The sequence below is a fragment of the Candidatus Pelagibacter sp. HIMB1485 genome, from assembly GCF_052048055.1.
Lineage (GTDB): Bacteria > Pseudomonadota > Alphaproteobacteria > Pelagibacterales > Pelagibacteraceae > Pelagibacter.
In genome coordinates this window covers 746999-861739 of sequence record NZ_JBNAIN010000002.1, presented here as the reverse complement: position 1 = coordinate 861739, position 114741 = coordinate 746999, and the positions used below count along the sequence as shown (strand labels likewise).

Genomic DNA, 114741 nt, shown 5'->3' with positions numbered 1-114741 from the left:
AATTACTGCATCGCCAATTTTGGAAGCTCTAATTACACTTGGCATATAATATATACCTTTAAAATCTAATCTAAGGGATGAAAAATTAGGTTTTGCTATTTTACCGGCAAATAAAACTTTTTTGCATTTTTTTTCTTTAATTAAATTTATTATTTTTCCAAATTTTCCAATGCTGATTCTGTAAGAGTTTTTATCTTTATGAAATTTATTATTTTTTGAAAAATCGATAATAAAATATTTTTTTTTTAATTTTTTAATTTTCTTTAAAACTATTTCAGGAAAATCCGTATCACCTAAAAACAAACCAATCATTTTATTTTGAAAAGGGAGTACAAATTGGTCTTTTTTTATCTTTTTCTATAAAATTAACTACTTCTGAAACCAATTCATTTTTAATCAAATCATTTGTTAAATTACTTAAATTCTCTGTTAAATTCTCATTCTTAAATATTATTTTATAAGCTTCACTAAGGGATAATATTTCTTTATTTGGAATATTTTTTCTTCTCAACCCAATTAGATTTAATCCTTGCAATATACTTCTGTTTCCATGTGCTATACCATATGGTATCACATCTCTTACTACACCACACATACCACCTATCATTGCAAATTTACCAACTCTAGTAAATTGCTGTACAGCTGAATTACCACCTATTATGGCATAATCATCTACATGGGCATGACCTCCTAATGGAACATTATTTGCTAAAATAACGTTATTACCAACTATGCAATCATGAGCAATGTGAGAAGAAACCATAAAGAGACAATTATTGCCAACCTTAGTTTTACCACCACCACCCTCAGTGCCTGGATTAATGGTTACGTACTCTCTAATTTTATTATTATCACCTATCTCTAATGATGTTTTTTCACCTTTAAATTTTAAATCTTGTGGATCATTTCCAATTGAAGCAAATGGATAAATTTTATTGTTACTACCTATAATAGTATTACCTGATATATTTACATGAGATTGGACGACGGTACCCTCTCCAATTTCTACATTAGGACCAATTACAGAATAAGGTCCAATTATTACATTTTCAGAGATTTTAGCATTTGAATCAACAATTGCAGTTTTATGTATCATTTATTATCTCTTAAAAATTCTCTAATGTTTTTTGCTGGATAACCCATTACTTTTGTATTATCTGGAATATTTTTTATTACACCTGAGCCACCTCCAATTTCAACATTGTTGCCAACTTTAATATGTCCTGAAATTCCTGCTTGACCACCTATTCTTACATTTGAACCAATAATTGAACTGCCTGCAATTCCAACTTGACCAGCTATGATAGAGTTTTCTCCTATTTTAACATTATGAGCTATGTGTATTTGATTATCTAAATATGTATTTTTTCCAATAATAGTATTCGACATCGAACCCCTATCTATGGTGGAACCACATCCTATTTCACAATTTTCCTCAATAATTACTATACCAATATGTGGATATCTTAAATTTTTATTTTTATTTGGAAAAAAACCAAAACCATGTTTTCCAACTACACAATTATCTAAAACTTTAACGTCATTACTTATTAGTGAATTTCTTATTATTGTATTTGACCCTATAGAGCAATTATCTCCAATAGAAACATTTTTTTCAATTATTGTATTATGACCTATCTTACAATTTGCACCTATTGATACATTTTTTCCTATTAAAACATTTTTACCGAAAATTACTTTATCCTTAAATTTAGTTTTATCAATATGATATACGCTATCATCAAAATCATCATTTATAGAATCAGGATAAAACATTGATGTTATCTTTGATACTGATACTAATACATTCTCAACAACTAAAGGAATGCAAGATGGTGGAAGTTCATTTTTTAAAAAATCAGTTGTAATACATAGGGAAGCTTTTGTTTTACTAGCAATTTCTTTATATTTTTTTGAATGAAAAAAAGTAATATCAGAGTTATTAGAACTATTTAAATCTTTTATATCATTTACCTTAGTGTCATCCTTAATGTCAGAAATATTAATATTTAGAATTTTTTTGATTTCAGAAATTACAAAAGGACCATTATTTTTAAAAAAAGGATTAAGCATGTCTGTTTTTAACAGAGCTTATATTTTTAAGTTATCAATAATTATTGCTATTTATTTCTTATCTACAATTGTAGCTGACCAGATTGCATCAGCCATTTTTTTTCCATCAACAAAAGCATCACCTTTATATTTCCAAACTCGTCCATGAGATCTTATTGCCTCAATTTTTAAAATTAATTCACAATTTGGTATAACAGGATTTCTAAATCTTGCTTTCTCAACACCCATTAAAAAAACCAATTTATTTTCATATGTAGATTTATCTAAACCATGAGCAGTTAATGCAGCTGCAGCTTGACCGAAGGACTCTACAATAAGAACTCCTGGCATCACTGGATTGTTGGGAAAATGACCTTGTACAAAAAAACTATCTTTTTTAACTCTAATCAAGGCAGTTGCTGAGATTAATTTTTTAATATCATACAATTCATCAATTAATAGCATTGGTTCTCTATGAGGTAGCAAATTTGCAATATCATTTTTAAGTAATTTAATCATTTTTTAATCTTTTGTTTAAAAAAATTATTAATTTATCTGTTATGTCATAATTAGCATCGGCTATAAATATATTTTTTTTATCTAAAATAAGTTTAATTGAATTTGTTTCCATATATTGCTCAATAATTGGTGTAATATTTTTAAAATAAATTCTCAATTCTTGATTTTTTAAATTATTATAATTATCGAATATTTTATTTTTCTTATCACGATAAGCAATTATTTGAGTTTTTAAATCTTCCTTTTTTTTGATGTAATCTTCATTAGAAATAATATTTTTAATTCTATTTATTTCTTCCTCTTCTTGCTTCAATTTTTTTGAAAAAACTTCTATTTTTTTTATATTTTCTATATTAATTTTTTCAAGTTTACTTATAATTTTTTTGCCACCATTTGATTCATTTATCAGTTTATCTACATCTAAAAAGTAAATTGTATCTTGAGCATAAGAATATGATAAGTTAAGAACAATTAAAGCAAAAAAAAAAAATTTCATTTAAAATTAAAAACTTGTTCCTAAATTAAATCTAAATGTTTCTGTTTTATCAGTATCAGCTTTAGACAAAGTTGTTGCAAATGTAAAATTTAAAGGTCCTACAGGTGTTAACCAGTCTATACCTATTCCAGTTGAGCTTCTTATTTCACTACCTTCATCATCTCCTTCAAAATAATCAACACCCCAAACATTACCTATATCTAGAAAAAGTAAAAAATCTAAATTTTCTGAACTTTCTAGTAATTGTGGAACAGTTGAGGCAAAATTTATAGATGCTGCATAATTACCTCCAATAAAATCCTCACCATCTTTAGGACCAATTTTTCCTCTTTCAAAGCCTCTTAGTTTGTTGGATGGTAAAATAATTCTTTCTGATAATTTAATATCATCACCTTTAAGTGAATTAGAAGATCTTAAAAAAATAGATGCAGTTGAAATATTATTTTCGTATAATTCAGTGAAATATTTATATATGTAAGTATTTTGTAAAGTAGCAGTCTCACTAATTACTGGCATATCAATAAAATATTGACTTCTAAATCCTTCCGTAGCTTGAAATTTTTGATTTCTAGTATCATAGTCGAAGCTTAGATTTAAAAAACTATCCCAGTAATTACCTTCTTGTTCTTTTTGCTTAGCAGAAGCATTGCTATCTGTATCAATTTTCTCATAAAAATTTGAATTCGCTACTCCCAATCTAAATTTATTTAAATATTCAAAATTAGAACCTAATGAAAAACCTGTTTTATTTGTTTTATAACCAAAGGCTTTTAATCTATCTATTTCAATTGCTTCAACACTAAAATCTACAGATTTGTCCGAATTTTTATAATTTGGATTTGTTACAGTTAAAATCCCCTTTAAACTTTCATCGCTTATACTTATGTTGCTTGATAGCGCAACACCAGAACCTAAATAATTATTTTCCTTAACACCAAAAGAAAATGAACTTCCTGAAGTACCAATACCTGCTCCTGCTGAAATTTCACCTGTAGGTTTTTCCTCTACTTTTATATTAATTTGTTTTTTATCTAATAATTTGTCTTCAACTACTTCTGAAGTAACGTTTCTAAAAAAATTCAAACTTTTCAAATTATTAATTGATTTATTAAGAAGTATCTCATTGTAAGGATCTCCTTCATCTAGTTGGAGCTGATTTCTAATAACTTCTTCTTTAGTTACATTATTTCCAAAAATATTAATTCTTTCAACATAGATTGGGTCAAGTTTCTCAATTATAAATTTTAAATCGATTTTCTGACCAATTATATTTTCTTCAACTTTTGCAGAAATAGATTGGAACTGCTGTTCCAAAGTGATTTTATCTATTTCTTCTAATATCTTTTCAACTTGATTTATTGAATAAGGTTCACCTTTAAGTTTTTTAAAAAGCTCTTGAATTTGAAAAAAATTGCTAATTTCAAAGTCAATTGGAATATCGATGCTTAAATTATTAAAGAAGAATTTTTCCTTAGCTTGAATATTATAAATAAGCTCAAAGTCTTTTTTATTTATTAATTTTGCAAAAGTTGAATCAATATTAACATCATAATAACCCTTATTTAAATAAAAATTTTTCAATAATCTTTTATCAAGAGATATAATTTTTTCATTTACAAATTTTTTATTTGTAACAAACTTCCAAAATTTACTCTCTTCACTTACAATTATTGAATGTAGTTTTTTGTCTTTAAACTTTTTATCACCAACAAATGATATTTTTTTAATTTTAGCTTTTTCACCTAATTTAATTTTGTAAGTAATATTTAATTTATTATCTTTTAAATCATCAACAAAGATATCAATTGAAGGAAAATAATAACCAAGTTCTTTTAAAATTTTTTTAATTTTTTGCTTATCATTATTTAAAATCAATTCATTGTAAGATGATCTGGATTTCAAAGTTACAGAATCTGATATAATCTTTTTTATTTTATTAGATTTAATCCCATCAAAGATAATTTTATTAATAATAGGGTTTTCATCCACTTTAATTGTTAAAACATTATTATCTATAGAAATTGAAATATTTTTAAAAAAATTTGTATCATATAAATCTTTAAGCATTCTGTTCATATTTTCTTGATCAATGCTTTCATTAATTAAAACATTAGAAAAAGATATAATTGTTTGATCAGATATTCGATCATTGCCAACCACTCTAATTTCTTTAATTATTTCTGAATTTGCCAGGTTAAATGAAAACAGGATTATAAATAAATTATAAAATATTAATTTAAAATGATTTTTAAACATTTAACTGAAAATAGAATTTATTTTTAATTGTACAATATTGTGAACATTATAAATATCTGAAATTTTTTTAGGGTACATTTTTTTAAATTTTTTCATTTCTTTTGAATTAATTAAATCAAACAAAATATTTGATATCTCTATATATTTAATCTTTTTATTTAAATATAGATCAACTAATTTATCATTAGCTGAAACCAAAACAGTTTCGAACAGTGAATTGTGCTCAGGTAATATCTCTAAAATTTTTGTTAGTGGAAATTTTTTTTGATTTACTTTTTTTAAAGTAAGATTATTTAATTTTTTTAAATTTAAATTGAAAGAATTGTTTTTAAACAAATATATATTTTTTTTATTGCGATCCAAAGTATTGGCAATTGGTATATCCATAGTAGTATCGTGTGCAATTATTGAAATCATTTTATTTTTAAAATAAATAATAGCATGTATATATGAGTCTGGGTGAATTAAAATATCTATCTGATCGTAATTTACATTAAATAATTTTTTTGCTTCAATTACCTCGAAAACTTTATTCATTAAATTTGAAGAGTCTACGCTTATTTTTTTACCCATACTCCAGTTAGGATGCTTAACAATATAATTTAATTTCATTTTGTTAAAATTTTTTTTTGGAATATTCAAAAGTGGACCTCCTGACGCTGTCAAATATATTTTTTTAACATTTTGTGAATCGATATTATTGTTTAGAGCATGCCATATTGAATAATGCTCTGAGTCAACTGGAATAAATTTTGTATTATATTTTGCCAATTTATCCTTTATTAAATTCCACGCGCAAATAATAGATTCTTTATTAGCAATTGCGATTGTTTTTGTATATTTGATAATTTTAATTGTAGGTCTTAATCCATCAATACCAACAATTGAACTCATTACATAGTCAATTTTTTTTGGAAAAATTTTTTCTATTTTTTCAAAATTATTATAAATATTAATTGATTTATTTTTTTTTGATTTAGCAATATTATAATATTTTTTATCCGTAATAATCAAATTTTTAACTTTAAAAATATTAGCTTGTCTAAATAAAAGTTTATAATTTTTTTGCGCAGAAAGTAATTTAACTTCATAATCAGATTTGTTTTTATATAAAATTTTTAATAATGACTGGCCTATAGATCCAGTTGATCCCAGTATAGCAACTTTTTTTTTCATCAAATTTTATCAAACAAGTTAAAAAAAGAAATTAGATAAGCAATTGGAAAAGCAAATATCATACCATCAATTCTATCTAAAAGACCTCCATGACCTGGAATTAGGTTTCCAGTATCTTTTTTTTTTGATTTTCTTTTAAAAAAAGAAACTACTATATCTCCAATTTGACTCACAGTAGAAATTAAAATTATATATAAAGTTATTAACAATGTATGATCTTGATCAACTTGATTTAAAAAGATTAATAAAGGTACTAAGCTTAAAGCTAAAAAATAGCTCCCTATTAAACCTGCAATTGTTTTATTTGGACTGTATGATGTTAACTTAGGACCTTTAATTGTTTTGCCAAAAATATAACCTCCAATATCAGTTAAAACACAGATTAATAAAATAAATAAAAAATTTTCATACGAACCATCTTCATTAATTCGTATTTTATAAATTGAATAAAATGATAAGTTTAAAAAAATAAATCCAAAAAAGTTATATGTTTTATGTTTTGAAATCATATGCCACTCGTATAACGCTATACAAAAGCTAGTTATTAATAATAAAATAAATAAAAACGAACCATGGATTATAAAAAAAATTACTATAGGTGTTAGAATAATAGAACTTAGTATTCTTTTTTTAAGCTCAGTTTCCATTATATTTCTCCAAAATTTCTTTTGATTTTTTGAAAATTTTTTATGATTTTAATAAAATCTTTTTCATTAAAATCTGGCCATAATTTATTTGAGAAAAAAATTTCAGTATATGAGATTTGCCATAGTAAAAAATTGCTCAATCTGTTTGTTTTTCCAGTTCTTATTAGTATATCAGGATCAGGAATATTTGATGTGTATAAATTTTTAGAAATATTTTTTTCATTTATTTCTAATTTCCTGCTATTTAATTTTTTAGTTGCATTTACTATTTCTTTTCTTGAGCCATAATTTAATGCTAAATTGATTTGTAATTTTGAATTTTTTTTAGTCAATTTTTCACTATTGATTAATAGGTTATTTAATTTTTTTGAAAACATTTTCTCACCTAAAATCTTAAGTTTAATATTATTTTTATGAAATTTTTTTATTTTAAGTTCTAAGAAATTTTCTAGAAGCTTGAATAAATAATTAATTTCTGATTTGGGCCTTTTCCAATTTTCTGTTGAAAAAGCATATAATGTAAGAAATTTAATTTTATATTTAATACTAACTTTAATGATTGACTCTACTGTTTTAAGGCCTGCTTTATGACCTTTATTTCTTGAATTATAATTTTTTAGACCCCATCTACCATTGCCATCCATGATAATGGCCACATGATTAATAGAGTTCATATTGTCATTATTTCTTTTTCTTTTGACTCTACTTTTTTATCAACTGATTTTATATGATCGTCTGTAATATTTTGAATAATTTTTTCTTTTGATTTTTCCTCATCTTCACTAATATCTTTTAATTTTAGCAATTTTTTTAATTCTTCGTTTGCTTCCCTTCTGATGTTTCTTATTGAAACTTTGCATTTTTCACCAATAGATTTAATTATTTTTTTTAATTCATTTCTTCTTTCCTCATTTAATTCTGGCACAGGTAGTCTAATTAACTGACCATCTATTTGTGGATTAAGACCTAAATCAGATTTTTTTATTGCTGCATCTAAAAGAGGTACATTGTTTGCATCCCACACTTGAATATTTATCATTCTGGGTTCGGGAGTTGTTATACTGCCAATTTGATTGATTGGCATTTGTTGACCATATACATCAACTTTAACAAGATCTAGCATTGCTGCATTGGCTCTACCTGTTCTTAGAGAAGCTAGTTCTTTAGAAAATACATCTATGGCTTTATCCATCTTTACGCCATAAGATTTCTCATCAAACATTTACTCTCCAATTTTTATTCTAAAGAATTCCTTAATTTTTAAATCAGCTATTGAAAGTTCTTTTACAATATCTTGAACTTTTTTCTTAGGTTCCATAACCCATGCTTGAGTTAAAAGTGCGTTTTCTTCTTTAAATTTATTCATTTTACCTAAACTTATTTTTTTAGCTATTTCCTCAGGTTTACCTGAATTCTTTAATTCCTCAGCAACAAGTTCTTGTTCTTTATTAATTATTGTTTGGTCAATTAAATTTGACTCAAGTGCTAAAGGATTTGAAGCTGCAATATGCATAGATAGTTGTTTGCCAAACGACTTAACTGTATCTGATTTATCATTTGTATCAAGAGATACTAATACGGCTAATTTTGCTACATTATCTTTTACAACTGTATGCAAATAATGGTTATTAATACCACTGGTGTTTTCAATAGTTTTTGATTTCCCAATTGTAATTTTTTCACCAATTTTTGCAATTAAAGCAACTAAATTATCATCTACACTTTGTCCATTTTTCATCACAGCTTTTTTTAATTCATCTTGATTAGAGCTGTGTTGGTTATTTAATTCACTTAATTCTTTAACAAAGCTTATAAAGTCATCATTTTTAGCAACAAAATCAGTTTCACAGTTTACTTCAATTACAGAAGTTTTACTTTCATCACCAGATACTACAACAACTCCTTCTTTAGCATCCCTAGACATTTTTTTTGAAGCCTTTGATATTCCTTTTACTCTTAAAATTTCAATTGCTTTATCTAAATCACCACCAGATTCTTTAATCGCTAAATTACAATCTTTAAATCCAGCGCCTGTAGCTTCTCTTAATTTTTTTACTTTTTCTATATCACTCATTTTAATTTAACTTTCCTTTATCTTCGTTAGAGAATTTTTTTTCTAATTTTTCTCTATCAATTTCTTGAATAGTTTTGTTTTTGCTATCTTTATTACTTTCCTTTGAATTTTCTTGCTTAGGTTCAGAGGATTGTATTGAACTTTTTGCATTATTAATTGTTTCTTTAATTAAATTACAATAAAGATCTATTGCTCTTCTTGCATCATCATTTCCTGGAATTGGATAATCAATATTATCAGGATTTGAGTTGCTATCGAGAATAGCAATTATAGGAATACCCAATTTAGATGACTCAGCGATAGCTAAAGACTCATAATTAGTATCAATTACAAAAACTAATTCTGGAACTTTTTTCATTTCTGCAATTCCACCCAATGATCTTTGTAGTTTATCTTTTTTTACACTCATCTTAAGAAGTTCTTTTTTAGTGAATCCTCTATTTTCGGCAGCTAAATCGACTTCTAATTTTTTTAATTTCTTAATTGAATTAGATATTGTTCCCCAATTAGTTAGCATTCCACCTAACCATCTATAGTTAACAAAATACTGATCTGTTTCCTTAGCAACTTCTGCTACAGCTTCTGATGCTTGTTTTTTAGTTGATACAAATAAAATTTTTCCGTTATTTGATATTGTATTGTAGACCTTTTCCAAAGCGACTTTGGTCAACTCAAGTGTTTGCGTTAAATCTATAATGTGAATTGAGTCTCTTTTTCCAAAAATGTATTTTTTCATTTTTGGATTCCATCTTAAAGTTTTGTGTCCAAGATGAACACCTGCTTCTAATAGCTGTTGAATTGTAACGTTAGGTATTTTCATGTTTATTCCCGGTTAAGCCACCACAGTAATTTCCAATTAAGGACCGGAGGTATAAAACCAACAACTGTGTGCGTGTTAATTTAATTTAATGGTTATTTACAAATATTTGTTAAAATTGACAAGTTTTATTTAGCTAATTTCGGCTTGAATTTGCTGTTTTCTTAAAAGATTTAAAGATTTTCGATCAAGATTCATTGGTTTTTTTAATTGAAAATTTAAAATTTGATCTTTTGTTAAGAGGTTAAATTTTACTTGAGTTTTACCATCTTGAATTAAAAATTTTGATATCTCTTGGATTTGTTCAATAGATTTAACATTAAATGCTATTTCGTTAATTGGACTATTAAATAAATCTTTTAAAGAAGCTATTTTTTGAACATTAATTCTTTTAAAACGGTTTTCATCGTTAGAAACATTCTTAACCAAGGTTAAAATCAACGAATTACCTTCTTTTAAAATTTCTCTATTTAGCTCCAACAAATCTGAAAAAATAAATATTTCAAATACACTATTTAAATCTGTTAACTTTAAAACAGCATATGCATTTCCTTTAGCAGTTTTTCTCTCTTGAACTTTAAGCAATGTTGCAGCTACATTAACATTTTCTAAATTATCATCTGATATGAATTTTGCATAATCATTAATTTTATAGTCTTCAAAAATTTCTGTAAATTGATTTAACGGGTGATCAGATATAAAAAATCCAACCGATTCAAATTCTTTTGATAATCTCTCTTCAAATTTCCAATCTTCTATTTTGGTTAAAATGTCTTTTTCTGTTTCAGAGTTATCAGAAAACAAATCTATTTGATTGGCTAATTTATTTTCAAAAATATTTTTATTTTTTAAAATTAAATTAGGTATTGAGTTAAAGATTGCTTGTCTATTTGAGTTTAAATTATCAAATGCTCCAGCTTTTACTAATCCCTCTAATTGTAATTTATTTATATCTTTAGGATTAACTCTATTTATAAAGTCATTAATAGAATCAAATTTTCCATTTAATTGTCTCTCTTTAACAATATTTGAAATTGCTTCATAACCTACAGCTTTAATTCCACCTAATGCATAATAAAATTTTCCATCAATAGTTCTAAAGTCTGCAAAGCATTCATTTATGTCAGGTCTAATTGTTTCAACATTAAGTCTTTTTAATTCTTCATAAAATTCACTTAATTTATTTTGATTAGAAATATCCATCGTCATTGATGCGGCAATGAATTCTTTAGGATAATAAGTTTTTAAATATGCTGTTTGATAGGAAATTATTGCATAAGCAGCAGCATGACTTTTGTTAAAACCATATTCTGCAAAAGGTTCAATTTTTAAAAATATTCCAGCTGCAACATCTTTAGCAATTCCATTTTTAACTGCACCGGCTATAAAACCTTGTTTTTGTTTCTCTAGTTCTGCTCTCTTCTTTTTACCCATTGCTCTTCTTAAAAGATCAGCTTGTCCTGCAGTAAATCCTGATAGTTTTTGAGCAATCTGCATTACTTGCTCTTGATAAATAATTACACCATATGTGGGTTTTAAAATATCTTCCAATAATGGGTGTAAGTAATCAGGTTTTTGCTTTCCATGTTTACAGTCGTTATAGGTTGGTATGTTGCTCATTGGGCCTGGTCTATATAATGCTACTAGTGCAATAATATCTTCAATATGATTTGGCTTCATGTGAAGCAAAGCTTCTCTCATTCCTGCACTTTCAATTTGAAACAAACCTACCGTTTTACCTGATGACAAAAGATCAAAAACTTTTTGATCATCATAATTTATTTCCTCTATGTTGAATTTTTTATCTTTTTTTCTAACTAATTTTTGAGTGTTATTTATTACTGTTAATGTCTTTAATCCTAAAAAATCAAATTTAATTAAACCAGCATTTTCAGCTGAATACATATCAAATTGTGTTGAAGGTAAAAGTAAATCTGCAGAAGTATCTTTATATAAAGGAACTACTTCTGTTAATTTTTTATCTGCAATCACAACTCCTGCTGCATGAGTGGCAACATTTCTATTAAGACCTTCTAGTTTCAAAGATAACTCTGTTAATTTTTTTACTCTGGTATCATCATTAATTAGTTTTTGTAATCTTGGCTCTCCTGCTATACATTGGGTTAAATTTTGAGGTCGAGAAGGATCAAAAGGTATCATTTTTGATATACTGTCAATAAACCCATAAGGTAATCCCATAACTCTACCAACGTCTCTGATCACCATCCTTGCTTTAAGTTTACCAAAAGTAATTATGTGAGCTACACTATCTTTATATTTTTTTTTTAAGTATTCAAAAACAAGGTCTCTTTTATCCTCACAAAAATCTATATCAAAATCAGGCATAGAAATTCGATCTGGATTTAAAAATCTCTCGAATATTAAATTAAATTTAATTGGGTCAACATCAGTAATTGATATACACCAAGCAACCAATGACCCAGCACCTGAACCTCTACCAGGACCAACTGGTATATCATTTTCTTTAGCCCATTTTATATAATCAGATACAATTAAAAAATAACTCGAATATTTCATTTTAATAATTATTGAAAGTTCATGATCTAGTCTTTCTTTATAAAGAAGAAAATTTTTATCATTTTCAAGTTCGCTATCTTTAACATTAAAAACTTTTAAAAATTTATCTCGCAGTCCTTCTAAAGAATATTTAGTTAAAAGATCATCTGCATTACCATCTTTATCAGTACTAATATTTGGCAATATAGGATTAGAGAATAATGGTCTAAAATTACATCTTAAAGGAAAGTTATAATTGTTTTCTAATGCCTCTGGTATATCAGCAAATAACTCTGTCATTTCAGAGTTAGTTTTTAAATAATGTTGATCGCTTAATTTTAATCTATTTTTTTCATTAATATAGGTTTTGTTACCAATACAAATCAAAGCATCATGTGCTTCATGCATATCTTTTGATAAATAAAAAACTTCATTAGTAGCAATTATTGGTATTTCTATTTCTACAGACTTTTTTAGATTAAATTTTTCAAACCCATTTTCATTAGTGTCGTTGTGTCGTTGAATTTCTAAATAAAACCTGTCTCCAAAAACTTCTTTAATTTTAGAATAAATTTCGTTTATTTCTGTAAATTTTCCTTTATCAAATAATTTTCCAAAAAGACCTAAAACTGTACCTGAAAAAACTGAAACACCATCAGAATTTTTTAATAATTCATCAAAATTTACATGAGGGTCACTTAATTCATCATTTTCTAAATATGAATTCGAGGACAATTCAATAATGTTTTTATAACCTGTTTCATTCAAGGCAAATAAAGGTAACAATCCAGTTGTATCATTTAGTTTAAAATTAATTTGAGTGCCAATAATTGGCTGTGTTCCTGATTTGGAAATTTTTTCTGCAAATTCTAAAGCTCCACATAAATTAGAAGTGTCACTTATTCCTAAAGATTTAATTTTGTTTAATTTGCAATATTCTTGTAAATCATCAATCTTGGCCGCACCTTCACATATAGAATATTGTGTATGGACTTTTAGATGATTAAAGTTTTGATTTAATGACTCAGACATTGGATGATTTTATAATACCATCTCTCATCTCCAATAAGCAATCTGCCTTATTAGCAAAAAATCTATTGTGAGTTGCAAATATTATTAATCTGTCTGATTTTTTTTGATTATATAAAAGTTTAAAAACTTCTTTTGCTGTATTCATATCCAAACTACCTGTTGGCTCATCTGCCAAGATTATTTCAGGATCATTTACGATAGCTCTTGCTATAGCTACTCTCTGAGCTTCACCGCCTGACAGTTGAGAAGGAAAGTGATTTGATCTGTTTGAAAGACCAATTTTTTTTAATAATTTGTTAGCCTTTGTACTTGCTAATTCTTTGTCATTATTGTTAGCAAGTGATGCTAAATAAATATTTTCTAAAGCAGTAAAATCAGAAAGAAGATTGTTTTGTTGATAAACAATACCAATTTTTTTTGATCTAAAAATATCATTTTCTTCTGTATCATTAAAATTAATTTGATTTTGATTAAACATAATTTGACCTGACGAAGGTCTGTCTATTAAAGAAATTAAATTTAACAAAGTTGATTTTCCTGAACCAGATGGGCCCATGAGAGAATAGATTTTACCTTTTTCAAAATTTTGCGACAAACCTTTTAAGACTTTAATCTTTTTTTCAGACTCAAAACTTTTAGATATACTTTTTAATTCTAAATACTTACTCATATTTTAAAGATTTGATTGGATCTAACTTAGCTGCTTTAAAAGCTGGAAAAATTGATACTAAAATAGTTATAATTATTGAGCAAACTGAAATTAGAATGATTGATGTCGGATTGATTTCAGAAGGCATTTTGCTTAAAAAATATATTTCTTCAGGAAATAAACTTATATTGAAAACTGAACTTAAAAACTGTCTAAAATTTTCAATATAAATAGAAAAAGTTACACCTAAAAAAATACCAAAAATTGTTGCGGAAGTACCTATTATTACTCCAACTAAAAAAAATATTTTAATTATTGATTTATTTAATACTCCAATTGATTTTAAGATGGCAATATCCCGTGTTTTGTTTTTTACTAAAATAGTTAATCCTGAAATAATATTAAATGCAGCAACAATTATTATTAATGACAAAATAATAAACATAACATTCCTTTCAACTTTTAGAGCTGAAAATAATGAACTATTCATATCTGCCCAACTAAAGACAAACTCATCATCAAAAACTTGTTTCACTATTAATTTTTGAGACTCGATATTATTTGGATTTTTCAGATAAATTTCTAAATTTCTTTCGTTATAATCATATCCAAAAAACTCTTCTAAAACATTAAGTTCAATAAATGCAATATTGTTATCAAATTCTGCTAAACCACTATTAAAAATTGAATTAACAATAAAAGTTTTTTGTTTAGGCATACTGCCAACTATTGTTTGAATACCGGATGGTGACATTAGAGTCAATTCATCTCCTATTTCAAGATTTAGAGAAAAACTTAGTTCGCTTCCAATTGATATAAGATTTTCATCAAATAGACTTAAGTCGCCTTTAAATTTTTCATTTGTCAATACCTCTAAATTTAAAAGATCATTATATTTATAACCTCGTAACACTATTCCTTTAGTATTATTATTTTTAAGAATAATAGCCTCCCCTGAATTACTAAAAATAATATTCTTAGAGATTAACTTTAATTTATTATTTATTTTATCTTCATCGATTGAATTTGAATAAGGTTTAACAGTTACGTGTGAATTAAATCCAACAATTTTGTTGATTAATTCAGTTCTAAAACCATTCATTACCGACATAACAATAATTAGAACAGCAACACCAAGACTTATTCCAATAAAAGAAAATATTGAAATGACATTTAAAAAGCCATCTTTTTTTCTAGCTTTTAAAAATCTATAAGTAATTTCTTTTTCTAAAGTAGAAATCAAATTGAATTTTTTTGTTTATTAATAATTTCTATAATTTTGTTTAAAGGTAAGTTTTGAGTTTCACCACCTGTTTCTTTGAACTCTAGTAAATCACCTTCACTCTTCTTACCAATGATAATTTGGTAAGGAGCCCCAATCAAATTCATTTTTTTAATTTTGGATGAAAAATTTTCATCTGTGTCATCAATAATTGCGTCAATATTATTTTTTAATAACTCGCTGTTAATATTATTTGCCTTATCTAGTGCTGAATTATCGTTTTTATTTATCATCGGTATCAAAGCAATATCATATGGAGCAACAGACAATGGCCATTTCATGATTTCATTTTTTTCATCATATTTTGCTTCTATTATGGCCCCTACTAACCTTGATACACCAATTCCATAAGAACCCATTTTAACAAAATCTTTTTTTCCACCTGGTAAATCTACTGATGCATTCATAGGTTTTGAATATTTGTCCCCAAAATAAAATATATGGCCTACTTCAATACCTTTTGTGATTAATTGATTTTCTTTAGAAACTATTTTTTCAAATTCATCTTTATTAAACTTTTCATCTGTGACAGCATAAAATTGCTCATATTTTTTTCTCATTTTCTCTAATGAGGATTTTTCTAATTGAGTATCATCACTGTTTAAATCAAAAATTCTTTTGTCAGTAAAAATTTTACTCTCACCTGTGTCTGCTAGGATAATAAATTCATGCGATAAATTTCCTCCAATTGGACCTGTGTCAGCAGCCATAGGTATTGCTGTTAGATCTAATCTTTTAAAAGTTTTTAAATATGAAAGAAAAAATTTATTGTAAGAAAAAAATGCTTCCTCATCTGATACATCAAATGAATAAGCATCTTTCATATAAAACTCTCTTCCCCTCATTATTCCAAATCTAGGTCTTATTTCGTCTCTAAATTTCCATTGTACATGGTACATAAGTTGAGGTAATGATTTATAAGATTTAATTGATGATCTAAAAATTTCTGTTACTTGTTCTTCATTTGTAGGTCCATAAAGCATTTCTCTATTTTGACGATCAGTTATTCTAAGCATCTCCTCACCATAATCATCATATCGACCACTTTCTTTCCATATCTCACTGGATTGAATTGTTGGCATTAATATTTCTTGAGCTCCAATTTTATTTTGCTCTTCTCTAACAATTTGTTCTATTTTTTTCATCACCTTGAAGCCTAAAGGTAACCATGAGTATATTCCTGCTGAAGCTTGCTTAATCATACCAACTCTCAACATTAATTGATGAGATTTAATTTTCGCTTCAGAAGGATTATTTTTTAATATTGGAATAAATGAATTTGATAAAAGCATCTTAACTAATCATATTTCTTAAATTTAAATATTCAAATTTTATTAGTAAATAAATAATGATAAAAATTACAGTAGTTATGCCAGTGCAATATAAGAATTTTTTCAACATTTTTGGATTTTCAGGTGATCCTGGATCTTCACCATCGATTTTTACTGTTTTTGCTCTATTTACATCAATAGGAAGTATAGCAAAGAAAACTATCCACCATATAATTACATAGATAATTGCTAAACCAGTTACGCTCATTAAATTCTCACTAAGTTAATATTAGTGAAAGGTTTTTTTCCTGTTTTTTCCTTAGAAAATTTTCTACAGGCAATTTTCAATGCATCAATTAAATTATGCTCTTGTTGTTTGCTTCCAATTTTAAATGTTCTAGAAGTTTTTTCTATTTCTTCTTCTAATCCATAAACAAATTCTTCTCTATCATCTACTGGTAAACCACGAAAAGAAAGCACAGGATTATTATGAATATTTCCTTTAGGTGTTATCATTAAAGTTACTTCAAGATATCCATTTGCACTCAAATTTTTTCTATCTTTTATTGACTGTGAATCTGGATCAACACTTACATTGCCATCTAAATACAATCTACCACTTGGAGCTTTGTCATAAACTTCGGGCTGATTACCAGGATATAACTTAACTATATCACCGTTTTCTACTTGTACAGGATATGGAACTTGCATTTCTTTAGCAAAGTTTATGTGTTCTATCATATGTCTGTGTTCACCGTGTACAGGTATCACACATTTAGGATTAACCCATTGATACATTTCTTTTAAATCTTCTCTATTTGGATGACCAGAAACATGAACAAATTCAGTTTCTTCAGATATCACTTCTATACCATCTTTAACAAGTTGGTTGTGCAATTTATAAAGTTTTTTTTCATTTCCAGGTATAATTTTTGATGAAAATATTACAGCATCACCTTTTTCAATAAAAACATCAGGGTGTACATAACTAGAAATTCTCATCATGGCACCCATTGGTTCTCCTTGGCTACCTGTGCAAAGATAAACTATTTTTTCTCTTGAGAAATTTTTAGCTTCACGAGGGTCAATTGGTTCAATTGTATTTTTTAAATATCCACATTGACGTGCAGCTTTGTAAATACGATGCATCGATCTTCCAACTAGTGAAATTTGTCTTCCTGTTTGCTCAGCACAATAAAATGCTGTCTCCATTCTTGCTACATTAGATGCAAATGAAGTAATTATAATTCTCTTTTTCAATCTCGACATTACATTTAACATATTTTTTCTGACATCAAGTTCAGATCCAGACTTGCCGGCACTAAAAACATTAGTAGAGTCACAGATCATTGCTAATACTCCTTCATCACCAATTTCTTTTAATCTCTTCTCATTTATATTTTCACCAATAAGTGGATTGGGATCTACTTTCCAATCTCCTGTATGCAAAATAACACCAGCTGGAGTTTTTATTCTTAAACCATTAGGTTCTAAAATTGAATGAGTTAAAGTTATATATTCAATTTCAAATGGATCTAATGAAACAGTTCCATTCAATTCTACAATTTGTAAATCATTAGTAATATCTATTTGTTTTTCTCGAAACTTCTCTCTAATCAAAACTGCTGTAAATGGAGTAGCAAATATTTTACATCTTAATTTTGGCCATAAATGTGCGATTGCTCCAATGTGATCCTCATGTGCATGAGTTAAAACTATACCCAACAAGTTATCTTTTCTCTCAACAATAAATCCAGGATCAGGATAAATTAAATCAACACCTGGTATAGTATCATCGGCAAAAGTTACACCAATGTCTACCATTATCCATTTATGATCACTTGGTTGACCGTAACCAAACAAATTCATGTTCATACCAATCTCACCAGATCCACCTAGTGGACAAAATAACAATTCATCTTTCATATTATTTTATTTGCTCAGAAATCTTTATTAGACCTTTAATTGTAATATCTTGCTTATGTTTAACTTTCGATTTTATTGAACTTGTAAATAAATCAGAAAATCCACCTGTCAATACAACTTTAAAGGATTTTCTTGTCTCTTTCTTAATTAAATTAATCATATTGTCAATTAAACCAGCATACCCCCAAAAAAAACCTGATCTAACAGCAGAAAGTGTGTTGCTGCCTATTACTTTTTTCACACGTTTAAGCTCAATTTTTGGGATTAAAGTAGCTCTGTCTGACAAAGTATTAAGAGACAACTTAATACCAGGAGCTATTATGCCTCCCATATACATATTTTTTATTAAAACATCAAATGTTGTAGCTGTACCAAAATCTAAAATTATATAATTATTTTTGTTATCCAATAAGCTTATGGCATTTGTAATTCTATCAGAACCTACCTGCTTGTAATCAACTTTAATTTTAATCATTGATTTTAAATTCAAATTTTTTACTTCATGGCATTTAACTTTAGTGGTTTTAGAAAAGTAGTTTTTTATAATTTTAAAAGTGTTTGGGACAACACTACAAAACAATATTTTTTCAATTTTATTTATTTGAATTTTATTTTTTTTAAATAAAATTTTTAATTGCTTATTACTTATTTTTTTTGAAATAAAAGTAATTCTTTTTAAAATTTTATTTCTTTTGGAAACTAAAAAAATTTTAGTGTCAGTATTTCCTATGTCACCTAAAATATACATATTAATTAATTTATTTTATACATTTTTGATATTCTATTTTCAAAAACTAGTTTCAAATTTTTTTCTAATTCAGATTTATTAATTTTTTTTCCTGTTATTCTATATAAATTTGTAGCTGGATAATTTTTAATATTTGGATTTTTTATTACATTAATCCCTATTCCCGTAATTAAAAATTTTTTATCTGATTTCGTTATAATTTCTTGTAAAATACCACTAACCTTTTTTTTATTAATTAATAAATCATTTGGTTTTTTAAAGTTAATTTTATTTTTTATATATTTAGAAAGTGTTTGTTTAACTAATTTACAATTTAACTTTGTAACTCTTTCTATTGAGAATTTATTTTCATTAAATGGATGAAAAAAAGAGGCAAATAAATTACCTTTATATGAAATCCATTTTCTTCCATACTGACCTCGACCACTAAATTGTTTTTCAGCAACAACCATACCAAATTTAAAGTTAGTTTTTTTTATTATTCTTGCAGCAGTATCGTTGGTACTTTTTATTATTTTAAAGTTAAATTTCTTAAATTTCATTAAATAATATTAATTCTTGATACTACCTCAATTAATTGGCTTGGAAATATGAAGTATAAAAGAATTAATATTGTAGAAAAAGTTAATGAAAATTTTAACCATAAACTATGATCCGTATCATATTTATCTTTTTCTTTATCAAAGTACATAATCTTGATTATTCTTAGGTAATAGAAAGCTGCAACAACAGTAGATAACAATCCAACAATAGCTAAAAAATACATTGATTGTTCTAAAACTGCTTTGAAAACGTAAAATTTAGCAAAAAATCCTGCTAATGGTGGTATCCCTGCCAATGAAAATAATATTACAAGTAAAGAAAGTGATAATAATGGATGATTTTTCGATAAACCAGATAAGTCATCAATATGTTCGTAATATTGATTATTTCTTCTAAGCATTAACAAACAAGAAAAAAGGGCCAAATTCATTACAACATAAATTGAAATATAAATTATTGAACTTTGAATTCCTTCATTTGAAGCAGTGGCAAGACCAGCCAATGTGTAGCCTATGTGTCCAATAGAGCTATAAGCAACTAGTCTTTTAATATTTGTTTGTCCAATTGCTGCAATTGCACCAAATAGCATTGAGGCAATAGATAAAAATACAATTATCATTTGCCATTGATCGATTAGATTTAAAAATGGAACATATAAAAATCTAATAAATACAGTTAACGCAGCAATTTTTGGTACCATTGTAAAAAATAATGTTACTGTGGTTGGAGATCCTTCGTATACGTCTGGTGCCCACATATGGAATGGCACTGCTGAAATTTTGAATGCTAAACCTACTAAAATAAAAACTATCCCAAAAGTGAGTACATACTCATTTGAATTAAGTTGTGTGGAAATCACATCAAAGTTTGTAGATCCTGAAAAACCATAAATTAGTGAACATCCATAAAGTAATAATCCTGATGATAATGCACTTAATACAAAATATTTTAAACCTGCTTCAGATGATTTTAGTTGATCTCTGTTATAAGTTGCTAAAACATATAAGGCTAATGATTGTAACTCTAGACCCATATAAAACACAATTAGATCATTAGAACTAATCATAACCATCATTCCTAGTACAGAACTCAAAATTAAAACTGGATATTCAATATTAAAAATTTTAAATATTTTTAAATAACTAGATGAAATAACTAATACTAGAAAACCACCTAATAATGTAATGATCTTCATAAATGAAGACATCTTATCTATTACAACACTGCCATTAAACAAAGTTTCTCTATTCACAGAGAAAGTTTCGTTAATAGCAATTATAGCGGCGATCAAAAATACAAATAAAGACAAGTTAAAAGTAATTCCTGAACTATTTTTTTTAAATACTCCCAATACAAGTAAAAACATTATTGATAATGAGATAAAAATTTCAGGTAAAATTAAATTTAAATTTTCCATGTTATTTACTCGCTAAATTAATATTATGCATATTTATTAAATCTGAAACGGAAACCTCAATTGTATTAATCAAAGGGTCAGGATAAAAACCAAAAAATAAAGTTGGAATAGCTAAACAAGTTAAAATTAAATATTCTGATTTATTTAAATCCAACATTTTCTTTAAATCCTCATTAACTAATTTTCCAAAAACAACTCTTTTATACAACCAAAGCATATAAGCAGCTCCTAAAATTACTCCTAGGCTTGCTAATACAGCTACTAAAAAATTATCTTTAAATGCACCCATTAAAATTAAAAATTCACCAATAAAACCACTTGTTCCAGGTAACCCTAAGGCAGCTAATGTAAATAACATAAATAAAATCGAATACTTTGGTATTATGGCAACTATACCACCATAAGAACTTATCATCCTTGAATGCATACGGTCATAAACAACACCAACACATAAAAATAGAGCTGCAGAAACTAATCCATGACTAATCATCTGAATTATACTTCCTTCTATACCTTGCTGTTGAAGAGTAAATATACCTAAAGTTACAAAACCCATATGTGCAACAGATGAATATGCAATTAGCTTTTTCATGTCTTCCTGCATTAAAGCGATAAAAGAAGTAAAAATTATTGCTATAGCACTTAAAGTATAAATAAGAGGTGTGAATACTTCAGAAGCCACAGGAAATAACCCTAGTGAAAATCTAATAAAACCATATCCTGCCATTTTTAACAAGATAGCAGCTAACAAAACTGAACCGGCTGTAGGAGCTTCAACATGAGCATCTGGCAACCAAGTGTGAACAGGCCACATAGGTGTTTTTACTGCAAAAGAACTAAAGAAAGCTAACCACAATAAATTTTGGTATTTAGCATCAATTCCAATTTCATAAAGTTTAACTACATCTGTTGTGCCTGATATCCAATATATTGAAATGATCGCAACCAGCATTAAGACCGATCCAAGTAAAGTATATAGGAAAAATTTAAATGCAGAATAAACACGTTTTGGCCCACCCCAAATACCAATAATTAAAAACATTGGAATTAATCCAGCCTCAAAAAATAAATAAAAAACAACTAAATCAAGTGCACAAAACACACCAATCATGAAACTTTCCATGATTAAAATTGCAATTAAAAAATCTCTTAATCTATTTTTTACTGAATTGTTAACTGAAATAATACAAAGTGGAGTTATGAATGTTGTTAAGATTATAAATAATATAGAAATTCCATCGACACCAACTTTATAATTAATAAATCCTTCAATCCATGTTCTGTCTTCAACAAATTGAAAATCAGATATGCTTTGGTCAAAAGATATCCATAAATAAATAGAAATTAAAAAATTAACTATACTTGTAAATAAAGCTACATATTTAGCTGTTGAATTATTTCCATCTTTATCTTTTGTAAAAAATAGAAAAAGAGATCCTATAGTTGGTAACAAGATTAAAGATGATAAAATTGGAAAGCTCATTATTTAACTATCAAAAAGGTTAATAAAGCAGAAAAACCTAACAACATTACAAAAGCATATTGATATATAAAACCACTTTGAAATTTATTTGCTTTAATTGAACATTTTTTTATAAAAGAAGAAATTCCATCAGGACCAAATCCATCTATTATAGTTCCATCACAAACTTTCCATAAAAAAGTCCCTAGTTTTTTCGATGATTTAATAAAAATAAACTCATACAACTCATCAAAGTACCATTTATTGACAAGAAAATTGTATAAAGGTTTATTCATTGAAGCTATTTCATTTGGCAACTCTTTGTTCTTAACAAATAAGTAATAAGCAATAGGTATTGATAGGATAACTAAACTAGGTGTTAAAAGTAAAAACCATGTTGGTGGATGATCTGTGCTTAGAGGTTCTAAAAATTTGATTGATTCTGACCAAAAGTAATTTTCACCACCATGTCCAATGAACAAATCTTTAAATAACATGCCTGCAAAAATTGCACCAATAGAAAGCACAAATAACGGAACAAGCATTACCAAAGGTGACTCGTGTGTTTCCTCAATTTTAATCTCTTTATTATTATATTCGCCATGAAATGTTTTGAATATTAGTCTCCACGAATAAACTGACGTTAAAAATGCAGTAACTATTCCAATACCAGCTGCATAATAACCTGTTGTATTTCCTTTCAAGTATGCAAATTCAATAATTGCATCTTTTGAATAGAAGCCTGATAAGAAAGGAAAACCTGTTAAAGCAAGAGTTCCTATAATCATTAAAGCATAAGTGTAAGGTAATTTTCTCCATACACCTCCCATGTTATTAATATTTTGCTCATCTTTAAAAGCATGAATTACTGATCCTGATCCTAAAAATAATAAAGCTTTAAAAAATGCATGCGTAAATAAATGAAACATAGCAACATTGTAAGCTCCTACACCAGCTGCGAAAAACATGTAACCTAACTGACTACAAGTTGAATAAGCAATTATTTTTTTAATATCTGTTTGAACCAAAGCTACCGTTGCAGCAAAAAAAGCTGTTGTCATTCCAACTACAGTAATCAAGTTTAAAATTACTGGAGAAAATTCATATATAGGTGAACATCTAACAACTAAAAATACGCCTGCAGTAACCATTGTTGCAGCATGAATTAAAGCAGAAACTGGCGTTGGTCCCTCCATCGCATCAGGTAACCATGTATGAAGTAAGATTTGAGCTGATTTACCCATAGCTCCGATAAATAACAATAAGCAAACCAAATCTATCGCTTTAACCTCAAAACCTAAGAAGGATAAATCTTTATCTACAACTGTTGGAATTTGTTGGAAAACTTCGTCATAATTTACAGTTCCAAATAAATAAAAAACTAAAAAAATACCTAATGCAAAACCAAAGTCACCTACTCTATTAACAACAAATGCTTTGATTGCAGCTGCATTAGCACTCTCTTTTTTAAACCAAAAACCAATTAAAAAATATGAGCAAAGTCCAACTCCCTCCCAACCAAAAAATAGTTGAATAAAATTATCTGATGTTACAAGCATTAACATTGCAAATGTAAATAATGATAGGTAAGCCATAAATCTTGGTTTATGTGGATCGTGAGACATGTAACCAATTGAATAAATATGAACTAATGCTGATACAGAAGTAACTACAACCAACATTACAGCTGATAGAGGATCAATTAACATTGACCAATTAACATCAAGTGAACCTGAATTAATCCAGGTTGCTATAACAATATTTTCTTCATATTGATTAATGATTACCTGATATAAAACAATTATTGATAAAATCGCAGATATAGAGACTAATGCACTAGTTACTATTTCAGAATTTCTATCACCAATGTAACGCCCAAAAAAACCTGAAATAATTGATGCTATTAGTGGAAGAAATAAAATTGAAAGTTCCATTATTATCCTTTCAACTCATCAATTTCTTCAACTCTGATAGTTCCAGAGTTTCTATAGTAAACAACGATTATAGCTAAACCAATTGCAGCTTCTGCAGCTGCTACAGTTAAAATAAATAAGGTAAATACTTGACCAGCTAAATCTCCGAGAAAAATTGAAAAAGCAACTAAATTGATGTTTACAGCTAATAAAATCAACTCAATACTCATCAATATAACAATAATATTTTTTCTATTAAGAAAAATTCCAATAATTCCAATTGAAAATATAACAGCACCTAAAGTTAAATAGTGTCCTAAACCTATCTCAGTCATCTATTTTAACTCCTTTGTTAGAAGCAACTTCTAAAACACTTACTCCTTCTGCTCTTTCACGAGAAATTTGTTTTATATAACTTTGTCTTTTGACGTTTGATCTTTGTCTAAAAGTCAGAACGATTGCTCCAACCATTGCAACTAACAAAATCATACCACTTATTTGAAAAATATGTATGTAATCAGTATACAATACTTGACCTAATGAGTGTGTGTTACTTAAGTCTGAAACTTTTAATAAATTGTTAACATCAAAAATCTCTGGTTTGTATTTCCATCCGCCAATTACAATAATTAGTTCAAAGAAAATGATTGTACTAATAATTAATCCAACAGGAATATGTTTTGAGCTAGCTGCAGAAGCAAACCATTGATTTTTTTGTTGAGCAACATTTAGCATCATTACAACAAAAAGAAATAAAACTGCTACGGCTCCAACGTAGACAATTAACATTATCATGCCCAAGAACTCAGCACCAATCATTATAAATAGACAAGAAATACTGATAAAATCTAATATTAAAAAAAATACTGAGTGGACAGTATTTTTAGATACTGTAACCATTATTGCAGAAACAACTGCAATTATAGAAAAAGTGTAGAAGAAAATAGCGTGAGCAATCATTTATCTATGTGAACTATCCGCTTTAATATTAGCGTCTAGAATATTCTCCCATCTGTCGCCGTTATCTAATAATTTCTCTTTTGTGTAATATAATTCTTCTCTTGTCTCAGTCGAAAATTCAAAATTTGGACCTTGGACTATAGCATCAACTGGACAAGCTTCTTCACATAAGCCACAATAAATGCATTTCATCATATCGATGTCATACCGAGTAGTTTTTCTACTGCCGTCCTCTCTTTGAGCAGATTCAATTGTAATTGCTTGAGCAGGACATACAGCTTCACAAAGTTTGCATGCAATACATCTTTCTTCACCATTTGGATATCTTCTTAAAGCATGCTCACCTCTAAATCTTGGGCTAATTTTTCCTTTTTCAAAAGGATAATTGATTGTTTTTTTTGGTTTAAACAATTCTTTTATTGCAATGAATAATCCTCCTACAAAATCTACCATGAAAATAGTTTTAAAAAATCTAGATAAATTCATAATTAGTTTGTTGGTAAAAGGTTGAAGTAAAATAAATAACTTGCAGTTAAAACAACCCAAGTTAAAGACAAAGGAAGAAATACTTTCCAACCTAATCTCATTAATTGGTCATATCTATATCTTGGCACAATTGCTTTTACTAAAGCAAATAAGAAAAATAAAAGTAAAATTTTTAAAATTAACCAAATTGCACCTGGTACTAAAGTAAATGGATAAATATCTATTGGAGATAACCAACCACCTAAGAATAATATAGTTCCCATAGCACACATCAATAAAATGTTGGCATACTCACCTAACCAAAACATTGCATACATCATTCCTGAATATTCTGTCTGGTATCCAGCAACTAATTCTGCTTCGGCTTCAGGTAAATCAAAAGGTGGTCTATTAGTTTCAGCTAAAGCAGAGATAAAAAATATTACAAACATTGGAAATAATGGAATTACAAACCATAGATTTTGTTGAGCAATTACGATGTCATTCAAATTTAATGAACCAACACACAACAATACATTGATAATAATAACCCCAATTGAAACTTCATACGATACCATTTGAGCTGCAGATCTAATTGCACCTAAGAAAGGATATTTAGAGTTTGAAGCCCATCCTCCCATAATTATTCCATAAACACCTAGCGATGAAACAGCAAATAGATAAAGTATACCAACATTAATATCCGCTAAAACCTGCGTTGCGCTAAATGGTATAACGGCCCACGCAATCAAAGCTAATGTCATAGTAACGATAGGTGCTAATATAAAGATTACTTTGTTTGAGCTTGATGGGATGATTATTTCTTTAAAAATATATTTCAACGCATCAGCTAATGATTGAAGTAATCCAAATGGTCCAACTACATTTGGTCCTTGTCTTTTTTGAACAAAAGCCCAAACTCTTCTATCTAGCCAAACAATCATAGCTACAGAAACCAAAACTGGAACCAACAAAAATAGAATTTTGTATACCTCTTGAAAAACTATATTCAAATATTCCATCTTAACCTTCTGTGCCTGTTGATTTTAAATTCGTTTTTGCATTATTGCACTCAATCATTGTTTTTGATGATTTAGCAACAACGTTTGAAAAATAATAATCTTTAATTTCAATTTTTAAATTTTCATTATTAAAATCAGAATTCGAGTTGTTATTATTTTGTTCAGTTTGTTTTTCACTTTGCAATTTTAAATAATTTAACATGCTGCTATCTAGCTCTTCTTTATCATTAAACAATTTTCTATTATTCATGAATTCAGCTAGTTCATTTATTATCTGCCAATCTTCTTTTGCATCTCCAGGGGGATAAGAAGCCTTAAATGCTTTTTGAATTTTTCCCTCTAAATTTGTATAATAACCGTCTTGTTCTGTGTATGCTGAGCCTGGTAAAATTATATCTGCACACTCTGCGCCTTTGTCACCATGGCTCCCTTGATAAATAACAAATTCATTTTTTTTAACAAAGTTTAAGTTATCCTGACCTATTAAAAACACTATTTCAAATTTATTTGATTTTAAATCTTCTATTAAATTAATTTTATTATTTAAAACTCCTAAATCAAAATTTCCTACAGTTGCTGCATCACATGATAAAACATTCATAGGATTCCAATCTTCTGAGAACTTGTTTTTTTTATTCAAAAAATCTTTTAAATTATCAAACAAATATTGTGCATGTTCTAATCTTAGTAAGGACTCACCAATTATTATCATTGGTTTTTTTGCACTTTCTATTTCTTTTGAAAGTTTATGTGTGTCATCCATAATTTCTTTAATTGTTTTAGTTTGCCCATCTAAACTTTCATAAGGATAAGTTAGATCTCCACAATCATTTAATGATACAATTCTTGTACTATTATTTAGATAAGATTTTCTAATTCTTGCATTTAAGATTGTGGCTTCGTATCTAGGATTGGCGCCCAGCAATAAAATTAAATCAGCGTCTTCAATTCCGTTAATTGAGGAATTAAACAAATAATTTTCTCTTTTTGAAATATTAATATATCTATTATCTGATCTTGACTCATAATTTTCAGTTTCAACTGTTCGGTCAAAAAATTCTTTAAATATGTAAGCAGTTTCCATGTTTGTTAAATCTCCAACAAAACCAGATACTTTTTCTTTAGATGTATTTTCTAACTTAGATTTTATTATTTTATAAACTTCTTGCCACGAAGCTTTCTCAAATTTACCGTTGTATCTAATATATGGAGAATCTAATCTTTGATGAAGTAAGCCATCACATGCGTATCTAGTTTTATCTGAAATCCATTCTTCGTTAATATCTTCATTTATTATTGGAAGAACTCTTTTTACTTCCCAATCGTACGTATCAACTCTAATATTTGAACCTATTGCATCCATAACATCAATAGTTTCAGTCTTTTTTAATTCCCAAGGTCTCGCTTCAAAAACATAAGGTTTTGAAGTCAAAGCTCCAACAGGACATAAATCAACTACATTGGCAGATAATTCTGATTGCATTGATTGCTCAAGATATGTTGTAATTTGCATATCCTCACCCCTACCTATAGCACCAAGTTCTGGGACTCCTGCAACTTCAGTAGCAAATCTTACACATCTTGTACAATGTATGCATCTTGTCATTTGAGTTTTGATTAATGGTCCCATATTTTTTTCAGGAACTGCTCTTTTGTTTTCTTTAAACCTTGATTTATCTACCCCATAAAACATTGATTGATCTTGAAGATCACACTCACCACCTTGGTCACAAACAGGACAATCTAAAGGATGATTTGCTAGTAAAAATTCCATTACACCTTTTCTAGCCTTTTCAACTAAGCTTGTATTTGTTTTAATGTTCATTCCCTCAGCTGCAGGCATTGCGCATGATGCAATGGGTTTTGGTGATTTTTCCATTTCAACCAAACACATTCTACAGTTTCCAGCTATAGATAATTTTTCATGATAACAAAATCTAGGTATCTCAACTCCTGCTTTTTCACAGGCTTGAAGTACTGTTAGTCCTTCCTCAACTTCTACATCAATGTCATTTACTTTTAATTTAAGCATTTTTTTTATCTAATAAATGTTGATCAACCAAATAAGGTATATTATTTTTTTTCTGAACAATTGGTTCCAAATTGTTTCTTTCTTGAATTTCTTTTTTAAAATGTCTTAACAAACCTTGAACTGGCCATGAAGAACCTTCTCCAAATGCACAAATTGTATGACCAGCGATTTGGGTTGTTACATCTCCTAACATGTCTACTTCATCTTTAGTTGCATCGCCTTTTGCCATACGTTCAAGCATTCGCCACATCCATCCAGAACCTTCTCTGCAAGGTGTACATTGTCCACAACTTTCGTGTTTGTAAAATCTAGCAATTCTCGCCATACATTTAATAATGTCTTGATCTTTATTAATAACCACTATTCCCGCCGTTCCTAATCCACTTTTTTCTTCGACACACGCATCAAAATCCATCTTTAATGTTTCACATCTATCTTTTGGAATTAAAGGCATAGAGGATCCACCTGGTATTACAGCTTGTAAATTATCCCATCCGCCAATCACTCCACCAGCGTGAACTTCTATTAATTCTTTTAAAGGAATGCTCATCTCCTCTTCCACATTACAAGGATTATTAACATTTCCAGAAATACAGAAAATTTTAGTACCTGTATTTTTTTCTCTTCCTAAAGAAGCAAACCATTTTGCTCCTCTTCGTAAAATAGTTGGTACCACAGCAATCGTTTCAACATTATTAATTATAGTTGGACATCCATATAAACCAATCAAAGCTGGGAAAGGTGGTTTTAATCTTGGTTGACCTTTTTTACCTTCTAAACTTTCAAGTAATGCTGTTTCTTCACCACAAATATACGCTCCTGCTCCATAGTGAATATAAATATCTAAATCCCAGCCAGTTCCAGCTGCATTTTTTCCTAATAGTTTTTTCTCATAAGCTTCATCAATTGCAGCTTGAAGTTTTTGCCCATCAACAAAATATTCTCCCCTAATATATATGTAGCAAACGTGTGCTTGAACTGCGTATGATGCTATTAGACAACCCTCTATTAATTTATGAGGTTCAAATCTTAAAATATCTCTATCTTTACAAGTACCTGGTTCAGACTCATCACCATTAATAACTAAATAGTGTGGTCTTGATCCAACTTCTTTTGGTGCAAATGACCACTTTAAACCTGTAGGAAACCCTGCGCCACCTCGACCTCTAAGCTGAGACTCTTTAATTTCATTAATAATCCAATCTCTTCCTTTTTCAGTAATTTCTTTAGTGTTTACCCAATCACCTCTTAATTGTGACGCTGCTACATCAGAGCCTTTATCATTGTATAAATTTTGAAAAATTCTATCTTGATCTTTAAGCATTTTTTAAATCTGTTAGTGTTTTTCTATTGTTCTCTGGCTCATTATTAATTCTTCCTCTGTATGAACCTGGTTTTGGAGTTTCTCCATTTAAAATTTTATCTAAAATCTCAGATGTTTTTTCTTTATCAAGATCTTCGTAATAATCATCATTTATTTGCATCATAGGAGCGGTCACACATGCACCAAGACACTCAACCTCCATCCATGAACAACTCTTATCGCTTGATAATTCACATTCATTTTCAGAAATTTTTTCCTTACAAGCTTCAACTAATTTATTTGCTCCTCTTATCATACATGGTGTTGTAGTGCATACTTGAACAAAATATTTACCAACTGGTGATAGATTGTACATAGTATAGAAAGTAGCCACCTCATAAACTTTTATATAAGGCATGTCTAAAAACTTAGCGATATACTTCATTGCAGCTAATGGTATCCAATTATTATTTTGTCTTTGAGCAATATAAAGCAAGGCCATCACAGCACTTTGTTGTTTTCCATTTGGATATTTTGCAACAATATTATTTGCCGCTTCTAAAGAGGATTCATTAAATTCAAAACTCTCTGGTTGATCTTTTGCTGGTTTTCTTAAACTCATCTATCCACCTCACCAAAAACAATATCTAATGAACCTAGAACAGCTGGTACATCTGCTAACATGTGTCCTTTAATTAAATAATCCATTGATTGCAAATGTGAAAATCCTGGTGCTCTAATCTTGCATTTATAAGGTTTGCTCGAACCATCAGAAATTAAATATACTCCAAATTCTCCCTTTGGTGCTTCAACAGCTGTATAAATTTCGTCTTTAGGTACTCTATAACCCTCAGTAAATAATTTAAAATGATGAATTAATGCTTCCATTGACTGTTTAATATCTTTTTTTGATGGTGGACTAATTTTACCATCTAATGATTTAATTGGACCTTTTTCCATTTTAGATAAACACTGTTTGATAATAGAAACACTCTCTTTCATTTCTTCAATTCTACATAAATATCTATCGTAGCAATCACCATTTTTTCCAACTGGTATTTTAAAATCTAAATCCTCATAACAATCATAAGGTTGAGATTTTCTTAAATCCCAAGGCACTCCTGATCCTCTAATCATAACACCTGAAAAAGAATAATCTAAAGCATCCTCTTTACTTACAATTCCAATATCAACATTTCTTTGTTTAAAAATTCTATTGTCTGTTAAGAGACTTTCTAAATCATTAATCACTTTTGGAAATGTATCGCAAAAGTTTGATATATCTTCCTCTAAACCTTTTGGTAAATCTTGATGAACACCGCCTGCTCTAAAGTAGTTAGCGTGTAATCTTGATCCAGAAGCTCTTTCATAAAAAGTCATTAACGTTTCTCGCTCTTCAAATCCCCAAAGTGATGGAGTTAAAGCACCAACATCAAGTGCTTGAGTTGTTACGTTAAGAATATGACTTAATATCCTTCCTATTTCACAAAAAATAACTCTTATATACTGAGCTCTAATCGGTACATCTATTTTAAGAATTTTTTCTACAGCAAGAGCAAAGGCATGTTCTTGATTCATTGGAGCTACATAATCCAAACGGTCAAAATAAGGAACAGCTTGCATATATGTCTTGTTTTCAATTAATTTTTCTGTACCCCTATGGAGTAAACCTATATGTGGGTCTGCTTTTTCAACAACCTCACCGTCTAATTCTAATATTAATCTTAATACGCCGTGAGCTGCTGGATGTTGAGGACCAAAGTTTAGATTTAAATTTTTAATTTTTTTTGTCATTATTTTCAATTTCTTCTTTAATATATTTTGTTCCTTCCCAAGGACTCTCGTAATCAAAATTTCTGTAATTTTGCTCTAGTTTAACTGGTTCGCTGATAACTTTTTTTTGATCTTCGCTATACCTAACTTCAGAATGACCAGTTAAAGGAAAATCTTTTCTTAAAGGATGTCCTTCAAACCCATAATCTGTAAGTATTCTTCTTAAGTCGGGATGATCTTTGAAATTTACACCATACATATCAAAAACTTCTCTTTCCATCCAATTTGCTGCAGGAAAAACGCTTGTTAAAGAAGGTATAACTTCATTTTCAGAAATAGAGTATTTTAGAACTAGTCTTTGATTAAACTCATGACTTAAAAATAAGTAAACTAATTGAAATCTTTGATTATTTTCAGGATAATCTACAACTGTAATATCTATTAACTGTCGAAATTTTGTATCTAAATTAGTTTTTAAAAATAAAATTACATCTAAAAAATCATCTTTATCTGTCTCTAGATAAATTTGATTATGTTTTATTTCTGAATTGTTAATTTTCGTGGTTAACTCAGAATTAATTTTTTTTTCTAGATCCTCTAAACTATTCATGACTATCTTATAAAAGATCCCTTTTTTCTAATTTTTTTTTGTAATTGCAAAATTCCATATAATAATGCCTCAGCTGAAGGAGGACATCCTGGAACGTATACATCAACTGGAACTATACGATCACACCCTCTAACAACTGAATAAGAATAATGATAATAACCTCCACCATTAGCACAGCTACCCATAGAAATTACATATCTCGGTTCTGGCATTTGATCATAAACTTTTCTTAAAGCTGGTGCCATTTTATTTGTCAATGTTCCGGCAACAATCATTACATCTGATTGTCTTGGTGATCCACGTGGAGCAGCTCCAAATCTTTCCAGGTCATATCTAGGCATTGCTGTTTGCATCATTTCAACTGCACAGCATGCAAGACCAAAAGTCATCCAATGTAAAGAGCCAGATCTAGACCAATTAATTAAGTTATCCAACGATGTGGTTATAAAACCATTTTTACTAAAATCTTTAGCAAGTTGTTTAAACTCTTCAGGAACTTGTTCTATTTTATCGTTCATTAAATTAATTTTATTCCCAATCTAGAGCGCCTTTTTTCCACTCATAAATAAAACCAACTGTTAGTATGAATAGAAAAATCATCATTGATGAAAAACCTAATAGACCAATGTTTCCTAATGATATTGCCCATGGAAATAGAAAAGCAATTTCAAGATCAAATATGATAAATAGAATTGCAACTAAGTAAAATCTTACATCGAACTCCATTCTAGAGTCTTGAAATGGTTCGAAACCACATTCATATGCAGATAACTTTTCTGGATCAGGTTTTTTTGGAGAAAGTAAAAAATTTAATACTACAAAAGCAACACTTAAACCAAGAGCAATAACTAAAAATAGAATAATCGGTAGGTAATCTTTTAAAAATTCAGATAACATGAAAATCTATATATCAGTTTTTATCTGATGTTGAAGGGAAGATAAGTCACATTTTATTAATATTAACAGACAGTTTATTGGGAAAAAGTGGCGGGAGTGAAGGGACTCGAACCCTCGACCTATCGCGTGACAGGCGATCGCTCTAACCAACTGAGCTACACCCCCACTTAATTTGTTTGGTGGGCAGTAAAGGACTCGAACCTTTGACCCCCTCGGTGTAAACGAGATGCTCTACCAACTGAGCTAACCGCCCCAAAACAGTGCTACTTATTACATCAACACTTAAATAAAGTAAATTAATTATTATTGAATACTAGCTTGAGATTTATCGTCTTTTTTAGCTAAATCTACCTCAACCCATTCCGTAGGTTTAAGTTCTTTAGTTAAAGCAATTTTAATTACCTGGTCAGCATATTCAACTGGTGTAATTTTAATATCATCTATAATTTTCTTAGGCATATCCACCAAATCTTTTTCATTTTCTTTTGGAATCAAAACTTCTTTAATTCCAGCTCTATGGGCAGCTAATAATTTTTCTTTAAGACCACCTATTGGTAATACTTGACCTGTTAATGTTACCTCACCAGTCATTGCAACATCTCTTCTCACAGGTATGTTTGTAATCGAAGAAACAATTGAAGTAACCATTCCTATTCCAGCAGATGGACCATCTTTTGGTGTTGCTCCTTCTGGTACATGAATGTGAAAATCTTTTTTCTCAAATAAAGGTGGAATAATTCCATACTCTAGACACTTTGATCTAACAAAAGATTTTGCAGCTTTTACAGATTCTTGCATCACATCACCTAACTTACCAGTAATTTGCATTCTTCCTTTTCCAGGCATAGTTACTGTTTCAATTTTTAAAATTTCACCACCATATTCAGTCCAAGCAAGTCCAGTTACAATACCCACTCTATTTTCTGATTCTAATTCCCCAAATTTAAATTTAGCTACACCAAGAAAATCAGATAAATTTTTATTATTAATTTGGACTTCTTTTTCTTCACCAGCTACAATTTTCTTAACAACTTTTCTAGCAAGTTTAGAAATTTCTCTTTCTAAATTTCTAACTCCTGACTCTTTTGTGTATCCTCTAATTACTTCTTTTATGATGTCATCTTCCAATTTCATTTCTTTTTCTTTAACACCATTATCTTTAATTTGTTTAGGAAGTAGATATTTATTAGCTATACTAATTTTTTCATCCTCAGTGTAACCAGCTAATCTTATTACTTCCATTCTGTCCAATAATGGAGGCAATATATTTAAAGTATTTGCCGTTGTTACAAACATTACATCAGATAAATCATAATCAACTTCTAAATAGTGATCGTTAAAAGTTGTATTTTGTTCCGGGTCTAGCGCTTCTAATAATGCTGAGGATGGATCACCTCTATAATCATTTCCAATTTTATCTATCTCATCTAGTAAAATTAGAGGATTTTTTGTTCCAGCTTTTTTCATCATTTGAATTATTTTACCTGGTAATGATCCGATATAAGTTCTTCTGTGCCCTCTTATTTCTGCTTCGTCTCTCATCCCACCTACAGACATTCTAACAAATTCTCTGTTAGTTGCTTTAGCAATAGATTTACCTAAAGATGTTTTACCAACACCAGGGGGGCCAACTAAACATAATATTGGGCCTTTAATTTTTTCCATTCTTTTTTGAACAGCTAAAAATTCTATTATTCTTTCTTTAACTTTCTCTAGTCCAAAATGATCTTTATCAAGAATATTTAATGCCTTCGTTAAATCGATATCAACTTCACTTTTCTTGTGCCAAGGTAGTTCCGTCATCCAATCAAGGTAGTTTCTAACCACTGTAGCTTCGGCTGACATTGGGCTCATGTTCTTCAATTTTTTAAGCTCTTGTAGGCATTTCTTTTCAACTTCTTTTGGCATTTTTGCTTTTGTTATAGCTTTATTTAAACTAGTAGTTTCGTCTTTACCGTCTTCAATCTCACCAAGTTCTTTTTGAATAGCTTTAAGTTGTTCATTTAAGTAATATTCCCTCTGGGTTTTCTCCATTTGAGTTTTAACTCTTCCTCGAATTCTTTTCTCTACTCCGATAATACTTGTTTCATTTTCCATAATTTTAATTATGGCATTTAATCTCTTCTTAACATCAACGGTTTCAAAAATTTGTTGTTTTTCTGAAATTGTAGCTGTGATGTGTGAGGCAATATTATCAGCTATTTGCGAAGGATCTTTTAACTGCTTAATGGTGTTTATTGTTTCGTTCGAAATTTTCTTATTTATTGAAGTTAACTTTTCTAATCTTCTTAAAGCAGTAGCTGCTAAAGGAAATAAATCCTCATCTTTTGGTAAGATATCATTGAAATATGTATAGTCACACGTAATAAATTTCTCATTATCTTTAAAGTCTAAAATTTTAACTCTTTTAATTCCTTCTACTAAAACTTTTACAGTTCCATCTGGTAACTTTAATAATTGTAGGATACTTCCCTCACAACCATACATAAATACGTCTGTTTTCTTGGGATCATCAATCTCTGAGTTTTTTTGTGTTACAAGAATGATCTTCTTATCTTTTTTCATCACCTCATTAAGTGCAGAAATAGATTTATCTCTTCCTACAAATAGAGGTATTACCATGCTTGGGAAGACTACAATGTCTCTTAAAGGTAATAACGGTAATGATATTTTAACGTCCATAGGATTAATATGGATATTATATATTATATTGCAATAGGTTTTTGTTACTTATTAAGGATATTAAGCCGCTGATGTTTTGCCAGACTTAGATTTATTTTCGCCTTTAGAATGAACTAAAATTGGTTGTGATTGACCTTTTGCGGCACCTGCATCAACAATTACTTCTTCAATGTTATCTTGGCTTGGGAGATCATACATAGTTTTTAATAATATATTTTCTAATATTGATCTCAATCCTCTTGCTCCTGTTTTTTTGCTAATTGCTTTTTGAGCTATTTCTTTAAGAGCATTTTCTTTAAATGTTAATTTCGCTCCATCTAACTTAAATAATTCTTGATACTGTTTAGTTAAAGAGTTTTTAGGTTCTTGTAAAATTTTTATCAATGATTTTTCGTCTAAATCTTCAAGGGTTGCTATCATTGGTAATCTTCCGATAAACTCTGGTATTAACCCAAATTTCAATAAATCCTCGGGCTCTAGTCCCTTCATCCATTCTCCTGTTTTTTTATCCTGAGTATTTTTCACGTCCGCTCCAAAACCAATTGAAGTACCTTTGTCTCTTTGAGAAATAATCTTGTCTAATCCAGCAAATGCACCTCCACAAATAAAAAGAATATTGGTTGTGTCTACTTGTAAAAATTCTTGTTGAGGATGTTTTCTGCCTCCTTGAGGTGGAACACTTGCAACAGTTCCTTCCATTATTTTTAATAAAGCTTGTTGAACTCCTTCACCAGATACATCTCTTGTAATGGATGGGTTCTCAGATTTTCTACTAATTTTATCAACTTCGTCGATATACACTATTCCTCGTTGTGCTTTTTCAACATTATAATCTGAAGCTTGAAGTAATTTTAAGATAATATTTTCAACATCTTCACCAACATATCCAGCCTCGGTCAATGTTGTTGCATCTGCCATTGTAAATGGAACATCTAAAATTCTAGCAAGAGTTTGTGCCAATAAAGTTTTACCACAACCAGTAGGACCAACTAACAAAATATTTGATTTAGATAACTCTACATTCTTACTAGTTTTATTTTCATAATTAAGTCTTTTGTAATGATTGTGTACAGCCACCGACAAAACTTTCTTAGCATGAGCTTGACCAATTACATAATCATCTAGCACTGTACAAATTTCTTTTGGTGAAGGAAGACCGTCTTGGTGTTTAACAAAAGTGTCTTTGCTTTCCTCTTTTATTATATCCATACAAAGCTCAACACATTCATCACAAATAAATACAGTTGGACCTGCAATTAATTTTCTAACCTCGTGTTGGCTCTTTCCGCAAAAAGAACAGTAAAGAATATTTTTATTATTTGTACTCATAATTTTTTAAACGAATCAATTTCATTACTTTATTATAGATGACTCATACTAATCAAGTTTGGATTAGTAAGTTATCAATATATTGTGTATTATGATCTTTTTTCTACTACTTCGTCAATAAGACCAAATGATTTTGCGACATCAGCGGTCATGAAATTATCTCTCTCTAAAGCAGATTTTATTTCATCAACAGTTTTGCCTGTATGTTTTGAATAAATTTCATTTAACCTTTTCTTTAATGACAAAACTTCATTAGCATGAATTTCTATATCTGTAGCTTGTCCTTGAAAACCTGCTGAAGGTTGGTGAACCATTATTCTTGAGTTGGGTAAAGAAAACCTCTTACCTTTAGTTCCTGCAGCCAACAAAAATGATCCCATTGATGCGGCTTGTCCAATACATAAAGTTGAAATATCGGGTTTTACATATTGCATGGTGTCGTAAATTCCAAGACCAGCTGTAACCAGTCCACCAGGACTATTGATGTATAAATAAATTTCTTTTTTAGGATCTTCAGCCTCTAAAAATAATAACTGGGCTGTTACTAAGGATGCAATATTGTCATTTATCTGACCTGTTAAAAAAATAATTCTTTCCTTTAGAAGTCTTGAATAGATATCATAAGCTCTCTCACCTTTGCTCGATTGTTCTACAACCATCGGCACTAGATTGCTCATATGTTCTGATAATTTTGTTGTCATAAGTTGATTCTTTCTACTTATACAACTTGTGATTACTTTTTGCTAACTTTTTTTGTTTTTTTAGTAGCTGGTTTTGCTTTTGATGTTTTTGTAGAAGGCTTTTTTTTCTCTGAAGCTTTTGCTGCAGGTTTCTTTTTTGTTTCTTTCTTAGCTTCGTTATCATGTGAATGATCATGGTCATGATCGTGATCGTGTTTATGAGCTTCTTTTAAGATTTTTTCCGCCTCATCTTTTGAAATTTCTTTTTTATTTGGTTTACCTTTTTCTTTTATAAGATTTAAAATTTTCTCTTCGTAGACTGTCCCTCTTAGACTTGCCAAAGCAGATGGATTTTTTTGATAAAAATCCATAACCATTTTCTCTTGTCCTGGCATCATTCTCAATTGTTTTTGTACTTCAGCTTGAATTTCTTGTTCACTAACTTTGATTTGATTTTTTTCACCAAATTCATTTAAGATTAATCCAGTCTTAATTCTTGTTTTTGCTTTTTCTTCAAAAGATTTTTTATTCTTTTTAGCCTCCTCTTCAGACATACCTTGTGAAAGAATCTTAACCTCTTCCTCTACTAAGTTTTCAGGAACTTCTTCAACTTTAATTTTTTCAATTTCTTTTAGAATTTGATTTTTTGAAAGTTGATCTAAAGAATTTTTATATTCATCATTTATTTGTTTTGAAATTAAAGCTTTAAGATCTTTCAAATCTTTAGCTCCTAAATTTTTTGCAAAATCATCATCTATTTTCACCTCTTGTGGTTGTTTGACTGATAAAATTTTACAATTAAATTTAGCTTTTTTATTAACTAATTCTTTTTCAGGGTAATTCTCTGGAAGTGTTGCTTCAACAACTTTCTCATCATCTTTTTTAACACCAATTAGTTGCTTATCGAAACCTTTCAAAAATAAATCTTTACCTAATGTAAGCTGAGTATTTTTTCCTTCACTTCCTTTAAATTCTTTTCCATCAATTGTTGCTTTGTAATCTAGTGCTACGAGATCACCCTCTTTTGCTTTTGTATCAGGTGCACCTTCTTTAAAATTTGGTTGGTTCTTAGCAATTTCTTTTATTCTTTTATCTGTCTCACTATCATCAATTTTAACAGTGTATTCATCAAATTTAATGTTTTCTAAAGATTTAATCTCTACTTTAGGTAATTCAGTAACTGATAAAACATATTCTAATTCTTTATCTTCACCATATGTTTTTAGATCTAACTTTGGCTGACCCGCTGGTTTAATTTTGTTTTCTTCCAACGCTTTTGTGGATGTATCTTTTAAAACTTTGTCTAATACTTCACCAAATACAGCTTTACCAAATTGTCTTTTTAAAATTTCTTTTGGTACTTTTCCTGGTCTAAAACCTTTTAAATTTACTGTTCCTTTAATCTCTTCATATTTTTCATCCATATAAGAGTTCATAGTCTCTTTATCGATAAAAATTTTTAGATCTTTATTTAAACCTTTTTTATTTTCTACAGTAACTTTCATAATTATTTAATGGTAGGGCGAAAAGGACTCGAACCTTCACCGATTGCTCGACTGGTTCCTAAGACCAGCGCGTCTACCAATTCCGCCATCGCCCCAGTTAAATTAGGTGCTTTATATATTATTGAACTCATTTGTCCAATCCGAATAATAGTGTAAAAGGATATAAAAATATAAATAATATGATTATTTCGCCTTGTATTAGTATTTGCAAAACAGATCCCTCAACAGGTTATTGTTATGGATGTGGAAGAAATAATGATGAAAAAAAACTGTGGAAACTAGAAGAAACTACAGATGAATGGAAACAAAATAATTTAGAAAGTATCAGAAAAAGATTAACTGGTTGGCAATTAGATAGTTTTAACGAGTCTTACGAGCATAAAATAAATAACGGAATATCTCTATTCAAAAAAAATCTTAAAAATGAGTAAATCAACAATTGTAGTTATAATTTATATTATAGGACTAATCTTTGGTGCTTTAGTTCTGGATATGTGGAGTGCTGAGACTAGCCCTAAAGCATTACTGGGTATTGGGTGGACAGCACTTTTTTTAATTGGATTATTTTTTGCTGAAAAAAATGAAAAAAAATAAATTATTTTTTTTTTCTCTCATTTTATTTTCTTTCTCATTTATAAATCATTCATTTTCAGAAATTATAATTTTAAGTAAATGTGATCATAAAGAAGATAAATATTTAAAAAATGAATACATATTTAATCTTAATGAATTAATTATGACTAGAAATTATGTTTATGCAGAAAAAACTTATCAAAAATATAGAATTACTGATTTAAGTGTAAAAAAATCAAACTCCTATGTAAGAAATATTTATGAAGAGGATGGTAAAATTTTTACTTTAAAACATGGTTATCCTCAATTTTATACTCAAATATTAATTGAAAAAAACAAGCCTGAGATATTTATTAAAAGTGTTATGAATGATATCGAAGGGATTTCAAAAATTTCTACATGTAAAAAAATAGAAAAATTTGCAAATCAAAGTTAGGTTTTCTTCTTTTTATTTTCCTTAAGTTTATCTAAATTTTTTTTTTTAAAATCAAATCTGCTATTTGAAATATTTGATCTATGTTTAGCAAATGCCTGTTTTTGTGCTTGTCGCATAGCTCTTTTTGAGGACATAATTACTAATTTAATATTCTATTTCCAAAGTATCAATTACTTTTAAATTTTTATCTGAAATAACAATCTCACCTGATGATGGTGCGTAGTTTAAAAGCTCAGATATTACCACGTAATGTGTTACAAAAATTATATTTTGTTTTTGATCCCACGTATTTAAGAATTTATTAAAATCAATAACTTGTTGTTTTCTATTTTTAGCAAATTTTGCACTAAAAAATGAATTCAAAAAATTTTTTGTTTCATAATTTTTAAAGGCTATTTTTGCAGTTTCTTTACATCTGCACCATTCACTAGAGTAAATTTTGTTTATTAAAATATCATTTTGTTTAAAAAAATTTCCAATTTTTTTTGATTGTACTCTTCCCTCATCATTTAAATTTCTTTGGGTTTCACAATTATTGACATCAAAATTTGAAGGATCCCCTCCTCCCGGTGCATAAGCGTGACGAATAAATATTAATTTACCACCTTTTTGAAGCTCACCAATCATAGTTTCATTTGAATCTGCTTTAATTGGAGAACTTAAAAATATAAATATAATTAAAAAAAATTTTAAAATTTTCATAGATGAATAATAAATTAAAACAACTTAATAAGAAAATTATTAAATGTAGAAAATGTCCTAGATTAATTAATTTTATTAAAAAAATATCTACTGAAAAAAGAAAACAAAACATAAACGAAACTTATTGGGGAAAACCAGTTCCTGGATTTGGTAAGGCAAATTCAAAATTATTAATTTTAGGATTAGCACCAGCGGCTCATGGAGGAACCAGAACTGGAAGACCTTTCACTGGAGACAAATCAAGCGATTTCTTATTTTCTTGTCTAAAAAAAGCAAATATTTCTAATCTACCTTATTCAGAAAATTTAAATGATGGATTGGAATTAAAATCAACTTTTATAACCAATATATTGAAATGTGTTCCTCCTGGTGACAAACCAACAAATGAAGAATTATCAAATTGCTCAAATCATTTTCAAAATGAGATAGAAACTTTAAGCAAAATAAAAACAATTGTTGCTTTAGGTAAAGTTGCTTTTGATAATTGTGTTAAATATTACAAAAGTAAAAATAAATTAAATGGAAAGTATACTTTTAAGCACGGGAAATATTATGATTTATCAAATAAAATCAGATTGTACGCTTGTTATCATCCAAGTCCTAGAAATGTAAATACAAAATTAATATCTGAAAAAATGATAGTTAATTTTTTCAAAAAAATAAAAAGAGTAACAGCTATTTAGATTTTAAAATATAAGGCTCAAAGCTATTTAAAACTATCTCAGGAATTTTTGTAGGTTTTCCTATTGTATTTACAAATACTAAATGTATTTTTGCATCCACAATTAATAAATCATCTCTGTAAATTGACTGATCCATTACAAAAGAGGTTTTTGACAAAGAGGAAATAAAAGATTTTATTGTTAAATTATCTTCTAAGTATGCTGATTTTTTATATTCAATATTGCATGACTTAACGATTATTAAAGAATTAAACTCATCTTTAATTTTCAAATTACTTAAACCAATAGCTAATAATGCTTCTGTTCTAGCTCTTTCAAAGTATTTTAAATAATTTGCGTAATAAACTACTCCTCCAGAGTCGGTATCTTCATAGTAAATTTTAACATTATGACTAAAAGTTTTATGCATTGTTCATTAATATCAAATAATGAGAAATTTTTATACAAACTAAGATATAATAACTACAATGAAAGTTTATATAATTTGGTTGATTGGAGTAATATTATGGAACTTTGGTGTTCCTAATGCCACTCCAATAGAGGACGTAATTGTAGCAATCATACTGTCATTCCTGAGTATGGGTCTAAAAAAATATACTAAACTTTAATTAATTTGCTGAAAAATAAATATTCTGGAAATAGGCTATAGATTTCATTTTAGAATTATCTGTATCAGCCATAACCGCCAAGCCATCTAATTCATCTAAATCTAAATCATGGAATTTCTTAAAATCTTCTTTTACATTTGATTTAACTGTTATCCATTCATTTAAATTAGTTTTGGTTGTGGCCATTACATTGTCTATAGATTTTTTTGTGTATGGACTTGGTGAACTAACACCAACATCTCTATTGCTTGAAAACACATAGTTAACTGCTCTGTTTGACAATGGTGTTGCACCTGTTTTTTTAACAGCAAAAACTCTCGCTGCAAAGTCATGGCCTTTCTTTGTATCTTCTTTAATTCCAGATAAATCTTTCTCAATTTTCCACGTAATATTTATAAAAGGTGTCTTGTTAAGATCAATTTTAACTTCTTTTCCAAGACCAGATGCTGCATTATCAGCAACCGCCTTTAGGAAATTTCCATTTTCATTCTTACCAACAGTATAGCTTGTCTCGTTCTTTGCTCCCCTTACTTTTCTGACAGTTAATTCTGAAAGTTCTGCTTCTGTAAACTCAAAAACTACAACTTCATTTGCAACAACTGAGCTAATTGAAATTAATAAAATTGAGATGAGTTTAAAAAATATTTTCATAATTTAAGTTCTTAATACATTATTTAGACAAGATTTAAACATGCAAAAATCAGAATTAGTTTTTAAATAAATAATATGAAAACAATTTCAATTTTCTTACTTTTAATTTATTGGTCAATAATGATATCTGCACCAATTATGTCTAATGACCTCAAAATGGGTAGTTCTAGAGCTATAAAATTAAATTCTAATTCTAAGGTATCAGTATAATTTTAGGTGCAACACAGGTGCCATCATGAATTTGTTTAAAGGCATCACCACCATTTTTTAAATCCCTAAATTCAATCCAATCTAGAGAACCTATCTCTTTGTTAGCTAATATTGCTAGAGTTTGCTCAAAATCCTTATTGGTATAACAATAAGTCCCTATTACGGTCACCTCTTGAAGTGTCATTTTTCTAAAATTAAATGATCCAGCTGGCTGAGTTAAGCCTATGTGTATAATTGAACCGCCCGGCTTAACTACTTCAATAGCCTGTTGTCTTGAAATTTCCAACCCTACCGTATCAAATACAATATCAAACTTATTACTTTCTATTTCGTTATGGTCTGGTGCAACATATTTTGCATCTAAATATTTTGAGCACTCATTCAATCTCAATTTATTAGGATCAGAGAGAATTATATTTTTACTATTTTTAATTTTAGATAAAATTAAACCACATAATAATCCTATTGCACCACCACCTTGGATCAAAATTTTACAATCAGATAAAGGTTTTTTTAAAGATTGTTCACCAATTAATACTGCATGCAAAGAAACTGCAGTTGGTTCTGCTACTGGTGCTTCATTTTTATCTAATCCATCTGGAATTTCATAAATATTTTTATCAGGTGTAGAAACAAACTCCGCAAATACTCCTTGTCTTTCAATTGGCTTGTTCATTCCTAATATTATTCTATTTGGGCAGAGATGTTCTCTTGCACTTGTGCAATATTCACATTTACCACAAGTTATAAGAGGATTTAAAACAACGTCTTTACCTTTAAATTTACCATTTTGGACCTCACCACTAACTTCATGGCCTAATATTAACGGAGGAATTCTTCTCTCATCATGTCCATGATATGCGTGCATATCAGAACCACATATTCCTGAAGCATGGATTTTTAAAATACTTTCACCTGAAACTTCAATTGGATTAGGCTCATCTCTGTAAACTAATTCTTGTGTTCCAGTATATACTAAAGCTTTCATATTATTTTTTTGCCAACAAGTAATACGTTATCCACGCAACAAATGCACCAATTAACCACGCATAAGACTGTAAAAACATTAAATTTGTGTTCCAAATTGTTGATGCTGAAAAAATAAAACCTAAAAAAGCTGAGTAAACACCTTTGATATGCCAACCTCTAGAATAATAATAACTACTTTCTTTTTCTACTGAATACAAATCTTTGTTACTCAAACTTTGGTTGTTGATCAAATAATAGTCAGCAACCATCACTCCGAACAATGGTCCAAAAAACGCACCAAATGTATCTATAAAAGATAAAATGCCTATTTGACTTAAAATTGTAAGCCAAAAAATAGCGACCAACAAACCTAAAAAAGAAATTATGTAACTTGCGCTCCTCAAAGATAATTTACTTGGAATAAAATTAATCAGCGAATATTGAGAAGGAATATAGTTAGCTACTAAGTTGGTAGATGCTGAAGCAATTACGATAAAAAAAAGTACTAATGTGGTTATTTGAATATTGTCATATTTGCCAATTATATCAGTAGGATTTGTGAAAATTCTGTCTATATCTGAAAATTTTTGATTTAGGAGTGCATCTGATCCAGAAACAATAAAAATAGATAAAAAAGAGAAAATAATTAAATTAATAAGTAAACTCAAATTTCCTTTATCTAGCTCTTTGGTATTTTTAACATTCCTAGAAATATCTCCAAAACTAATTATTAATATTGAAAAATAAGCAAAGACAGTTCCTGCCACAGTTAAAAGTGGTGCTAAATTATTAAGATCTAAAAAGTTTTTGGTATTTAAAATATTTATAAATGCTTTTGATGTTAATTTGACATCACTTAATAAAACAAGAAGAAAAAAAATAATAATTCCTACATAAACACTAATTGCTGAAAAGTTAATAATTTTTTTATTATATTGAACACCAATACTAAACAATAATGTTTGAAAAATAATAACAATTATAATTGACGACCAATCAATTATATTTAGACCATAAAAGTAAAAAATAAATATATCTTGAACTAACAATGACTCATCAATTGTAAAAAGCAATATTCTAATAAGATATGTTAAAATTTTTGATAAAAAATAAGTCTGAATTCCAAATAAAAAAATTCCAACCAAGCTTCTAATTAATCCGAAAAATTTAGCTCCATTAAATCCCAAAGAAGATCTCAACAAGACCACAAAAGGTAATCCAAATTTTTGCGAAGGTTTTCCAATAAAATTAGCAAATAAATAAACAAAAAATGAACCTAACAAAGTTCCAAGTAAAACCACAAAGGAATTTAGGTCATACATTATATAAAGAGAGGCAATCAGAGAAAAGCCAATTACACTTTGTACATTTACTCCCCAGTAGCAAAAAAGGTCTTTCCAATTCCAAGTTTTATAATTTGGATTTACTGAAACTAGATCCCAATTTGAGAGTGAGTATTTAACTTTTGGTTGATTCACTAAAAATTATCTTAAACTAATAATTTCTACTGTCCATATAAGAGAGTTGGTAGCCAAAGTGCAATTTTTGGAAATATTATGATTAGAACTAAACCAATTATTTGAAGAACCATAAATTGCATCATTCCATAATAAATATCTTTTAAATCCCATTCGGGGACCACCCCTTTTAAGAAATACGCAGACAATGCCACTGGAGGAGAGAGCCATGCGGTCTGGAGATTAACGGCAACTAATATTGCAAACCAAGTAAGATTAAAGCCAAGAGCTTCTATCAATGGTAAAATAATTGGTACAATAATCATCACGATTGGTACCCACTCTAAAGGCCAACCTAATAAAAATATTGCAACCATTACAATCGCTAATATTAAATATTTGTTCATGTCTAGACCTAACAAGAATTCAGTTAATAAAGTTGGTGTGCCTAGTCTTGCAAAAACAGCACCAAAAAAGTTTGATGCAGCAACTAAAACCATAATTAAAGCTGTTATCTCTAAAGTTTTAACAAGTGCTTCTTGAAGTTTTGAAAAAGTTAATTTTTTGTATGCTAAAGAAAGTAGTAAAGCTCCCATTGCACCACAACCAGCTGCTTCTGTTGGAGTTGCAAAACCAAAAAGTATGCTTCCTAATGCTGCAAAAACTAACGCTGCAGGTGGAACTAAACCTAAGAAAAATTCAATCCAAACTTCTTTCATGCTAGCAGCTCTCATCTCTTCAGGAATTACAGGTCCCAATTTAGGATTGATCATACATCTTATTGTTGTGTATCCAGCGTATAAACTTGCTAGAAGAATTCCTGGAATTATAGCAGCTGCAAATAAATCAATAACTGGAATTTCCATAATTGGGCCCATAACAACTAGCATGATACTTGGAGGTATTAAAATTCCTAAAGTACCACCAGCTGTTATCGTTCCTGCAGCAAGTCTGACATCATAGCCAGATCTATTCATTGATTTTGCTGCCATGATACCGAGTATAGTTACTGAAGCGCCAACAATCCCTGTTGCAGCAGCAAAAATAACTGAAACAAAAAGAACAGCGTAATATAACGCTCCTCTAACTCTTGCTAGCATCATTTGAAATGATGAAAATAATCTTTCCATCAAACCTGCCTGCTCCATCATAATACCCATAAAGACAAAGAGCGGGACGGCGGCGAGGGTTTGTTCGGTCATGACCATCGAAAACTGGAGTGTCATTAAATAAAAGACCAATTTTCCAAATCCTAAATATCCGAATACAAAACCTAAAAATATGAGTGTAAATGAAATAGGAAATCCTACGAAAATTGCAAAAAGCATTACTCCTACCAGAATAAAACCTAAATATGCTGGATCTATAAATTCAGCTAACATTATTCATCTTCTCCTGGCCATTTTCCTCTTGTTGCAGCCCAATAACTTTTTAATAATTCTGAAATACCCTGGATTAATAAAAATACGATACCAATCAATAAACAACTCTTAATTGGCCACATATAAGGCATCCATGTAGTATCCATTCCTCTTTCGCCTCTTTGAATAGACTCACCTACATAACCAATTGTCATATAAAGAAAGACTATTAGTCCTGGAAAATAAAATAAAATATATAACCAAAAATCAATCGTCCCTTGGTTTTTTGTTTTGAAATTTCTGTATAAAAAATCTGCTCTTATATGAACACCTTTTGAAAGTGCATAACCTGCACCTAACATGAATAGTGCGCCATACAAAAATCTACTTATGTCATAAGCCCAAATTGTAGGTGCATGAAAAAGTTTTCTCGCCAAAACTTCGTAAGTCATAGCAAAGATAAGTGGCATCAGTATCCAACAAACAACATTACCTATCCATTTGCTAAATTTATCAATATTTACAATAGAACTTGCCATCCATGATGGCATGTCATTTGGCATCTTCCCTGAACCACCTCGCCTTTCGGCTATCATTTCATCTGATATATCTAGTTTAGTTGGTTCTTCAGCCATAAAAAATTTTGTTAGAAAAATTAGAGCGGACAATTAAGTCCGCTCTAATTGAATTATAGATTAATTATTGGATTACTTTAATGTTGCTGCGTGAGCCATTCCTAGCTTCGCATTAGACATTTGAGCACCACTCCAGAAAGGAACTGCTATATCAGCAAATTCTTTCATAGAGTCCCATACTTCTGCAAAGAATGCATTGTTTGCAGCGTTTGTTTCCAAACTTTTCTTAGCTGCAGCCATGTATTCTGTGAAGTAATCAGAAGGTGTGTCCTCTAATTTAACTCCATGAACTTCAGTAAGCTCTCTTAAAGCTTTACCATTTTCATAGATTCTGTAACTTAAAGATTTAGCTAATGATGCATTAGCTGCAACTTCAAGAGACTTCTTCTCATGATCGCTCATAGCGTTGTATGTTTTTCCAGTAATATAAAAGTCAGCATTTACGACTACTTGGTGTAAACCTTGTAGGTAGTAGTGCTTTAATACTTTTTGGAAACCAAACGTTAAGTCTGGTTTTGGACAACACCATTCAGCAGCATCAATTGTTCCTGCTTCTAAAGCTGGTAGAATATCTCCACCACCCATAGCTACAGATGCGATACCGATGTCTTTATATGTTTGTCCTGGAATTCCTGGAGGAGTTCTGAACTTATATTTTCTAAAGTCAGCCATATCTTTAATTGGTTTTGGAAACCAACCTAAAGCTTCTGGTCCAACTGGTTGAATCATAAATCCTTTGATGTCTCTTCCCATTTCTTTCCATAGTCTGTCGTATAACTCTTTTCCACCGCCATACTGAAACCATGATAAGAATGCAATGTTGTCAATACCAACACCACCACCAGCTACTGGAGAACCGAATAGCATAGCTGCAGGATGGTCACCTGACCAATAGTGAGTCCATGCGAAACCACAATCGATTAGGCCTTTGTCAACTGCATCTAAAGTTTCTTTTACACCAACAACAGCTCCAGCTGGCATAATTTCAAACTTAAGAGATCCACCAGTTAACGCTGTTACTGTGTCAGTAAAATCCTTTAACATCTTAACTTCATCAGCTTTTGTGTTAAGAACTGTCTGACATTTTAGTGTTTTTGCAGCATTAGCATTTGAAATAAATCCAAACACCATTGCAACTGCAAATAACATTGAAATGATTTTTTTCATTTGTTTCCCTCTCTTTATTTTTAAAGTCGAAACTTTGTCAAAGAATGAAAACTAAAACAAGTGTTAATATTGGTATATTTTAAAATTTTTAACAGATTTGTTAGAAATATAATTTTTTTAATTTATAAGAGTTCTAATTTATGAATAATTTTGATTTCATTATACTAGGAGCTGGATCTGCAGGCTGTGTTTTAGCAAATAGGCTATCAGAAAACTCTTCACACAAAGTTCTTTTGATTGAGGCTGGAGGTAAAGATAATTATCCATGGATCCATATTCCAGTTGGTTATTTTAAAACGATGCACAATCCTAATACTGACTGGTGCTACAGGACAGAACCAGATGAAAGCATGAATAATATTTCAATACGTTATCCCCGTGGAAAAACTTTAGGAGGAAGCTCTTCTATCAATGGACTTTTATATATACGAGGACAACACAGAGATTATGATATTTGGAGACAGCTTGGAAATACTGGCTGGGGTTGGGATGATGTTCTTCCCTATTTTATAAAAGCAGAGAATCAAGAAAGAGGCAAAAGTGAATATCATGGAGTTGGTGGACCTCTCTCTGTCTCAGATCAAAGAATACATCTTCCTCTTTTAGATGAGTTTCAAAACGCTGCTGAGGAATTTGGTGTACCAAAAACGAAAGATTTTAATACAGGTGATAATCATGGTTGTGGTTATTTTCAGGTAACAGAAAAAGATGGATTTAGATGTAGTACTGCTGTTGGTTATCTAAATCCTGTTAAGCATAGAAAAAATTTAACAATTATTACTCACGCTCATGTTAAAAAAATAAACTTTGAAAATAAAAAGGCAAAATCAGTTGAGTATTGGCAAGATAATGAATTGAAAACAGCTGGAGCAAATAGAGAAGTTATAGTTTCTTCAGGTGCAATTGGTTCTCCTCAAATATTGCAAGTATCGGGAATTGGAAATCCAGAAAAACTAAAAAAATTGGGAATTGATATGGTTCATAATTTAAATGGTGTTGGTGAAAATTTACACGATCACCTAATGTTAAGACCTATTTATAAAATTAATGGTTTAAAATCTCTTAACAAAAAAATTAATAGTTTGTTTGGAAATTTACTTATCGGATTAGAATATGTTTTTAAAAGAAGTGGTCCAATGACTATGGGAGCAAGTCAGCTTTGTATGTTTGCAAAAAGTGATCCTTCTTTAGAATTACCAGATTTACAATGGCACGTTCAACCAATGAGTATGGATACATTGGGAGCTACAAAAAATCACGATTTTCACGCATTCACTCCAACTGTTTCTAATATAAGACCCACAAGTAGAGGTCACGTAAGTATTATTGATAAAGATTCACGCGTTTACGCAAAAATAAAACAAAATTACCTGTCAACTGATCACGATAGAATGATTGCTGCCAAAGGATTAAAATTGACAAGAAAAATTATAATGGAATCTGAAACTTTTAAGAAATATACACCAGAGGAATATAGACCAGGTATTCATATTAATGATGACGAGGAATTAGTAAAAGAAGCATCAAATTTTGCACAAACAATTTTTCATCCTGTTGGTACATGCAAAATGGGTCAAGATGAGATGTCAGTAGTTGATGAAAAATTAAAAGTAAGAGGAATAGAAAATCTTCGAGTTATTGATGCATCGATAATGCCTAACATTACTTCTGGAAATACTAACGCACCTACGATTATGATTGCAGAAAAAGGTGCTGACATGATACTACAACAATAATGTTTGCAGAATTTTTTACTCCCGAACAAATTGCTATTTTAACACAAATTATTTTTATTGATTTAGTTCTAGCTGGTGACAATGCCATTATAATTGGAATGGTAGCTTCAAAATTTCCTGTTGAGCAAAGGAAGAAAGTTATATTTTGGGGAATTGGTGGTGCAGTAATATTACGTATAATATTAACGTTACTAACAGCTTATTTGTTACAAATTACTGGACTGAGACTTATTGGTGGAATTTTACTTCTTTATATTGTCTACAAACTTTATGTTGATGTAATCAAAGGATCAGATTCAGAGGAAGATATAAAAGTAGATAACTCAAGCTTTTTAAAAGCAATTTGGACGGTTTTACTTGCTGATTTCACAATGAGTTTAGATAATGTTTTGGGTGTTGCTGGTGCTGCAGGTGATCATTATGGATTACTTGTATTTGGACTGGTTCTATCGATTGTTTTAATGGCAACTGCTGCAACATTAATTTCTGGATGGATAAAAAAATACAAATGGATTGCATGGGTTGGGTTATTAGCAATATTAATAGTAGCTGTTGAGTTGATTTATACAGATATTAAAATAATATTCTTTTAATGTATCTTCAAAAAATTAATCTTAAAAATAAGTACGCATTAGTTACTGGTGCTGGTAAAGGACTTGGAAGAGCTTGTTCTATTGCACTCGCAGAAGCTGGTGCAACTGTAATAGCATTAAGCAGAACTCCATCTGATTTAAATAAATTAGAAAAAGATATTAAAAAAATTAAAGGTAAAGTAATCAAAGTTCCTTGTGATGTAATGAATTATGAAGATCTAAAAGCAAAATTAGAAAAAATCAAAATTATTGATGTGTTAGTAAACAATGCTGGAACTAATATTCCTGAACCTTTTGAAAAAATTAAACAAAAAAGCATGAATTACTTGGTAGATTTAAATCTAAAAGCTGCATTTAATGTTGCTCAACTAGTAGTTAAAAAAATGCTTAAAAATAAAAAGAGACCCGGCTCTATTATCAATATGTCTTCTCAATTAGGTCATGTTGGTATGGGTGGGAGAAATGTTTACAATATGACTAAATTTGGGATTGAAGGTTTAACAAAAGGTATGGGAGTAGAGTTAGCTAAAAGAAATATAAGAGTTAACACAGTAGCTCCTACGTTTGTTGAAACTCCAATGGTTAAAAATTTCTTTAAAAATAAAAAATTTAAAAAACTAGCACTTGGAAATATTCCAATGGGAAAAGCAGCAACTGAAAGTGATGTAGCGACAACAGTTTGTTTCTTAGCCTCACCTGCTTCCTCAATGATAACTGGAACATCAATTATAATAGATGGTGGATGGACAGCTCAGTAATAAATAGATTTTTTTTAATATTTTTCTTATTTTTTTCAACTGCAAACGCGATAGAATTTCAAGGTAAATTCTTACAAGGTCATTTTATCTTAGGAAAAACAAATCCTGGTGCTAAGATAATTGTTGGAAAAAAAGAAGTAAGAGTATCAAAGGATGGTTTTTTCGTTTTTGGTATTGATAGAGATCAAAAATATGATCTTACTTTTACAAAAATCTTTGACGGTAAGAAATCTACAATAACCAAAAAAGTTTTAAAAAGAAAATACAACATTCAAAGAATAGATGGCTTAGAAGAAAGCAAAGTAACCCCACCCGAGTCAGTCTATAAAAGAATTAAAAAAGAAAATAATGCAATTGGTGAAGCAAGAGCAATTAATTCTGAATTACAGTTTTTTAAGCAAAAATTTATAATGCCTGTTGAAGGAATAATTAGTGGTGTTTATGGGAGTCAAAGAATTTTAAACGGTAAACCTAGATGGCCACATTACGGAATTGATATAGCTGCGAAACAAGGAACAATGATTAAATCATCAGGCTCAGGTAAAGTTACAATGGCTGAAGATGATTTATATTATACCGGTGGTACAGTCATTATGGATCACGGTCATGGTATATCAACTATATATTCACATTTAGAAAATGTTTTAGTTTCTGTAGGAGACTTAATTAATCAAGGAGATATTATTGGAACCGTCGGATCGACAGGTAGATCAACTGGACCTCATCTTGATTTTAGAATTAATTGGTTTCAAACTAGGTTGGACCCAATGTCTGTTTTGGAAAATTAATAAAAAAACATCCAAATACCAACAAGAATTAATATAAATCCACCAATTTTATTTAAAACTTTTAAATATTTTGATGCTATGAATTCTCTAAACTTGCCAAATACAAATGCATATGAGCTATCAAATATTGTAGCTACAATTATAAAGATTATTCCAAAATAAATTATCTGATAGCTAACGGGTTCATTTATATTAATAAATTGAGGAATAAATGCACCAAGGAACAAAAATATTTTTGGATTAGTTAAAATCACTATTAATCCTTGGAGAAAATATTTTTTTTCAAATTTAGTTACTTGAGTTTTGTTTAAATCAATATCTGACTTAATTGTAATTACTCCAAGTGAAATTAAATAAATTGAACCTAGAATTCTTACAAAGTTAATGATCACTTCTAGAAAAGGAGAAACTATCTCAAATCCAAGTGCTAATAAAAATAACAAAATTAAAACGCCAACTTGGGTACCAAAAACGTTTAATAATCCTGCTTTTACACCAGATCTTAAAGAATTAGCAATTATAAGACTTACAGTGGGGCCAGGCACTATCACTATTAAAAAACTTGCTATAACAAAATATAGTAATACAAAATCCATGACAGTCTGAATTAATCAATAACAACTTGAGATAAAATTAAAACAAAAAAAATGAAATTTAAATCAAGAGAAACCCTAGGAATTATTTTTGCAATAATTGCTTACTTTTCATTTTCAATCCTTGATGCAATTCAGAAAACTGCTGTTATTTATTACTCTATATTTCAATTATTATTTATCAAATATACTTTTGTGCTTTTGTTGGGCTTGATAGAAGCAAAAAGAGCTAACAATAATAATTTTTATAGATCTAATAATTTAAAACTTCAAATTATAAGAAGTCTATTATCTATTTTAGAATCTGGTTTTTTTGTTTTATCTTTTAAACACCTGTCTTTAGCGAACGCTCATAGCATAGGTGCACTAGCACCTATAATTATAGTTGCCTTATCTGTATTTATTTTAAATGAGAGAGTATCAATCAAAACTTGGATAGCAATCTTTATAGGTTTTATTGGAGTTTTGATAATTATTAGACCTGCATCTGATGTATTTAGTGTAAATTCTTTTATTCCGTTACTAGCAGCTTTTTTTCTGGGTCTTTATCAAATCGCAACAAAAAAAATAACTGAATTTGATGCTCCTGAAGTATCCTTGTTCTACTCTTCTTTAGTTGGGATTGTTATAACCTCAATAATGGCATTTAATTTTTGGCAACCTGTAAATCTTAATTCTTTATATTTCTTTGTGCCAATTGGTTTATTTTTTTCATTAGGTATATACTTCCAAATATTAGCACTTAAAAATGCAAGAGCTAGCATAATACAACCATTTCATTATACTTTAATTTTTTGGGCAATAATTTTTGGATTTTTCTTCTATGATGACGTTCCAGATTTATTTACTATTATAGGTGCAATAATAATTACAACTTCAGGAATATTTGTTATTAATCAAACATCAAAAAAATAAATTAAAAATTCTTATGACAAAAACACTTAAAGATAAAATTTCAGATAAATTAGTTAATGCTTTTCTTAATAATAAAATTATCTCTCCTATACCTAGTAGATTTACAAAAAGGCTTGCTGAGGCGGACAAATTTAGAAAATTATGTGAAAGCAAAATAAAAGACCCAACAATAGGTTTTAAAGCTGGAGGAACTGGCATTCCGTTAATGAAAAAATTAAAAGAAAAAGAGCCATTTATTGCATCTGTTTTCAAAAAAAACTTAATAAAAAGTGGAAAGATAGTAAAAATAAATAAATTTGCTTTAGGTATTGAACTTGAAGTTTGTTATTTAATCAAAAAAACTTTTTTCACTTCAAAAGGTAAGCTCACAAATAGTAACGTAACTAAATATATTTCACACATGGCACCCTGTATCGAAGTGGTTGGATATAGGCAAAAAAGAAAAGGTATTACTTCTTTTGGAGATTTAAGTAGTGACTTTGGGGGTAATATTAAATTTTTGATTGGCCAAAAGAAAAAATTTAAAAAAATTAACATAGGTAATTTAAAAACAAATATTTCAAATAAAAAAGCTAAGCAAAGTGTAGATGGAAACACAAATGCTGTTTATGTAAATCCAATAAATTCATTAAGATTTGTTTTAAATAAAGTTAAAAAAGATAAAATTAATTTAGACAAAGATTTTTATGTTTTTACAGGATCCACAGTTGGGGTTGTGCCTATTATAAAAAAAGGAACATATACAGCAAAAATTGATAAACTTGGATCTGTAAGAGCAGTTATTTCATAATATTATAATCACAAGGATAATTTTATTCATAGTATACGTGTGTAAAAATTAGCTAATCATGAATAATATTATTCTTTTTATAATAACTCTTTTTTGTTGGTCACCCACCTGGTATCTAATTAAATTTCAATTAGGCTATGTTGATCCACTGGTATCTGTATTTTATAGATTTTTAATAGCTTCATTTATAATTTTTATTTTTTTAATAATTAAAAAAGAAAAATTACAATTTTCAATAAATCAGCATTTTTGGTTTTTGTTTTTTGGAATTTGCTTGTATTCGGTGAATTATGTTTTCTTCTATTTGTCTAACACTTATTTAATTAGTGCTTTTCCAGCAATTGTATTTTCAACTGTGGTAATAATGAATATAATTGGTGAAACTTTCTATTTTAAAAAGAAGCCTTCTATAAAAACTTTAATTGGAGCATCAATTGGTATGTTGGGTATTTTGATAATTTTTAATGATGAAATTTTCAATTTTAGTTTTAGCGAAGGAACCCATATAGGATTGTTTCTAGCTTTGATTGGAACATTTAGTGCATCAACAGGTAATATGGTTCACCAAAGAAACTTAAATAATAATTTTCCTCCAATACAAACAATAGCATATGCTATGTTTTATGGTTCAATTGTTACACTGATAATTACAAAATTCAGAGGAGCTGAATTATTATTTGAAACTAGTTTTAGCTACATCTCTTCACTGCTTTATCTTTCAATTTTTGGTTCAATATTTGCTTTTGTATCTTATTTAAAGTTACTTGAAAAAGTTGGACCTGGAAGAGCTGGTTATGTTGGTGTTGTAATGCCCGTTTTAGCATTAATTATTTCAACAATATTTGAAAATTTAGAATGGCAATATGATCTAATAATGGGTCTTCCAATTTTAATCATTGGTGCTGTTCTTGTGATAAATCAAAAAATTAGAATTAATTAAATTTCTGATTTAGCTCTCAAACGTTCATAAACTAATCTAGTTTTTATTCCTAAATTTAAAAATGGTTGCGGTGGTAACCAAGTAGGTTTATTCCTCGCTTCTATTGTTTTTATTTCACTAGTGCTTTCATTAATCGCTTTAAGAGCAATTTGTTCACCAAATAAAGTTCCTACACCAATACCTGAACCGTTATAACAACCAGCAGCAAAAATATTACTATCAATTTTTTCAAATATTTGAGAACTGTTCCTTGTTCTTGATACTATTCCAGACCAAGATGATTTAATTATATCATTAGGTAATTGTGGAAATCTTTTTTGTATTCCAAGTTTTTGATTGAAAGATCTTTTTTTAAGAGTGGAATTAGACATACCAAATGGATTGTGAACTTCTGCTGTATTTCTTATCAAAATTCTTCTATCTCTTGTCATTCTAATTGTTGCGCCCATTGGCCTTACAGGTAGTACACCCCATTCTTTTGGTTCACCAATAGATTTAAATTCTTCATCAGATAATCTTCTTGTCATGCTCGCTGTTAATGTAATAGGAAAATTATAATTTGATTTTATCCTTAGTGATTTCAAGAAACCATTCGTAGCAAAAATAATATTTTTTGTTTTAATTTTTCCATTTTTGAAACTACAAAAAATGAAATCTTTATTTTTAGTCCAATTTAATAAACAAGAATTTTCATACAAAATAACATTGGTAGGTAGAGCATCAACCATTGCTCTAACTAATTTTCCTGGATGTAGTAGAATACCACCCTTTGTGTAAAGTCCAATATTATAAAAACTAGTACCTAATCTTTCAGACAATTCTTTGTTTCCTAATAAACTGTGTTCAAAGCCTAACTTAGATAATGTATTTGAAAAATTTTCTAAAATTTTTTTATCTTCAATTTTTGATGAAGCAAAATATTTACCACATTCATTCCAATCACAATCTACTTGATGTTCTTTAATAAATTTTTTTACTACATCTATTCCTAATGAATAAATATCAGCTTTCTTTTTGTAGTTTTGTAGTTCTTTATTTGATGTAAAACCATCGTTCAAAGTTGTATCAACCAAATAACCAGAATTTCTTCCACTAGCACCCTCACCTGCTAGTTGGGCATCTGCTAGTATAATTTTTAAATTTGAATTTATTTGAGCTAATTTTCTTGCAGCAGACAGACCTGTGTAACCAGCTCCTATTATTAACCAATCACACTCATCGTTTGATAGAAGAGACTTGATGTTTGTTCTTGGATTAAGGTCATTAATCCAGCTACAGCTATTATCGTTAGTCACTTCCATGAAGTGACTTTACGATAATTGATAAATTTTTAAAAGATTTTAAGAGTTTAATGAAGGTTGTTTCTTCATATCTGCTTTGTTGATACCAGCAACTCTTACCGGTTTCTTCATCGCATCTCTTCTAAATGGTTCTCCAAGTTCTTGGTTTAGAATTACTTCTATAAATGTTGTAATTCCTTTCTTTTGATCTTCACAAGATTGCTTGATTGCATTTGTTGTTTCTTCCATAGTTCTAACGGTTACACCTTTTAAACCACATGCATCAGCAACTTTAGCGTAACTTAATTCAGGGTCTAACTCAGTTCCAACAAAATTATTATCAAACCAAAGAGTAGTATTTCTTTTTTCTGCACCCCATTGATAATTTCTAAAAATTACCATTGTAATTGCAGGCCATTCTTCTCTTGCACATGAGCTCATTTCGTTCATGCTAATTCCAAAAGCGCCATCTCCCGCAAAACCAATTACTGGAGTATCAGGGCAACCAATTTTTGCACCTAGTATAGATGGAAATCCATAACCACAAGGTCCAAATAAACCTGGGGCTAAATATTTTCTTGGTTTTTCAAAAGTTGGGTAAGCATTACCAATGGCGCAGTTATTACCAATATCACTTGAAATAATTACATCATCAGGCATACCAGATTGAATTGCTCTCCAAGCTTGTCTTGGTGACATTCTGTCTGCATCTCTTTCTCTAGCCTCTTTATTCCAAACTGTTCCCTCATCATCATCTTCATGATCTAAACTTGAAAGTTTTTGCAACCATGCAGATTTTGTTTGGTGAATTAAATCTTTTCTAGCTTGTCTATCAGTATCTCCAGCGTTTGAAGATAGTTTTGCTAAAATTTGCTCCGCAACTAATTTTGCATCACCACTAATTCCAACTGTTACTTTTTTAGTTAAACCAATTCTATCAGGATTAATATCTACCTGAATGATGTTTGCATTTTTTGGCCAATAATCAATTCCATATCCTGGTAAAGTTGAAAATGGATTTAATCTTGTACCTAGTGCTAAAACAACATCAGCTTTTGAAATTAATTCCATTGCAGCTTTAGAACCATTATAACCTAAAGGTCCTACTGCTAGTGGGTGACTTCCTGGAAAACTATCGTTATGTTGATAACCAGAACATACTGGTGCATCTAATTTTTCAGCAAGATTTTTAGTAGCATCAATAGCTCCACCAATAACAACACCAGCACCTGAAAGTATTACTGGAAATTTTGCATTAGATAATAAATCAGCAGCTTTAGAAACAGCGTCGTTACCTCCACCTTGTCTTTCTAATCTTACAATTGGTGGTAAATCAATATCAATAACCTGGCACCAATAATCTCTTGGAACGTTTATTTGTGCTGGAGCTGAACCTCTTATAGCTTTTTCAATTACTCTATTAAGAACTTCTGCCATTCTTGATGGATCTCTAACTTCTTCTTGATAACAAACCATATCTTTAAAAAGGTTCATTTGTTCTACTTCTTGAAATCCACCTTGGCCCATAGTTTTGTTTGCAGCTTGTGGTGTTACCAACAATAGAGGTGTGTGGTTCCAGTATGCAGTTTTAATTGGAGTTACTAATCCTGTTATTCCTGGTCCATTTTGTGCAATGACCATAGACATTTTACCTGTAGCTCTTGTGTAACCATCAGCAATTAAACCACCATTTGTTTCATGGGCTACATCCCAAAAAGTAATTCCTGCATCAGGAAAAATATCTGATATTGGCATAAAAGCAGAGCCAATAATTCCAAAAGCGTGCTCGATACCATGCATTTGTAAAACTTTTACAAAAGCTTCTTCTGTTGTCATTTTTGTCATAAGACTAGAACCCCTCTAAAGTATAATTATTAAGAATTTATAAAATTCGTTTGTCAATTTTCGCGATTAATATATAAGATTTTCTAAATTTCAAACAAACAATTCGACACAACATTATGGCTACAGACATCATTATACACGACGAAAAAGACAACGTAGGAGTAGTTGTTATTGAAAAAATCACTCCAAAACAAGACTGCTCTTGCTGGATTATGGAAAATGACAAGACAGTTAACATTCAATCTGAAGATGAAATCCCTTTAGGACACAAAATTGCAATGAGTGATTTAAATGAAGGTGACACTATTATTAAATATGGTCATGATATTGGTAAAGTAGTCAAATCAATCAAAAAAGGTGAACACGTACATGTTCACAACGTTAAAACAAAGAAGTGGTAGTAATATGGAAATCCCAAAAAGTTTTTTAGGTTATAAAAGAGAAAATGGCAGAGCTGGAACAAGAAATCATGTAATCATTTTGCCTGTTGATGATATTTCAAATGCTTGTGCAGAAGCTGTCGCAAACAATATTAAAGGCACAATTGCGTTACCTCACTCATATGGAAGATTACAGTTTGGTGCTGATTTAGAGTTACATTTTAGAACAATGATAGGTACAGCAAAAAACCCTAATGTTGCTGCTGCTATAATTATTGGTATTGAGCCTAAATGGACTAAAAGAATTGTTGATGAAGTAGCAAAAACTGGAAAACCTGTTGAAGGTTTTAGTATTGAGGGTGCTGGTGACATTGAAACAATCATGAAGGCTTCAAAAAAAGCTCAAGAATTTTCAATGTGGGCTTCTGAAAAACAAAGAGAGGAATGTCCAATAAGTGATCTTTGGATTTCTGTAAAATGTGGAGAGTCTGATACTACTTCAGGTCTTGCATCTAATCCAACAGTTGGAAATTTAATGGACAAATTAGAGCCATTAGGAGTTCATTTATGTTTTGGTGAAACTTCAGAACTTACAGGTGCTGAAACTGTTTGTGAAAAAAGAGGAAAAACTCCAGAAGCACAAGAGAAGTTTAAAAAAACTTGGAATGAATACAATGATTTCATTTTAAAAGAAGCAACAGATGATTTATCAGAAAGTCAACCTACTGCGGGAAATATAGCCGGAGGACTTACTACAATTGAAGAAAAAGCATTTGGAAATTTCCAAAAAATAGGATCAAGACAATTCGTAGATGTTTTGACACCTGCTGAAGAACCACAAAAAGGTCCAGGATTATATTTTATGGATACTTCTTCAGCTGCAGCAGAATGTGTTACATTACAAGCTGCTGGTGGTTTCAATATTCACTTATTCCCAACAGGACAAGGAAATATTATTGGAAACCCAATTGAGCCAGTTGTTAAATTAACAGCTAATCCATTAACGGCAGTCAGCATGAAAGAACATATTGACTGTGATGTTTCTAAAATACTTTCTAGAGAAATGAATTTGGATCAAGCTGGTGATGAACTAATTAAAGCAACTATTAGAACAGCTAATGGAAGGTTAACTTGTGCTGAAGCATTAGGTCATAGAGAATTCGTAATGACTAAGCTTTACAGAAGTGCTTAATTAAAAATCCTATTTTATGGCTAAAAATAAGTACCTGGTACTTTTACCTGGTATTATACTTGCGTTTGTTCTTTACACCCTATCGCAAGGTTTTAATAATATTATAGGCACAGAGTTACTAGGATATGAAAAAAGTCCTATATCCACTGCAATGATAGCAATCCTTTTAGGAATGTTCTTCGGAAATGTTTTTAAAATAAGAGAAAGTTTCATAAAAGGTTTGGATTTTACTCAAAAAAATATATTAAAACTTGGAATAATTTGCTTAGGTATTCAATTAAAACCTTTTGAGTTTCTAGAATTTGGTGCAATTGCTATTCCTTTAATAGTAATTTGTATCGTAAGTGTATTGGTCGTCATTAAACTTTTGATCAACAAATTAAAAATTCCAAGAAATATGGCTTATCTAATTTCTATAGGAAGCACAGTATGTGGAACAACAGCTATCATGGCAACTGCTCCTGTTATTGGTGCCAAAAAAAATGAAATATCTTATGCAATTGCGAACATCACTTTATTTGGAATTCTCTCAATGTTGATCTATCCATACTTTGCAAATTTTTATTTTAATGGTGAGCCACTTCTAATCGGATTGTTTTTAGGAACTTCTATACATGAAACAGCACAAGTAGCAGCTGCTGGATTGATCTATGATCAGCAATTTAATAGTCCAGAGACTTTAAATGTAGCAACAGTTACTAAACTAATCAGAAATACTTTTTTAATTATTATGATACCCTTGTTTGCGTATCTTTATAACAGAGGCCAAACTAAAGAAAAAAAATACTCAATAATTGATATTTTTCCCTATTTTGTACTTGGATTTGTTGCAATGATTATTGTTCGAAATGTTGGTGATCAAATTTTTATTACAAACAATAGTGAAATTTGGCTTGGCACTATAGATAGCATTAAATCTTTATCAAAAATATTCCTAACAATGGCAATGGCAGCAATTGGTATGTCTACTAATTTAAGAGATATAAAAAATATGGGATACAAACCTTTTGTAGTTGGATTTGTGGGAATGGCTACTGTTGGAATTGTTTGTTTAGGGACTATTGAATTATATCTTTACTTATTTAATTAAGATTTCATCAACATTTGTTTTTTAAAATTTGAAAAAAATCTTCTTATAAAAGCTGCTGCTACACCTAAAAATATTGCAAACATAATTGAAAATAATCCATAAAAGAATGGCATCTCATTAGAAAAATCTAAAATAAATTGTGAGAAAAAATTTAAATCAGGAATTACAGAAGTGGTTGCTGAATTTGTGTCATGATCTGCAAAAAATGAATCATAAGCAATAGCAATACCAACTGCTAAAATCAAAATAGCCATCAATGCTCTTAATCCAGAGCTATCAATTTTTTCTCCAAGTTTTTGTCCAATTTGAACACCAATTATTGATCCAATAACAAGTAGAAATACTAAAAGTAAATCAATCGAGCCATAATTAAATGAATGCAGGAAAGTAACAATTACACTTACGAAAATAGTAACAAAAAGCGATGTCCCGGGAACAAGTTTAGTTGGCATCTTAATTATATAAATCATTGCTGGCACTAATATAAATGCTCCACCTATTCCCATTATTGCAGCAATAAAACCAACTACTAAACCAATAACTATTGGGGTAAAAATACTTTCATATAATTTTGATTTTGGAAATCTCATTCTTAAAGGAAGACCATGGATCCAATAATGAACATGTAATTTTTTTTTAACTAAAATGTTTCTCTTAGCTTTATCTATTTCACCTAAACTCTCTACTAACATTAAAGACCCAATGATTGCTAAAATATACATGTAAGCTAAAGAGATTACGGTATCTATCTTCCCGATACCTTTAAAATAAGAAAAGGTAAAAATTCCTAATGAGGTACCTATAGCGCCACCAATGACAATCATTAAACCCATTTTGTAATCTAGAGTATTTTTTAAGTAATGTGTTGTTGAACCAGAAACTGATGTAGCTAAGATATTATTTGCTTCATTTGCAACTGCGTATGCAGGAGGAATACCTAAAAAAATTAAAAAAGGTGTCATTAAAAAACCACCACCTACTCCAAACAATCCAGAGAGGACACCTACGATTGCGCTTAATATAAGTATTTCTATTGGATTAACAAAAACTTGCGCGATGGGTAAAAATACATCCATTTAAATAAATAAATTGTCTAAAAACAACTTAGTTAAAAGTAATAAAAGTTCCAACTATAATAACTCCCCAATAAGCAGCTAGACTTAAAAATATACCTGTTTTTACTAAAGAAATTTTTAAGCTTGTTAGTTTATTGAAAATTTTTACGTTAGAAAATTGCATTAAGTGCGTCAATACACCCAGAGAACAAATTGTCAAATATTATTTTAATATTAGATAAATTTTTTTCTAATAGATCGTAGCGCCAAAAACTTTAACCATTTCATCCTCAACACCTAAAACTAACCTTCCCAAAAATTCTCCTGGAATTTCTTTATTGGTCTGTTTTATCAGAACGGTTATATGTTCTCCTCTTCTAAGGCACCCAAAGGGCTCGAAAGTTTCATGAAGATTTGTGATTAGCTTATTGTTAGCCCATTGTTTTCCAAGCTCTACTTCATTGGCTCCAAAGAGCATCTGAGTTGAAAAATCTCTAGTAAATCCACCATAATCTTTAAGGTTTGATGATTTTACCAAGTTAAACCAAATAGGTTTAGCCAGCTCATATATTTCATCATCTTTTTTTGATAAAATATCCATAACTTATCTAATTCTAATTAAAGTATCTTAAGAAGCTTTTTTCTTCTCGTTCTCATCCACGATGTGGTAGACCGGAACCTTCTCCATACTAAATTTACCAGTTTTTGGATCTCTTCTAGAAACTGTCAGACAATGCCAATTATCATCATCAAGTTTCATATGATCTCCTCTATAATAGTATCCTGGCCATCTAGTTTCTTCTCTAAATAAAGTATGTTCAGTTACACACTGAGAAGTTAAAGCTCTATGTTTCAACTCCCAAGCTCTCATCAATTGGTGATAATCCTCAGCACCAACATGCTCAAGATCTTCTTGAAGCCATTCAAGTAATTCAAGGCCTCTTTTCAACATATTGCCATTAGTCATATAATTAGATGTAATTCCACCTACATATTCATCCATAATCTTCTGTAGTCTTTGTAGACCTTGGATTGGTGATATATAGCTAGGAGAGACAGTTCCACCAGTGATTTCGTTTTGTGCAACAGTGAAGTTTTCAAGTGGTTTGTAGACCATTGCTTTGAAATCCTCACATTGTTTGTCTGAAACCTTAACTCCTTCAGCTTTTTTATCTTCAATATACTTAACAGCAGCTTTAGCAGCTAATCTACCTTCTGTGAAAGATCCAGATGAAAACTTATGAGCACTTCCACCCACAGTGTCTCCAGCACCAAATAAACCATCAATTGTAAGCATTCTGTTATAACCCCAGAAATATTCTGGTGGAGATAAATCTTCAGGACCGCTTACCCAAGCTCCTGAACAAGTAGCGTGTGAACCCATTACATAAGGTTCTGAAGTTGTTAATTCAGGATTTGTGTATTTAGGATCAATATTTTGAGACGCCCATACTACAGCTTGACCAACAGTCATTCCTAAGAAATTCTCCCAACCAACTGTTTCTAAATGTGGATCTTGGAAAGCTTCAGTTGTAACCATATGAATTGGTCCACCACCAGCAGCAACTTCTTGAATGAAAGCATGATTTCTTAAACAAGTAGGTGTTGGGTGATGATCAATATATTCGCCAACTAACTCTTTAGTTTGATCATACCATTTCTTCTCATAATTTTCCCCATTAGCATTCTGAGTATATGTTTTTAAGTGTAAGAAATAAGCTCCAACAGGCCCATAACCATCTTTAAATCTACATAACACAATTCTATTTTCCATTTGTGTCATTTTAGCTCCAGCAGCAATAGGAAGAGCATAAGCTGATCCGTTACTCCAAGGAGCGTACCAGGTTCTACCCATTCCTTCTCCAACAGCTCTTGGTTTGAAGATATGAGAAGCACCACCAGCTGCAACTATTACAGCTTTTGCTCTAAAAACATGAAAATCACCTGTTCTCATGTTAAAGCCAACAGCTCCACCAATTCTATTATCTTGAGACTCATCCATAAGTAAATGAGTGATCATTATTCTATTATAAATTTTGTCAGCAGATTTTTTTGCCGCCTCAGCAACAATAGGTTTGTAACTTTCACCATGGATCATGATCTGCCATTTACCTTCTCTTAAATATCTTCCAGTTTGTTCATTTTTCATCATTGGAAGACCCCATTCATCAAACATGTGAACAGTAGAGTCTACGTGTCTAGCCATGTCGTAACCTAAATCTTCTCTAACCATTCCCATTAAGTCATTTCTTGCATATCTAACATGGTCTTCAGGTTGATTTTCTCCCCATTGCATTCCCATGTAACAATTGATTGCATAAAGACCTTGAGCAACAGCTCCACTTCTATCTATGTTTGCTTTTTCTACGCAAACAATTTTCATATCTCTTCCCCAGTGTCTAGCTTCGAACGTAGCGCCTGTTCCAGCCATACCACCACCAACAACTAATATATCGCAATCCTCGTAATGTGTTTTATGTCTAGCCATTAGTAGTAAACTCCTTTTTTAAACGACTCTTTTGGAACTGATGGTAATTCACCATCAATATTTAAACCTTCTGGCTCAGTATAAAGTCTTTGTGAATTAATCTCACCTTGGTTTGGCTTGTCACCTTCAGCAAGTTTTGGAATAAATTTACCCCATGGTTTTGTAGTAATTGGAGAAACAAAGTTTTTCTCTGTTCCATTTCTAAATTTGATCTTCCATGAGATTGTTCCTTTTTCTTCTTCTCTTCTAACTCTAACGCTATGACCCATAGGAGCAAAATCAGCATAACCTCTTACATCAATTGCATGATTTGGGCATGCTTTTACACATGAATAACATTCCCAACAAAAGTTAGGTTCAATATTTTTTGCACGTCTGATATTTTCATCTATGTGCATAATATCTGATGGACAAATATCCACACAGTGACCACAGCCATCACATCTTGTCATGTATACGAAAGTTGACATAATTATTTATTCTCCTTTTTTAATTTCATCATATTAATAGTGTTTAGGTTGTTCTCTTTTAATACCTAAACCAAACTGTTCAGGCGCGTCAGCAGGAGGAGGTAAGTTGTCTCGTGAACCATCTGCTTCTGCTAAATTTTTTTGGATTGCTGCACCAGGTTTATAAAACATGTGTGCAAATTTAGACCAATAAACTCCTCCAAATAAAACTAAATTTGAAAGGACAAATAAAGTCAAAAATAAATAAGATAATCCTGCTTGACCATTAGATTGTGTGTAAGACCACAATAAACCAAAAGTCGAACAAGCTAATAAAGCTAAAACAAATAAATCAGCTTTAATAATTCTGTACCAAGGATGCGCTTCCGCAGATACATCTACTCTTAAAAAAAACCAAAACCAATAACCACCAACACATGTAAGTATTGCTCCGACATGCCAAACCATTGACCAAGTAGATGAAGTAGGTTTATCGGCTCCTGTGTAGCAAAATACTAAAACTGCTGATGCAACCCAAAATAATATTGTTCCATACATTCCAAGAACATGTGCAAGTCTTCTTTTTCCAAATCCAAGTTCTGCAGTTGTGCCGATATCATAAACTGTTGTCTTTGCGATAATTGAAGCTCTTTCTCCTGAACTCAATTCCTTAACAGCGTTAGCTTTAGCTTTTTTGGCATTATTAAAAAAATAAGTAACGTTTTTGTGAACAATCATTTGTATAATTGTTCCTGCTGCAATCAAAATTACCATAGCAATTATGAAGCTTTGCATTGCAAAAGGTGAGACTGTTTCAGCTAAAATTGAAAAAGGATTTGTAGATAACATAATTTTTAATTATTTATAAAGTTAGTTTGAGATTTTCTAGTCTAGTTAAATAAAGAGTTCAACTAAAACTATTGGTCAATTTTGTCATTAATAACAACTTACGGTTTACGTTTGTAATGTTGTTTATTAGGAATTACTGATCTTACCCCGCCTTGGGGGTTATCAACATCACCTTCTCTTCTTGGTATCAAGTGTATATGGCAATGCATTATAGATTGACCTGCAATTTTTCCAGCATTTGTCCCAATATTAAATCCTTTAACATTAGTATCTTTACTTAGAATTTCATTTTTAACTATTTGGATAAGATCATTGCAAGCAATCAATTCATCATTTGTCATGTCAAAATAATCTTTAATATGACGCTTAGGAATTATTAAACAGTGGTGATCAGAAACAGGATAAGAGTCGTAACTTGCATAAGCAAGATCATTTTCATGAGCAATTCCACTTTTTTTTGAATCGCAGAATAAACAAGGGTTGTTAGGATCTCTCATATTTAAATTAGAGTATAATATATTTTTCTAAGTTTATTAAAGGAAACATTATTTCGACTTTTCCATTTTAATTCATCTATTTTTGATACTGATGTAACTCCCTTTCCTGATCCAACAAGAATTATTTCTTCATAATCTTTAATTTCTTTAATTGATATATCTTTAAAATTAATTTTAACTTTTTTACTTATAAACTTAAGTGTGTTTCCAAAATAACAATTTTTTTTTGGAGAAAATATTTTTCCATTTTTAACAAAAACTAAATTTGAAGTACCAGTTTCTAATATTTTATTGTTTGCAACTAAAGCAATATCAAATTTAGATGAGTCAACCTTACTAAGTTTTGCTAAAATTTTTTTGTAATAAAGATTTTTATAATTTGGCTCAACTCTTTTATATCTAAATAATAAAAGACTAAAATTTTTTTTAAGTTTTGGTCTTTTTCTTATGGATATAGATATAAGTTTTTTATTGAGTGCAATTCTAAATAAATTATCAGGACCTTTGTAGAGTTTATTTTTCTTAATTAGATCTAAAATAATACTTTTTAAATTTTTTTTTCTTATGCCATATTTTTTTGTAGATTTTATTAAGTTTTCAATATGAGGTTTTAGCAGTATTAACTTTGAAGAATTTCCAACCATCCGCATTGTTGTAAATACACCTCTAGACCCCCAAAGGTCTTTAAAAGGAACTTCTTTAAGATTGCTAAGCTGATAAGATTTTTTTAATAATAGTGTTACCATTTTCTGTTAAAAAAGATTCTGGATGAAATTGAAATCCGTATATTTTGTTTTGATTATCCTCAAGGCCCATTGGTATTTTTGTTTTACTACATCTCATAGTTATTTTAATAGAATTTGATTTAAATGGCTCCATTAATTTTAATGAATGATATCTTCCCACTTTGAACTGTTGATTGTTTTTAAAAATTTTACTTTGATTATTTGTTTTTATTTTAGATTGAAAACCATGGTAAATTTTTTTTTGTTGTATTATTTTGCCTCCCTCATTATGTAAAATCATTTGATATCCAAGACAAATACCAATAATTTTTTTCTTTCCTTTGTATTTTTTATAGATTTTTGATGTAGTGGGATAATCCTTTGGTGATCCAGGTCCTGGAGATAAAACAATCACATCACTTTTATCTAACAATCTTTCATTTACTTCATAATAGTTTGAGCAATTTACTTTATCAAACTTTGCAAATTGATGAACAACATTCCAAGTGAAAGAGTCTTGATGATCAATTATGTAAATCATTTAAATAACTCCAATAAAGATTTTGCTTTAATATAATTTTCGTTAAATTCTTTTTTTGGAGAGCTATCTAGCACTACTCCAGATGCAGCTGAAATCTCTGATTGATTTTTATAATTTAATATAGATCTGATTATAATATTAAACTTCATGTCTTGATTAAATTTAATAAATCCAAAACTCCCAGTAAAAATATTTCTACTTTCTTTTTCTTGATTATTTAAAAGTTCTAAAGTTCTAATTTTAGGACAACCAATTACAGATCCACCTGGCATCATTGCTTTAATAATATCAATCAATTTCGTATTTTTATTTAATATTCCACCAATTGAAGTCACATAATGAAAAAGATGCTTATATTCCTCGACATATTTTTTTTTAAGTATTTTTACACTTCCAGGTTTGCAAATTTTTGATAAATCACTTCTTTCCATATCAACTATCATGTTGTGTTCTTTGGTTTCTTTCTCATTATTTTTAAAATACCTAAGAGCTATACTTTTATTTGATAATAATTTTTTCTTAAAGGTACCAGCTATTGGTTTGGTAATTATTTTATTTTTTTTCTTATCTATTAATGTTTCAGGAGAACAGCTTACTATAGAATAATCCTTATCTTTAATCATAAATGACTCTGGTGAAGAATTGACTCGCATTAATTTCCAAAAAAAATTAACAGGATTGATTAAAGATTTATTCTTATATTTTGTGCAAATTTTAATTTGATAGGTCTCTCCTTGTCTTATTTTTTTTGAAAATAATTCAAATATTTTTCTATATTTTGCGTAAGAAATATTAATCTTGAAAGGACTTAGTATTTGAGTTTTATTAAATTGATAATTGAACGTATGTTTTTTGATATTAGATATAACTTTAATATCCTTTCTAATTTTAATTATTGTCTCAGGTTTATAAAAAATTCCTTTATAAAAGTTTATTCTTTTTTTATTTTTTAAATTAATACCAATTAAATTACATAAAATTTCATAACCAAAAAAACCAAGATATAAATCTGTTTCTTTTTTAAACTTTTTATTCTCGATGGAATTAAGAAATTTATGTATATTTTTTTTTGTTAAAATGATCTTTTTAGAAAAATCTGTATAAATATTGTATCCACCATCTACTTTATAAATTATTAAAGGCTTATCTGATTGATACAGATCCTCTAAGTAAGGGTTGAATTTAAGCTTATGCTGGCTGTGTTCTTTCAATTGCTTTCTCTACTATAGGTAAGTGTATCAGACCTGCAAATAATGATAATGCGATAGATCCGTACCATGCATAGTCAAAATTTCCATTTAATTCATAAAATACACCACCTAGATATGCTCCTAGGAAAGAACCAATTTGATGGCTTACGAAAACTATTCCGTATAAAAGTCCCACATATTTTGTGCCAAATATATGGGCCACAATTCCATTTGTTGGGGGAACTGTAGATAACCATAAAAAACCAAAAGTAACTCCAAAGACGACAGAGTTAAATATACTTGGTGGTAAAAAAATAAAATAAATAATTGAAACTCCTCTTAATAAGTAAATTGCACTTAATATTTTTTTCTTACTATACCTTGTTGCTAAATAACCACTAGTAATTGTGCCTGCCATATTGAATACACCTATTAAAGCTAGCACCATTGCAGGTGTCCAGTCAGGCAAACCTTTATCTGCCATATAGGTTGGAATGTGTGTTGCTACTAAAGCAATATGCCAACCACAAACAAAAAAACCTAAAGTAAGATAGATAAAACTTTTATTTGCAAATGCTTCTCTTAGAGCTTCTCTTGCAGTTTGATTGTTATCTTTATTAACACCAATTGGTATTTTTGGAGTGCTAACAAATAAAGATACTACCAAGCCAATTCCTAAAAGAAGACAAAAGTATAAAAGAGTATTTTCCCAACCTGTTTCAACTAAAGAATATCTTACGAGCAAAGGAGAAACAAAATATCCAAAAGAACCTGCGCATGTAACAATACCTGTTGCAATAGTTCTATTAGATGCTGGAAAATGCTTAGCTACAACTGATACAGGAATACCTATTGCAGTAGAACCTAATCCAATTCCTATCATTACTCCAATAGTTAAAGTAAAGTAACTTCCGGTATTAAATCCAGAATAAAAAAATAAAACTCCAACTAAATAAAAAACAAAACCAATAAATATTGCAACTGCTCCTCCGTACTTATCAGTAATTACACCAAATAATGGACTAAATACTCCCCAGAGTAATAACTGTAACCCCATAGCAAATCCAAAATGAGAAATAGAAATATCTAAGTCAGTATTGAAATCAAAATAAAACAAACCAAAAGTCTGTCTTATACCTAAAGAAATTATTACTACTATCGATGCAGCTATTAGAGTAATTAAAGCTTTTTTACTTATAGTAAAATTTTCTGAGCTCATTTAAGACTTTTGAGAGCTTGTTTTATATCAGCTATAAGATCTGCAGGATCCTCTAAACCAATATGCAGTCTAACTATGTATTCGTTTTTTGCTAATTTAAGATAGCTTCTATTTCCTTGTTCTCTAACATTTTGATGTAAAGCTAAACTTTCAAACCCTCCCCAACTGTAACCGTGTCCAAATAATTTTAAATTATTTACAAATTTAACAACTGCCTTTTCACTTTTGGCTTTAATTCTTAAACCCATTAAACCTGAGGCACCTGAATAATATTTCTTCCACATTCTAAAATTGTAAGAATCTTTTTTGTATGGATACAATAATTTTATATTTTTGAATTTAGATAAAAATTCTGCTACTTTTTTTGCATTTTCTCTGTGCCTATCCAATCTAACATCTAAAGTTCTTAATCCCCTTGTAATCAAATAAGCATCATCAGGTCCTAACCTTAAACCTGTAATTCTTTCTGCTGCTTTAACTTTAGGAAAAACTTTTTTATTTACTGCTAAACTTCCACCCATTACATCAGAGTGTCCAGAATAATATTTTGTTGCTGAAACAATTGCCATATCAAAACCAAGTTTAATAGGTTTTAAGAAGTAAGGAGTTCCCCAAGTATTATCAATTGCTGTTAAAATTTTATGTTTTTTTGCAATTGAAATAATTTTACCTAAATCTTGAAAATCAAATGTATTGCTTCCTGGGTTTTCTACAAAAATTAATTTAGTTTTTTTTGTAATAGCTTTTTCTAATGTCTTAAGATCATGAGGATTATAAAAAGTTGTTTTGATTTTGAATTCTTTTAAAAAATCTTCTGTTAGTAACCTTGTTGGACTGTAAACTGGGTCAGCTGCAATAATTTCATCACCAGGTCTTGTAACGCTAAAGATTGCAAGGAATACTGCTCCAAATCCGGTAGGTGTTAAAAAAGTAAAATAACTTTCTTCAAGCTTAGATAAAATTTGCTGCAAAATATGAGTCGTTGAAGTTCCTTGTCTGCCATAATCAAAATGTCCACCAGTAGGGTTTCTTTTTGCCTTGTCTTGTGTTTTCCTAATATCTTGCATCGATTTGAAAATAATCGTTGATGCACGCACAATTGGTGGATTAACAGACTGATTATGAAAGTCTTTTGCTGTATGTTTTAAAAATGTTTTAAAAGAATTGCTCATAATAAAATTTGATATGTTTAAAAGACAATGCTATATCCCGTAAAAAACGTCAATAAATTAATAAATAGGACTAAATGAGTTATCCGAAAAAACACAGGGGTCGAAGAAAACAAGGCTCCAAAAAGAGAAGAGCAAAAAGAAAAAATAAGAAGAAATAATTCTTTTATTCTTTAATCCAACCACCGCCAAGAACTCTATGACCATATTGGTCTTTGCTATAGAATACGCATGCCTGTCCTGGAGATATTCCATCCTCAGGATTTAATAGATGAACATTTGCAGTATTATTATCTTTTAAATCTACCTTTGCCTCAAGAAGACTACCTGTTGATCTAACCTTTACAAATATATTTTGATCAAGATCTTTTTTATCAGTTAATAAATTTAAATCTTTTAAAGATATTTCTTTTTTTCCAAGGTTTTCTTTAGGTCCTACTATAATTTCATTTTTATCTGAATTTATTTTTAAAACATATAAAGCTTCTTTATCTGAAACCTTAATTCCCTTTCTTTGTCCAATTGTAAAATTAATAATACCATCATGAACACCGATTACTTTTCCATTTAAATTTTTAATATTTCCTTTTTGAAAAGAGTCTGGTCTAAATTTTCTAATTACTGATGCATAATCTCCATTAGGCACAAAACAAATATCCTGACTATCTGGTTTATCAGCTACATTTAAATCTAACTCTTTAGCAATTTCTCTTGTTTTATCTTTTAACATTCCACCTAATGGAAATCTTAAATAATCTAATTGCTCTCTTGTTGTATTGAATAGAAAATAACTTTGATCTCTATTTTCATCAATTGCTCTATACATATTATTGGTGTTGTTTGATGTAATATTTTTTACATAATGTCCTGTAACTAGTGCATCTGCTTTAAGATCTTTTGATACTTCAAATAAATCTTTAAACTTTACTGTTTGATTACATTGAACACATGGAATTGGAGTTTCGCCTTTTAAATAACTATCAACAAAATTATCTATTACCCCTTGCTTGAATTTATCTTGAAAGTATAAAATTTTATGTTCAATACCTAATTTATGAGCAACACGTTTTGCATCCATAATATCTTGACCTGAACAACACTGTTTAGATTGAGCTACTTCTTTTCCATCATCATAAAGTTTAAGAGTTATTCCTATAACTTTGTAACCCTCATTTTTCATAATTCCTGCTGCAGTTGACGAGTCTACCCCACCAGACATTGCAACAACAACTGTTGTATCTTCAGGTTTTTTGTTAATTCCGATAGAGTTTAATTCTTTATTCATTAGGTGGTATTTATACTTATTTACAATATAAGTTAAATTAAATGATTTTAGATTATGAACCAGGTGACAAAGTCACTAATCCTGAGAATAAAGACTGGGGCATTGGACAAGTACAATCAATTATAAAAGATAAGGTTACTGTTAATTTTGAAAATGCAGGTAAAAAAGTAATAAATGCAAAAAATATAGAATTAAAAAAAATAGGTAAATAAAAGATGGACTTACAAAAAATTATTGAAGATTTAGTTGATACTTTTTTATCAGCGGGAGAATTGTCCATTCAACTCAGAGAAAAAGGATTAAGCAAAGAAATTAAATCTGACAATACTCCAGTTAGTAATGGTGATATTGAAGTAAATAATTTTATATCTTCTCAAATATCCAAAATAACACCTGACATTCCAATTATTTCAGAGGAAACTTCTGAAAACAAAGATAATTCTAAATTAAAAGATTTTTGGTTGGTGGATCCTATAGATGGAACGTATGATTACATTAACGATTTAGAAGAATTTACTATTAATGCAGGTTTAATTATTAACAATAAACCTGTTGCAGGTTTAATAAATGCTCCTGCTAAAAAAAGAATGTTTTATTCATATGGGAAAGGCAAATCTTTTGAATTCACTGATAACAAAACAATAAACCTTTCTGAGTTAAAGTCTAAAAAAACAGACCCACTTAATTTCATTTCTTACAGCAATAAAATTAAACCTGAGATACAAAAGATCTATGATGAATTGGGTGTAAAAGAACACACTAGAATGAAAAGTTCTTTAAAATTTTGTGTTGTTGCTGCATGTGAATTTGATGGTTATGTTGCCGAGCCTCGAGCTTACGAGTGGGATATTGCGGCAGGACATGCAATTTTAGAAAATGCAGGAGGTTCTGTTAGAGACTTTGATGGTAATGAAATTTTATATGGTAAGAAAGATTTAAAAAATCGAAGTTTAATTTTGAAAAGTAAAAATATAATTTAATGGATGAGCAATTAAGAATTATTTTAATTATAATAGTATCCGTCTCAATTTTTGGATTACTAGTTTTTGTTTTTGTTAAAAATTATATTAGAAACAAAATAAATCATCTTGTTGATGAAGAGAAAAAAAGAAAATTAAAGTAATTTAATAATCTTTTCATATTCATTTTTATCAATATCCATCACTTTTTTGGATGTTTCGAAATCAAATCCATTTCTTGCAAGTAAAGAAATATCTTTTTTATAAAACAAAGTTCTATTATCCTCTGCTCTTGCTGGTCCTATTCTCTTTTTCTTGCATAATTTTATTGCTGAAAAGAAATCCTGATCAGAATTATCTTCTTTTATTTTCTCAACTGTATCCTTAATAAAGCTATCATCAATTCCTTTGCCCATTAAATAATTTCTAATTTTATTTATAGAGTTTCCTCTTTGGATCATGCTCTTAGCTTTACTTTCTGAATAAAATTGATCATTGATAAATTTATTTTTTTCTAGATCAGATAGAACAATATCAATTAATTTGTTTACATCTTTTTTTCTAGAGTCTGTTGCAGAGAGTTTCGTGTATTTTTTTAATAAATATGTTTTAAGTTGTTGTTTTGAAGGTGCATATTTTTCAACATAGGCAAACGCAAAATTCCTCATTTCATCAACTGTAACTTGAAGTGTTTTTCTCTTATTTCTTATAGGAATCATCGTTAGATTTTATATAATATAAATATGATCGAACAAATTTATAACTATTTCACAATTGATGTACTTTATATGTGGATCAATTTAGGAGTTATACCTTTTTGGTTCATCTTAATTGTATTTCCCCAGTCTCACTTGAGCAGATATGTAGTAACTACTATATTTCCATTTCTATTATTAAGTGGGGTTTATATTTACATTTTATACAGATCTTTCATTGTTGGTTATGATTTCGATGCCAATTTTAGCTTGTATCTTGGCTTAGTCGAGTTATCTCGACTGTTTGAAGATAATCTATACCTTACTCTTTTCTGGACTCATTTTGTGGCTATAAATTTATTTGTTGGTGGATGGATGGTTAAAGACTCACAAAAATTCTACGTAAATAAAGTATTAATGTCAGTTCCTCTAATAATTACATATTTAATTGGACCTATTGGTTTGTTTATTTATTGGATAATTAGAATATTTTATGCCAAAAAATTAAATCTATATGAGTAATCATATAGATTTTTACTTCGATATTATTAGTCCTTACGCTTACATCGCATATAAAAAAATTTTAAAAATTAATAATGTTAATTTTAAATTGAAGCCAATATTATTAGGTGGTCTTCATAACTTAGCAGGTATTACTGCCCCTGCGTTTAACAAATATAAAATGAAAAATATGCAAAATGATTGTGAGCTTGTTTCAAAAAAAAATAACATAAGTTTCAAATGGAATTCTAGATTTCCAATAAACTCTTTGCATATAATGAGAGGTTATCTTTGTGTTAAAGATAATAAAAAAGAGGAATACTTAAATAGTTTTTTTGAAGCTTATTGGAAAGATGATCAAGATTTATCCAAAGAAGAAAATATTAAAACGCTATTAAAAAAATTAAAAATTAATGAGAATGATTTTTTTAATTCTATTAAAAACCAAAACATTAAAGATAAATTAAAAGAATTAACTCAAGAAGCTTTTGAAAAAGAGGTATTTGGAGCTCCTACTTTTATAGTAAATAATAAAATTTTTTGGGGACAAGACCGTCTAGAATATGCTTTAGATGAAGTTAAAAATATTTAAACTATTTTAAAACTACTGTTACTTATAGATCCAAAACCACCTTCAATGTGAGAGATGTTTTTAAAGCCTTTTTCAATTAAGGACTTTACAGACATTTCAGATCTAATTCCTCCAGCGCAAAACAAAACTACTTCTTTATCTTTATCAATTTGACCATTTTTAAAAACATCACTATTAGGATCAAGAAGTGTCTCTAAATTTCCCATAGGTATATGGTTAGCTCCTTCAACTTTTCCTGTAAGTTCTAATTCATTTAATTCTCTAATATCAATTAGATTACATTTATTTTCTTGAACCATTTGATACGCTTGATCTGCACTTATAGTTGAAATTTTCATAAACTTTATTTTACTGGAGTTTGTGATGATTTAAAAATCATATTAATATATTCTTATACCATATTATGAAAAAAATTTTTATAAAAATTTGCAAATTATTGGGTTATGAAATTATAGATCAAAACTCTTTTTCATCTCCAACACTAAATAAAGTTTTAAATGAAGAGCTATCTACTTTAAATCAAAAATCAATAATTTTACCATTAGGTGAAGTTAAAATAACAAGAAAAGTAAAATCAATTTTAATAATTTTTAGGATGAACACTGATGTAGAAATATGGGATCAAAATAGAAAAAGATTATTTGAATTTCCAAAAATTGAATATTGTAAAAGATCTTTAAATTCACTCATTAAATCAATTAAATTTTTAAATAACAAATATAAATCATTAAAAGTTAAAACAATTATTATTGATGACAACTCATCAAAAGATAAAATTCAACAAATAAAAGATATTTTTAATGGAGAAAATATAGACATAATAAACTTAGACTACTCAAAATATGAAAATAAAATCTTGAAACAGAAAAATAAAGAAACATTTGCAAACCTAGCAAGTTTACTTCAAAGCTTTGAAATTGGTAAAGAAAAAGGAGAAGATTTAATATTTTTTGTAGAAGATGATTACCTACATTTTGAGACAATGCTTGATGAAATGATTTCTTCTTATGAACGAATTGCATCTCAAATTAATAAAGATATTTTTATGTGTCCATCTGACTATCCATACCTATATATGAACAACGAAAAAACTAATATTTTAATTGGTAACAAACGTCATTGGAGAACTATAGATAAGACACTTTGCACTTTTATGACGTCTACAAGTTTATTGAAAAAATATTGGAATAATTTTAATCAAAATTGTCTAGATAGGCATGATCCTTTTGAAAAATATATTAATGAGATTTATAATAAAGAAATTTGTATTTCTCCTCTAAAAAGTTTATCACTACATTTAACTAACATTAATTCAAGTTATGGGTTGTCACCATTTATAGATTATAAAAAACTTTGGGAGGAAAATAAAACACATGATTAAAGAAAATAGTAAAGCACCAATTTTTAAACTACCATCAACTAACAACAAAGATTATTCTCTTAAAGATTCAATTGGTAAATATGTTGTTCTATACTTCTACCCAAAAGATGACACACCTGGATGTACAATTGAAACTAATGATTTCAATAAATTGTTAGCAAAATTTAAAAAGCTAGACTGTGAAGTATACGGGATTTCAAAAGATAGCTTAAAAAGCCATGATAAATTTAGAGATAAATATAAAATCAAATTTGATCTACTTGCAGATGAAGAGATTAAAGTATTAAAAAAATACAAAGTCTGGGGTAAGAAAAAATTTATGGGACGTGAATTTATGGGAATAAATAGAACAACTTTTTTAATTGATAAAAAAGGTAAAATTCAAAAAATATGGGAAAACGTTAAAGTAAAAGATCACGCCAAAGAAGTCCTAGAAACATTAAAAGATATTTCAAAATAAAAAAAGGCCCCTTATTACTAAGGAGCCTTAAATTGTTATATATTGAGAGATATTTTAGTCTCTTATTGCGTAGGCTTTAACACCAACTTCTGCAACATCAGTTCCAAGTTTTTCAGCCTGAGAACTAATTCTAAGACCAATTGTTTGTTTTAGAACTTTAAATGTGATGTAAGAAAGTATGAAACTAAATGCACATACTGCTATTACACCTGTTAACTGAGTTCCAAAATTTGTATCCGGGTTACTTAAAGGCACAACCAAAGTTCCAAAGATACCAGCAAATAAATGAACAGGAATTGCACCTACAACATCATCAATTTTTTTGCTTTCTAAAAACTTTGTACCAAAGTACATGATGATTGAACCAACAGCTCCAATAGCAATTGCTAGTACTGGACTTGGAGTTAAAGGTTCTGCTGTAATTGCAACTAAACCTGCTAATGCTCCGTTAAGCATCATTACGATATCTGTTTTACCACCTAATAATCTTGTAACGACTGCAGCAGTAACAGTACCAGCAGCTCCTGCTAAGTGAGTGTTAACTGCAATTTTACTAATCGCATTAACATCATCAAAAGTTCCCATAGCAAGTTGACTAAAACCATTAAATCCAAACCAACCAAACCATAATAAGAAAGTTCCTAATGTAACAAGTGGTATTGAAGATGCTGCAAAAGGAACTAGTGATTTTGTTTCACCTTTTTTATTAAATCTTCCTTCTCTTGCACCTAATAATATTACACCTGCTAAGGCAGCTGCTCCACCACAAGCATGAACTAAAGTTGAACCAGCAAAATCAGAGAAACCTGAAGTTGCCAACCAACCTCCGCCCCACTGCCAACCCATTGAAATAGGATAAATGATACCAGCCATGATTGCTGCAAAAATAAAAAATGGCCAAATTTTAATTCTTTCTGCTACAGCACCAGACACAATTGATGCAGTTGCACATACAAACATTGTTTGGAAAAACCAATCAGAATAATCTGAGTAACCTGTTGAAAGTTCTGAAGCATCACTCCACATTGAGAATGATCCAATAAATCCACCTTCAGGAATTCCGTAAGCTAAATTGTAACCACAGAAAAAAAATATTAATGAACAAATCGCAAATTTACCAATATTCTTTGCTGCAATTGTTGAAACACTTTTAGTTGTCACCAATCCGCTTTCAAGCATGCAGAAACCTGCTGCCATAAATGCAACTAAAACACCACCAAGATAAAATCCTAATGAATTGAAAATATACTGTCCTTCAGCTGACATTGTTGTTTCTGCTGAAGCTAAATTAGTAAAGCTTAAAAATATTAATAAGCTTAATGATATTTTTTTTAAATGATTAATCATTATCTCTCCTTTTTTTAATCATGTCGTTTTAATAAACATTAAAATTTTAAGTACTGCTGATAGGTCAAAAGAGTTATGAGAAATAAGCATATGTGTAAAAAAAAGGCCCCATTTCTGGGGCCTTTGGTTATTAACTAACTAGAGAGAGATATAAGTTAATTCTTTGTTTAGAGGCTCTTCAATGAGATAACGACATGGAGATCGAAGAGCCTCTATATTGCATGCAATTAGTCACGTATTGCGTAAGCAATTACACCTGTTTCAGTAACGTCTGTACCTTTAGTTTCAGCTTCTTTACTTAATCTGATTCCAAACGTACCTTTCATTATTGACCATACGATGTAAGACACAGCAAACACAAAAATGTTAATTGAAAGTACACCAATTAATTGTGCACTGAACGATGCATCAGTGTTTGTTAATGGCACTGCAAGTGTTCCCCAAATTCCAGCAAATAAGTGAGCTGGGATTGCACCGACAACATCATCAAGTTTAAAGCTAAATAATAATTTAGTTCCAAACACTACGATTAATCCACCTACAGCTCCAATTAAAATTGCTGCAAATGGAGATGGTGCTAATGGTTCTGCAGTGATTGCTACTAGACCACCAATTGCTCCGTTTAACATTTGGATTACATCTGTTTTACCGTACATTAATCTTGTAATGATACCAGCGGCCATTACTCCACCACAAGCTGCAAGATTTGTATTGATAAAGATTGATGAGATCGCAACTGCATCATCAAAAGTACCTAATGCTAGTTGTGAACCACCGTTAAATCCAAACCAACCTAACCATAGGATGAATACACCTATTGTCACTAATGGAATTGAAGATGCAGCAAAAGGTTGTAACGCTTTTGGTTGACCTTTACTGTCAAATCTTCCACTTCTAGCACCTAACAACATGATACCTGCTAAAGCAGCTGCACCACCTGTTGAGTGTACTAATGTTGAACCAGCGAAATCAGAGAAGCCTAGTTCTGCTAACCAGCCTCCACCCCACTGCCAACCCATTACGATTGGATAAATAACTCCAGCTAATAAAGCTGCAAATAAGAAGAACGGCCATAACTTGATTCTTTCAGCCATAGCACCTGAACAAATTGAAACTGTTGTTGCACAGAATACCATTTGGAAGAACCAGTCTGAACCATCTGAATAACCAGTGTCAATTGCACTTGCATCTGACCATGGAACAAACGATCCAATGTATCCGCCTTCTGGAATACCATAAGCTAAGTTGTAACCAACTAGCCAAAACATAATTCCAGCAATTGCATACAAACCAATATTCTTTGCACAAATTACTGAAACACTTCTTGAAGTTACCATTCCAGATTCTAACATTGCAAAACCTGCTGCCATGAACATGACAAGGAAACCACAAATTAAAAATAGCAGAGTGTTAAATATAAACCCCACTTCAGCAGAAACAGTTGTCTCTGCCATACCTGCACTACTCATGTTTAGTAAAAATACCAAACTTAGTAATGGTGCAGATATTCTCTTTATTATTTTAGTCATAAGACCTCCACTTGTTAAAGTGGTGGTTTATAAATTTAAAAAATTTAAAAACTAACGCTGATTAGGAAAATTGGGTATGCAGTTTTTGCATATAGTAACAGCCCTAAACGTGTTTTTACAATCGTTTAGGGCTGTTAAAAAAATATTATCTATTAAATACTTCTTTTAAAGCTTTTGCAGGTAAGAATTTTACTTTCTGAGAAGCAGCGATTTGAATCTGCTCACCAGTTCTTGGGTTTCTTCCAACTCTAGCTTTTCTTTTAGCTACTTTGTACGTACCAAATCCAGCGATTTTTACTGAATCATCACCTTTTAGTGCATCTAAAATAGTGTTGGTAATTGTATCAAAAGTTCGCTCAGCGTCTGCTTTGCTCAAGTTTAATGAGCCAGAAAGCTTTGCTACTAGTTGTTTTTTGTTCATTTTAGCTCCGGTTTTGTTGGTTAATATTGATACTTATCATAAACGTTGATAAATCAAGCTTTTTTTTAGTGTCTTTATTAATTAGACACACAATATCTTGTTAAAAATTAAATAAACATTGATTTTATTGATCTTTTTAACAATTTAGAAATTTAAATTATCTAAATAAACCTAGGTCTTTAAGGTCATTAAATGTGGTGAAAAACATCAATGATAGCAACAAAAACAATCCGATTCGAAAAAAACCTTCTTGTGTTTTTTGGGACAAAGGCCTCCCTAAAACTTTTTCAAATGCATAAAACATTAAGTGTCCACCATCTAACATTGGTATCGGAAACAGGTTAATTAAGCCTAAACTTATTGAAATATAAGCCATCATACTAATAAAAGCTAACACGCCGAAGGTTGCAACTTGACCTGATATTTTTGCAATCCTTATAGGGCCACCAAGTTGGGAGGTATCTGCTTTCCCCATGATCATCCCACCAATGTATTTTAATGAAGAAACGCTTACAAAATAGACTTCATTTGCTGCATGATACAATGCTTGTGCTGGACCTAATTTAACATGATTAATTTTATCATTGTAAGCACTAAGTTTTATACCAACCATTCTTTTATTTATTTTATTTCCTAAGCCATCTTCACCTTCAACAATATTAGGTTTTACTTTTAAGATTAATTCTTCGTAAGAACGCTTAACTTTAAAATCTATAAAGTCTGATGTGGACATTGTGATATATTTTGAGACTTCCATGATGCTTTTAACTTCATTGCCATCAATTTCTAAAATAATATCTTGGTTTTTTAAGCCTCCAACCATTGCAGGGCTATCTTTTTGAACTTCACTGATTACAGCAGGAGTAAAATCTTTTCCAACAAAAGTATAAATACAAAAGAAGATTGCTAAAGCTAATAAAAAGTTTGCTAAAGGACCTCCAAATACAATTAAAACTCTTTGATACAAAGGTTTTAAAATAAATAATTTATCACGCTCTTCTTCATTATATTTTTCTAAAATTTCTTCATGATCAGCTTGTGAATAAACATTACGATCTCCAAAAAACTTAACATATCCACCTAAAGGAATAGCACACACTTTCCATCTAGTTCCATGTTTATCATTCCAACCAAATAATTCTTTTCCAAATCCAATAGAAAAATCAGTAACTCCTACACCATATTTTCTCGCAAAATAATAGTGTCCATATTCATGGATGAACACAACCACTAAAATAAGAATTAAAAATGGAACTATATAACTAAGCATAATTTGATATTTTAGATGAATATGTAGTCATTAACAACCTAACATTAATAAGTAATACTGACGCTTTTTTTCATGAGTATTCAAAATTATATTATTTTTTATTTTTAAAATTATAATACAAAGAAAACAAAATAAGACCTACTAGGACAACTCCTACAAATATCCTTAGATATTGATTAAAAAATATATCTATAAACTCAATCATTAAATATTAAACTTATCCTTAATTCTATAAAACCACACTGCTAATTTAAAATAAAATACTCTTAATTGTGGGAAAATAAATTTCTTAGGTAAACCTTTATAAATTAACGAGATATCTAAGTCTTTACTATTTGATGAAAAAACTAGCTTAGATAATTGTTTTCCAGTCCAAGGTGCAGCACTAACTCCTACACCGCTATAACCAAATCCATAATAAATTTCTTCATTATCTATTTTACCTATTGAAGGGGTAAGCTTTTGAGATAATGCAATTAAACCTCTCCAATTATAATCAATTGTAACATTGCTCCATTTGGGAAAAATATTTTTTAAAAATTTTTCCATATCATTAGCTCTATTTTGATTAGATTGATCGCTTCCTTCAAAGTCTCCTCTAGTACCAAACAAAATTCGATTATCAGGTAACTTTCTATAATAATATAAAAGATTTTTAGAATTAGCTATTGGAGCATAGGTATAAAAGTTATGTAAACTAAGCTCTTCATTTGAAAGTGCTCTTGTTACAATAATATTTGAAATAACAGGTAATACTCTTCCATCCATTTCAGGAATTAAACCTTCTTGATAAAATCCATTGGTTGCAACTACAATTTTTTTTGTCTTTATTGATCCTTCATTAGTTCTTAAAAGATAAGAACCATTTTCTTTTTCAATTTTTTCAACTTTTGTGTGTTCATAGATTTTTAATTTTTTAGACAAAGCATGTTTTGCAAGTCCGTTTACAAATTTTAATGGATTGATTGCAAATCCAGGTTTATATGAAAATGCACCAAATTGCTCAGTTCCACCATGACCTACTTCATCAAATTCCTCTTTTGAATATACTTTAGTCTCTATTCCAAATTCAGACTTATAAACTTCAGCTTGTTCTTTGATTTGATCAAATTTGTTTCTGTGATGAGCTACTACAAAGTTATTTTCACCAGTTACATCACAATCAATATTATAATTATCAATTAATTCTTTAGTGTAATTAGCTCCCTCAACAGAATTTTTAAAAAATTTTCTAGTCTCCTCCACTCCATAAACAGATTGCATTTTTTTATAAGACATCTTGCTTGGAGGAAGACAGCAAAACCCCGCATTACGAGAAGAAGCACCCCAACCTACTTTCCCAGCTTCAACTAAAACTACATCTAAATTATAATTTTCAATTAAATTTATTGCACAAAGTAAACCAGTATAACCAGCGCCTATGACTACTATTTCTGAACTAATATCTTTTTGAAGTTTATCTAAATTTAAATTCTCACTTGAGGTTGCTTCCCAGTAACTAGGAACAGGTTTATTGAACTGATAAATATTTGAATGATAAATATTACTCATTGGTTAATGCTAGGTTAACATAACCCTTAATTATCTAAATAATAATTTACTTAAATTTATCTTCCCAGAATACAACTCTATCGTCTGTTTTTTCTATTAAGTCTTTACAGAATATTCCGTATTTATCTAAAACTTTTGAAAAATTTTTATAATCTTGACCCATCTCATTTTTCATACTTTCAAAGGATGTTTTAACTCTATTTCTCATTGTGTCTGTATTCATACCTAATTGCTGACCAATCATAAACACAGATTCTAATGATAAATCTGCTGATTTATTAAGTCCTGCTATAGTTTCATCATTAGCACTACCACTTTTTTTAAAACCTTCTTCAGATAACAAGTAATAACTATAACAAGTCGTAAAATCTCCTTGTAGATTATTGAAAACAAAGGTTTGTTGATCATCAGCATTAGCACTTGAGCTTAAGATGCTAAGAATTATTACAGATATAAGTTTTTTCATTTTTTATTTTTTAAATTTTAATTGAAAGCATCCATATACCAACCAAAAATAAAGACAATGAGAAGATTTTGTTTAAAATTTTTGAATATTTTTCATTTCTAAATTTTGCACCAAGTAAGTCACCAAATAATGTCCAGAGAGTAAATGACACGCAGTTATTAAGCGTAAAAATTGTACTGATTAAAATTATTCTTATTAAACTTTGAGAACCGTCTAAAAAGATTGTGAACATTAAAGAAATTATAACATAAGCTTTTGGGTTAAATACTAAAAGTATAACTCCATCAACAAAAGTACATTTTAAATTTTGATTGCTATTTTCATATGTGCTTGCCTTGAAGAATTTATAGGCAAGATAGATTACATATAATGATCCAATTATCTGAATGTATTGATACTGATCATTAATAAATGAAAAAAATATATTAAAACCAAAACCTATAAGAAAAGTAACTATAATCGTTGCAAAATGATAACCAAAATTTGCTGATAAAGTTTTAGCAAAACCAAATCTAGCTCCATTAGCTGCAAAGAACATGTTCCCAGGTCCTGGGCTAAAAGCTAGAGGAAATAAAAAAATTATTAAAGCTACTATTTCAATTAAAGTCATATTTTAAATTGTCAGCCAATCAAAATTTGATGCATGATACGTCCTGGCATAAGTGTGAAAAAGCCTGTAAGGATAAGAGCAAAAAAATATGTCGCAATCATTACTTGCTTATGACGTTTAATATTTCCTACACGTGCATAATAAACACCAACACCCAATATGAAAATTGTCCACAAACTCAATAAATGTATAGGACTATAATCTCCCCACATTTTTGTTTCGTGTATGAAAAAAGAAGTTATCGCTACAATCAACATTAAACCTACCCATATACGACCTAACAATTTATGAATTGCCCCACCTTTTTTCATAGAAAGTTGAATACCACCTAAAATTATAGCAATAATTGCCATTATAGCGTGAAGTGGGATGGGGTGAGTTTCACTGAATAACAAAGTCACTTCTTTAATTTCCTAATCTCTTTGAAACACCTTGTTCTTGTTGTTTGTTAAACTCATCATCGTTTAAGTTATACAACTCCTCTATTCTTAGGTTTTTAGTTGTGATTGTTGGAACATTATTATTTTTCATTCCTAAATGTCTTGCAAAGACAGCTTGTTTTTTACTTGTTTGATGAGGTTGAAAATCTTTAATGTCTTCAATGGTTACTTTATCTCCTTTAACAAGATAACCACTTTCAACTGCTTCATTAAAAACTTTAATTCCTTTTTTAGTTCGCATCACTGCAGCATTAAAGCCCTCATCTTCTCCTTTAGGTGAACCTCCTCTCCAAGTATCAAGTGCAGCAATATCAGAACTTTCTCCTATTGCATCGGGACAAATTTTGCATCTAAAGGGAACTTTCCAATTGCTTTCATCGCCCCAAAAAGAATTATAATCTTTATCAAACTCTCTTTGATCTTTTGTTTTGATATACATTCTTCCAGGGTTACCAAATCCTCTATATCTAAATTCCTCTAACTCTTCTTCTTTAACATTAAAGCTATCAATAAATTCTTGTGATTTTGTAAGTTCTTGAAAGCCTCCACAAACAAGGGTGAATATATATTTACAATACCGATCAACCCTTTCATCTGATTTAGCTAGTAATCTAATAGCTCCAGCATCACAAGGTTTACCAACAAAAGCAAAGGTTTGTTTTTTGTCTAAGGCTTTATGAAATTCACTTAAAGGTGAGGATGGACCGTATCTTGATCTACTTTCACAGTTAATTAAGTCCTCTTTATTATAACTGTATTTTACAATGTTTCGCATAGGGTTATCTTTGTCCCCTGCGGTATGCATTATAAAATCAACTTTCTTTTGTTCTAATAAATATAAAGATAATCCATTTAACAAACCTCCTGTTGAACTTTGAAATCTGATCTTTGGATCAGTAGACCATGAATAATATAAATCAAAATAATTTCCCCAAACTAAATCTTTATTAGATCCTTCATTTTCTTTATGATCTTCAGGCCCCTCAGCAATAACTCCAGGACAAACTTTTTTAATTTCTTCTAAAGTTTCATTAGTGATTGGTGTTAATTCTTTAGGTTCTAAATTACCTTTGTCGCTCATTTCCATCTCAATTGAGTTACCTGCAATACTTTTACAAAGTCCGCAGCCAATACAAAGGCCGTTCTTTACAATATCGTCTAAAGAATTAATTTTTGTCATTACTCTTTATATGATGGATCTTTTGCATCACATCTTCTAAGTAATGCTGGCCACTCGTTTAACCCTGGTGAAAATAAATCATATTGTTTTTGAGATAATTTCCACATTTCTTCCGTTGCTCTTTCAAGAGGAAGTCCTGATCCTGTTGCTTGTACTGCAACTTCACACATTCTAATTGCATAATACATGTTCATAAAAGCCTCCCCTGCTGTTGCGCCAACAGTTAAAAGACCGTGGTTCTTCATAATCAAAACCTTATTATCTCCCATGTTTTCTGCAATTCTAACTCTCTCATCTTTATTAATCGATAGCCCTTCCCACTCATGGTAACCAACTTTTCCATAAAGCATTGAACTATCTTGAACTAAATGAGGGATACCATCTTTCAATGCAGTTGCAGCTAAAGCTGAAGGAGGATGTGCATGAAAGACAAACTTTGCATTTGGATGATTTAAATGAATAGCACTATGAATAATAAAACCTGCAGTATTTGCTTTTTCAGGTCCTTCTAAAACTTTACCATGCTCATCTACTTTAATTAAGTTTGATGCTTTTACTTCTTCATACAACAAACCCATCTCATGCATAAAAAATGTATGATCTGTTCCAGGTGCTCTTGCAGTGATATGGTTCCAAACCGTATCATCCCAACCCATCATGTTTGTTAATCTAAACATGGCAGCAAGATCTACTCTTACTTTCCAATCTGCTTCGCTTATATTGTTTTTCATCGTCCCTCCTTTGAAAAAGTTAATTTATTATTTTGTTCTAAAAGTTTAATCACTTTTAAATGATTAGAATTTGGTCCATATTTTTTAATCGCTTTGTTATAAATTTTTGAAGTTAAGTTCATTATTGGAAGTTTTAATTTTTGTAATTTAATAATTTCATTAGCAAGATTTAAATCTTTCATCGACAAACCTAAAAAGAAAGATGGATCATAATCTCCATTAATCATGTTAGGTCCGTATCTTGTTGATGTATAACCACCACTTGCACTTTTATCGATAATCTCTAACATTGTTTTTGGTTTAATCCCTGACTTTACTCCAAGCATCAGCGACTCTGAGAGTGATAAATAGTTTAAATAACAAAGGCTAACTTGTGCAATTTTTGCAGCATAACCAGCACCTGGTTTATTTAGATAATAGATGTTTTTACCTAATATATTAAAGACAAACTTAAGCTTATTAACTGTCTTTTTATTACCACCAATAAAAATTGATAAATCTCCTGATTGAGCCTTTAAATTTCCACCTGATATCGTTGCATCAACAAATTGATTTATTTTTTTACTTAACTTTTGTTTTAAAAGATTAAAGCAAGTTAAAGAATTAGTAGAACAATCAATCCAAATTTTATTGTTACCTAATTGATCTATGATTTTACCTTTACCAATTGATAATACTTTAATTTGTTTTGGTCCAGGAACACAGGTAATAATTACATCAGAAAACTTTATTAATTCATCTAATGAGCTTGTTGCTTTTGCTTTTTTAGATTTAAATTGTTTTAACGATTTAGCACTTACATCATAACCCAATAAATCTATTTTCTTTGATTTATGTAAGTTTAATGCCATTGGCATTCCCATATTTCCTAAACCAATAAAACCTATTTTCATATCAATCCATTAACCCGTCTACTTCAACATTATTTCTCTCATAATGAATTGGAAGTGCTTTACCGTAAACTTGTTTAGAGTGTTCAGGTTTATTTACTCTGTAACTATCTTTTACATATGTTGGTAATGCAATGTAACGAGAAGTATTTCCTTCTATTTTTGTTACTCTATGCATAGAAAATCTACCTTTAAATATTTGAAGATCCCCTGGTTGAAGGTCTAATGATTTAACTTTATCTCTTGAGCCACGAAGAACTTTTGTTACTTCATCAAAGTTTTCATTTTCAGTGCTTCTTAAATCAGGTGAATATTCAAACAATCCACCCTTTTCTGCTTTTTGAACTAAGATACTTAAAGTAAATTCATTTCCATCAAAGTGCCAAGGAAAGTAATGATCTTTATGCATGATACTGTATGGATTTTTACCTAAAGGATCTGACCATCGATAAAGAGGAAAAACTCCTAAACTATCTGAAATAAATTTTAACATTTCCTCAGACTCGTATATTTTATTTAAATCAGATTGTTCTTCTAAATCATCTGAATTGATGTAGCCGCTTTCTCTAAATGAAAATACTCTCTTTGGATGATCTTTAGATAAATTTTCATCATCTTTTGAAAAATAAGGGTTGTGATGATCTTTGGTCCAATGAGTTTTAGGAAGATTTCTTTCAACTTCTTCCTTCATTCTTCTCAAAGACTCGCTAAGTACAAAGTTTGGAAGTACACAACATCCATCTTTATCAAGTAGCTCTCTATTTTTAGTAATTAAATCTTGATACTCTTTTGATCCTGTCTGATCAATTGGGTAATCTTTTAAGTTAACAATGTTTTTTATTTCCATAATTCTCCTTTAATTAAAATTAATTTTTTAAAAAAAGAAGTGATTACAATTTCGTGGGTGTTGAAGAATTTATATGATTTTTACAGTCTACTTTTTGAAGTAATAAATTAAATAGATTAGATGATAACTTTGAACTCAAACCAACTCTAGCCAGTCTATGACAGTGAGTAAAAAGATTAAGATTCATAAGCAAACGGTATTATATTTTTTACCCCAGGTAAACAAATTTCACTTAGAAAATAATTAGTATTTAACTATTTAAGGGTTCCTTGAAGAACGTATTTTAAGATACGAACTGCCTGTTTTTGATCTGAAGCAACAGCAGCTGCAGCAGCATCTACCTCTTTTAAAGCATGTTGATGCTCTTCATTATGAATAATAATTATTGATTTATTTAATGCAGCCGCATAGCCCGCATCAAAAGCTGCATTCCATTGTTTGTATTTTTCACCAAATTTAACAATGATTACATCACAATCTTTGATCGATTTTTTAGTTCTAATTGAATTAATATTAGCCCCTTTTCTATCTTTCCAAAAATTTTTCTCTTCAGGTCCTAAGATTTCAACCCCACAATCATCTGAAGATGCATGATCTGTTACAGGAGATGAAAATTGAATGTCTAAATTTTGTTTTTTACATTCATCAATAATTTCATCACGCCAATTTGTGTGAATTTCTCCTGCTAAATATACTTTCAACATCAATACCTCTTATTAGATCAATTAAAATTAATTAAAAATTTTTCAATAACTTTAACCGCTATTTGCATATCCTTTTCGATAGTAAATTCTTTTGGATTATGACTTAAACCTTTTTGACTTCTTACAAAAAGCATTGAAATAGGACATAAATCAGACATTGCTGATGCATCGTGGGTTGCTCCTGACATCAATACAAATGGATCTAATTTTAAATTCTGAAATGATTTTTTAAGTGTACTCATAATTTTCTTATCACAACTAACAGCACTTTGATCGTAAGTTTTGTTTAAATTAAATTTAAGACCTCTTTTCTTACAAATTAGCCCAATTTTTTTAGAAATCTCTTTTTCTACTTTTTTTCTTTTTTTATCATCGACACTTCTACATTCTACGAAAGATAAAGATTTTGCAGGAATAGCATTTACACTATTTGGTCTATTCTCAATTGATGCCATCGTTGCTAAAAAGTTTTTATTTTTTTTAGCCAAATTTTCTACAGCATTAATAACTTCTGCAGTTGCAGCTAATGAATCTTTTCTAAGATGCATTGGAGTAGTTCCTGCATGAGAAGCATAACCTTCGATTTCAAGTTTAAATCTAGATATTCCAGAAATACCATTCACTATTCCAACTGCTAAGTTTTTACTTTCTAGAACTGGTCCTTGTTCAATATGGACCTCAAAAAAACCTAGCAGGTCTTTTTTGTTTCTTTTTAATGAATTAATTTTTGATGGATTGCATCCAAAACTTTTTAAAGCTTGTTCAATAGAAATATTATTTTTATCTTTAAGTTTTAAATCTTTTTTATTAAACGTTCCTGCTAATGATCTTGGTCCCATTAATGCTGTTGGAAACCTAACACCTTCTTCATCTGCAAAAGCTAAAATTTCAACATTATAAGGTAAAATAATTTTTTTTTTCTTTAATTCTTTTAAAGCTAAAATTGGAAGTATCACTCCCATGATACCATCATATCTTCCAGAGTTGTAACCGCTATCTTGGTGTGAACCAATCAATAATGTTTTGGCATTTTTTTTAGGACTGACGTATTTACCAATTAAAGTTCCAGCTGCATCTAAACTAATTTTTAATCCAGCATCACTCATCCATTGTTTTAAAAGATTGTTTGCAGATTTATGTTCTTTTGTAAAAGGTAACCTCGTAACCCCTTCTGCAGGTTTTGAACATTTTGCAATTTTTTCTATGTAATTTTGTATAATCATTATTTAGTTGGAAGTTTTTTTAACCACTCTTTATATTTGGTTTTATTAGTCATTTTTAGAATTTTTTCTAGTTTTACCAATGGATTTGTATCATGATCCACTCTTATATTTAGTGGTGGATTGTTTTTTTTAAAGACTAGTAATGCAGCAGACATCAATCCTCTTTTGTCGCTGCCAAACTTTTTGCCTATTTTAAGAGCTTCTACCAATGTCTTTGCTAATGGTTCATTTTTAAACTTAAAATTATCCACAATTTTATTGATCACTTTGTCATTGGACAGCATGTTTCCACTTACAACCAAATTTGGCATAACAATATGATTAAAATATTTTGTATTTTTATTTCCTGTAAATGAAAAACCTTTGCCTGATAAGTTTAAACAAGAGACTTGCCGGTAATGTTTTTGCTTATCATTTTTGATAACTTTATTTGTTGCTGTTGTTGGTGAATATTTATTTAAATTATTTAAAATATTTTCACCCCATAAAGTACTTGGGTAAAAACCTTGTGATGCTGTAACACCTTTTTTTATATCTCCTCTTAAAACCCATCCTCCTACACAAAGATTTCCTGTAGCAGCGGCTCCACCTATTTCGCCCGTTTTTGGATTTCTAGCTAAAATTGAAAATGTCATAAAATGGGTACCCTACTACAAAATTGTTCTAATTTACTATTTTTTTTGCTTAGGAAAAACTGAAATGAACAGATGATCAGGTTGAAATCAAAATTTTCAATTGTTAGGCTTTATTTATAATAAATATAACGATGGAGATAAAATGTTAAAAAAGTTAAGAACGTTTTTTATTAGTCTTCTGTCATTAGTTTTCATAACTGGTTTTACAGTTGCATCTAACGCTAAAGTATTGGTGGTAGGTCAAATAGCTGAGCCAAAATCTTTAGATCCAAGTACAGTTACGGCTGTAAATGACTTTAGAATAGTAATGAATATCTATGATGGACTTGTAAGATATACAGACGGAAAATTAGAAGTCGAACCAGCTTTAGCAAAAAGTTGGGACATTAGTAGCGACGGAACAGTTTATACATTCAATTTAAGATCAGGAATTAAGTTTCATGATGGATCAGACTTTAATGCTGATGCAGTGAAGTTTAACTTTGATAGAATGTTAAACAAAGATCATCCTTATCACAATACAGGACCTTTTCCGCTATCTTTCTTTTTTTCAGCAATCAAATCAGTTGATGTAGTAAATGCTAATACAGTTAAGTTTACATTGAATGAGCCTTACGCTCCTTTTTTATCTAACTTAGCATATCCAACAGGTTTAATTGTTTCACCAGCAGGGGTTAAAAAACACGGAAAAGATTTTGGAAGAAATCCTTCTGGTACTGGTGCATTCAAATTTAATGAATGGAAATCAAATGAGAGAGTTGTTGTAGACAAAAACTCTGGTTATTGGGATGGAAAAGCTGGAACAGATGCAGTTGTTTTTAGACCTATAACTGATGCTAATACTAGAGTTGCTGAAATGCTTTCAGGTGGAATTGACATGATGGTTGAAGTTCCTCCTGCATCATTAAGTAAATTTGGTGGAAGTAAATTTAGCGTAGTTGAACAAGCTGGACCTCACGTTTGGTTCTTAATCTTAAATGCAAAAGAAGGTCCTTTTGCTAATAAGAAAGTAAGACAAGCTGCTAACTATGCAATTAACAAACAAGCAATTGTAAATGATGTGCTAGAAGGAACAGCTGCTATAGCTGCTGGACCAACACCTCCTGCATTTGCTTGGGCGTATAACAATAGTTTACAACCATACCCATATGACCCTGCTAAAGCTAAAGCTTTAATTAAAGAAGCAGGTGTTGAAGGTGCAAAACTTACTTTCTATGTTACTGAAGGTGGTTCTGGAATGTTAGATCCTGTTGCAATGGGAACTGCAATTCAAGCAGATCTTAAAGCTGTAGGTTTTGATGTTGAAATCAAAACTTTTGAATGGAACTCGTTCCTAGGTGAAGTAAACCCAGGTTTAGAAGGAAAAGCAGACATGGCAGAAATGGCATGGATGACAAACGATCCTGATACACTTCCTTTCTTAGCGCTAAGAACAGAATCTTGGCCTGACAAAGGAGGATTTAACTCTGGATATTACTCAAACCCTAAAGTTGATGATCTATTAAATAAAGCAAGATCATCTACTGACCAAGCAGAAAGAGCAAAACTGTATCAAGAGATGCAAGAAATTGTTCAAGAAGATGCTCCATGGGTATTTGTTGCTAACTGGAAACAAAATGCAGTTACTAGCAACAAAGTGAGTAACTTTTCACTTCAACCTTCATTCTTACTTTTATTAAAAGACGTTAAGAAAAACTAAAAAAAGTTAAGAATTATAATAGTTGCCCTAGGCTTAAAAAAGCCTAGGGTATTATCATGAATTATCTCCTTCAAAGATTACTATCAGCAATTCCTGTACTTCTAGGTATTACAATTATAGTTTTCTTTATTATTTCACTAATTCCAGGAGATCCGGCAACAGCAATACTTGGTTCTTATGCAACACCTGAGAATGTAAAATTACTAAATGAACAGCTAGGCTTAGATAAGGGATTAGTTCAAAGATATTTCATTTGGCTTGGTAATTTAGTTCAAGGTGATCTTGGAAGATCGTTTGCTTTAAATCGTCCAGTATTGGATGAAATTTTAGAAAGATTTAATGCTACTTTAATTTTATCAGGGACTGCATTTATTTTATGTTCTTTTGTTGGAGTTTTAATTGGAACAATTTCAGCATTTAAACAATACACTATTACAGATAAAATTATCACTTTTACTGTTTTAACTGGAATTTCATTACCATCATTTTTTTTAGGAATGATGATGATTTTATTATTTGCAGTAAATCTTCAATGGCTCCCAGTATCAGGTATGTATGCAATTTATGGTGGGGGTGATTTTTTAGATCTAATTCATCATTTAATTATGCCTGCAATAGCACTGGCATTAGTTGCAACTGGAGTAGTTGCAAGAATAACAAGAAACTCTGTTTTAGAAATACTTAGACAAGACTACATTAGAACAGCAAGAGCTAAAGGAGTTAGAGAAGGAAATGTACTTTTCAAACATGTTTTAAGAATTGCAATCGTCACTATTCTTCCAATTTTAGGTTTACAAGCTGGATTTGTTTTATCTGGATCTGTTTTTATTGAAATTGTTTTTCAATGGCCAGGTGTTGGACGAATGTTGGTCGATGCAATTTTAAAAAGAGATATTTTACTTGTTCAAGGTGGTGTCATGTTTGTTGCTGCTTGTTATGTATTATTCAATATCGCAGTTGATTTGTTGCAAAGATATTTAGATCCAAGGATTAAATGATTAATTTTTTAAAATTAATTTCAAGAAACAAACTTGCTTTATTTGGTGGAATTTTATTAGTTATTATTTTTGTAGTTTCATTTTTAAGCCCTTTGTTGCCATTAAAAGATCCTGATGTCATTAAAACCAGTGACAGATTTCTTTTACCCTTTTCAGAAGGATATTTGCTGGGTACAGACCATTTAGGTAGAGATTTGTTATCAAGATTATTATGGGGAACTAGATTAAGTTTATTGGTTGGAATATCAGCAGCTTTAATTTCAGCAACCATTGGATCAATACTTGGAACTATAGCTGGGTTTTATGGAAATAAAACTGACAACGTTATTATGCGTATCATAGATGTCTTAATGGCATTTCCTTATATTTTGTTAGCACTTGCAATAGTTGCAGTTTTAGGCCCTGGTCTATTTAATGCTATGATTGCAGTTGCTTTAGTTAACATTCCTTTTTTTGCAAGAAACATCAGAGGTGTCACTGTCACGATTGCTAACAAAGAATTTATTGATGCTGCAAGATTATCTGGAATGAGTAATTTTAAAATTATTATTTATGAAATTTTTCCAAATATTCTTCCGGTAATAGTTGTTACAATTTCAACGACCGTTGGCTGGATGATATTAGAGACAGCTGGTCTATCATTTTTAGGTTTAGGTTCGCAACCTCCACAAGCTGATTTAGGTTCAATGCTTGGTGAAGGAAGAAGTTCATTAATTGTAAATCCTCACACATCTTATGTACCTGGAGCTATGATTTTCTTAATTGTTATTGGCGTTAATTTATTTGGTGATGGTATTAGAGATGCATTAGATCCAAGATTAAGCAAAGGAGAATTAGTTAAACCTCAGCCTGTTACCCAAATTAAATTAAATAGAAATGTTGAAAATAACAGTAATTCTTTTTTATCAGTAAAGAATTTAACTACAGCTTTTGAGTTTGATAACAAATTACACCTAGCATCTAAGGATGTTTCGTTTGATATAAAAAAAGGCGAATGTTTAGGGTTAATTGGTGAAAGTGGTTCGGGAAAATCAGTAACAGCTTTATCAATTACTTGTCTTGTTGCCTCTCCTCCAGGTGTGATTGTTGATGGATCTGTAAAATTTCAGGGTGATGATATTTTAAAAATGAACTATGAACAAATTAGAGAGTTAAGAGGAAATAAAATTTCATATATTTTCCAAGACCCTCTTTCTACCCTACACCCACTAATTAAAATTGGGAAACAGCTTGAAGAAGCATTTATTGAACACAATCATCAAAAAAGTAACGAAGCTACATTAAAAGGTAAAGAGTTATTAAAGTTAGTTCAAATTCCTAACATTGAAAACGTATGGAATTCATATCCTCATGAACTTTCTGGTGGAATGAGACAAAGAGTTTCTATTGCTATGGCATTAACTAATGATCCAGAATTAATTATTGCAGACGAACCAACAACTGCTTTAGATGTAACAGTTCAAGCTCAAATATTATCATTGCTAGATACTTTAAGAAAAGAGAAAGGATTATCTGTTTTATTTATTTCACATGACTTTGGTGTTGTTTCACAAATTTGTGATCGTGTAATTGTAATGTATGGAGGTCAAATTGTTGAGGAAGGTAAAACAGAAAATATAATGAGTAAACCAAGACATCCATACACTAGTCAATTGATGGAATGTGTTCCTCATATTGGATTTGGCAAAAGAAAACTTCCAACGATATTAGGTAGTCCCCCATCAATTACACATAAAAAAGAAATTGGATGTTCATTTGCTAGTCGGTGCTTAATTAAAAAAGACAACTGCCAAATTGAAGATATCAAAATAGTTCAGAAAGGAGATAGTGAGGTAAGGTGTTTATATCCTCATGAATAATACGATGGACATTTTATCTGCAAACAATCTTTCAAAGTTTTATTCAAAAAATAAAGGTTTATTTAACAAGCAATCAATAAATCTAAGAGCCGTAAACAATATTAATATTAATTTGAAATCAAAAGAGTCACTTGGAATAGTTGGCGAGTCTGGTTGTGGTAAATCAACATTAGCAAAAATGTTAGCAGGATTAATTTCACCTTCTTCTGGAGAAATAAAGATACAAGACAAAGATATAAATAATTATGAAAAGTATGAACTACCAAATCATATTCAATATATGTTCCAAGACCCAATCAGTAGTCTCAATCCAAGAAAAACAATCTATCAATCTTTAGCAGCACCTTTAAAATATCTTAGAAAGCTCAATGAAACAGAAATTGAAAAAGAGATTAAAAGCATAATTAAAGAAGTTAATTTAAAAGAAGAATTTTTAAATCGTTTCCCACACGAATTTTCAGGAGGCCAAGCTCAAAGAATTGGTATTGCAAGAGTATTACTCTCTAAAGCAAAAATTATAATTCTAGATGAACCAGTTTCTGCTCTAGATGTTTCTGTTCAATCACAAATATTAAATTTGTTAAACGACTTACAGAAAAAATTTGAATTGTCTTATATTGTAATTAGTCATGATCTTGCTGTGATAGAAGCTATATGTGACAGAGTAATGGTTATGTATTTTGGTGATATAGTTGAAAAATCTGATGCTAAAGAATTATTTCAAAAACCTTATCATCCATACACAAATTTACTTTTAAATAGTGTACCTAAAACTAATCAAAAAATTGAAATTCAAAGTTTGGTTGAAACAGAGCTGCCTGATCCAATTAATCCACCAAAAGGATGTTCGTTTTATTCTAGATGTGAAAATAAAACTGAAAAATGCAAAGATATTAATCCTTCAGAAACTGATAAAGAAAATAGAAAATATAAATGTTTTTTTCCAAACATTTAATACTTGTTTAAGCTAGATCTAATAACCTAACTCTCTATCTATTTGATTAATTAATTCTTTATTTTCTATGAATAATTTTAGATTTTTAAAGAAAATTTTAAGAACCATCTCAACATAATTCCCCTCACTATCGGACGAAATATGAGGAGTGATAATTAAATTTGGGGTATCCCAAAGGTTTGATGTTTTTGGAATAGGTTCTTGTGAAAATACATCTAAAATTGCTCCAGCAATTTCATTATTTTGAAGTTTAATTCTTAAAACTTCGTAATCTAAAACAGATTGCCTTCCAATATTAACAATCCCACACGTAGATTTTAATTTATCTAATCTAGATTTATTAATTAATCCTTTGGTCTCTTCTGTTTCTGGAACTGCAAGATATAAAAAATCAGCATCAGGTAACACTTCATCAATTTTATCAAACGTAATAACTTTAGAGCATCCCTCAACATTTTTTCCTTTTCTATTTACACCAATAACTTCAGCTCCAAGCTTACTGATATGTTTAATCATTGAACCACCTAAAGAACCAGTTCCAACAACAACTACTTTCCTTCCCTCGATTGGTTTTCCAAGTAAAGATACAAATTCTTTATTTTTTTGGTTGGTTACAATTCTAGTCATGTGATTTTGGAGCATTAAAATACTCATCAAACCAAATTCCCCTGCTTTTTTAGCATGAACACCGCTACTGTTTGTTAAAACTAAATCTTCTTTCATCCAATCAAAAGGAGATAAATGATTAACACCAGCTGAAATCACATGGATCCATTTAAGGTTAGGAGCAATTTTTTTTAAATCTTGTGTTGGAAATTGCCAGCCAAGTAAAATATCAGCTGATTGCATTGATGAGATAAAATTATCATCATCCCAATCAATTACATATTCAACTTTGTCCCTTAACTCAGGATATTGATCAAAACCCTTTTCAATTTCTTCCTTAGTGATTGTATTATTTTTCTCACCTTCAGCATCACAGGGCAAAAATCCCTCTTTCCAATGATTATTTCTGATGTGAATTTTAATTTTTTTCATATTTTAAATTAATATTATCTTTAATTTCGTTTAATAAAAAATAGATTATTGTATAAATAAATTATGCCTTCATTTGATGTAATCAGTAAAATTAATTATCAAGAATTTGATAATGCTTTAGCAAATTGCTTAAGAGAAATAAGTAATCGATATGATTTTAAAGGACTTCACATCACTATAGAGCGAAAAGATAAATCAGTTACTACCAATGCTCCTGATGAATTAAAATTAAAGCAAGTCAATGAATTGTTACAAACACATTTAGTAAGAAGAAAAGTAGATCCAAGAGTTTTAGAAGTTAAAAGTTCAGAAGGCGCTTCAGGTGGTGCGATAAGACAAGTAAGTGAACTTAAAGAAGGTATCAGTCAAGAAAATGCTAAAAAAGTAATTGCTGACATTAAAAAACTTAAACTTAAAATTCAGGTTAAAATTCAAGGTGATGAATTAAGAGTTGATGGTAAAAAAAGAGATGATCTTCAAGAAGCTATAGCAGCAATTAAAGCTATTGATATTGGACTTCCGATAGACTTTGTAAACTTTAGAGATTAATTCTCTCAAACTATTTATTGTATTTGGTACAAAAAGATATAAGCAGACACTCAATTACTTAAAATTTATATCAATCCCAACATAATGAACTTCTCTGATTTAAATATTGAAAATAAATTAAAAAGATCAATTGAATTGGCTGAATTTAGAACTCCGACCCCTATTCAAAGTCAATCCATACCAATTAGCTTAGAGGGAAAAGATGTTTTAGGAACTGCTCAAACCGGTACCGGCAAAACATTAGCATTTACAATTCCAATGCTGAATAAGCTTTTAAAAAATAAGCGAGCAATGGCATTAATAATTTGTCCAACAAGAGAACTTGCAACACAGGTAATGGAAACTGTTCTAAAATTAAATATTAGAGAGATAGGAATTGGTAATGCTCTTTTAATTGGTGGTGAGAGTATGCAAAAACAACTTAGACAATTAAAAAAAGGAGCAAGAATTATAGTTGGAACCCCTGGAAGAATTAACGATCACATAGAACGAAAAAGTTTGAACTTATCTAGAGTTAATTACTTAGTCCTAGATGAAACAGATCGAATGTTAGATATGGGATTTACACCTCAAATAGAAATAATTTTAAAATTTATTCCAAAAGATCATCAAACATTATTGTTTTCTGCAACTTTACCTGAAAACATTTTAAAAATTTCTCAAAAGTATCTTAATAATCCTGAAAGAGTATCTGTTGGATCTTTATCAACTCCAATTGAAAAAATTAAACAAGAAACTTTTCAAATCACAGCTGACAAAAAATACCATGAATTGATTAATCAATTAGTTGAAAGAAGTGGATCCATTTTAGTTTTTGTTAAAACTAAACATGGTGCTGATAAAATTGTAAAAAGATTAAAATATGATGGCCATAAAGCTGATGCTATTCATGGAAATCTTAGACAAAGTAAAAGAGATAGAGTTATTAGAGGATTTAGAAATGGTAATAGTAGGATTTTAATTGCAACAGATGTTGCGGCTAGAGGATTAGATATTCCAGTTATAAAACATGTAATTAATTATGATCTTCCACAAGTTCCAGAAGATTATATTCACCGAATAGGTAGAACTGGCCGTGCTGGAAAAGATGGATCAGCTTTAACTTTTTTAACAAACAATGATAGAAGTATGTGGAGATCTATACAAAAATTAATAGATCCTGATTTTAAAGTTAAAGAAGAAGCAAGACCAAATAATCAAAAGAGTAAGAAATTTAATAAAAAAAATAAATTTAAAAAGAAATTTAAGAATAAATTTTCTAACAATAAATTAAGTAAAAAGAAGAAATTCAAAAAATTTGAAAACAAAAATAATAAAAGAAAATTTAAAAATAGAAAAAGACCTAAAAACTTTAAATTTAAAAAAAATAAAAGAAAATAGATTTATATTTTTTGTATTAAAGAAGCGCTGTTATTTGTAGGCTTATTTACATCTTTTGAAACTTCATGAAATATAAGATCTGGTGATTTACGTTCATTTAGAAACGCTGATCCTTGTAATTCTAAATTAAGATATCTATTAACATCCGCTTGATTAAGAATAACTGGTTGTCGGTGATGAATTTCCTTAATATTTTCTTTTGCTTCTTCTGTAATTAAACAAAACTGATCATCTTCAAATATTCCTGCAAAATAAATAGTATTGGTATCTTCACGAGTAAAGTAATGAGGTGTTTTTTCCTTCTCTTCCCTCTTCCATTCATAAAATCCATCTGCAACGGCAACACATCGATTATTTTTTATCAATTTTTTAAATGAAACCTTTTCATCTATGGTCTCAAGTCTTGCATTAATCAGAGCTTTAAAATCTTTATCTTTCGCCCAACTTGGGACCAAACCCCATTTCAAAGCTTCTAAGGTATTTCCATTTTTATATTTTTTTATAACTGGAAGTTTTTGATAAGGATGAGCATTATAGTTTTCATTATCCTCAACCTGAATTGCAGATTTAACTAGAGAACTAGTTTTAGTAACTGGATTTTTAACAACGTATCTTCCACACATTTTAAATTGTTTGTTCTTTCATCAAATCTTCGATTTGTTTTATCATGATTTCTGGAGATCGCATGGACGGATAAATCTCTTGTGCTTGTTTATAACTTCTAATTGCTTTTTCAAAATTTTTTAATTGGATGTTCACTAAACCTTGTCCTGCTAAAGCACCAAAATGTCTTGGCTCTAATTCCAAGACTTTATCAATATCATCTTGTGATTTTTGATATTCGCCTAACATATAAAGAACAGTTGCTCTCTTATTCCAAGCTTCAGCCCAATTTTCATCAAGTTTTATTACTTCAGTAAATATTTCTCTTGCTCTTTTTGGCTGTTGGTTTCTAACAAACATTGAACCTTCTTCTAAACGAGCAGTCAATTTTTCATCAGTTGGATGAGTGCTCCATAAAGACCAAATTTCTTGCTCAACAATAGCTGCAACTTTTGCTTTATTAACTTTTAACTCATTAAACAATTGATTAAGCCTAACATCTCTATCATTTGCAAAAGAACTCGTTAAAGAAAATAAAAAAATTAAACAAATTAAAAGTGTTCTCTTCATAATAAGATATTAACAAATAAGAGAATTAGAGTCTTTGTTCTTATGTATTTTGATTAATATTTTTACAACTATAAAAAGAAATATCCTTTTCTTTCTCTTCTAGTTTAATATTTTTTGTAATTTCGTGAACAAGCTCACCTGTTTTAATAGTTAAAACTGCAGATTCTGAATAATTCTTTTCATCATCAAAAGCTTGAATTAAAACGACATCTTTATTAGAAATTTTTACTTCTAGTTCAATTTTATCAATAAAATTAGATAAATTTTTAATGTTTAATACATTTGGTGATTTAGACTCTATTACTAATTTATTAATATCATCTCTCTTAATTTGATCTTTTGTAAATGTCTCAAAGTTATGATCTGAATTTTTTAAAATTACTTTTTCAAATGCACATGTAAGATTTAAATTTGCATCTACAGTAATGTTTGTATTTTGTGCGTTAACATAACCGATGCAAAGGAAACTCAACACTATAATAAATCTTTTCATTCAAAAGCTTTATAGCTTTTTCTGATTGATTACTACGTCTACTAGTATCGCAATCAACAAATTAAGCATTGTAATTCCGCATATAATTATAAAACTGAAAAAATAAATCCAAGCCCACCAGTAAACATCTTGCAATGGTAGCATTACTTGTTCCCAACTTGATAATGTTAAAACCTGGAACAATGTGATCATAGCGATACCAACGTCACTCCATCTCTCAGGTATATCTGCACTAAATAAAATTGAGCCTATAGTTGCGTATATATAAAGAATTATGAACAATAATAATCCAACGTAAAATACCCTTTTGACGGAAGTAAGCAGTGCTTCAATGATTTTTTTTAATTCTGGAACAACTGAAATAATTCTCAATACTCTAAATACTCTTAGCAATCTTAAAAGTAAGAAACTAGAATTATTAGGAATTGGAATTAATGAAATTAAAACAATTAATGTATCAAATACATTCCATCCACTTTTAAAAAAGTGTAATTTTTTTGGTTCTCCAACAAATCTAATTATAATTTCAATTACAAAAAATATAGTAATTGAATAATCTAAATAATTAATTGCTTGTCTGGTAAGATCACTTAATTCATAAGTGTTAACTCCAATTGTAATTGCATTTAAAATAATAATTGAAATAACAACAAACTGGAAAATTCTACTTTCTTTAAGATTATATAAAAATTTATTCATTTAATTTAAAATATTAATAATACTTTTTTTAATAGTTTCACTTACTTTAATTGTTCCTTCTTTATTTGGATGAATTCCATCTTGCTGATTTAAACTTGGATCAAGTGCCACTCCTTCAAGTAAAAATGGGATCAAGGGTAAGTTATATTTTTTTGATAGTTTTGGATAGATTGCATCAAACTTTTTTTTGTATTCAGCGCCATGTGTGGTTGGGGCAACCATACCTGCAATAATAATTTTGATTTTTTTATTATTAGCTATCTTTATAATTTCTTCTAAATTTTTCTCAGTTTCTTCTGGTTTTATACCTCTAAGCATATCATTAGCACCCAAGCCTAAAATCATTAAATCGATACCAGGTTCAGATAAACTCCATTCAGCAATGTTCAGTCCTCCTGAAGATGTACTTCCTGAAACACTCCCGTTAATTATCTTTATATTTAAACCATCTTTTTTAAAATTATCTTCTAATACCACTGGTAAGTGATGTTCTTTAGGTAAACCGTATCCAGCCATTAAACTATCACCAAATAAGACAACCTTTTCTATTGCACTTGCATTAATGTGCACTAGAAAGATTATCAAAATTTTAATAAATAAACTTTTGTTCATGAGTGCACTTCTTAAATTAAAAAAAATAAATCTCAAATACCAAACTGGTAAGGAAAGCATCAGTGTTTTAAAGAATATTGATCTAACCATTAAGAAAAAGGAGACAGTTTCTGTCGTTGGTGAAAGTGGATCTGGTAAAACCAGTTTAATCATGTTGGTTGGAGGACTAGAAAAACCAACCTCAGGTAAAATTATTTTTCAAGATCAAGAAATTACAGGTTTAAATGAAGATGAAGTTTCAGAAATTAGAAAGAAAAATATTGGAATTATATTTCAATCTTTCTACTTAATTCCAAATTATACAGCAGTTGAAAACGTTGCTTTAACATTAGAATTAAATAATTTTAAAAATCCTGAGAGTGAGGCAAAAAATTTATTAGATAGATTTGGTTTAAAGCACCGATTTAATAATTTACCTAGTCAGTTATCTGGTGGTGAACAGCAAAGAGTTGCGATTGCAAGAGCTATAGCAATGAAGCCTGAATTAATCTTAGCTGATGAACCTACAGGAAACTTGGACACTGAAAACTCATTAATGATTTCGGATATTCTATTTAAATATGTAAAAGAGGAAGGGTCTTCCTTAATCATGGTAACGCATGATCCAAAACTTGCAAACAAAGCAAAAAGAAAAATCAAAATAAAAGATGGAAAAATTAAATAATCGATCTGAATTTAGTTTGATTTTTAAATATGCTTTAAAGGATTTAAGCAGAAACTATCACAAAATCTCAAGTATTATTGTTACTCTATTTATAAGTCTCTTTATATTAAGTGCTATTTTTACAATTGAAGATAGTCTTAAAAAAGAACTAAACGATAATGCAAAAGCCTTATTAGGTGGTGATTTAGAAATTGATTACAATCGTAACCAAGGAAATCTCGATCTAGTTAATCAGGTAAAAGAATTTACAACTGTTTCTCAAATGATTGAGTTCAGTACGATGCTTTCAACAACTGGAAGAGAAAAAAACAAATCTTTATTCACTAGAATTAAAACAGTTGATGAAAAATACCCACTATATGGTGAAGTAGTATTTGAACCCGAAGGTGCTTATGAGCGAATGCAAAAGGAACCAAATACTATTTTAATTAATGAAAGTCTTTCAAAGACACTAAATATAAAACTTAATGAACAAGTTAAAGTTCAAGACCAAAATTTTACAGTTATTGGAATTATAAAATCAGTACCAGATGTAAGTGGATTTGTTGCTTTTGGTGATTGGGCACTCGCAGGAAAGCAAACATTAGAAATATTAAAACTAAACGGGATTGGAAGCTTTTTAAACTATGAATATAAAGTTAAATTTAATGAAGGAGATAACTCTGAAGAATTAGAAAAACGAATTGAAAATATTTTTAAAGATGATCAAAAAGTAAAACTTCGTTATCCTGAAAATTCAGCAAGTGGAATAAAGAGAATAATTAATAATTTTTCACAATTTTTATCTCTTGTTTCAATAAGTGCGATGTTGATTGCTGGTATTGGAATTGCAAACACCCTTCTCTCTTTTATTAACCAAAACAATATGTCAATTGCAGTTAGAAAAGCAGTTGGATTTTACTCAGGAAATATAAAGACACTTTATTATCTTCAATTATTAATATTGTTGTTTGTAATTACAGTTGTCTCCTACGGCTCTAGTTTTTTAATAGTCCCTATCGCTGATAAATACTTATCAGATGGACTTGGATTAAATGTTTATCCAGTATTTTCTATAGTTAATTTTATTAAAATATTTTTAGTAGGTTTATTGGTACTTGTAATATTTTCTATCCCAACGATAAGTTCAATTGACCAAGTAAAAGCTTCTAATTTATTTAGAAATGTTTTTCAAAACTTACAATTTTATTATTCAAAAAAATCTATTGTTTTAAGTTTTATATTACTGTCTATTTTAGTTTTATTATTTACTATAGGTTCAGAGCAACCAACTTACAGTCTTGGGTACTTTGCTGCATTTTTTGTGTGTTTGATTGTATTTTTCTTTCTTTCAAGAATAATTATTTTTTTTCTTAAAAAATTTAAATCAAGCTCCAATATCTCATTAAAGGTATCAATTAAAAATATCACTCAAACTAAAAGTATCACACCAATTACTATTATGTCTTTAGGGTTGGGAGTTACTTTACTTTTAACATTGGCATTAGTTGGAACAAATTTTCAAAGAGAAATTGCTAAATCAATTCCTGATATTGCACCTGATTATTTCTTTGTAGGTATTCAAAAAGGAGAACGTGAAAAATTTGAACAAGGAATATTAAAAATGGATCCAAATGCAGACATTGAAGTTGTTCCTATGGTTTCATCTGGTATTGCAAAAATTAATGGTATCAATCCAAATACTTATATTAAGCCTGATAATGATAGTTATTGGGTAATTGGAAGTGAAAGAAGATCTTCATGGGTGGAAGATGTTCCTGAAGATAATCCATTAGTTGCTGGAGAATGGTGGGATTTAAATAAACCTAACCAACTTCAAATATCTTTGGATGCTAAAGTTGCAAGAGATTTTAATATTCAATTAGGAGATATTTTTACTTTGAATATTTATGGAAGAGAAATAGATGGTGAAGTCATTAATTTTAGAGAAGTTGATTATCGAGATTTAAGTATAAACTTTGCAATGCTATTTAATCCTCAATTCGCTCAAAATATTCCTCATGAATATTTAGCAACAGCAAAATTTAATTCTGATAAATTTGATGAAACTGAAATGCTAGAAGTTATGCCTAGCTTATCCATGATTAAAATTGCAGATTATCTGACAAAAGTAACAGCTGTGCTAAATAAAGTGTTTATTGCAGTTACTTTGATATCAGCTGTAACAATTGTAATTGGTTTAATTGTTATTTCGAGTGCAATTATGGTTCAAGGTAAAGTTAAAGAGTATCAAAACTTAGTGTTTAAAATTTTAGGCTTTTCGAAAAAAGAAATAATCCTCTCATCATTAATAGAATTCATCATTATCTTTAAATCAGTCATACTGATTGCAATATTTTTTGCAGTAATTGGTTCAAAATTTATTATGGAAAATATCTTTGAACTTGTGTGGATGTTTGATTTTAATGTTTTAATTTACTTAGGTTTTTCAATTGGATTTGTGACATTGATATTGATTATGTTAACAAACTTGAAATACTTAAATCCAAAAGTTTACCCTTTGATTAGAAATCAATAATTAAAATTTTGTAATTTTACTATCTAAAGCAATTACATTTAATTCCACTTTTAGTTTTGGAAATCTTTTTTTAATTTCCTTTTTAAGTATATTAAATGAGTCTTGGTGTATTTTTTTTTCATTTGCAGGTGTAAATTCTTTTTTTCCGTTAGCAATTTTAGCAGCACCACAATCTTTATGATTAATAACAATAAGCTTTTCTATTTTGTGAAGCTGAATTGAAGTTCCAAGATTATCATAGAAAGTATTATGCCATTTTTTAAATTTATTATGTGTCACCCCTACCGCAGCACCAGCAATTGTAAAAGCACTGTATTTCCCGGTTAATTTTTTTTTCTTTAAATGATTATGAACTAAATGTTGAAATCTTGGATCCATACAAGATAACACCATTGCTTTAAATTTTGACTTCATGAATTAAACTCCACTTTATACATTGCCTCATTCCTTCTATTCATTGGAAGAGTAAAAGGACTATCATATGTAGCTCTAATAGGTGGACTTATAATTGAAATATTATTTTTGTTTAACTCTTTTTCTAGGATTTCTTTGTGTTTTATGAAATTTCCATCTGAAGCTCTGCCAGAATATCTAAGCACAGCATAATATCCTCCTTCAATATTTACTATTCTTACATCATTTCTACTGGGATTGGGTACATTATCTGAATTAAACTTTGAAGGTAAATAAAACTGCATAGTCATATTCCCATTTTTTTCTACTTGAGTAACTGGAGTAGTCATTGCTATCTTTTCTTGAGCATCATTTCTTCCAGAAATATAATTAAATAATTTTCTAAAATTACTATCTATACCAGCTCTTGAGGTTTCAACTGCTAAACGATCAGAGTATTTTCTGATCTCATAAATTTCATTTTTATCAACCACTTCATATTTTGCTTCTTCATTTGCCATAACTTTAGAATAGTTTAAAATTAAAAAAGTACATAATAAAAATATAAATATTTTTTTCATTTCAATATTATTTCAAATTTTAGCATTTACTTAAAATCAAATCAAATAATCATATAAAAGTTTTGAACTACTTATAAAAATTAAAATATATAAAATATTATAAAATAATTTTTCATTTATAATTTTAATTAATCGATAACCAATTAGTATACCTAAAAAAGCAATTGGGAATAAAAATACAGATTGTTTAAAGGTGACTAAATTTGTCATTGAAAGGTTAATATATAAAGGAAGCTTTATTAAATTAACAAAGGTAAAAAATATAATTCTTGTTCCTACATAAATTTCTTTCTGCATCCTTAAAGGAAGCATATAAACACTTACAGGTGTTCCTCCTGCATGGACACAGAAACTTGTAAAGCCAGCTATGACAGAACAAATACTTCCTTTGATAGAATTTTTTTGAGATTTGGCTTCTTTATCTTTTTTAAAAAAAAAATAATGACCTGCAAAAATAAATCCCATTAAACCAATCATAAATTTTAATAACTCTTCAGAAAAATATGTGAAAGTGAAAGATGCAATTATTATTCCAACAGCAGCAAATGGAACCATTAACTTTAAAGTACCTAAGTCATATTCTTTTCTATATTTATAAACAGCGATAAAATCTGAAAATATTAAAATTGGTAAAATTATTCCTAATGCTTGATTCAAAGGCATTACAATGGTCATTAATGGAATAGATATTAAAGTCATCGATCCACCCAAACCAGATTTTGCAATACCATACAAAATTATTGCTGGCACAACTGTGAAAAAAAATAATAAGTTTATTTCCATTTGTTTAATGAATTTAATAGTTTTGATCCTAAAGGGCTAATTGGTTCTTGAAGAATTATTTCTTTTCCTGTTTTTTGTTTAACTAACTGTAATAATTTTGTTGCTATTCCCTTTTTTCTAAAAATTGGATTAACGAAAATGTACTCCACTTCTCCCTTTTCATTAAATCTAACAAACCCTAGCGTTGTATTTTCATTTTTATAAGTAAAAACACCATCCGCTTCATCTAATTTATAAGTAGATAAATCAATGCTGTTCATAAATCCTAGTAATTAAGGAGTAAAAGGATAATTGCTATTGCAGCAACTATAGAACTAACAACGATATAATTAAGCTTAATATTGAACTTTTTCTCAACAAAATCAGTTATTTTTTCCCAAAATAATACGATCAGAAAAATTATTATGGCAGGTAAAATATATTTAATCATAGTTTAAGATTTATCGTCACTGACATAAACAGAAACCCCACGACTATTTAAGTCAACATCAAATTTTTTATGTAGTGGTGGAAATGCTCTTTGTGAACAATCTAATCTGTCACAGGTTCTACATGAAACACCAATAGGAATTTCCGTTGATTTATCATTAATATTCATATTTTCAGTATAAATAAAATCTTTTGCATATTTTGCTTCACAACCTAAACCAATCGATAATACATTTTTAGATTGTCCAAATCTTCCAATTCCTTTTTCTACAGTTTTTGCAATACAAACATATTTTTCACCATTATTCATTTTACTAACTGCTGTATGTAAAACTCCTGGAGTAGTGAATGCAGTATAAACATTCCATCTTGGACAAGCTCCACCATATCTTGGAATATCAATTCCAGATAAAGAAAATCTTTTTGAGATATTTCCAGCCATATCAACTCTTAAAAAATGAAATGGGATACCTGGTAGTTTTGGATCTTGCAAACATGTAACTCTATGGGCTACTTGTTCAAATGAAGTTGCGAATGTATTTTGTAATAGTTCTAAATCATATTTTAATTTTTTACATTCAGAATGAAATAATTTGTATGGCATCAAAATTGCAGCACCACAATAATTTAACAAAGCAACTTTAGTAAGTTTTTTTGATTCTTCTGATGGAAAACTAAATTTAGTTAAATAATATTCGACATCTTTAATAGCACCCATTTGTGCAACTTGAGATGCTGCATGTAATTTTTTGGTTTCTATAGAACTATAATCACTAAGCAATAACTCTTTTTTATTTTTGTTATAAATTTTTGAAAATGGTTTGTTCTCATCAGGAATAACATCTTTTACGGTTATTGAATATTCTGACTGTAAATAATCGCACAAAGATAAATATCTTGTTCGATTATTTTTTTGAATTTTATTAAAAACTTTATTTGCAAATTCTTCTAACTTCGGAAAATAATTTTTATTCTCTTGAAAAAAATCAACAACAACCTCTCCAGGAAAAGAATTTTTTCTATTATCTACAATTTTACCTGAAATTTTTTCAATCTTACTTATTAATTCATGATCTTTTTTTTTAAGAATATCTCCTAATCTAACGATAGCTTTTCCAATCTTTGGATTGGTACTTACTAGATCTTTTACTTCCGGACCTAAAATATCTAAGTCTTCAAATAAAGTGTCATCTAAAATTTCTGAAATTGTATTTTGAAGATTGATATCTGTCTTTGATGTAAGATCTGATAATTGGATATTTAGTTTTTCACAAACATTTAAGAGTAAATCGCCATCAATTTTTCTTTTACCGCTTTCAATTAAGTTTAAATAACTAGGAGAAATACTTAAATCTTCAGCTAATTTGTTAGCTTGCAGTCCAAGTTGTCTTCTAAAAGCTCTTATTTTTGGCCCTATTTTAAGATCTATTTGACTCATTTTACTATTTGTAAATTTTGTAAATTTATTTTTACAATATTTTTTCCCTATTTACAAAGCTTTTTAACGTTTTTTATAGATTTTGTAAATTTTGTAAAATATATGACTCATATGGATAAAAACTTAAAAAACACAGAAAATGAAGCTCAAATCATCAAAAAAGAGGATTTAGATCACCATCATAATAAAGGAATTTACATGAGAGATGATCACTGTGATTGGGGTTCAAGTGGGATGAGTGAACTAATCGACGCTTTAAACGATAGTAACTAATTCTACTTTTTCAATTTTCTTCAACAAAGGATTATAAATAATGAGTGCAGAGAAAATCTCTTATGAGTTAAAAAGATATGCTGGTATCAAACGAGACTACACTGATGAAGAAGTGGAGAGATTAAGAGGTTCAATTAAAATTGAGTACTCACTTTGCAAAAATCAATCTGAAAAACTTTGGAAATTATTAAATACTGAAGCTTATGTTAATACCCTTGGTTCTTTGTCAGGCAACCAAGCTGTTCAGCATGCAAAAGCTGGGTTAAAAGCAATATATCTAAGTGGTTGGCAAGTTGCAGCAGATGCTAATACTGCTGGAGAAATGTATCCAGATCAATCTTTATATCCTTATGATAGTGCACCTAAGTTAGTTGAGTCTATGAACAACTCTTTAATTAGAGCAGATCAAATTCAACATATGGAAATGCAAGATGGAGACATGAAAAGAGAGGAAAAAGTAGATTATATGCTTCCAATTATTGCTGATGGTGAAGCAGGTTTTGGTGGACCATTAAATGTATTTGAATTAACTAAAAAATTTATAAGAGCAGGCGCTGCAGGTGTTCATTTTGAAGACCAATTAGCTAGCGAAAAGAAATGTGGTCATATGGGTGGAAAAGTTCTTGTTCCAACTGGTACAATGGTCAAAAACTTAAAAGCTGCAAGATTAGCTGCTGATATTGCAGAAGTTCCATTAATTATATTGGCTAGAACAGATGCCAATGCTGCAAAACTTATTACAAATGATTTTGATGAAAATGATAAACCATTTTTAACTGGTGAAAGATCTCCAGAAGGATTTCATTATGTTAAAGATGGAATTGAACAAGCTATCTCTAGAGGTTTAGCTTATGCACCGTATGCTGATTTAATTTGGTGTGAAACAGCTACTCCTAATTTAGCTGAAGCTAAAAGATTTGCAGATGCAATTCATGAGAAATTTCCTGGAAAACTATTGGCTTACAATTGTTCTCCATCATTCAATTGGAAAAAGCATTTAAGTGACGATGAGATTGCTTCATTCCAACAAGAGATTGCTAAAATGGGTTACAAATTCCAGTTCATTACTCTTGCTGGTTTTCATACTCAAAACATTGCAATCTTTGAGCTTGCTGAAAAATACAGAAAAGAAGGTATGGCTGCATATTCTAGAATTCAACAACAAGAATTTGCTAGAGAAAAAGATGGCTATACTAGTGTTAAGCACCAAAGAGAAGTTGGTACATCTTATTTTGATGCAGTCTCAAATACTATTAGTAGTGGCCAAAGCTCAACAACAGCAATGGCTGGATCTACTGAATCTGAACAGTTTTAAAAAAAATACTTTCCCTCTCCATTTTTTTTAGTAGCCCTTAATTGTTAGGGCTATTTTTTTTATTTGTAATTAATACTCAGACTGTTAAGGCTCTCAAATGTCTAATAAAAACTTTGGTTTTGGAACACAGATTAGAAAATCTCCTTATTTTGATGCTACTGTAAAATGGGGAGCGACAGGTTTTTCTGTATATAATCACATGTATATTCCAAGGGATTTTGGAAGTCCTGAGCAAAATTTTTGGAACCTAATTGAAAAATCAATTTTATGTGATGTTGCAGTTGAAAGACAGGTCGAGATCACAGGTCCTGATGCATATAAATTTACTCAACTTTTAACTCCTAGAGATCTTTCAAAGTTATCAGTTGGACAATGTAAATACGTTTTAATTGTAAATAATGATGGTGGTATCTTAAATGATCCAGTTTTATTAAGATTGGCTGAAAATCATTTTTGGTTATCTTTAGCTGATAGTGATGTTTTATTATGGGCACAAGGTGTTGCGGTTAACTCAGGTTTAGATGTTAAAATATCTGAACCAGATGTATCCCCTCTGCAGTTACAAGGTCCTACCTCACAAGAAATCATGGTCAAACTATTTGGAGAAGAGATCAGAGATCTTAAATATTATTGGCTTAGAGAATATGAACTTGATGGGATTCCATTGATTGTTTCAAGAACTGGTTGGTCAAGTGAACTTGGATATGAAATATATTTAAGAGATGGTTCAAGAGGTAATGAGCTTTATGAAAAAATAATGGAAGCTGGTAAAGAACATGGTCTTCAGCCTGGTCATACATCTTCTATAAGACGAATTGAAGGCGGTATGCTTTCTTATCACGCAGATGCAGATATCCATACAAATCCATTTGAACTAGGATTTGATCGATTAGTTAATTTAGATACTGATATAAATTTTATAGGTAAAGAAGCACTTAAAAAAATCAAGCAAGAAGGAATTAAAAGAAAACAAGTTGGTCTTATAATAGATTGTGATCCTTTGTCAGGACCAAACACAACTTTTTGGCCGATTGAAAAAGATAGCAAGAAAATTGGTAAGGTAACTTCAGCTGTATATTCACCTAGATTAAAAAAAAATATTGCACTTGCAATGATTGAAGTTAATCATTCAGAATTAGGTAATAAATTACATATAGAAACTCACGAAGGAAAATATTCAGCTACAATAGTAGAAAAACCTTTTTACGATCCAAAAAAGAAAATAGCTAGTAGCTAAGATTTAATATTGTATCCTTTTTTCAATAGAACTGTAACCACAGTTACACATGACATCAAAAATACTACCATTGAAATAACGCTCACCCAAATATTGAAATCTGAAACACCATAAAAAGCAAATCTTAAACCATTAATTAAATAAACAACTGGGTTAAAATAAGTAACTGTTTGCCAAAACTCAGGCAACATATCTAAAGAATATAAACTACCACCTAAAAATACCATTGGTGTGATAACTAATGTTGGAATTATAGACATTTGCTCAAAATTAGAGCTCATTAAACCAATTAAAAAACCAAATAAAGCAAATGTAAATGCTACTAATACTAATAAAAATATCATTAGTAATGGATACATTACTTGAACCTCAACAAAGAACGTTGATGTTAAAAATATAACCAATCCAACTATAAGAGTTTTAGTAGCGCCAGCGCCTACAAAAGCTAAAACAATTTCAAAAGTTGAAATTGGTGCAGCTAAAATTTCATAAATAGTTCCATTAAATTTTGGAAAAAATATCCCAAATGATGTGTTACTGATTGATTGAGTTAACAACGTTAACATCAAAAGACCAGGAACAATAAAAGATCCATAACTAATTCCATCAATCTTTTCTACATATCCACCAATTACAGATCCAAAAACAATAAAGTACAATGATGTAGATAAAACGGGAGAAAACAATGATTGCATCAATGTTCTCTTGAATCGATCCATTTCATGCAAGTACATTGCTCTAAATGCGTAATAATTAAACTTCATTGTTCTCCTTTACTAATGTAACAAATATTTTCTCTAAAGTAGTTTGTTCAGTTTTTAAATCTTGTAATTTTAAATTTGCATCTTTTAAATCTTGTAACAAGTTAGTTATTCCAGTGCTTTTAGCTCTAACATTATATGTATAATTGATCGATTTCTTATCTTCTCCAATTTCTAGATTATACTTATCTAAACTGCTTGGGATTTCAGTAATTTCTTCTTGAAGATCTACTGTAAGCTTTTTATGTCCCATTTTTTTTAATAATTCTTTTGTTTCATCAACAACAATAATTTCGCCTTGATTGATTACCCCTACTCTATCTGCGATAGCTTCTGCTTCTTCAATATAATGTGTGGTAAGAATAATTGTTACACCTGTTTTTCTTAAAGTTTCAACTACCTTCCACATGTCTTGACGTAATTCAACATCAACACCGGCAGTTGGCTCATCTAAAAATAATATGGTTGGTTCATGAGACAACGCTTTTGCAATCAATACACGTCTCTTCATTCCTCCAGATAACTGTCTTAATCTTAAATCTTTTTTATCCCATAAGCTTAAGTCTTTTAAAATTTTTTCAATGTGTT

General features: G+C 29.6%; 126 protein-coding genes and 3 tRNA genes (2 of these 129 only partly in view). 33 read left to right on the top strand and 96 right to left on the bottom strand.

The window, feature by feature from the left end; translation table 11 throughout:
• The 41 genes from ACTTA4_RS06980 to ACTTA4_RS06780 form a co-directional block, all read right to left on the bottom strand.
• On the bottom strand, positions 1-312 hold the beginning of the coding sequence (locus ACTTA4_RS06980; protein ID WP_440634088.1) for an LpxI family protein. The gene continues 474 nt to the left of window position 1, outside the view; the window shows 312 of its 786 coding nt (coding positions 1-312); the start codon lies at positions 310-312; the stop codon falls past the left edge of the window.
• Position 313: 1 nt separating this feature from the next.
• The gene (lpxA, locus tag ACTTA4_RS06975; RefSeq protein WP_440634087.1) at positions 314-1096 is read right to left on the bottom strand and encodes an acyl-ACP--UDP-N-acetylglucosamine O-acyltransferase; all 783 of its coding nucleotides are present in this window, start codon (positions 1094-1096) and stop codon (positions 314-316) included.
• Complete coding sequence (gene lpxD, locus ACTTA4_RS06970; protein ID WP_440634086.1) at positions 1093-2073, bottom strand: UDP-3-O-(3-hydroxymyristoyl)glucosamine N-acyltransferase; 981 nt, start codon at positions 2071-2073, stop codon at positions 1093-1095. The genes lpxA and lpxD overlap by 4 nt, the downstream gene beginning before the upstream one ends.
• Before the next feature lie 51 nt (positions 2074-2124).
• Positions 2125-2571: a 3-hydroxyacyl-ACP dehydratase FabZ gene (gene fabZ, locus ACTTA4_RS06965; protein ID WP_440634085.1), complete on the bottom strand. Its 447-nt coding sequence runs from the start codon at positions 2569-2571 to the stop codon at positions 2125-2127.
• On the bottom strand, positions 2564-3067 hold the full coding sequence (locus tag ACTTA4_RS06960; RefSeq protein ID WP_440634084.1) for an OmpH family outer membrane protein: 504 nt from the start codon (positions 3065-3067) through the stop codon (positions 2564-2566). The genes fabZ and ACTTA4_RS06960 overlap by 8 nt, the downstream gene beginning before the upstream one ends.
• A 6-nt stretch (positions 3068-3073) precedes the next feature.
• The gene (gene bamA, locus ACTTA4_RS06955) at positions 3074-5323 is read right to left on the bottom strand and encodes an outer membrane protein assembly factor BamA (protein WP_440634083.1); all 2250 of its coding nucleotides are present in this window, start codon (positions 5321-5323) and stop codon (positions 3074-3076) included.
• Positions 5324-6499: a 1-deoxy-D-xylulose-5-phosphate reductoisomerase gene (locus tag ACTTA4_RS06950; RefSeq protein WP_440634082.1), complete on the bottom strand. Its 1176-nt coding sequence runs from the start codon at positions 6497-6499 to the stop codon at positions 5324-5326.
• Positions 6499-7146 carry a phosphatidate cytidylyltransferase gene (locus ACTTA4_RS06945; RefSeq protein ID WP_440634081.1) on the bottom strand — a complete coding sequence of 216 codons (648 nt, stop codon included), beginning with the start codon at positions 7144-7146 and terminating at the stop codon, positions 6499-6501. The genes ACTTA4_RS06950 and ACTTA4_RS06945 overlap by 1 nt, the downstream gene beginning before the upstream one ends.
• On the bottom strand, positions 7146-7820 hold the full coding sequence (uppS, locus tag ACTTA4_RS06940; protein ID WP_440634080.1) for a polyprenyl diphosphate synthase: 675 nt from the start codon (positions 7818-7820) through the stop codon (positions 7146-7148). Before uppS ends, ACTTA4_RS06945 begins: the two co-directional genes overlap by 1 nt.
• Complete coding sequence (gene frr, locus ACTTA4_RS06935) at positions 7817-8368, bottom strand: ribosome recycling factor (protein ID WP_440634079.1); 552 nt, start codon at positions 8366-8368, stop codon at positions 7817-7819. The genes uppS and frr overlap by 4 nt, the downstream gene beginning before the upstream one ends.
• Positions 8369-9220: a translation elongation factor Ts gene (gene tsf / locus ACTTA4_RS06930; RefSeq protein WP_440634078.1), complete on the bottom strand. Its 852-nt coding sequence runs from the start codon at positions 9218-9220 to the stop codon at positions 8369-8371.
• A gap of 1 nt (position 9221) precedes the next feature.
• Entirely contained in the window at positions 9222-10040 is an 819-nt protein-coding gene (gene rpsB / locus ACTTA4_RS06925) for a 30S ribosomal protein S2 (RefSeq protein WP_440634077.1), read from the bottom strand.
• Between the two features lie 129 nt (positions 10041-10169).
• Positions 10170-13586, bottom strand: coding sequence for a DNA polymerase III subunit alpha (gene dnaE / locus ACTTA4_RS06920; RefSeq protein WP_440634076.1), 3417 nt, complete (start codon positions 13584-13586; stop codon positions 10170-10172).
• Entirely contained in the window at positions 13579-14256 is a 678-nt protein-coding gene (locus tag ACTTA4_RS06915; protein ID WP_440634075.1) for an ABC transporter ATP-binding protein, read from the bottom strand. The genes dnaE and ACTTA4_RS06915 overlap by 8 nt, the downstream gene beginning before the upstream one ends.
• On the bottom strand, positions 14249-15478 hold the full coding sequence (locus ACTTA4_RS06910; RefSeq protein ID WP_440634074.1) for a lipoprotein-releasing ABC transporter permease subunit: 1230 nt from the start codon (positions 15476-15478) through the stop codon (positions 14249-14251). Before ACTTA4_RS06910 ends, ACTTA4_RS06915 begins: the two co-directional genes overlap by 8 nt.
• Positions 15475-16809 (bottom strand): proline--tRNA ligase, encoded by a 1335-nt coding sequence (gene proS, locus ACTTA4_RS06905; protein ID WP_440634073.1) that lies wholly within the window; start codon positions 16807-16809, stop codon positions 15475-15477. The genes ACTTA4_RS06910 and proS overlap by 4 nt, the downstream gene beginning before the upstream one ends.
• A 1-nt stretch (position 16810) precedes the next feature.
• The gene (locus ACTTA4_RS06900) at positions 16811-17056 is read right to left on the bottom strand and encodes a DUF1467 family protein (protein ID WP_075506651.1); all 246 of its coding nucleotides are present in this window, start codon (positions 17054-17056) and stop codon (positions 16811-16813) included.
• Complete coding sequence (locus ACTTA4_RS06895; RefSeq protein WP_440634072.1) at positions 17056-18714, bottom strand: ribonuclease J; 1659 nt, start codon at positions 18712-18714, stop codon at positions 17056-17058. Before ACTTA4_RS06895 ends, ACTTA4_RS06900 begins: the two co-directional genes overlap by 1 nt.
• A gap of 1 nt (position 18715) precedes the next feature.
• Positions 18716-19462, bottom strand: a complete 747-nt coding sequence (locus tag ACTTA4_RS06890) for a type III pantothenate kinase (RefSeq protein WP_440634071.1) — start codon at positions 19460-19462, stop codon at positions 18716-18718.
• 5 nt (positions 19463-19467) lie between these two features.
• Entirely contained in the window at positions 19468-20004 is a 537-nt protein-coding gene (locus tag ACTTA4_RS06885; protein WP_440634070.1) for a biotin--[acetyl-CoA-carboxylase] ligase, read from the bottom strand.
• Entirely contained in the window at positions 20004-21422 is a 1419-nt protein-coding gene (gene nuoN, locus ACTTA4_RS06880) for an NADH-quinone oxidoreductase subunit NuoN (RefSeq protein ID WP_440634069.1), read from the bottom strand. The genes ACTTA4_RS06885 and nuoN overlap by 1 nt, the downstream gene beginning before the upstream one ends.
• 1 nt (position 21423) lies before the next feature.
• Positions 21424-22905 (bottom strand): NADH-quinone oxidoreductase subunit M, encoded by a 1482-nt coding sequence (locus ACTTA4_RS06875; protein WP_440634068.1) that lies wholly within the window; start codon positions 22903-22905, stop codon positions 21424-21426.
• A complete protein-coding gene (gene nuoL, locus ACTTA4_RS06870) occupies positions 22905-24818 on the bottom strand; it encodes an NADH-quinone oxidoreductase subunit L (RefSeq protein ID WP_440634067.1) in 1914 nt (637 codons plus the stop codon). The genes ACTTA4_RS06875 and nuoL overlap by 1 nt, the downstream gene beginning before the upstream one ends.
• Before the next feature lie 2 nt (positions 24819-24820).
• Positions 24821-25132, bottom strand: a complete 312-nt coding sequence (gene nuoK / locus ACTTA4_RS06865) for an NADH-quinone oxidoreductase subunit NuoK (RefSeq protein ID WP_440634066.1) — start codon at positions 25130-25132, stop codon at positions 24821-24823.
• Positions 25125-25757: an NADH-quinone oxidoreductase subunit J gene (locus tag ACTTA4_RS06860; RefSeq protein WP_440634065.1), complete on the bottom strand. Its 633-nt coding sequence runs from the start codon at positions 25755-25757 to the stop codon at positions 25125-25127. Before ACTTA4_RS06860 ends, nuoK begins: the two co-directional genes overlap by 8 nt.
• Positions 25758-26243 carry an NADH-quinone oxidoreductase subunit NuoI gene (gene nuoI / locus ACTTA4_RS06855; protein ID WP_075506642.1) on the bottom strand — a complete coding sequence of 162 codons (486 nt, stop codon included), beginning with the start codon at positions 26241-26243 and terminating at the stop codon, positions 25758-25760. It lies immediately after the preceding gene.
• Between the two features lie 2 nt (positions 26244-26245).
• Positions 26246-27244, bottom strand: a complete 999-nt coding sequence (gene nuoH / locus ACTTA4_RS06850) for an NADH-quinone oxidoreductase subunit NuoH (RefSeq protein WP_440634064.1) — start codon at positions 27242-27244, stop codon at positions 26246-26248.
• Between the two features lies 1 nt (position 27245).
• The gene (gene nuoG, locus ACTTA4_RS06845) at positions 27246-29276 is read right to left on the bottom strand and encodes an NADH-quinone oxidoreductase subunit NuoG (protein ID WP_440634063.1); all 2031 of its coding nucleotides are present in this window, start codon (positions 29274-29276) and stop codon (positions 27246-27248) included.
• Entirely contained in the window at positions 29269-30600 is a 1332-nt protein-coding gene (nuoF, locus tag ACTTA4_RS06840) for an NADH-quinone oxidoreductase subunit NuoF (RefSeq protein ID WP_440634062.1), read from the bottom strand. Before nuoF ends, nuoG begins: the two co-directional genes overlap by 8 nt.
• Positions 30593-31201, bottom strand: a complete 609-nt coding sequence (nuoE, locus tag ACTTA4_RS06835) for an NADH-quinone oxidoreductase subunit NuoE (RefSeq protein WP_440634061.1) — start codon at positions 31199-31201, stop codon at positions 30593-30595. The genes nuoF and nuoE overlap by 8 nt, the downstream gene beginning before the upstream one ends.
• Positions 31198-32373, bottom strand: a complete 1176-nt coding sequence (locus tag ACTTA4_RS06830; protein ID WP_218836792.1) for an NADH-quinone oxidoreductase subunit D — start codon at positions 32371-32373, stop codon at positions 31198-31200. The genes nuoE and ACTTA4_RS06830 overlap by 4 nt, the downstream gene beginning before the upstream one ends.
• The gene (locus tag ACTTA4_RS06825) at positions 32357-32962 is read right to left on the bottom strand and encodes an NADH-quinone oxidoreductase subunit C (protein WP_440634060.1); all 606 of its coding nucleotides are present in this window, start codon (positions 32960-32962) and stop codon (positions 32357-32359) included. Before ACTTA4_RS06825 ends, ACTTA4_RS06830 begins: the two co-directional genes overlap by 17 nt.
• A 2-nt stretch (positions 32963-32964) precedes the next feature.
• Positions 32965-33480, bottom strand: coding sequence for a NuoB/complex I 20 kDa subunit family protein (locus ACTTA4_RS06820; protein ID WP_425321967.1), 516 nt, complete (start codon positions 33478-33480; stop codon positions 32965-32967).
• Between the two features lie 10 nt (positions 33481-33490).
• Positions 33491-33859, bottom strand: a complete 369-nt coding sequence (locus ACTTA4_RS06815; protein ID WP_075506634.1) for an NADH-quinone oxidoreductase subunit A — start codon at positions 33857-33859, stop codon at positions 33491-33493.
• Between the two features lie 88 nt (positions 33860-33947).
• Positions 33948-34024, bottom strand: a tRNA-Asp gene (locus tag ACTTA4_RS06810).
• Between the two features lie 12 nt (positions 34025-34036).
• Positions 34037-34112 (bottom strand) — tRNA-Val (locus ACTTA4_RS06805).
• Positions 34113-34162: 50 nt separating this feature from the next.
• The gene (gene lon, locus ACTTA4_RS06800; protein ID WP_075506633.1) at positions 34163-36541 is read right to left on the bottom strand and encodes an endopeptidase La; all 2379 of its coding nucleotides are present in this window, start codon (positions 36539-36541) and stop codon (positions 34163-34165) included.
• 60 nt (positions 36542-36601) lie between these two features.
• Positions 36602-37870 (bottom strand): ATP-dependent Clp protease ATP-binding subunit ClpX, encoded by a 1269-nt coding sequence (gene clpX, locus ACTTA4_RS06795; protein WP_075506632.1) that lies wholly within the window; start codon positions 37868-37870, stop codon positions 36602-36604.
• Between the two features lie 89 nt (positions 37871-37959).
• On the bottom strand, positions 37960-38571 hold the full coding sequence (gene clpP, locus ACTTA4_RS06790; protein WP_262589313.1) for an ATP-dependent Clp endopeptidase proteolytic subunit ClpP: 612 nt from the start codon (positions 38569-38571) through the stop codon (positions 37960-37962).
• A gap of 32 nt (positions 38572-38603) precedes the next feature.
• Positions 38604-40055 (bottom strand): trigger factor, encoded by a 1452-nt coding sequence (gene tig / locus ACTTA4_RS06785; RefSeq protein ID WP_440634059.1) that lies wholly within the window; start codon positions 40053-40055, stop codon positions 38604-38606.
• A 10-nt stretch (positions 40056-40065) separates the two neighbouring features.
• A tRNA-Leu gene (locus tag ACTTA4_RS06780) sits at positions 40066-40150 on the bottom strand.
• 84 nt (positions 40151-40234) lie between these two features.
• Here ACTTA4_RS06780 and ACTTA4_RS06775 point away from each other — a divergent pair.
• Genes ACTTA4_RS06775 through ACTTA4_RS06765 form a run of 3 tightly spaced genes read left to right on the top strand, consistent with a single transcriptional unit; the run spans position 40235 to position 41064 of the window.
• Positions 40235-40486 carry a DUF1289 domain-containing protein gene (locus tag ACTTA4_RS06775; protein ID WP_075506630.1) on the top strand — a complete coding sequence of 84 codons (252 nt, stop codon included), beginning with the start codon at positions 40235-40237 and terminating at the stop codon, positions 40484-40486.
• A complete protein-coding gene (locus tag ACTTA4_RS06770; RefSeq protein WP_179850442.1) occupies positions 40479-40649 on the top strand; it encodes a hypothetical protein in 171 nt (56 codons plus the stop codon). Before ACTTA4_RS06775 ends, ACTTA4_RS06770 begins: the two co-directional genes overlap by 8 nt.
• Positions 40636-41064: a hypothetical protein gene (locus ACTTA4_RS06765; protein WP_075506629.1), complete on the top strand. Its 429-nt coding sequence runs from the start codon at positions 40636-40638 to the stop codon at positions 41062-41064. The genes ACTTA4_RS06770 and ACTTA4_RS06765 overlap by 14 nt, the downstream gene beginning before the upstream one ends.
• Here the strand turns inward: ACTTA4_RS06765 and ACTTA4_RS06760 are convergent.
• A complete protein-coding gene (locus tag ACTTA4_RS06760) occupies positions 41061-41198 on the bottom strand; it encodes a hypothetical protein (RefSeq protein WP_179850441.1) in 138 nt (45 codons plus the stop codon). The genes ACTTA4_RS06765 and ACTTA4_RS06760 overlap by 4 nt on opposite strands.
• Positions 41199-41208: 10 nt before the next feature.
• On the bottom strand, positions 41209-41766 hold the full coding sequence (locus tag ACTTA4_RS06755; RefSeq protein WP_440634058.1) for a histidine phosphatase family protein: 558 nt from the start codon (positions 41764-41766) through the stop codon (positions 41209-41211).
• A 2-nt stretch (positions 41767-41768) separates the two neighbouring features.
• On the opposite strand from ACTTA4_RS06755, the gene ACTTA4_RS06750 reads away from it, so the two are divergent.
• Positions 41769-42449 (top strand): uracil-DNA glycosylase, encoded by a 681-nt coding sequence (locus tag ACTTA4_RS06750; RefSeq protein WP_440634057.1) that lies wholly within the window; start codon positions 41769-41771, stop codon positions 42447-42449.
• On the opposite strand, the gene ACTTA4_RS06745 is transcribed toward ACTTA4_RS06750, so the two are convergent.
• Complete coding sequence (locus ACTTA4_RS06745; protein ID WP_440634056.1) at positions 42442-42858, bottom strand: YbgC/FadM family acyl-CoA thioesterase; 417 nt, start codon at positions 42856-42858, stop codon at positions 42442-42444. The two genes, ACTTA4_RS06750 and ACTTA4_RS06745, sit on opposite strands and share 8 nt — an antisense overlap.
• Positions 42859-42916: 58 nt before the next feature.
• On the opposite strand from ACTTA4_RS06745, the gene ACTTA4_RS06740 reads away from it, so the two are divergent.
• The gene (locus tag ACTTA4_RS06740; RefSeq protein WP_440634055.1) at positions 42917-43057 is read left to right on the top strand and encodes a hypothetical protein; all 141 of its coding nucleotides are present in this window, start codon (positions 42917-42919) and stop codon (positions 43055-43057) included.
• Here ACTTA4_RS06740 and ACTTA4_RS06735 read toward each other — a convergent pair whose 3' ends face one another.
• Positions 43058-43708, bottom strand: a complete 651-nt coding sequence (locus ACTTA4_RS06735) for a DUF3047 domain-containing protein (protein ID WP_440634054.1) — start codon at positions 43706-43708, stop codon at positions 43058-43060. It lies immediately after the preceding gene.
• Positions 43709-43783: 75 nt separating this feature from the next.
• Between ACTTA4_RS06735 and ACTTA4_RS06730 the strand changes: the two genes are divergently transcribed.
• A complete protein-coding gene (locus ACTTA4_RS06730; RefSeq protein WP_440634053.1) occupies positions 43784-43918 on the top strand; it encodes a hypothetical protein in 135 nt (44 codons plus the stop codon).
• Here ACTTA4_RS06730 and ACTTA4_RS06725 read toward each other — a convergent pair.
• From ACTTA4_RS06725 to ACTTA4_RS06705, 5 genes are all read right to left on the bottom strand, one after another.
• Entirely contained in the window at positions 43902-44906 is a 1005-nt protein-coding gene (locus ACTTA4_RS06725) for an alcohol dehydrogenase catalytic domain-containing protein (protein WP_440634052.1), read from the bottom strand. The genes ACTTA4_RS06730 and ACTTA4_RS06725 overlap by 17 nt on opposite strands.
• Before the next feature lies 1 nt (position 44907).
• Positions 44908-46365 carry a cytosine permease gene (locus tag ACTTA4_RS06720; RefSeq protein ID WP_440634051.1) on the bottom strand — a complete coding sequence of 486 codons (1458 nt, stop codon included), beginning with the start codon at positions 46363-46365 and terminating at the stop codon, positions 44908-44910.
• Positions 46366-46391: 26 nt separating this feature from the next.
• Positions 46392-47726, bottom strand: a complete 1335-nt coding sequence (locus ACTTA4_RS06715) for a TRAP transporter large permease (RefSeq protein ID WP_440634050.1) — start codon at positions 47724-47726, stop codon at positions 46392-46394.
• The gene (locus tag ACTTA4_RS06710; protein WP_075506706.1) at positions 47726-48340 is read right to left on the bottom strand and encodes a TRAP transporter small permease subunit; all 615 of its coding nucleotides are present in this window, start codon (positions 48338-48340) and stop codon (positions 47726-47728) included. The genes ACTTA4_RS06715 and ACTTA4_RS06710 overlap by 1 nt, the downstream gene beginning before the upstream one ends.
• A gap of 72 nt (positions 48341-48412) precedes the next feature.
• Complete coding sequence (locus ACTTA4_RS06705) at positions 48413-49507, bottom strand: TRAP transporter substrate-binding protein (protein ID WP_262589327.1); 1095 nt, start codon at positions 49505-49507, stop codon at positions 48413-48415.
• 140 nt (positions 49508-49647) lie between these two features.
• Here ACTTA4_RS06705 and ACTTA4_RS06700 point away from each other — a divergent pair, with 140 nt between their 5' ends.
• The 4 genes from ACTTA4_RS06700 to ACTTA4_RS06685 are packed head-to-tail and all read left to right on the top strand — an operon-like array spanning position 49648 to position 53382.
• The gene (locus ACTTA4_RS06700) at positions 49648-51243 is read left to right on the top strand and encodes a GMC family oxidoreductase (RefSeq protein WP_440634049.1); all 1596 of its coding nucleotides are present in this window, start codon (positions 49648-49650) and stop codon (positions 51241-51243) included.
• Positions 51243-51836: a TerC family protein gene (locus tag ACTTA4_RS06695; RefSeq protein WP_075506621.1), complete on the top strand. Its 594-nt coding sequence runs from the start codon at positions 51243-51245 to the stop codon at positions 51834-51836. Before ACTTA4_RS06700 ends, ACTTA4_RS06695 begins: the two co-directional genes overlap by 1 nt.
• Positions 51836-52594 (top strand): SDR family NAD(P)-dependent oxidoreductase, encoded by a 759-nt coding sequence (locus ACTTA4_RS06690; protein WP_440614478.1) that lies wholly within the window; start codon positions 51836-51838, stop codon positions 52592-52594. Before ACTTA4_RS06695 ends, ACTTA4_RS06690 begins: the two co-directional genes overlap by 1 nt.
• The gene (locus ACTTA4_RS06685) at positions 52579-53382 is read left to right on the top strand and encodes a M23 family metallopeptidase (RefSeq protein WP_440634048.1); all 804 of its coding nucleotides are present in this window, start codon (positions 52579-52581) and stop codon (positions 53380-53382) included. The genes ACTTA4_RS06690 and ACTTA4_RS06685 overlap by 16 nt, the downstream gene beginning before the upstream one ends.
• On the opposite strand, the gene ACTTA4_RS06680 is transcribed toward ACTTA4_RS06685, so the two are convergent.
• On the bottom strand, positions 53379-53978 hold the full coding sequence (locus tag ACTTA4_RS06680) for a LysE family translocator (protein ID WP_440634047.1): 600 nt from the start codon (positions 53976-53978) through the stop codon (positions 53379-53381). The two genes, ACTTA4_RS06685 and ACTTA4_RS06680, sit on opposite strands and share 4 nt — an antisense overlap.
• 51 nt (positions 53979-54029) lie before the next feature.
• Between ACTTA4_RS06680 and ACTTA4_RS06675 the strand changes: the two genes are divergently transcribed.
• Genes ACTTA4_RS06675 through ACTTA4_RS06665 form a run of 3 tightly spaced genes read left to right on the top strand, consistent with a single transcriptional unit; the run spans position 54030 to position 56620 of the window.
• The gene (locus ACTTA4_RS06675; RefSeq protein WP_440634046.1) at positions 54030-54890 is read left to right on the top strand and encodes a DMT family transporter; all 861 of its coding nucleotides are present in this window, start codon (positions 54030-54032) and stop codon (positions 54888-54890) included.
• 13 nt (positions 54891-54903) lie between these two features.
• The gene (locus ACTTA4_RS06670; protein ID WP_440634045.1) at positions 54904-55680 is read left to right on the top strand and encodes a fumarylacetoacetate hydrolase; all 777 of its coding nucleotides are present in this window, start codon (positions 54904-54906) and stop codon (positions 55678-55680) included.
• Between the two features lie 58 nt (positions 55681-55738).
• Positions 55739-56620, top strand: a complete 882-nt coding sequence (locus ACTTA4_RS06665) for a DMT family transporter (RefSeq protein WP_440634044.1) — start codon at positions 55739-55741, stop codon at positions 56618-56620.
• On the opposite strand, the gene ACTTA4_RS06660 is transcribed toward ACTTA4_RS06665, so the two are convergent.
• Positions 56617-57921: an NAD(P)/FAD-dependent oxidoreductase gene (locus ACTTA4_RS06660; protein ID WP_440634043.1), complete on the bottom strand. Its 1305-nt coding sequence runs from the start codon at positions 57919-57921 to the stop codon at positions 56617-56619. The two genes, ACTTA4_RS06665 and ACTTA4_RS06660, sit on opposite strands and share 4 nt — an antisense overlap.
• Before the next feature lie 39 nt (positions 57922-57960).
• Positions 57961-59745, bottom strand: a complete 1785-nt coding sequence (gene xsc / locus ACTTA4_RS06655) for a sulfoacetaldehyde acetyltransferase (RefSeq protein ID WP_262589343.1) — start codon at positions 59743-59745, stop codon at positions 57961-57963.
• A gap of 116 nt (positions 59746-59861) precedes the next feature.
• Here xsc and ACTTA4_RS06650 point away from each other — a divergent pair, with 116 nt between their 5' ends.
• The 3 genes from ACTTA4_RS06650 to ACTTA4_RS06640 are packed head-to-tail and all read left to right on the top strand — an operon-like array spanning position 59862 to position 62407.
• Complete coding sequence (locus ACTTA4_RS06650) at positions 59862-60146, top strand: UxaA family hydrolase (RefSeq protein ID WP_075506614.1); 285 nt, start codon at positions 59862-59864, stop codon at positions 60144-60146.
• A gap of 4 nt (positions 60147-60150) precedes the next feature.
• A complete protein-coding gene (locus tag ACTTA4_RS06645; RefSeq protein ID WP_075506613.1) occupies positions 60151-61317 on the top strand; it encodes a UxaA family hydrolase in 1167 nt (388 codons plus the stop codon).
• A 16-nt stretch (positions 61318-61333) separates the two neighbouring features.
• A complete protein-coding gene (locus ACTTA4_RS06640; protein ID WP_440634042.1) occupies positions 61334-62407 on the top strand; it encodes a YeiH family protein in 1074 nt (357 codons plus the stop codon).
• Here ACTTA4_RS06640 and ACTTA4_RS06635 read toward each other — a convergent pair.
• The 13 genes from ACTTA4_RS06635 to mnmA all read right to left on the bottom strand — a co-directional run bounded on the left by ACTTA4_RS06635 (position 62404) and on the right by mnmA (position 73874).
• Positions 62404-63483: a TSUP family transporter gene (locus ACTTA4_RS06635; protein WP_440634041.1), complete on the bottom strand. Its 1080-nt coding sequence runs from the start codon at positions 63481-63483 to the stop codon at positions 62404-62406. The genes ACTTA4_RS06640 and ACTTA4_RS06635 overlap by 4 nt on opposite strands.
• Before the next feature lie 28 nt (positions 63484-63511).
• Positions 63512-63646, bottom strand: coding sequence for a hypothetical protein (locus tag ACTTA4_RS06630; RefSeq protein ID WP_440634040.1), 135 nt, complete (start codon positions 63644-63646; stop codon positions 63512-63514).
• 66 nt (positions 63647-63712) lie between these two features.
• Positions 63713-64063 (bottom strand): hypothetical protein, encoded by a 351-nt coding sequence (locus tag ACTTA4_RS06625; RefSeq protein ID WP_075506610.1) that lies wholly within the window; start codon positions 64061-64063, stop codon positions 63713-63715.
• Positions 64064-64090: 27 nt separating this feature from the next.
• Complete coding sequence (aprA, locus tag ACTTA4_RS06620; protein WP_262589350.1) at positions 64091-65950, bottom strand: adenylyl-sulfate reductase subunit alpha; 1860 nt, start codon at positions 65948-65950, stop codon at positions 64091-64093.
• Positions 65950-66420, bottom strand: a complete 471-nt coding sequence (aprB, locus tag ACTTA4_RS06615; protein ID WP_075506608.1) for an adenylyl-sulfate reductase subunit beta — start codon at positions 66418-66420, stop codon at positions 65950-65952. The genes aprA and aprB overlap by 1 nt, the downstream gene beginning before the upstream one ends.
• 33 nt (positions 66421-66453) lie before the next feature.
• On the bottom strand, positions 66454-67248 hold the full coding sequence (locus ACTTA4_RS06610; protein ID WP_440634039.1) for an adenylyl-sulfate reductase: 795 nt from the start codon (positions 67246-67248) through the stop codon (positions 66454-66456).
• 98 nt (positions 67249-67346) lie between these two features.
• Positions 67347-67745, bottom strand: a complete 399-nt coding sequence (locus ACTTA4_RS06605) for an HIT family protein (protein WP_440634038.1) — start codon at positions 67743-67745, stop codon at positions 67347-67349.
• Positions 67746-67747: 2 nt separating this feature from the next.
• The gene (locus ACTTA4_RS06600; protein WP_440634037.1) at positions 67748-68491 is read right to left on the bottom strand and encodes an aminotransferase class IV; all 744 of its coding nucleotides are present in this window, start codon (positions 68489-68491) and stop codon (positions 67748-67750) included.
• Entirely contained in the window at positions 68454-69011 is a 558-nt protein-coding gene (locus tag ACTTA4_RS06595) for an aminodeoxychorismate/anthranilate synthase component II (protein ID WP_440634036.1), read from the bottom strand. Before ACTTA4_RS06595 ends, ACTTA4_RS06600 begins: the two co-directional genes overlap by 38 nt.
• Entirely contained in the window at positions 69008-70222 is a 1215-nt protein-coding gene (locus ACTTA4_RS06590) for a chorismate-binding protein (protein ID WP_440634035.1), read from the bottom strand. Before ACTTA4_RS06590 ends, ACTTA4_RS06595 begins: the two co-directional genes overlap by 4 nt.
• Positions 70200-71420, bottom strand: a complete 1221-nt coding sequence (locus ACTTA4_RS06585; RefSeq protein ID WP_440634034.1) for an MFS transporter — start codon at positions 71418-71420, stop codon at positions 70200-70202. Before ACTTA4_RS06585 ends, ACTTA4_RS06590 begins: the two co-directional genes overlap by 23 nt.
• The gene (locus ACTTA4_RS06580; RefSeq protein ID WP_440634033.1) at positions 71417-72592 is read right to left on the bottom strand and encodes a trans-sulfuration enzyme family protein; all 1176 of its coding nucleotides are present in this window, start codon (positions 72590-72592) and stop codon (positions 71417-71419) included. Before ACTTA4_RS06580 ends, ACTTA4_RS06585 begins: the two co-directional genes overlap by 4 nt.
• A gap of 163 nt (positions 72593-72755) precedes the next feature.
• Entirely contained in the window at positions 72756-73874 is a 1119-nt protein-coding gene (gene mnmA / locus ACTTA4_RS06575; protein ID WP_440634032.1) for a tRNA 2-thiouridine(34) synthase MnmA, read from the bottom strand.
• A 41-nt stretch (positions 73875-73915) separates the two neighbouring features.
• Here mnmA and ACTTA4_RS06570 point away from each other — a divergent pair, with 41 nt between their 5' ends.
• Positions 73916-74086 (top strand): DUF3553 domain-containing protein, encoded by a 171-nt coding sequence (locus tag ACTTA4_RS06570; protein WP_075506600.1) that lies wholly within the window; start codon positions 73916-73918, stop codon positions 74084-74086.
• A gap of 3 nt (positions 74087-74089) precedes the next feature.
• The gene (locus ACTTA4_RS06565) at positions 74090-74854 is read left to right on the top strand and encodes a 3'(2'),5'-bisphosphate nucleotidase CysQ family protein (RefSeq protein WP_440634031.1); all 765 of its coding nucleotides are present in this window, start codon (positions 74090-74092) and stop codon (positions 74852-74854) included.
• Positions 74855-74988: 134 nt separating this feature from the next.
• Here ACTTA4_RS06565 and ACTTA4_RS06560 read toward each other — a convergent pair whose 3' ends face one another.
• Complete coding sequence (locus tag ACTTA4_RS06560; protein WP_440634030.1) at positions 74989-75552, bottom strand: regulatory protein RecX; 564 nt, start codon at positions 75550-75552, stop codon at positions 74989-74991.
• Positions 75553-75576: 24 nt separating this feature from the next.
• Between ACTTA4_RS06560 and ACTTA4_RS06555 the strand changes: the two genes are divergently transcribed.
• Entirely contained in the window at positions 75577-76050 is a 474-nt protein-coding gene (locus tag ACTTA4_RS06555) for an ABA4-like family protein (protein WP_440634029.1), read from the top strand.
• Positions 76043-76621, top strand: coding sequence for a 2-hydroxychromene-2-carboxylate isomerase (locus tag ACTTA4_RS06550; RefSeq protein ID WP_440634028.1), 579 nt, complete (start codon positions 76043-76045; stop codon positions 76619-76621). Before ACTTA4_RS06555 ends, ACTTA4_RS06550 begins: the two co-directional genes overlap by 8 nt.
• Here the strand turns inward: ACTTA4_RS06550 and ACTTA4_RS06545 are convergent.
• The gene (locus tag ACTTA4_RS06545; protein WP_440634027.1) at positions 76618-76959 is read right to left on the bottom strand and encodes a rhodanese-like domain-containing protein; all 342 of its coding nucleotides are present in this window, start codon (positions 76957-76959) and stop codon (positions 76618-76620) included. The genes ACTTA4_RS06550 and ACTTA4_RS06545 overlap by 4 nt on opposite strands.
• 65 nt (positions 76960-77024) lie before the next feature.
• Between ACTTA4_RS06545 and ACTTA4_RS06540 the strand changes: the two genes are divergently transcribed.
• Together ACTTA4_RS06540 and bcp are read left to right on the top strand one after the other, a co-directional pair.
• Positions 77025-78002: a glycosyltransferase family 2 protein gene (locus ACTTA4_RS06540; protein WP_440634026.1), complete on the top strand. Its 978-nt coding sequence runs from the start codon at positions 77025-77027 to the stop codon at positions 78000-78002.
• A complete protein-coding gene (bcp, locus tag ACTTA4_RS06535; RefSeq protein WP_440634025.1) occupies positions 77995-78462 on the top strand; it encodes a thioredoxin-dependent thiol peroxidase in 468 nt (155 codons plus the stop codon). Before ACTTA4_RS06540 ends, bcp begins: the two co-directional genes overlap by 8 nt.
• A gap of 54 nt (positions 78463-78516) precedes the next feature.
• Here bcp and ACTTA4_RS06530 read toward each other — a convergent pair whose 3' ends face one another.
• The 15 genes from ACTTA4_RS06530 to ACTTA4_RS06460 all read right to left on the bottom strand — a co-directional run bounded on the left by ACTTA4_RS06530 (position 78517) and on the right by ACTTA4_RS06460 (position 92306).
• A complete protein-coding gene (locus ACTTA4_RS06530; RefSeq protein WP_440614682.1) occupies positions 78517-79809 on the bottom strand; it encodes an ammonium transporter in 1293 nt (430 codons plus the stop codon).
• A gap of 227 nt (positions 79810-80036) precedes the next feature.
• Positions 80037-81338: an ammonium transporter gene (locus tag ACTTA4_RS06525; RefSeq protein ID WP_440634024.1), complete on the bottom strand. Its 1302-nt coding sequence runs from the start codon at positions 81336-81338 to the stop codon at positions 80037-80039.
• A gap of 145 nt (positions 81339-81483) precedes the next feature.
• Positions 81484-81759 carry an HU family DNA-binding protein gene (locus ACTTA4_RS06520; protein ID WP_075506581.1) on the bottom strand — a complete coding sequence of 92 codons (276 nt, stop codon included), beginning with the start codon at positions 81757-81759 and terminating at the stop codon, positions 81484-81486.
• A 157-nt stretch (positions 81760-81916) separates the two neighbouring features.
• Positions 81917-83029: an RIP metalloprotease RseP gene (gene rseP, locus ACTTA4_RS06515; RefSeq protein ID WP_440618558.1), complete on the bottom strand. Its 1113-nt coding sequence runs from the start codon at positions 83027-83029 to the stop codon at positions 81917-81919.
• A 204-nt stretch (positions 83030-83233) separates the two neighbouring features.
• On the bottom strand, positions 83234-84580 hold the full coding sequence (locus ACTTA4_RS06510; protein WP_440634023.1) for an NAD(P)/FAD-dependent oxidoreductase: 1347 nt from the start codon (positions 84578-84580) through the stop codon (positions 83234-83236).
• Positions 84581-84626: 46 nt separating this feature from the next.
• A complete protein-coding gene (locus ACTTA4_RS06505) occupies positions 84627-85046 on the bottom strand; it encodes a hypothetical protein (protein WP_440634022.1) in 420 nt (139 codons plus the stop codon).
• Between the two features lie 10 nt (positions 85047-85056).
• A complete protein-coding gene (locus ACTTA4_RS06500) occupies positions 85057-85656 on the bottom strand; it encodes a LysE family translocator (protein ID WP_440634021.1) in 600 nt (199 codons plus the stop codon).
• A gap of 11 nt (positions 85657-85667) precedes the next feature.
• Complete coding sequence (locus ACTTA4_RS06495; protein ID WP_440634020.1) at positions 85668-86057, bottom strand: DUF2306 domain-containing protein; 390 nt, start codon at positions 86055-86057, stop codon at positions 85668-85670.
• A gap of 4 nt (positions 86058-86061) precedes the next feature.
• Positions 86062-87276, bottom strand: a complete 1215-nt coding sequence (locus tag ACTTA4_RS06490; RefSeq protein ID WP_440634019.1) for a Coenzyme F420 hydrogenase/dehydrogenase, beta subunit C-terminal domain — start codon at positions 87274-87276, stop codon at positions 86062-86064.
• Positions 87276-88007: a class II aldolase/adducin family protein gene (locus ACTTA4_RS06485; protein ID WP_440634018.1), complete on the bottom strand. Its 732-nt coding sequence runs from the start codon at positions 88005-88007 to the stop codon at positions 87276-87278. The genes ACTTA4_RS06490 and ACTTA4_RS06485 overlap by 1 nt, the downstream gene beginning before the upstream one ends.
• The gene (locus tag ACTTA4_RS06480) at positions 88004-88900 is read right to left on the bottom strand and encodes an NAD(P)-dependent oxidoreductase (RefSeq protein ID WP_440634017.1); all 897 of its coding nucleotides are present in this window, start codon (positions 88898-88900) and stop codon (positions 88004-88006) included. Before ACTTA4_RS06480 ends, ACTTA4_RS06485 begins: the two co-directional genes overlap by 4 nt.
• 1 nt (position 88901) lies before the next feature.
• Complete coding sequence (locus ACTTA4_RS06475) at positions 88902-89744, bottom strand: HalD/BesD family halogenase (RefSeq protein WP_440634016.1); 843 nt, start codon at positions 89742-89744, stop codon at positions 88902-88904.
• A gap of 254 nt (positions 89745-89998) precedes the next feature.
• Positions 89999-90448, bottom strand: a complete 450-nt coding sequence (locus tag ACTTA4_RS06470) for a YtoQ family protein (RefSeq protein WP_440634015.1) — start codon at positions 90446-90448, stop codon at positions 89999-90001.
• Positions 90449-90465: 17 nt separating this feature from the next.
• A complete protein-coding gene (locus tag ACTTA4_RS06465) occupies positions 90466-91671 on the bottom strand; it encodes a M20 family metallo-hydrolase (RefSeq protein WP_440634014.1) in 1206 nt (401 codons plus the stop codon).
• Complete coding sequence (locus ACTTA4_RS06460; protein ID WP_440634013.1) at positions 91671-92306, bottom strand: DUF1028 domain-containing protein; 636 nt, start codon at positions 92304-92306, stop codon at positions 91671-91673. The genes ACTTA4_RS06465 and ACTTA4_RS06460 overlap by 1 nt, the downstream gene beginning before the upstream one ends.
• A gap of 142 nt (positions 92307-92448) precedes the next feature.
• Between ACTTA4_RS06460 and ACTTA4_RS06455 the strand changes: the two genes are divergently transcribed.
• Genes ACTTA4_RS06455 through ACTTA4_RS06440 form a run of 4 tightly spaced genes read left to right on the top strand, consistent with a single transcriptional unit; the run spans position 92449 to position 97817 of the window.
• Complete coding sequence (locus tag ACTTA4_RS06455) at positions 92449-94005, top strand: ABC transporter substrate-binding protein (protein ID WP_440634012.1); 1557 nt, start codon at positions 92449-92451, stop codon at positions 94003-94005.
• A gap of 56 nt (positions 94006-94061) precedes the next feature.
• A complete protein-coding gene (locus ACTTA4_RS06450; protein WP_440634011.1) occupies positions 94062-95003 on the top strand; it encodes an ABC transporter permease in 942 nt (313 codons plus the stop codon).
• Positions 95000-96862 (top strand): dipeptide/oligopeptide/nickel ABC transporter permease/ATP-binding protein, encoded by a 1863-nt coding sequence (locus tag ACTTA4_RS06445; protein WP_440634010.1) that lies wholly within the window; start codon positions 95000-95002, stop codon positions 96860-96862. The genes ACTTA4_RS06450 and ACTTA4_RS06445 overlap by 4 nt, the downstream gene beginning before the upstream one ends.
• A complete protein-coding gene (locus tag ACTTA4_RS06440; RefSeq protein ID WP_440634009.1) occupies positions 96855-97817 on the top strand; it encodes an oligopeptide/dipeptide ABC transporter ATP-binding protein in 963 nt (320 codons plus the stop codon). The genes ACTTA4_RS06445 and ACTTA4_RS06440 overlap by 8 nt, the downstream gene beginning before the upstream one ends.
• 18 nt (positions 97818-97835) lie before the next feature.
• Here ACTTA4_RS06440 and ACTTA4_RS06435 read toward each other — a convergent pair whose 3' ends face one another.
• Positions 97836-98855 carry a D-2-hydroxyacid dehydrogenase gene (locus ACTTA4_RS06435; protein ID WP_440634008.1) on the bottom strand — a complete coding sequence of 340 codons (1020 nt, stop codon included), beginning with the start codon at positions 98853-98855 and terminating at the stop codon, positions 97836-97838.
• A 63-nt stretch (positions 98856-98918) separates the two neighbouring features.
• On the opposite strand from ACTTA4_RS06435, the gene ACTTA4_RS06430 reads away from it, so the two are divergent.
• Positions 98919-99404 carry a YajQ family cyclic di-GMP-binding protein gene (locus ACTTA4_RS06430; RefSeq protein ID WP_262589405.1) on the top strand — a complete coding sequence of 162 codons (486 nt, stop codon included), beginning with the start codon at positions 98919-98921 and terminating at the stop codon, positions 99402-99404.
• A gap of 84 nt (positions 99405-99488) precedes the next feature.
• Positions 99489-100784: a DEAD/DEAH box helicase gene (locus ACTTA4_RS06425; RefSeq protein ID WP_440634007.1), complete on the top strand. Its 1296-nt coding sequence runs from the start codon at positions 99489-99491 to the stop codon at positions 100782-100784.
• A 2-nt stretch (positions 100785-100786) separates the two neighbouring features.
• On the opposite strand, the gene ACTTA4_RS06420 is transcribed toward ACTTA4_RS06425, so the two are convergent.
• Genes ACTTA4_RS06420 through ACTTA4_RS06400 form a run of 5 tightly spaced genes read right to left on the bottom strand, consistent with a single transcriptional unit; the run spans position 100787 to position 103761 of the window.
• Complete coding sequence (locus ACTTA4_RS06420) at positions 100787-101407, bottom strand: SOS response-associated peptidase (RefSeq protein ID WP_440614529.1); 621 nt, start codon at positions 101405-101407, stop codon at positions 100787-100789.
• 1 nt (position 101408) lies between these two features.
• Positions 101409-101957, bottom strand: a complete 549-nt coding sequence (locus tag ACTTA4_RS06415; protein WP_440634006.1) for a tetratricopeptide repeat protein — start codon at positions 101955-101957, stop codon at positions 101409-101411.
• Positions 101958-101997: 40 nt separating this feature from the next.
• A complete protein-coding gene (locus ACTTA4_RS06410; protein WP_440634005.1) occupies positions 101998-102450 on the bottom strand; it encodes a hypothetical protein in 453 nt (150 codons plus the stop codon).
• Between the two features lie 9 nt (positions 102451-102459).
• Positions 102460-103149 carry an ion transporter gene (locus ACTTA4_RS06405; protein ID WP_440634004.1) on the bottom strand — a complete coding sequence of 230 codons (690 nt, stop codon included), beginning with the start codon at positions 103147-103149 and terminating at the stop codon, positions 102460-102462.
• Positions 103150-103761 carry an arylesterase gene (locus tag ACTTA4_RS06400; RefSeq protein WP_440634003.1) on the bottom strand — a complete coding sequence of 204 codons (612 nt, stop codon included), beginning with the start codon at positions 103759-103761 and terminating at the stop codon, positions 103150-103152.
• Here ACTTA4_RS06400 and ACTTA4_RS06395 point away from each other — a divergent pair.
• Both ACTTA4_RS06395 and ACTTA4_RS06390 read left to right on the top strand, forming a co-directional pair.
• Positions 103760-104425 (top strand): ABC transporter ATP-binding protein, encoded by a 666-nt coding sequence (locus ACTTA4_RS06395; protein WP_440634002.1) that lies wholly within the window; start codon positions 103760-103762, stop codon positions 104423-104425. The two genes, ACTTA4_RS06400 and ACTTA4_RS06395, sit on opposite strands and share 2 nt — an antisense overlap.
• The gene (locus tag ACTTA4_RS06390) at positions 104409-106943 is read left to right on the top strand and encodes an ABC transporter permease (RefSeq protein ID WP_440634001.1); all 2535 of its coding nucleotides are present in this window, start codon (positions 104409-104411) and stop codon (positions 106941-106943) included. Before ACTTA4_RS06395 ends, ACTTA4_RS06390 begins: the two co-directional genes overlap by 17 nt.
• On the opposite strand, the gene ACTTA4_RS06385 is transcribed toward ACTTA4_RS06390, so the two are convergent.
• The 5 genes from ACTTA4_RS06385 to ACTTA4_RS06365 all read right to left on the bottom strand — a co-directional run bounded on the left by ACTTA4_RS06385 (position 106944) and on the right by ACTTA4_RS06365 (position 110567).
• Positions 106944-107357, bottom strand: coding sequence for a carbonic anhydrase (locus tag ACTTA4_RS06385; protein WP_440634000.1), 414 nt, complete (start codon positions 107355-107357; stop codon positions 106944-106946).
• Entirely contained in the window at positions 107354-107917 is a 564-nt protein-coding gene (locus tag ACTTA4_RS06380; protein ID WP_440633999.1) for an SOUL family heme-binding protein, read from the bottom strand. The genes ACTTA4_RS06385 and ACTTA4_RS06380 overlap by 4 nt, the downstream gene beginning before the upstream one ends.
• A 36-nt stretch (positions 107918-107953) precedes the next feature.
• Positions 107954-108700, bottom strand: a complete 747-nt coding sequence (locus tag ACTTA4_RS06375; protein WP_440633998.1) for a sulfite exporter TauE/SafE family protein — start codon at positions 108698-108700, stop codon at positions 107954-107956.
• Entirely contained in the window at positions 108691-108960 is a 270-nt protein-coding gene (locus ACTTA4_RS06370) for a GNAT family N-acetyltransferase (RefSeq protein ID WP_440614542.1), read from the bottom strand. Before ACTTA4_RS06370 ends, ACTTA4_RS06375 begins: the two co-directional genes overlap by 10 nt.
• A gap of 173 nt (positions 108961-109133) precedes the next feature.
• Positions 109134-110567 (bottom strand): helix-turn-helix domain-containing protein, encoded by a 1434-nt coding sequence (locus ACTTA4_RS06365; protein ID WP_262589430.1) that lies wholly within the window; start codon positions 110565-110567, stop codon positions 109134-109136.
• A gap of 111 nt (positions 110568-110678) precedes the next feature.
• Between ACTTA4_RS06365 and ACTTA4_RS06360 the strand changes: the two genes are divergently transcribed.
• The 3 genes from ACTTA4_RS06360 (at position 110679) to ACTTA4_RS06350 (ending at position 113392) form a co-directional block, all read left to right on the top strand.
• On the top strand, positions 110679-110840 hold the full coding sequence (locus ACTTA4_RS06360; protein WP_262589431.1) for a hypothetical protein: 162 nt from the start codon (positions 110679-110681) through the stop codon (positions 110838-110840).
• A gap of 40 nt (positions 110841-110880) precedes the next feature.
• On the top strand, positions 110881-112155 hold the full coding sequence (gene aceA, locus ACTTA4_RS06355; RefSeq protein WP_262589432.1) for an isocitrate lyase: 1275 nt from the start codon (positions 110881-110883) through the stop codon (positions 112153-112155).
• A gap of 97 nt (positions 112156-112252) precedes the next feature.
• The gene (locus tag ACTTA4_RS06350) at positions 112253-113392 is read left to right on the top strand and encodes a glycine cleavage T C-terminal barrel domain-containing protein (RefSeq protein WP_440633997.1); all 1140 of its coding nucleotides are present in this window, start codon (positions 112253-112255) and stop codon (positions 113390-113392) included.
• On the opposite strand, the gene ACTTA4_RS06345 is transcribed toward ACTTA4_RS06350, so the two are convergent.
• Positions 113389-114156 carry an ABC transporter permease gene (locus ACTTA4_RS06345; protein WP_262589435.1) on the bottom strand — a complete coding sequence of 256 codons (768 nt, stop codon included), beginning with the start codon at positions 114154-114156 and terminating at the stop codon, positions 113389-113391. The two genes, ACTTA4_RS06350 and ACTTA4_RS06345, sit on opposite strands and share 4 nt — an antisense overlap.
• Positions 114146-114741, bottom strand: partial view of an ABC transporter ATP-binding protein gene (locus tag ACTTA4_RS06340; protein WP_262589436.1) — the 3' portion only. 337 nt of this gene lie beyond the right edge of the window; the window shows 596 of its 933 coding nt (coding positions 338-933); its start codon lies off the right edge, out of view; it ends in the stop codon at positions 114146-114148. The genes ACTTA4_RS06345 and ACTTA4_RS06340 overlap by 11 nt, the downstream gene beginning before the upstream one ends.

Excerpts from the sequence above, each read along its gene's own strand:
- ACTTA4_RS06625 (WP_075506610.1), bottom strand. The coding sequence starts at position 64,063 with ATGGATATTTTATCAAAAAAAGATGATGAAATATATGAGCTGGCTAAA.
- bcp (WP_440634025.1), top strand. The coding sequence starts at position 77,995 with ATGATTAAAGAAAATAGTAAAGCACCAATTTTTAAACTACCATCAACT.
- ACTTA4_RS06915 (WP_440634075.1), bottom strand. The coding sequence starts at position 14,256 with ATGAGTAAGTATTTAGAATTAAAAAGTATATCTAAAAGTTTTGAGTCT.
- ACTTA4_RS06555 (WP_440634029.1), top strand. The coding sequence starts at position 75,577 with ATGATCGAACAAATTTATAACTATTTCACAATTGATGTACTTTATATG.
- proS (WP_440634073.1), bottom strand. The coding sequence starts at position 16,809 with ATGCTTTTATCAAATTCATTTATTCCAATATTAAAAAATAATCCTTCT.
- ACTTA4_RS06485 (WP_440634018.1), bottom strand. The coding sequence starts at position 88,007 with ATGAAAAACAATATAAGCGAAGCAGATTGGAAAGTAAGAGTAGATCTT.
- nuoL (WP_440634067.1), bottom strand. The coding sequence starts at position 24,818 with ATGGAACTTTCAATTTTATTTCTTCCACTAATAGCATCAATTATTTCA.
- ACTTA4_RS06385 (WP_440634000.1), bottom strand. The coding sequence starts at position 107,357 with ATGAAGTCAAAATTTAAAGCAATGGTGTTATCTTGTATGGATCCAAGA.
- ACTTA4_RS06830 (WP_218836792.1), bottom strand. The coding sequence starts at position 32,373 with ATGACAAAAAAAATTAAAAATTTAAATCTAAACTTTGGTCCTCAACAT.
- lon (WP_075506633.1), bottom strand. The coding sequence starts at position 36,541 with ATGGACGTTAAAATATCATTACCGTTATTACCTTTAAGAGACATTGTA.
- aprB (WP_075506608.1), bottom strand. The coding sequence starts at position 66,420 with ATGTCAACTTTCGTATACATGACAAGATGTGATGGCTGTGGTCACTGT.
- ACTTA4_RS06670 (WP_440634045.1), top strand. The coding sequence starts at position 54,904 with ATGACAAAAACACTTAAAGATAAAATTTCAGATAAATTAGTTAATGCT.
- ACTTA4_RS06530 (WP_440614682.1), bottom strand. The coding sequence starts at position 79,809 with ATGATTAATCATTTAAAAAAAATATCATTAAGCTTATTAATATTTTTA.
- tsf (WP_440634078.1), bottom strand. The coding sequence starts at position 9,220 with ATGAGTGATATAGAAAAAGTAAAAAAATTAAGAGAAGCTACAGGCGCT.
- ACTTA4_RS06895 (WP_440634072.1), bottom strand. The coding sequence starts at position 18,714 with ATGAAAGATGAATTGTTATTTTGTCCACTAGGTGGATCTGGTGAGATT.
- nuoI (WP_075506642.1), bottom strand. The coding sequence starts at position 26,243 with ATGAATTTATCTAGATTTTTTAAAACTATTTTCATGGTAGATTTTGTA.
- ACTTA4_RS06500 (WP_440634021.1), bottom strand. The coding sequence starts at position 85,656 with ATGACTTTAATTGAAATAGTAGCTTTAATAATTTTTTTATTTCCTCTA.
- mnmA (WP_440634032.1), bottom strand. The coding sequence starts at position 73,874 with ATGAATAAAGAATTAAACTCTATCGGAATTAACAAAAAACCTGAAGAT.
- nuoN (WP_440634069.1), bottom strand. The coding sequence starts at position 21,422 with ATGGAAAATTTAAATTTAATTTTACCTGAAATTTTTATCTCATTATCA.
- ACTTA4_RS06380 (WP_440633999.1), bottom strand. The coding sequence starts at position 107,917 with ATGAAAAAAATATTTATATTTTTATTATGTACTTTTTTAATTTTAAAC.
- ACTTA4_RS06650 (WP_075506614.1), top strand. The coding sequence starts at position 59,862 with ATGGCTACAGACATCATTATACACGACGAAAAAGACAACGTAGGAGTA.
- ACTTA4_RS06565 (WP_440634031.1), top strand. The coding sequence starts at position 74,090 with ATGGACTTACAAAAAATTATTGAAGATTTAGTTGATACTTTTTTATCA.
- nuoE (WP_440634061.1), bottom strand. The coding sequence starts at position 31,201 with ATGAGTTTAAGAAAACCAGCAAAAGATCAACCAGAGAGTTTTGAATTT.
- ACTTA4_RS06600 (WP_440634037.1), bottom strand. The coding sequence starts at position 68,491 with ATGGTAACACTATTATTAAAAAAATCTTATCAGCTTAGCAATCTTAAA.
- ACTTA4_RS06570 (WP_075506600.1), top strand. The coding sequence starts at position 73,916 with ATGATTTTAGATTATGAACCAGGTGACAAAGTCACTAATCCTGAGAAT.
- ACTTA4_RS06730 (WP_440634053.1), top strand. The coding sequence starts at position 43,784 with ATGAAAACAATTTCAATTTTCTTACTTTTAATTTATTGGTCAATAATG.
- ACTTA4_RS06945 (WP_440634081.1), bottom strand. The coding sequence starts at position 7,146 with ATGGAAACTGAGCTTAAAAAAAGAATACTAAGTTCTATTATTCTAACA.
- ACTTA4_RS06390 (WP_440634001.1), top strand. The coding sequence starts at position 104,409 with ATGGAAAAATTAAATAATCGATCTGAATTTAGTTTGATTTTTAAATAT.
- ACTTA4_RS06700 (WP_440634049.1), top strand. The coding sequence starts at position 49,648 with ATGAATAATTTTGATTTCATTATACTAGGAGCTGGATCTGCAGGCTGT.
- ACTTA4_RS06885 (WP_440634070.1), bottom strand. The coding sequence starts at position 20,004 with ATGAAATTTAAGAAATTTAACTTTAAAATAATAAAAAGTACCAACGAT.
- aprA (WP_262589350.1), bottom strand. The coding sequence starts at position 65,950 with ATGGCTAGACATAAAACACATTACGAGGATTGCGATATATTAGTTGTT.
- ACTTA4_RS06630 (WP_440634040.1), bottom strand. The coding sequence starts at position 63,646 with ATGCAATTTTCTAACGTAAAAATTTTCAATAAACTAACAAGCTTAAAA.
- ACTTA4_RS06825 (WP_440634060.1), bottom strand. The coding sequence starts at position 32,962 with ATGAATAGTTTAGAGGATCTAGAAAAAAAAATTAATTCTGAGTTAACC.
- ACTTA4_RS06365 (WP_262589430.1), bottom strand. The coding sequence starts at position 110,567 with ATGAGTCAAATAGATCTTAAAATAGGGCCAAAAATAAGAGCTTTTAGA.
- bamA (WP_440634083.1), bottom strand. The coding sequence starts at position 5,323 with ATGTTTAAAAATCATTTTAAATTAATATTTTATAATTTATTTATAATC.
- ACTTA4_RS06420 (WP_440614529.1), bottom strand. The coding sequence starts at position 101,407 with ATGTGTGGAAGATACGTTGTTAAAAATCCAGTTACTAAAACTAGTTCT.
- ACTTA4_RS06745 (WP_440634056.1), bottom strand. The coding sequence starts at position 42,858 with ATGCATAAAACTTTTAGTCATAATGTTAAAATTTACTATGAAGATACC.
- ACTTA4_RS06370 (WP_440614542.1), bottom strand. The coding sequence starts at position 108,960 with ATGAACAGCATTGATTTATCTACTTATAAATTAGATGAAGCGGATGGT.
- ACTTA4_RS06550 (WP_440634028.1), top strand. The coding sequence starts at position 76,043 with ATGAGTAATCATATAGATTTTTACTTCGATATTATTAGTCCTTACGCT.
- ACTTA4_RS06465 (WP_440634014.1), bottom strand. The coding sequence starts at position 91,671 with ATGATTATACAAAATTACATAGAAAAAATTGCAAAATGTTCAAAACCT.
- ACTTA4_RS06605 (WP_440634038.1), bottom strand. The coding sequence starts at position 67,745 with ATGAGAGATCCTAACAACCCTTGTTTATTCTGCGATTCAAAAAAAAGT.
- ACTTA4_RS06375 (WP_440633998.1), bottom strand. The coding sequence starts at position 108,700 with ATGGAAATAAACTTATTATTTTTTTTCACAGTTGTGCCAGCAATAATT.
- rpsB (WP_440634077.1), bottom strand. The coding sequence starts at position 10,040 with ATGAAAATACCTAACGTTACAATTCAACAGCTATTAGAAGCAGGTGTT.
- ACTTA4_RS06635 (WP_440634041.1), bottom strand. The coding sequence starts at position 63,483 with ATGGATGTATTTTTACCCATCGCGCAAGTTTTTGTTAATCCAATAGAA.
- ACTTA4_RS06765 (WP_075506629.1), top strand. The coding sequence starts at position 40,636 with ATGAAAAAAAATAAATTATTTTTTTTTTCTCTCATTTTATTTTCTTTC.
- nuoF (WP_440634062.1), bottom strand. The coding sequence starts at position 30,600 with ATGCTTAAAGATCAAGATAGAATTTTTCAAAATTTATACAATGATAAA.
- ACTTA4_RS06900 (WP_075506651.1), bottom strand. The coding sequence starts at position 17,056 with ATGAGCGTAACTGGTTTAGCAATTATCTATGTAATTATATGGTGGATA.
- ACTTA4_RS06690 (WP_440614478.1), top strand. The coding sequence starts at position 51,836 with ATGTATCTTCAAAAAATTAATCTTAAAAATAAGTACGCATTAGTTACT.
- ACTTA4_RS06425 (WP_440634007.1), top strand. The coding sequence starts at position 99,489 with ATGAACTTCTCTGATTTAAATATTGAAAATAAATTAAAAAGATCAATT.
- ACTTA4_RS06350 (WP_440633997.1), top strand. The coding sequence starts at position 112,253 with ATGTCTAATAAAAACTTTGGTTTTGGAACACAGATTAGAAAATCTCCT.
- ACTTA4_RS06460 (WP_440634013.1), bottom strand. The coding sequence starts at position 92,306 with ATGACATTTTCAATTTTAGCTAGAAATCCAAAAACGGGCGAAATAGGT.
- ACTTA4_RS06875 (WP_440634068.1), bottom strand. The coding sequence starts at position 22,905 with ATGAGCTTTCCAATTTTATCATCTTTAATCTTGTTACCAACTATAGGA.
- xsc (WP_262589343.1), bottom strand. The coding sequence starts at position 59,745 with ATGACAAAAATGACAACAGAAGAAGCTTTTGTAAAAGTTTTACAAATG.
- tig (WP_440634059.1), bottom strand. The coding sequence starts at position 40,055 with ATGAAAGTTACTGTAGAAAATAAAAAAGGTTTAAATAAAGATCTAAAA.
- ACTTA4_RS06695 (WP_075506621.1), top strand. The coding sequence starts at position 51,243 with ATGTTTGCAGAATTTTTTACTCCCGAACAAATTGCTATTTTAACACAA.
- ACTTA4_RS06410 (WP_440634005.1), bottom strand. The coding sequence starts at position 102,450 with ATGAAAAGATTTATTATAGTGTTGAGTTTCCTTTGCATCGGTTATGTT.
- ACTTA4_RS06685 (WP_440634048.1), top strand. The coding sequence starts at position 52,579 with ATGGACAGCTCAGTAATAAATAGATTTTTTTTAATATTTTTCTTATTT.
- ACTTA4_RS06755 (WP_440634058.1), bottom strand. The coding sequence starts at position 41,766 with ATGAAAATTTTAAAATTTTTTTTAATTATATTTATATTTTTAAGTTCT.
- ACTTA4_RS06740 (WP_440634055.1), top strand. The coding sequence starts at position 42,917 with ATGAAAGTTTATATAATTTGGTTGATTGGAGTAATATTATGGAACTTT.
- ACTTA4_RS06760 (WP_179850441.1), bottom strand. The coding sequence starts at position 41,198 with ATGTCCTCAAAAAGAGCTATGCGACAAGCACAAAAACAGGCATTTGCT.
- ACTTA4_RS06475 (WP_440634016.1), bottom strand. The coding sequence starts at position 89,744 with ATGGAAATAAAAAACATTGTTAACTTAAAAGATTACCCAATTGATCAG.
- nuoK (WP_440634066.1), bottom strand. The coding sequence starts at position 25,132 with ATGACTGAGATAGGTTTAGGACACTATTTAACTTTAGGTGCTGTTATA.
- ACTTA4_RS06710 (WP_075506706.1), bottom strand. The coding sequence starts at position 48,340 with ATGGCTGAAGAACCAACTAAACTAGATATATCAGATGAAATGATAGCC.
- ACTTA4_RS06675 (WP_440634046.1), top strand. The coding sequence starts at position 54,030 with ATGAAATTTAAATCAAGAGAAACCCTAGGAATTATTTTTGCAATAATT.
- ACTTA4_RS06860 (WP_440634065.1), bottom strand. The coding sequence starts at position 25,757 with ATGATTGCTCACGCTATTTTCTTCTACACTTTTTCTATAATTGCAGTT.
- ACTTA4_RS06360 (WP_262589431.1), top strand. The coding sequence starts at position 110,679 with ATGGATAAAAACTTAAAAAACACAGAAAATGAAGCTCAAATCATCAAA.
- ACTTA4_RS06400 (WP_440634003.1), bottom strand. The coding sequence starts at position 103,761 with ATGAACAAAAGTTTATTTATTAAAATTTTGATAATCTTTCTAGTGCAC.
- clpX (WP_075506632.1), bottom strand. The coding sequence starts at position 37,870 with ATGAGTACAAATAATAAAAATATTCTTTACTGTTCTTTTTGCGGAAAG.
- ACTTA4_RS06715 (WP_440634050.1), bottom strand. The coding sequence starts at position 47,726 with ATGTTAGCTGAATTTATAGATCCAGCATATTTAGGTTTTATTCTGGTA.
- frr (WP_440634079.1), bottom strand. The coding sequence starts at position 8,368 with ATGTTTGATGAGAAATCTTATGGCGTAAAGATGGATAAAGCCATAGAT.
- ACTTA4_RS06960 (WP_440634084.1), bottom strand. The coding sequence starts at position 3,067 with ATGAAATTTTTTTTTTTTGCTTTAATTGTTCTTAACTTATCATATTCT.
- ACTTA4_RS06520 (WP_075506581.1), bottom strand. The coding sequence starts at position 81,759 with ATGAACAAAAAACAACTAGTAGCAAAGCTTTCTGGCTCATTAAACTTG.
- ACTTA4_RS06490 (WP_440634019.1), bottom strand. The coding sequence starts at position 87,276 with ATGACAAAAATTAATTCTTTAGACGATATTGTAAAGAACGGCCTTTGT.
- lpxD (WP_440634086.1), bottom strand. The coding sequence starts at position 2,073 with ATGCTTAATCCTTTTTTTAAAAATAATGGTCCTTTTGTAATTTCTGAA.
- ACTTA4_RS06680 (WP_440634047.1), bottom strand. The coding sequence starts at position 53,978 with ATGGATTTTGTATTACTATATTTTGTTATAGCAAGTTTTTTAATAGTG.
- ACTTA4_RS06405 (WP_440634004.1), bottom strand. The coding sequence starts at position 103,149 with ATGAATAAATTTTTATATAATCTTAAAGAAAGTAGAATTTTCCAGTTT.
- ACTTA4_RS06660 (WP_440634043.1), bottom strand. The coding sequence starts at position 57,921 with ATGGAAGTGACTAACGATAATAGCTGTAGCTGGATTAATGACCTTAAT.
- ACTTA4_RS06610 (WP_440634039.1), bottom strand. The coding sequence starts at position 67,248 with ATGTTATCTACAAATCCTTTTTCAATTTTAGCTGAAACAGTCTCACCT.
- ACTTA4_RS06585 (WP_440634034.1), bottom strand. The coding sequence starts at position 71,420 with ATGAGCTCAGAAAATTTTACTATAAGTAAAAAAGCTTTAATTACTCTA.
- ACTTA4_RS06820 (WP_425321967.1), bottom strand. The coding sequence starts at position 33,480 with ATGAACGATAAAATAGAACAAGTTCCTGAAGAGTTTAAACAACTTGCT.
- ACTTA4_RS06580 (WP_440634033.1), bottom strand. The coding sequence starts at position 72,592 with ATGAGCAATTCTTTTAAAACATTTTTAAAACATACAGCAAAAGACTTT.
- ACTTA4_RS06345 (WP_262589435.1), bottom strand. The coding sequence starts at position 114,156 with ATGAAGTTTAATTATTACGCATTTAGAGCAATGTACTTGCATGAAATG.
- ACTTA4_RS06415 (WP_440634006.1), bottom strand. The coding sequence starts at position 101,957 with ATGAAGAGAACACTTTTAATTTGTTTAATTTTTTTATTTTCTTTAACG.
- ACTTA4_RS06735 (WP_440634054.1), bottom strand. The coding sequence starts at position 43,708 with ATGAAAATATTTTTTAAACTCATCTCAATTTTATTAATTTCAATTAGC.
- ACTTA4_RS06725 (WP_440634052.1), bottom strand. The coding sequence starts at position 44,906 with ATGAAAGCTTTAGTATATACTGGAACACAAGAATTAGTTTACAGAGAT.
- ACTTA4_RS06505 (WP_440634022.1), bottom strand. The coding sequence starts at position 85,046 with ATGAAAAAACTTATATCTGTAATAATTCTTAGCATCTTAAGCTCAAGT.
- ACTTA4_RS06455 (WP_440634012.1), top strand. The coding sequence starts at position 92,449 with ATGTTAAAAAAGTTAAGAACGTTTTTTATTAGTCTTCTGTCATTAGTT.
- ACTTA4_RS06815 (WP_075506634.1), bottom strand. The coding sequence starts at position 33,859 with ATGTTATCTGAATTTTTAAAAGATTACCTACCGATTATTCTATTTTTA.
- lpxA (WP_440634087.1), bottom strand. The coding sequence starts at position 1,096 with ATGATACATAAAACTGCAATTGTTGATTCAAATGCTAAAATCTCTGAA.
- ACTTA4_RS06645 (WP_075506613.1), top strand. The coding sequence starts at position 60,151 with ATGGAAATCCCAAAAAGTTTTTTAGGTTATAAAAGAGAAAATGGCAGA.
- ACTTA4_RS06395 (WP_440634002.1), top strand. The coding sequence starts at position 103,760 with ATGAGTGCACTTCTTAAATTAAAAAAAATAAATCTCAAATACCAAACT.
- ACTTA4_RS06540 (WP_440634026.1), top strand. The coding sequence starts at position 77,025 with ATGAAAAAAATTTTTATAAAAATTTGCAAATTATTGGGTTATGAAATT.
- dnaE (WP_440634076.1), bottom strand. The coding sequence starts at position 13,586 with ATGTCTGAGTCATTAAATCAAAACTTTAATCATCTAAAAGTCCATACA.
- rseP (WP_440618558.1), bottom strand. The coding sequence starts at position 83,029 with ATGCTTAGTTATATAGTTCCATTTTTAATTCTTATTTTAGTGGTTGTG.
- fabZ (WP_440634085.1), bottom strand. The coding sequence starts at position 2,571 with ATGATTAAATTACTTAAAAATGATATTGCAAATTTGCTACCTCATAGA.
- ACTTA4_RS06890 (WP_440634071.1), bottom strand. The coding sequence starts at position 19,462 with ATGTATATTTTAGGTGACATAGGAAATACTGACACTAAAATTTTTTTA.
- ACTTA4_RS06705 (WP_262589327.1), bottom strand. The coding sequence starts at position 49,507 with ATGAAAAAAATCATTTCAATGTTATTTGCAGTTGCAATGGTGTTTGGA.
- ACTTA4_RS06545 (WP_440634027.1), bottom strand. The coding sequence starts at position 76,959 with ATGAAAATTTCAACTATAAGTGCAGATCAAGCGTATCAAATGGTTCAA.
- ACTTA4_RS06525 (WP_440634024.1), bottom strand. The coding sequence starts at position 81,338 with ATGACTAAAATAATAAAGAGAATATCTGCACCATTACTAAGTTTGGTA.
- ACTTA4_RS06480 (WP_440634017.1), bottom strand. The coding sequence starts at position 88,900 with ATGAAAATAGGTTTTATTGGTTTAGGAAATATGGGAATGCCAATGGCA.
- ACTTA4_RS06435 (WP_440634008.1), bottom strand. The coding sequence starts at position 98,855 with ATGAAAAAAATTAAAATTCACATCAGAAATAATCATTGGAAAGAGGGA.
- nuoG (WP_440634063.1), bottom strand. The coding sequence starts at position 29,276 with ATGCTTAAATTAAAAGTAAATGACATTGATGTAGAAGTTGAGGAAGGA.
- ACTTA4_RS06950 (WP_440634082.1), bottom strand. The coding sequence starts at position 6,499 with ATGAAAAAAAAAGTTGCTATACTGGGATCAACTGGATCTATAGGCCAG.
- ACTTA4_RS06445 (WP_440634010.1), top strand. The coding sequence starts at position 95,000 with ATGATTAATTTTTTAAAATTAATTTCAAGAAACAAACTTGCTTTATTT.
- clpP (WP_262589313.1), bottom strand. The coding sequence starts at position 38,571 with ATGACAACAAAATTATCAGAACATATGAGCAATCTAGTGCCGATGGTT.
- ACTTA4_RS06450 (WP_440634011.1), top strand. The coding sequence starts at position 94,062 with ATGAATTATCTCCTTCAAAGATTACTATCAGCAATTCCTGTACTTCTA.
- ACTTA4_RS06440 (WP_440634009.1), top strand. The coding sequence starts at position 96,855 with ATGAATAATACGATGGACATTTTATCTGCAAACAATCTTTCAAAGTTT.
- ACTTA4_RS06595 (WP_440634036.1), bottom strand. The coding sequence starts at position 69,011 with ATGATTTACATAATTGATCATCAAGACTCTTTCACTTGGAATGTTGTT.
- ACTTA4_RS06665 (WP_440634044.1), top strand. The coding sequence starts at position 55,739 with ATGAATAATATTATTCTTTTTATAATAACTCTTTTTTGTTGGTCACCC.
- ACTTA4_RS06750 (WP_440634057.1), top strand. The coding sequence starts at position 41,769 with ATGAATAATAAATTAAAACAACTTAATAAGAAAATTATTAAATGTAGA.
- uppS (WP_440634080.1), bottom strand. The coding sequence starts at position 7,820 with ATGAACTCTATTAATCATGTGGCCATTATCATGGATGGCAATGGTAGA.
- ACTTA4_RS06470 (WP_440634015.1), bottom strand. The coding sequence starts at position 90,448 with ATGTTGAAAGTATATTTAGCAGGAGAAATTCACACAAATTGGCGTGAT.
- ACTTA4_RS06775 (WP_075506630.1), top strand. The coding sequence starts at position 40,235 with ATGATTATTTCGCCTTGTATTAGTATTTGCAAAACAGATCCCTCAACA.
- ACTTA4_RS06560 (WP_440634030.1), bottom strand. The coding sequence starts at position 75,552 with ATGATTCCTATAAGAAATAAGAGAAAAACACTTCAAGTTACAGTTGAT.
- aceA (WP_262589432.1), top strand. The coding sequence starts at position 110,881 with ATGAGTGCAGAGAAAATCTCTTATGAGTTAAAAAGATATGCTGGTATC.
- ACTTA4_RS06770 (WP_179850442.1), top strand. The coding sequence starts at position 40,479 with ATGAGTAAATCAACAATTGTAGTTATAATTTATATTATAGGACTAATC.
- ACTTA4_RS06640 (WP_440634042.1), top strand. The coding sequence starts at position 61,334 with ATGGCTAAAAATAAGTACCTGGTACTTTTACCTGGTATTATACTTGCG.
- nuoH (WP_440634064.1), bottom strand. The coding sequence starts at position 27,244 with ATGGAATATTTGAATATAGTTTTTCAAGAGGTATACAAAATTCTATTT.
- ACTTA4_RS06510 (WP_440634023.1), bottom strand. The coding sequence starts at position 84,580 with ATGAGTAATATTTATCATTCAAATATTTATCAGTTCAATAAACCTGTT.
- ACTTA4_RS06430 (WP_262589405.1), top strand. The coding sequence starts at position 98,919 with ATGCCTTCATTTGATGTAATCAGTAAAATTAATTATCAAGAATTTGAT.